Here is a 114,769-nt window from a genome sequence, read left to right as displayed (position 1 = left end):
ACTGCCACTCCCACCCGTGCGGCAGGCGCTTGCCCGCCCAGGCAGCGTAGGCGCGCGCGGCTTCCAGCGACACCCAGGTGACGGGTTTGTTCTCCCAGCCGGGCTGCGGCACACCGTCGCGCCAGTCGTGGAGGAAGTTCAGCGCATCGCGTGGCGTATAACCGGTGGCGTCGACGAACGTCTTGAACTGCGCGTTCGTCACCGGATGGCGGTCGATGTGGAACTCCGCCACCTGCATGCGATGGCGATGGTGGCGGCGCGCGGTCGGTTCCCACGGGAACTGCACGTCCACGCCCTCCCATACCTGCCCTTCGATCTCGATGCCCTGCACGACGAACAGGAACTCCCCCGCCGGGATCGTCACCATGCCCTCCGGTGCAGTGGCCTGCGGCGCGGTCGGCGCGATCGGAAGCAGCGTCTGCGGCAGGGCCTTCCACTGCGCGGACAACGACGCCAGCGGCGTGTCGGCATGCGCAGCCATCTGCGCCAGGAACGCCTCCAGGCCTGCTTCCTCAACGCCTTCGCGCAACGCCAGCAGTGCGCCGAAGCCCCGGCCTTCCAGCGTCGTCTCCAGGATCGCCTGGCCATCGATCACGCGCGGTTGCAGCGCGGTGCCGTTCCACAGGTCGAAGTAGCGCGTGCCCTCGACATGCGGCACGGCAAGCTGCTCGCCACCGATCACGTACTCGTGGCGGTTGACCAGCGTCCACAGCGTGCGGCCCTCGCCGGGGAAGCGGCTGGCGAAGATGCCGGCCTGCAGCGTGCGCTCGTACGGGCGCCAGTCCAGACTGACAACCAGCGAAGGAAACCGGCGGTAGATCGTGGCGATCCGGCGCAGCGACTCGGCATCGCGCGGGGTCAGCTGGTTCCACAGGCCCCACACGTTCTCCCACGCGTTGTAGCCCACGCCGTTGAAGAAGATGTACTGCAGGTCGTGATTGCGGTCGCGGCCCCAGCGGTTCTCGTAGTTGATCATGTGGCGCGGTTCCAGCCACTTGAACTTCGCCACCGGGGGAACGATTTCGTTCGGCGCTTTCTTGCCCCAGCTCTGCACGTTCCAGATCAGGTGCTCCTCGGCGCTGATCGTGGACTCGGGCTGCACCACCACGGGATGGCCCAGCGCATCGCAGGCATCGAAGAACGCGCGCGGCACGCCGTTGTAGGTGTCGCCGTTGATGCCGTCCGCGCCGACCGCCTTGACGATCTTCGCGATGGCCTGCCAGTCGGGCTCGCCTTCGTCGCGGGTGCCGTTGTCCCACGGCATGGTGGTGAGGAACACGCGCACGCCGCGACGGTGGAAGTCGTCGATCGCGCCGCGAAGGCCCTCCAGCCCGCCCGGCAGGCTGCGCGCCAGGTCGAACTGGTTGCGGTCGTCCACGCCGATGTTGGGGTACACGCACCACAACAGCACGCTGTCCAGGCCGCCGAAGCGCGTTTCCAGATCATCAAGGTAGCGGTCGACGGTGTAGCGGCCCGCGCCGGGATCGTAGAGGTAGCGGTCCTCCACCATCACCTGCGCATGCACGAAGTTGCGCTGCGCCCACTGCAGTTCCGGCCGGCGGTAGTTGGCGTCGTCGTAGCCTATGCGGGTCAGGTGTTCGCGCCGCCAGTCCTTCAACTCGGCAACCCAGTCGTCGGCCGAAGCGTTGGCATCGATCTTCCACTGGCCGATATCGGCGAAAGGCCAGCCCGGCGCCTTGCCCGGCGTGGGCAGATAGCGCTGAGTGGTGACGTGCGAGAACTTGTATTCGGTCTTCACCACGTGCGGCGTGTCGTCGCGCTCGGGCGCTGCGTGGGAACCGGGGGGAACGGGGGTGTTCATGGGTGGGGATCTTGATCGGGATCAGGAAAGGCCGCAGTAGGCCGCCAGAGCGGCCCGCCGCGCGGGTTCATCGGCATGCCCGGCCAGCCAGGCCTCGACCTCTGCGCGCATCGGAATGCTGGCCTGCGCGCCCAGGCGGGTGCAGGCCAGCGCGGACGCCGCACTGGCGAAGCGTAGCGCGTCCTCCAGCCCCGCATGTTCGGCCAGCCGCGCCGCCAGGGCGCCGCAGAAGGTGTCGCCGGCCGCGGTGGTGTCGACGGCCTCGACGGGAAACGCGGGCTGCAGGAACATTTCCGCGCCGCGCCGCGCGAAGCAGCCGCGCGCGCCCAGGGTAACGACCACGCACGGCACCGGCAGGCGCGCGGCCTGCGCCGCCACGCTGCCCTCGCCCGCCAGCGCGGCCAGTTCGCCTTCGTTGACGACCAGCACGTCGACGCTGTCCAGCAGGCCCGGCGGCAGCGCGGCGGCGGGTGCGGCATTCAGCACCACGCGCACGCCCGCCTCGCGGGCCAGTCGCGCGTAGCTGGCCACGCTGTCCAGCGGCGTTTCCAGCTGCAGCAGCAGATGGCCGACGCCGCGCAACGACGGCAGGTGGTGCGGCCGCAGGCCCGTGTTGGCGCCGGGCGCCACCGTGATCGCATTCTCCGCGGCGTCGGACAGGCAGATGAAGGCGGTGCCACTGGCGGCGTCCGGCACGCGCACGATATGCAGCGCGACACCGGCATCGGCCAGCGCGGCTTCCAGCACCACGGCGTAGGGATCGTCGCCCAGGGCCAGCAGCATGCGCGTGGGCACGCCGCCGGCGCGCGCGCTGGCGACCGCCTGGTTGGCGCCCTTGCCGCCCGGGAACGTGGCGAAGTCGCGCCCGAGTACGGTCTCGCCCGGCGCGGGTACATGGTCGGCGCGAACCACGAAATCGAGGTTGGCCGATCCCGCCACCAATACGCCTTCCTGCCCGCGGCTCATCGCGTCACCGCCGAATAGACAGCGCGATAGAACGGCGCGGCCAGCTTGGGCGGGGCCGGCGCACCCTCGGTGGGCAGGTGCTGCGACATCAACAGGATCACCAGGCCCCGCTCCCGATCGATGGTGAAATAGGTGGAAGCCGCACCGGACCAGCCGAACTGCCCACGCGATCCCGGCCGCGTGGCGACGGCCGGATCGGTGACGACGTAACCGCCCAGGCCGAAGCCCTCGCCCGGCTCGGGCGCGGGCACCGCCGGATCGAAGACGGCAAGCTGGTCGGACATCATCATCGCCACCGTGTCCTCGCGCAGCAGCCGCACGCCCTCCCGCTTGCCGCACTCGGCCAGCATCCGCGCGAAGCTCAGGTAGTCGGCCGCCGTGGAATACAGGCCGCCCGCTCCGCTGGTGTAGGCACGCAGCCGGATGCCGGGTTCGCGTGCGGACGGCGTATCGGCCAGCACGCGCCGACCTTCGTCATCGCGCGTGGTCAGCGCCATGACGCGGCCACGTTGCGCGAGAGGCACGTCGAATCCGGTGTCGTGCATCCCCAGCGGCTGGAAGATGCGCGTGCGCAGAAAGACATCGAACGGCTGCCCGCTGGCGACTTCGACCACGCGGGCGAGGACTTCGGTGTTGACGCCGTCGTAGCGGAAGCGCGTGCCCGGTTCGGTCGCCAGCGGTGCGCGTGCGACGCGCTGCGCGTAGCCCGCCAGGTCCGTGGCGTCTTCCGGCGCCTCGGCCTGCAGCAGGGCCGAAGCGACGCGGATATCGTCGCCACCGGTGGCGAACCCGGCGGTGTGGGTCAGCAGGTGCCGCACGGTGAGCACGCGCTGCACCGGGACGAGTTCAGGTGCCTCGACGCTGCCGCCGGCGACGCGCTGCAGGCCGGCGAATGCCGGCAGGTAGGTGGCGACCGGGGCATCGAGCTGCAGCCTGCCCTCCTCCGCCAGCATCAGCGCCGCCACCGAGGTGACGGGCTTGCTCATCGAATAGAGGCGGAAGATCGCGTCTTCGCGCAGCGGCTGCCGACCTTGCAGGTCGGCATGGCCGAACACACCGCGGTAGACCACGGTGCCGCGCTCGGCGACCACGGCGACGGCGCCCAGGTAGCCCTCAGGGCCCACGGCATCCGCCAGCACCGCATCCATCGGCGCATGCGGCAGCGCCTTCGGGGTCGGAGCGGCGGTCGCGCAGGCGGCGAGCGAGAGCATCAGGACCATCCAGAGCCCGCGCCGCCCTGGAGAGGGGACGGCGCGGGTGGATGCAACGTGGGAGAGTGCCGGCATCCGTGGATGGTGGATCAGAACGTGTACTCGTAGGTGAAGGAGTACATGCGGCCGCGGCCGGCGAAGTAGTTCTTGTAGAAATCCACCTGGGACCAGCTGAGGATGTACTGCTTGTTGGTCAGGTTCTCGATGCCCAGGGTGATGCGGCCGTATTTCTCCAAGCGATAGTTCGCACTCAAGTCGAACAGAGTATAGCCCTGGGTGTGTTCTTCGAACTCGTAGGACGCCCCATCGAAATCGCGAGTGTCGGAGCCGTACAGGTCGCGGTCCAGCAGCTTCGTCGCGTTGAGGGTGACATCGCCCTGCTCGCTGAAGCGCCAGTTGACCGACGCACCGATCTTGTCCGGATTGATGTCCGATACGCCGATCGGCTTGTTGAGTCCACCGGCGGGATAGCGACCCAGGAGGTCGGCATTCCAGAACGCCGTCTCACCACGGATCCGCGAGTACAGGCCGTTTACCTTCCACTGCGGATTGAAGCGCCACTCGCCACTCAGCTCGACACCCTTGATGCGCGTCGGAGCACGGTTGAGGACGTAGTCGTTGGTGGCAGGATCGACCGCCAGCGACGTACCGAAGGGCGAGCGCGAATCGTAGTAAGAACCTCCGAGCGAACCACGGTCCCCGCGCCAGTTGAAGCCGTACTCGCGATTGTCCACGACAATCGCCTGCAGATCGCGGATGCGGTCCACCGACTGGCCTGGCACATTGATGTTGCGCAGCGGGATGCCGATGTTGGGGAGGCTGAAACCCTCGCCATAGGAGGCAAACACCGACCAACCGCCTGCGATCCGCCAGATCGCGCCGAAGTTGACCAGATTCTCGGTGTACTCCACACCGCCACCTTCGACGAACACGCTGTTGCGGTAAGGCGTAGTGGTATAGCTGTCGACATGCAGTTCGCCATCTTCGCGGCGGAAACCACCACTCAGGGTCACCGGGCCCAAGTCATAACTGAGCTGAACGTACGGCGCCAGGCTTGTGTATTCCATGGGCGGCACCCACAGCCGGTCGGTCAGCGCCAAGCGCTGCTGCGCCTCGTCGTACACGTAGTCGATACCCGTACGGAGCTCAAGCCCGTCCACGCCGAACAGCGACGAGCGCGTCCACGAAGGCCGGAAGCCCCACTTCTTGCTGGTGATCTCCGACTGGTCGAAGATGCGCTCGGCGTCGGGAGGAAGCGGCCATACCAGTTGGCGATCGTCGCCGTTCTCCGGCAGGTAACGCATGGCCTGGTCGGCCCAATAGGCATTGAGGACCAGGTTGCCGCCGAAAAAGTCGCCATGCGTGTACAGCGCGTTCAACTGTTCGAAGTCGTTGAACTCTGCCTTGCTCCCGAAGATCTGGCCGCGCTCGGATGTATTGGTCACGGGATTGGGACAGGTACCCGGCCGGCAACCCTCCACCTGGATGTAGTCGCCATTGCCTTCGATCTTGAAGTTGCTGTAGCTCAGCTGGAGGCGCTGAACACCGTCCTCGCCGAAGTTGATACCGCCCTTCAGGAACAGGTTGCGGGCCACCGAATCGGACACCGAGCCGCTGGTGTTCATGCCCACCCGGCGACCGTCCGCATCGTAGGCCATGCCGCGATCGATGCGCGATACACCGACCACCAGGTCCCGATTTTCCTGCTTGAACGCATAGTTCAGACCGAGCTTCCAGCCTGCGCTGTCGTCCTTGAACTGGGTGGAGTAGCGCGACAGGAAGCGGAATTCGCTGCCCTCCTTGGTCGGCACGGTGGAGATGTAGTTGATGATGCCACCGGCGGCGCCGATGCCCTCCGACGCCGAGGGACCGTTGATCACCTCGATGCGATCGACGATCCCCATGTCGGTGAACGTGGCGTTGCGTCCGCCTTCGCGTAGCGGCGAACCCTGCGGCACACCATCGAAGAGGCGCAAGGCGATGCGGCCACGCAACGTCTCGCCCGTGTTGCTCATGGCTTGCGACGATTCGGCATAGCCCGGGACGGTGCGCGCGAGCACGGCGGTGGCGTCCTCTGTGAGGGCCAGTGTGTGCTTGACCTCTTCCTTGGATACCAGCGACACCGCACCCGGAATCCGGTCGATCGACTTCGGCGCGCGCACACCGGTGACGATCACCTGGTCCAGGTCGACGGCGTCCTTTGCCCGTTCTTCTTCGGTCGCCGCGTCCTGCGGCGGCAGCGGGGTGTTCTGTTGGGCCTTGACGCTGGCGCTCACGGCGGCGGCCAGCAGGAAAACGCCGAACGCGGCGGGTACCTGTTTCATGATCGATTCTCGGAATGCTTCGGTGGACGGTGCGGCCACGCACCAGGCGCCCGCTCCGTTGACAAGGATGTGTGTGCGAGAAGGCCGCGACGACGGCCGGCGTGCCCAGCGTTCCTCCCAGACGCTCGAACCCGACGATGGCCACAGCCTAGGCAAGCGCGCGTCGCGGAGGAATCGCCCGCGGATATGTTCACAGGCTAGTTTTTGTAGCGTGCACTGCAACATCGCGACCGCGACGAAGACTCACGCGTGGCCGGTGGCGGCGCGGCTCTCCTGCAGCAGCACGGTGACCAGGCGGATGCGCACGGTCGAACGCGACCACACCATGCCGATCCGGCGTGGTTCGCTGGGCAGCGGCAGCGGGATGCGCACCAGGTCCAGGCCTTCCGGCCAGGGCTTGGCCCAGTCGGGCACCAGCGATACGCCCAGCCCACGGTCCACCATCACCGCGATGGCGTTGAGTCCGTTCAGTTCGAAGCGCTCGCGCGGCACGATGCCGGCGCGGCGCAGGTAGTCGTCCGCCACGCGCCCGCCCCACTGGTTGCGGTCGTAGCGGATCAGGGGTTCGGTGCGCAGCAGTTCGTGCGGGTCGCGCCCGGCCAGTCGCGCCGGCGCGATCATCACCAGCGGCTCCTCGCGCAGCAGCTGCCAGTCGCAGGTCTTGGGCAGGTTGTACGGCGCCTGCAGCACCACGGCGGCATCCAGTTCGCCCGTTTCCACCGCGCGGTAGAGCTCGGCCGAGTAGCCCGGCCGGATGTAGACGTTGATCTGCGGGAAGGCATCCACCATCCGCGCCAGGATGTCCGGCAGCATGCCCGCCAGCGCGGTGGGGCAGGCGCCCAGGCGGAGTTCGCCGGAGACTTCGCTGTCGTTGGCGACGCTGCGCATGTCGGCGACGTCGCGCAGCAGGTCGCGGGCGCGCTGCAGGATGCGCGAACCCTCTTCGGTCAGGCTGACGGTACGGCCGGCGCGCGCGATCAGCGGGGCGCCGAGTTCGCGCTCCAGCGTACGGATCTGCTGCGCCACCGCGGCCGGCGTGATGTTCAGCACGCGCGCGGCCGCGGCCATCGAGCCGCGGTCGGCCACCACCACGAAGGTATTCAGGAACTGGGTATCCACGCGTCTCCCCTGTCGCCCTCAGGCTACACGAGCCGACCGGTGGCGGCGACAGGACCGATGGCCCATGCGCTCACTCCAAGGCGGCCACCGCATCCTGGCGATGGATGGTCAGGCCCTGCAGCGATTGCGCGGGCGGCGGAAACAGCCAGCTGGCGGCGTAGCCGATGACGATGCACAGCAGGATGGAGATGCCCAGGTAGAAGTACGGGTGCACCAGGTCCATCGACCAGACCAGCAGGGTCAGCGTGATGCTGCCGCCGATGCCGATGGCCACACCCTGCGCGTTCGCACGGCGGGTGAACATGCCGAGCGTGTACGCGCCGGCGAAGCCGCCGCCCAGCAGGCCCGCCAGCTCGATCGACACGTCGAACAGGGAATGGATGTCGTAGCGCGACAGCAGCAGCGCGATGCCGATGCCCGCCAGACCGACCAACACGCCCATGATTTCCGCGAACAGCACGCTCTTCTTCGGCGTCGGGTTGCGGGCCAGCTTCTCGTAGAAGTCGACCGAAGCCAGCGTCGACACGCTGTTGATGATGCTGGACAGCGTGGACATGGCGGCGGCGAAGATGCCGGCGATGATCAGGCCGGTGACGCCCATCGGCAGTTCCGCCGCGATGAACAGCGGGAACGTGGCGTCGATCGGCAGCAGCGGATTCATCCGCTCCGGGTGCGACTGGTAGTACACGTACAGCGCGGTGCCGATGGCGTAGAAGAAGAACCCGCCGGGAATCATGATGGCCGCGAAGGTCCAGATGGAACGGCCGGCCTCCTTGTCGGACTTGGTGGACAGCACCCGCTGCATCAGCACCTGGTCCTTCGGGAACGTCAGCACCACGTCGAACAGCACCAGGAAGATGAACCCCCAGACGGTCGCCTTGGTCAGGTCGAAGCTGAAATCGAAAAGCCGGGTCTTGTCCTCGGCCATCGCCACCTGGACGAACTCCGGTACGCCGCCGTTGAGGTGGTAGATGATGAAGCCGATGGCGAAGATCGCGCCGCCGAACATCACGAAGACCTGCACGAAGTCGGTCCAGATCACCGCCTTCATGCCGCCCAGCGTGGTGTAGAGGATGGTGAACACTCCCATGATGAGGATGCTCCACACCACGTCGATGCCGGTGATGGTGGCGATGGCCAGCGCCGGCAGGAACAGGATCACACTCATCCGGCTACCGATCTGCATGGCGATGCACAGCGCGCTGGCCAGCATGCGGATGGCCGGATGGAAGCGTTTCTCCAGGTAGGAGAACACCGACATCAGGTCCAGCCGGCGCAGCAGCGGCACGATCCACACCGCGACGAACATCAGGCCGAGCACCGCGATCAGGTTGTTGGTGAGGTACTGCCAGTTGGTCTCGAACGCCTTGGCCGGAATGGCGATGAAACTGATGGAACTGGTGTTGGTGGCGTACAGGCTGACGCCTGCGGCCCAGAACGGGATGCTGCGTCCGCCGACGAAGAAGTCCGCCGTGGAGGCCCGCTTCTCCTGCAGGTAGAAGTACAGGCCGATGCCGACCATGGCCGCCAGGTAGACCACGATGACCAGCCAGTCCAGCCACTTGAGCAGATAGGTGCTGCCGACCAGCGCCACCGTGCGCAGGGCGCCGGTGCGGGCGTCCACGCCGGCCACGCCATCGCCCCACGCCGTCATCGAAGCGGGCAGTCCCCCATCGGGCGGATCCAGCTCGGCCCACGCGCCGGTGATGGTGTGGAAGGTGGCGAGGCGGGCCGCCGCCGGATCGTCGCGGGACAGCAACGCATACAGCACGTGCGCCTGACCCACCGCGCGCGCGGGGCCGTCGGCGACCAACTTGCCCGGCACCGGCGGCAACATCCGCCAGCCGCCGTCGCGCGACCACCGCCACAGGACATCAGCCACCGCGCCGGACACGGTGGTCATCAGTTCGCCACGCTGCGCGACCAGCGAAGCGGGCACGCCCGTGCCGGGCCAAGGCGGCAATACCTCCCAGGGCGCCGAGTCCGTGGTCACCGCACGACGCAGGAACAGCACATGCCCGGCACCATCCTGGCCGGACACATAGAGCGTGTCTCCGCCTTCGGCGACCTGCACGTGCCGCAGGTGCCGCGGGAAAGGAGGCAGCGCGCGCCAGACCAGCGTATCGCCGGTCCGCGATGCGCGCTCCAGGCCGGCCATGTCCGTACCGTCGCGCGTGCGCTGCAGTCGATAGAGGTGTCCCGGTGCGGCGTTGCGCCACGAGCCCTCGCCCGCGGACGCGGGCGGCACCCGCAGCGGACGCCAGCGCGAGCTTGTGCGATCCCACCATGATGCCCCGGCATCGCCCGATGCCAGGAGGGTGTCGTCAAGCGTGTACAGGCCCCGCACGGGCTCCGGTGGCGCGGGCAACGTGGACGCGGTCAGCCGCGTCAGGCTCTCCGCCATCGCCGGACGGTACGCCATCGCCAGCACGACCAGCATCAACAGGTAGATCGCATGCGACGCGCGGCGCCCACGTCCTCGCGCCCAGGATCGGACCGTTCTGCCCTGCATCACCGCGGCTCCCGGTCCAGCGTGGCCAGGACCGCTCGCGCGCGGGCCAGGAAAGGCGCGTCCACCATCCGGCCATCGACCGCGAACGCGCTTCCGTCCGCCGTCGCCGCGCCGACGACGCGACGGGCGGCTTCGATCTCCTCTTCCGACGGCGAGAACGCGGCGTTGGCCCAGGCCACCTGGCGCGGATGCACGCAGCTCTTGCCGGCGAAGCCCAGCGCACGCGCCGAATCGGCCTCGGCCATGAAGCCCGCTTCGTCGTCCAGCCCGGGAAATGCGGCGTCGTAGGCGAACACGCCGGCTTCAGCGGCCGCCATCCGTAGCGCGTACTGTGCGGCGTGCACATTGCGCAGATCCGCACGACGGATGCCGTGCGGTTCGAACAGGTCGCCCAGGCCCAGTTGCAGGCCGCGCACGCGCGGATGCGCCCGGGCGATCTGCGCGGCATGACGCAGGGCGCGCGGTGTCTCTATGTTGATCAGCAGGCCGACGGCCCGGCGCAGGCCCAGCTGCAGCTCGACCGCTTCGATCTCGCCGATCGCCTGGCGAAGCTGTTCCACCGATTCGATCTTGGGCAGGTTCAGCAGGTCGATGTCCAACGGCAGGATCGCGCGCAGATCGTCTTCCCAGCCGGAGGTGTGCCAGGCATTCACCCGCACCACGACCTGCTTGTCCGCAGCGCGGTGCGGTACGCCGCGCAGGAAGGCGGCGACCTGCGCGCGTGCCGCGCCCTTGTCGTCGCCGGCCACGGCGTCTTCCAGGTCGAAGGACAGCATCTCGGCCGCGCTCGCCAGTGCCTTGGCGAACAACGCGGGCCGGTTACCGGGGACGAACAGCTTGCTACGCATGGACGGCACTCTTCATGCCGCGCAGTCTGCGGGAATCGTGCGGAGGGCAAAGCCCGTGCGGGCATTTTCAAACGATAGTTTTTCCTGCGTCCGAAGATGCCGCAACGCAGCATTCCCTGCATTCCGGACCGATCAGCGCTTCACGTCCAGGGCGTTCTCGCCCAGCAGCGCACGCACGTCGTTCGCACCCACCAGGTTGAAGTCGCCCGGCAGCGAGTGCTTGAGGCAGGCCGCCGCCACGCCGAAGTTCAGGGCCTCCTGCGCCGACAGGCCCGTCAGGCCGCCGTGCAGCACACCCGCCGCGAAGGCATCGCCGGTGCCGATGCGGTCGACGATCGGCGAGACGTCGCGCGCGGCCGTGGTATGCAGCGCGCCATCGCGCAAGGCTGTGATGCCGGAGATGACATGGTGGTCCACGCTGCGCTGCACGCGCACGGTGGCCGCCATCTGGCGCAGATGCGGAAACGCCCGGAAAGCCTCGGCCGCGCCGGCAGCGAAGCGCTCCTGCGGCGTCGCCTGCGGGAACTCCAGGCCCAGCACCACCTGCAGGTCGCGATGGCTGGCGAACAGCAGGTCGGCTTCGGCCATCAGCGCGCGCAGGATCGTGGGCGCATCGCCCCCCCATGCTTCCCACAGCTTCGGCCGGAAGTTGCCGTCGAACGAGACCTTCGCTCCAGCAGCGCGTGCCGCCCTGACCGCCGCCAGCACACCCTCCGCCGCCCGCTGGCCCAGCGCGGGCGTCACGCCGGAGACATGCAGCCAATCCGCGCCCGCCAGCAGCGCAGGCCAGTCGTGGGTGCCGCCGCCGATGCGCGCGAAAGCCGAGTCCGCGCGGTCGTAGAGCACCTCGCTCGGCCGCTGGATCGCGCCGGGCGTGAGGAAGTACAGCCCCATGCGTCCCGTGGCCTGCTGCACCGCGCGCGTGTCGACACGATGCCGGCGCAGTTCGCCGAGCGCGGCTTCGCCCAGCGCGTTGTCGGCGACCACGCCGACCATGCGCGCGTCATGGCCGAAGCGCGCCAGCGACACGGCCACGTTCGCTTCCGCGCCCCCGACGTGCACATCCAGCACCGGCGACTGCAACAGCATCTGGCGGCCGGGCGCACCCAGCCGCAGCAGCAGCTCACCGAAACAGACGATGGTTCCCATTCCCCTTCTCCTCCCGTGCGTGGATGCCGCGCGCCACCCGCCAGGCCTTGTCCATGGGACAAGATAAACCGGCTCATCTGACAGTTGTTGTTGCAGCGCACACTCTGTTAGCGTTGGTTTTGACCAGCGGTGTCATTTTATCAGCTGGACAGGGTCACAGCACGGAAAACACTCTTTTTTACCAACAAATTGTCGCTCCATGCGGCCATGGTCCCTTGAGGAGGGGAGGAACATGCCAGTACGCCATCATCGCCGGAAGACACCGGTTACCATACTTGCCGTCTCCATCGGCCTGGCGCTGCAAATGGGTGCAGCGGTGCATGCCCAGGAAGCGGCGCAGACCACGGAGTCCGGTCAGACCACCCCGGCGGAAGGAACGGTCGACACGCTCGATACCGTCAGCGTCACCGGCTACCGGGCCAGCGTGGAGCGGGCGCTGGACATCAAGCGCGGCGAGGCCGGCGTGGTCGACGCGATCGTTGCCGAGGACATCGGCAAGTTCCCCGACCTCAACCTCGCCGAGTCGCTGCAGCGCATCCCGGGCGTGGTCATCACCCGCGATGCGGGCGAAGGCCGCAACATCTCGGTGCGCGGTTTGGGACCGGACTTCACCCGCGTGCGCATCAACGGCATGGAGGCGCTGACCACGGTCGGATCGACCGACCAGAACGGTGGCTCCAACCGTGGCCGCGGCTTCGACTTCAATGTGTTCGCCTCGGATCTCTTCTCGCAGCTGATCGTGCGCAAGACGGCACAGGCGGATGTCGAGGAAGGATCGCTCGGCGCCACGGTCGACCTGCGCACCGCGCGCCCGTTTGACTACGACGGCTTCACGCTGGTGGCCAGCGGCCAGGCCAGCTATGCCGACATGGGCGATACGACCGACCCGCGCGTGGCCGGACTGATCGCCAACACATGGGCCGACGGCAAGTTCGGCGCGCTGCTCTCCGTCGCGTACTCCGAGCGCCGTGCACTGGAAGAAGGCAGCGGCAGCGGACGCTGGGCCCGTGGCACCAGCAACAACGGCTTCAATCCAGCTTCTCCCTACGCGCCCGCCCTGTCTGCCGACACCTTCCACCCGCGCTTCCCGCGCTACACACTGATGGAACACGACCAGAAGCGCACGGGCGTGACGGCGTCGCTCCAATTCAAGCCGACGGATCGCACCCAGTTCGCCTTCGATGCTCTGTATTCGAAGATCGATGCCGTCCGCGACGAGCAGTACATCGAGGCGATCTCGTTCAGCCGCGGCGCATCGCAGAACGGCAAGCCGCAGACGATCGTGCGTGACGGCGTGGTCGAGAACGGCGCGCTGGTCTATGGCCTATTCGACGACGTGGACATCCGCTCGGAGAGCCGTCATGACGAGTGGAACACGGTCTTCACGCAGTTGGGGCTCGAGGGCGAGCACGAGTTCACCGACAACTTCAAGATCTCGGGCAAGCTCGGCACGTCGAAATCGGAGCATGAGAATCCGATCCAGACGACGATCATCATGGACAAGCTGAACGTCGACAACTACAGCTACGACTACCGCGGCAATCCCTACAGCCCGGTGATCGACTACGGCATCGACCCCACCGATCCCAACGGCTGGACGCTGGCCGAAATCCGCATCCGCCCGCAGTACGTCGAGAACGATTTCGATGTCGCCCAACTGGACTTCAACTGGAACATCAGCCCGGGCTTCCGCCTGAAGGGCGGCCTGCAGGCGAAGGACTACAGCTTCTCCACCCGTGAACTGCGCCGCTCGACCGAAGGGCTGACCGGTGTGCCGATGTTCACCGACGGCACCCGCATCGTGCCGACGGACCTGACCGAACAGGCCAGCCTGAGCGGCGTGGACGGCTCTCCCGGTACGTGGGTGATCCCCGACTACCAGGGCATTGCCGACTTCTATGACATCTACAGCAACAGCGGTCCCTTCGCCCTCAACGAGCGTGCGGTGAATACGCGCAGCGTCGAGGAGGAGGATCGTGGTGTCTACCTGATGGGCGAGTTCTCGGCCGATCTGGGTGCGATTCCGGTGTCCGGCAACGTCGGCGTACGTTACGTCCGAACCAAGCAGTCCTCGACGGGAATCGCGACCGCCAGCGGCACGCCGGTCGCCACGACGGTCTCGCGCGAGTACAGCGACACCCTGCCCTCGATGAACCTGGTGGCGGAGATCACCCCGGATTTCCTGATCCGCCTCGGCGCGGCCAAGGTCATGACCCGTCCCGGACTGGGCAGCCTCACCCCCGGCGTCACGGTCAACGTCAGCGGTGGCGCGCGTACGGTCAGCGGCGGCAATCCGAACCTGGATCCGATCCGCGCCAAGACGGCCGATCTGGGTTTCGAGTGGTACTTCGACGAAGGCGCGATGCTGGGCCTGGGCTTGTTCTACAAGGACATCGAAAGCTTCATCCAGACCACCCGCGTGGTACAGCCGTATTCCGCAAGCGGTTTGCCTGCCAGCCTGCTGGACGGCACGGGCGCCGGCGTGAACGACGACTTCGTGTTCAGCGTGCCGCTCAACACCCCGGGTGGCGAGCTGACCGGCTTCGAAGCGAACTACACGCAGCCGTTCACCTTTCTGCCGGGCAAGTTCGCCAATCTGGGCGTGCAGTTGAACTACACGTACGTCGATTCGCAGATCCAGTACCTGACCTCGACCGGCGCAAACTCGTTCAAGACCGATCTGACCGGTCTGTCCAAGCACTCTTGGAATGCCACGCTCTACTATGAGGGCGAACGGTTCTCCGGTCGCGTTTCAGCGACGAATCGCGACGATTTCCTGTTGCAGGTGCCTGCCACGGAGTCCGGCTTCGACGTGCATGGCCAAACCGGCACCACCACGGTCGACGCGTCGGTCCGATACAAGATCAACGACAAGCTGGAACTCAGCCTGGAAGGCATAAACCTGACGGACGAGCCGCAGGAGTCGTGGGTACAGAACGCCAACGGCCAGCTCCCACTCGACTACAGCGAGACCGGCCGTCAGTACCTGCTGGGCCTGCGTTACAAGTTCTGACGTCGCGATGTGCCGCGCCCTTGGGGGCGCACCCGAAGCCCGGCCGCCTCTCCCGGCCGGGCTTCTCTTTGGGCGGGCAACAGCAATGCATCAAGCGTGCAGACTGCCCAATGTTCGTGGACGCAAGGGTGGCAGAAGTGCGGGATGGATCGACGGACGAGCCACCGGCGTCCCGATGCAGATCGAATCGAATCCAGCGAGGAAGCGGACAGGTCGCACGCCACGGCCGGCTGACCTCCTTGACTCTGCGGTCCACATCGGGCTTTTCGCGCGACGTGTGGACGCCACCCGGACGTCCCGGGTAGCCATGCCGGAACCCTAGCCTTCCTTCTTCCGCATGCAACGGGCTTCACTGCGTGTGGCCGGGGCGGGATAAGGGCAATCAGGGAACGCGATCGCCGATCCGCCCGTTGCACGAATCACCGATATCGGCCTTCACTTGCAAGCGCGTGACGAGCGTCGGGTTGCCGTGGCTCGGCTTGCCCGTCGCAGGTCCCCGAACGCATCCTCTTCGGAGCTCGTGCCTTGCCGTCAGTGCAGTTCGCGTGCGTCGGTCAATGAACCTTGCATTCGGCAACGTGTCGACTTAAGGGCTGGCCGGAGGCGCGCACGATCGCGCCTACAGGGCACGGGGCGTCCATTCGCCTGCAATAGCATGGACGTCCACAGATCCGACAAGTACGGGCTCGAATCCGAACGCCGCCTGCCCGCCTGGGACGCAGGCGATGGCCCGCATCATGCGGGCACGCCGCTGCGTGGAAACGACCCTGTCAGTCGCGGGGCGCTCCAAGAGACTCCGTCCTTCCAACACCTCGCCGTGTCAGCGCAGCGGTTCACCGCGCGGATAGCTGCCCGACTTCGGCTCCATCACGTCCAGGTTCCATTCGCTCTCGACGAAGGGCCTGCGAGCTTCCTTGTACTGCGGATAGCCGCCCACCTGCTCCTGGCTGTCGATGATCTCGCCCCGCCCTTCGATGACATCGGCGACGATGCGGCGGTCGATCAGGTCGCGGTTCCAGGGCGTGGCGCCCACGTTCTCGATCACCGCATCCTGTACCTGGGCGGACGGCAACAGCGCGACACCGAACGGCAGCGCGGGCGCGGTCTTGACGCGATTGAGTTTCACCGGCGCGGTGGTGTAGCTGCCGGTTTCCTGGATGCTCTGGTTGCCGATGCGATCGACCACCAGGTTGTCATGCGCATACAGGTCCAGGTCGCCCGAACCACCGATCATCAGGAAAGCGAGCGGCTCGGTCGACCTGCCGGCGCGCATGACATTGCCCCGCACCACCATCTGGCCTTTCGAATAGGGATGGCCCAACCACTCTTCCGCGATCAGGTTGTAGTGAATGGCGCGCTGTCCGGGGTTGTAGATCAGGTTGTTGATCACCTGGCCGCGCGCCCCGCCCTTGAACAGCGGGCTTCGCTCGTAATTGTGCGCGTACAGGTTGCCGACGATCAGCACGTCGTTCACATGGTCATGGATCAGTGAGCCCTTGGAGTGCTCGCCCTTGGCATGGATCGAATTGGCCAGTCCCTCACCGACGATGTTGTTGCTGTAGGTGATCCGGCGCGAGGCGTTGGCCATCCATTCGGCCTCGTTCTCGCCATGGAAGCGGGTGCTGGACGCGCTCAGGTTCTCGTCGGTGGCCCAGGTGAGGGAGCAGTGATCCACGATCACGTCGTGCGCACCGCGCACGGTGGTGATGGCGTCGATGTCGCCGGAGCGCTTGGGCAGGCCGCCATCCCCCGGCCGGATGCGAAGGTGGCGGATGACCACGTCGTGGGTGGCGATGGTCAGGCCGCCCTTGATGATCGTCACCCCGGGATGCGGCGCGGTCTGGCCGGCGATGGTCAGGAACGGCTCGTCGATGCGCAGCTCCTTCATGCCCAGGTCGATCACGCCGCCCACTTCGAACACCACGATGCGCGGCCCCTTGGCGCTGACCGCTTCCTTGAACGATCCGGGACCGTCGGCCGCCAGCGTGGTCACGCGCACGATCTTGCCGCCGCGCCCACCGGGCGTGTGTGCCGCCGCGCCCTGGGCGCCAGGAAATGCGAGCGGACGGGTATCAGTGGCGAGCACCGGCGCCATGGCGAGCACCAGCAGCGCGGCCAGGCCGCGACTCAGCCCGCGGGCGCGCGCCCACGTGGGGAAACGGTCATGAAACATTGGCTCCCTCCCAGGAGTGGATCGACGCATCGTGGCATCGGGATGGATTTTGCGGCAGTGCACATTGTCAATGACACCGGTTTACCATATACAGGCCATCAACCTGCGCTGTCACTCGGCAGTGCAACAAAACGCAGCGGGGAGAACCCACTTGAGTAACGACCCAAACGCCCTCGCCGACGCGCGTTCCGCGGCGCCCGCGCTGGCTGCCATCGCGGACGGCTTCGTCGGCGCGCGCCGCCAGGGCCGGGCGTTGCCCGGCTTTCCCGGCGAGGTGCCCGACGACCTGGTTACGGCGTATCGCGTGCAGGATCTGGCCATTGCGCAGTGGCCCGACCGCGTGGTCGGGTGGAAGGTGGGCTTCATCGCACCGGAACGGCGCGACATATCAGGCGACGAGCGCCTGCTCGGCCCGATCTTCGCGCGCCAGCTGCAGGTGGCTACCGGTAGTCAGCCCACGTTCGAGGTGTTCGAAGGCGGCTTCGGCGCGGTGGAAGCCGAGTACGTGCTGCGTCTGGAGGTCGACGTGTCTGCGGACAAGACCGACTGGACGCCGGCCGAAGCCGCTGCCGTACCGTCGACCCTGTTCATCGGCATGGAAGTGGCCAGCAGCCCGCTGGCGACGATCAACCAGCTCGGCCCGCGTGTGGTGGTCTCGGACTTCGGCAACAACAATGGCCTGGTGATGGGCGCCGAAATCCCGGACTGGACCGATCGCAGCGACGCCTCGCTGACCTGCACCACCTCGATAGACGGCCGGCAGGTCGGCGAGGGCGGCGCCACCACGCTGCCCGGCGGCCTGCGTGCGGCCTTCGCCTTCGCACTGTCGCGCTCTGCCCGCCGCGGCCGTCCGCTGAAAGCCGGCGACCTGATCGCCACCGGCAACGCGACCGGCATCCACGACATCCTGCCGGGGCAGCAGGCACGCATCGAGTTCCACGGCCATGGCAGCATCGAGGCGCTGGCCGTGGCGGCCAGCCCGAAGGACGAAGGAGACTGGCGCGCATGATGAACCGTCGTCGTTTCCTGGCCGCGGGTGTCGGAGCCGCGGCCGCCATGCCGCTGGCGGGAATTCACGTGCTGGCCGACGAAGGCAGGCACGTGATGACCGCCACCGACGTGCACGTGAAGGACTATCCCACCGTCGAGGCGGTGCGCTGGATCGGCGAGACGATGGCGCGCGAGACGGGCGGCCGGGTGACCCTGCGCCAGTATCACTCCGGCCAGCTGGGCCGCGAATCCGAGGCCATCGACATGGCGCGCTTCGGCGCCATCGACATGACCCGCGTGTACGCCGGCGCGCTGAACAACGCCTTCCCGCTGACCCAGGCCCTGTGCCTGCCCTACGTGTTCGACTCGGTGCCGCACATGCGTCGCGCGATGGACGAGGGCGTGGGCAAGGCGGTGCTGGAAGGCTTCGCGAAGCGCGGCCTGGTCGGCCTGGCGATCTACGACTCGGGTGCGCGCTGCTTCTACAACACCCAGCACGCGATCCGCGCGCCCGCCGACCTGCATGGACTGAAGGTCCGCGTACCGGTGTCGGACATCTTCATCCGCATGCTGCGCCTGTTCGGCGCCAATCCCACGCCGCTGTCGCTGGGCGAGGTGTTCTCTGGGCTGGAGACGCGCATGATCGACGGGGCGGAGAACAACATCCGCAGCTTCCATTCCAGCCGCCACTTCGAAGCCGCGCGCTACTGGTCGCAGACCAACCATTCCTACGCACCGGACGTGCTGCTGGTGTCGCAGCGCACACTGGATGGCCTGCAACCGCGCGACCGCGAATTGCTTGTCGAAACCGCCCGACAGTCGGTGAGCGTGATGCGGTCGCTCTGGGATGCATCCGAAGCGAAGGCCCGCGAAGCGGTCTTCGCCGCGGGCGTGGAGCATAACGAGGCCGACCTTGCTGCCTTCGCGCGCGCCTCGCAGCCGCTGCTGTCCGAATACCGCAAGGATCCGGCGATCGACGCGCTCTACCGCCGCATCCGCGACCTGGCCTGAGGACCGACGATGTCAGAAGAAGCCGCATTTCCTCCCGCCACGCCGCTTCAACGCGGCATGGACGCGTTGTCCAACGTCGCCATCGCGATCGCAGTCGCCGCTCTGTTGGGATTGGTGGTCGTGCAGGGCTGGCAGGTGATCGCCCGCTACGTCATCAACGACTCGCCCAGCTGGACCGAACCGGTGACCGTGCTGCTGCTGACCACGGCCATGAGCCTGGGCGCCGCGGCCGGTGTGCATACGAACAGGCACTTCGGCTTCTTCCTGCTGGCCGATGCGATGGGTCCGCGCCTGAAGAAGGCGTTGCATGCCGTTTCGCCGCTGGTGATCGCCGCCATCGGCGCGGTGATGGCGTACTGGGGCGCGGTGCTGCTGTTCGACGGCCTGGACATCCGCATCGCCGGGGCGCCCATGCCGCAGAGCATCGGCTACCTGCCGCTCTCGCTGGGTGGCCTGCTGATGGTGGTGTTCGCCCTGTACCGCCTGCTCCTGGTGCTGCGCGCGCCGCCGACCGAAGAGGCCCGCTGACCCATGGCGATCACCCTGCTCTTCTCGATCTTCGCGATCCTGCTGCTGATCGGCGTGCCGGTTGCGTACGCACTGGCGGCCGCGTCGCTGGCCACACTGCTCTACCTGGACCTGCCCAGCATCGTGCTGGTGCAGCAGATCTCATCGGGCACCGGGTCGGCCTCGCTGATCGCGATTCCGCTTTTCATCTTCGCGGGCGAGATCATGCTGCGCGGCGGGATCTCTGAGCGTCTCATCAGCCTGGCAGCGTCTCTGGTCGGCCGCCTGCGCGGCGGACTGGGCCAGGTCAGCATCCTGTCTTCGCTGTTCTTCGGTGGCGTGTCGGGCTCGGCCATCGCCGACGTGTCGGCCGTCGGCGGCACGATGATCCCGCAGATGGTCAAGCGCGGGTACGACCGGGATTTCGCCGTCAATGTCAGCATCACCGCCGCACTGGTGGCGCTGCTGGTGCCGCCTTCGCACAACCTGATCCTATTCTCCGCAGCGGCGGGCGGCGGCCTGTCCATCGCCGACCTGTTCGCTGCCGGCATCGTGCCCGCGCTGCTGATGACGATCGTGCTGATGTTCACGGGCTGGGCGGTAGCGTGCAAGCGCGGCTATGGCACGGAACCGTTCCCAGGCATGCGGGCGGTACTGCTGCGGCTGGTTTCCGCGCTGCCGGGACTGGGACTGGTGGGCCTGATCTTCTTCGGCATCCGTGCCGGCATCTTCACGGCGGTGGAGAGCGCCGCCATCGCGGTGGTCTACGCGCTGCTGGTGACCAGCGTGCTGTATCGCCAGCTCTCGCGGAAGGAATTCTTCGCCACGGTGACGCATGCCGCGCGCACCACCGGCGTCATCCTGTTCGTCATCGCCACCGCGGCGGTGTTCGGCTGGTTGCTGGCCTACCTGCAGGTGCCCGCTGCGGCCGTCGAGGCACTGCAGTCCATCGCCCACAGCAAGTACACGGTGCTGCTGCTGATCATCCTGGTGCTGCTGGTGCTGGGCACGTTCATGGACCTGGCGCCTATGATCCTCATCTGCACGCCGATCTTCCTGCCGGTGGCGAAGGCTTACGGCATCGATCCGGTCCACTTTGGGCTGGTGCTGGTGCTGACCGGCGGCATCGGCCTGGTCACGCCGCCGGTGGGCTCGGTGCTGTTCATCGGCACCGCCATCGGCAAGATCACCATCGCGCAGAGCATGCGCACGATCTGGCCGTTCTGGCTGGCCGGCTTGGCGGTGCTGCTGGTGGTGGCGCTGTTCCCCGACCTCTCGCTGTGGTTGCCGCGGGCGTTGAAGGGATGAATGCGGTGCGTGCCCTGGCCATCGCGTTGATGATCGCATCCTCGTCGGCGATGGCCGCGCCGTCGGATGACGCACCTTCGCTCGCCGGCTTCGACGATGCCATCCACCACTGGCGCAACGTGCATGGCGATGCCTATCCGCGCTACCTGCCGGAGGACGTTGCGAAGATCGCCGACAACATCCTGCGCTACCAGCGCGTCGATGGCGGCTGGATCGAGAACCAGGATCCGGCCCGCATCCTCGACGATGCGGAGAGGGCGAGTTTCGATGCCGAAGCGCGCAAGTACGGCGGCAGCTTCGACAACCGCAACATCTACACGCAGCTCGACTATCTGGCCACCGCGTACGCGGTCACCGGCGATGCGCGGTATCGCGACGGCAGCCTGAAAGGCCTGCAATTCACGTTGGCACAGCAGATACCCTCATGCGGGGGCTGGCCGCACACGGTGCCGGCCACGCAGCCCTACCACCCGCACATCACCATCGCCGACGACGTGACCGTCGGCGTGCTGGGAACGTTGCGCAGGATCGTGTCCGATACCCGCCGCTATGCGTTCGTCGATGCGGCCCTGCGCACCCACGTGCAGGCGGCCATCGATGCCGGCGATGCCTGCCTGCTGCGCCTGCAGGTACTGCAGGGCGACGCGCTCGCAGGCTGGGCGGGCCAGTATGACGCGCAAACGCTGGCACCCGCACAGGGACGCAAGTTTGAACTACCGTCGATCACCGGCCAGGAAACCGTCGGAGTGGTCCGCTATCTGATGTCGATCCCCGATCCGTCGCCCGAGGTGGTGAAAGCGGTCGACGGCGCGGTCGCGTGGTTACGCCGTGTGGAGGTCACGGGCTGGCGCATCGAAACGTTCGACGCCCCTGCCGAGCGATTCCAGTACCACAGCAGCACGAAGGATCGCCGACTGGTGCCCGACCCAATGGCCTCCGGTCTGTGGGCGCGCTTCTACGACCTGAAAGACAACAGTGTCGTCCTCGCTACCCGCGACAGCCGGCGCGTCGCGCGTTACGAAGACATCCCGCGCGAGCGGCGTACCGGCTACGAGTGGTACGGCAGCTGGCCGACGCGGCTGCTGTCGCAGGAGTACCCGCAATGGAAGGCGTCGCGCCCGGTCACGCCCTGAGGAAATCCCGCATGCTATTCACCCGATTCTTCACCGCTGCCCTGTCCTTGTGCGTCGCCTTCAGTGCGCTTGCGGCCGATGCCGCGCCCCCGGCCTGGAAGCGCGGCATCGAGCACCAGCGCCAGGCCGATCTCGGCGACGGCACCTTCCTCAATCCGGTGCTGGCGGGCGATCGTCCCGATCCGTCGGTGCTCAAGGATGGCGAGGATTACTACCTGACGCTGTCCTCGTTCACCGCGTATCCGGGACTGCCGCTGTGGCATTCGCGCGACCTGGTCAACTGGCAGCCGATCGGCCATGCCATTACCAAGAACTTCGGCTCGATCTGGGCGCCCGACCTGGTCAAGCACGCGGGGCGCTACTACATCTACTTCCCCGCACGCGTCGGTGGCACCGAATCGCCGCGACGCAGCAACTTCGTGGTGTGGGCGGACGACATTCGCGGACCGTGGAGCGAACCCATCGACATCGGACTGCCGGGCCACATCGACCCCGGCCATGCGGTGGGTGAGGACGGCAAGCGCTACCTGTTCCTCAGCGCCGGCGACTACGTGCAGCTGGCCGACGATGGGCTGAGCACCGTGGGCGAGGTGAAGCATGTCTACGACGGCTGGCGTTATCCGGAATCGTGGGACGTGGAGGGCTATGCGCAGGAAGGCCCGAAGATCACCTTCCGCAACGGCTGGTACTACATGATCACCGCGGTCGGCGGCACGGCGGGGCCGCCCACCGGACACATGGTGATCGTCGCTCGCTCGCGCTCCATCCACGGACCGTGGCAGAACGCGCCGAACAATCCTGTGGTGCGTACCACCTCGCGCGAGCAGTACTGGTGGTCGCGCGGGCATGCCACGCTGGTGGAAGATGCCGCCGGACAGTGGTGGATGATGTACCACGGCTACGAGCGCGACTTCTGGACGCTGGGCCGGCAGGCGCTGCTGGACCCCATCGAGTGGACGGAGGACGGCTGGTTCGTGGCCAAGGGCGGGGACTTGAGCCGGCCGCTGCGCAAGCCCGCCGGCACGGCGCTGTCACCGCATGGGATGGCCCTGTCGGACGACTTCCGCGCTGGCAGGCTGGGGCCGCAGTGGGCCTTCTACGATCCGGCGCCGGACGAGTCGCGTCGACTCACCTTCGGCGATGGCGTGATGACGCTGCAGGGCAAGGGCACTTCGCCGCGCGACAGTTCGCCGCTGGGCGTCATCGCCGGCGACCTGGCCTACCAGTTCGAGGTCGAGATGGAGATCGAACCGGGCGCCCAGGGCGGCGCGGTGCTGTTCTACAACGACCGCCTGTATGCGGGCGTGGGCAGCAATGGGGAACAGTTCGTCATGCACCGCTACGGCCTGGAACGTCCAGGCAAACTGCCCCCCAGCGCGACCGGCGGCAGGCTGTGGCTGCGGGTCAAGCACGACCGCCACGTCGTCACGATCCATACCAGCAAGGACGGCACGGACTGGACCAAGTACCCGGTCCAGATGGAGGTTTCCGGCTATCACCACAATGTCGCCGGGGGCTTCCTGGCCCTGAAGCCGTCGCTGTATGCCGCCGGCCAGGGCAAGGTGCACTTCCGTAATTTCCGCTACCGCGCGCTGGACTGACCCCCAGCCGCTAGAATCCCACCGACCGACGAACGGACCCGCCCCGCCCCATGCCCGCGCGCAAGAAGCCCGACAGCCCTGCCAGCCTGCCCACCGGTGGCAAGGCCGCGACCATCAACGACATCGCACGGCTCTCCGGCGTCTCGAAGAAGACGGTGTCGCGGATCATCAACCACTCGCCGCTGGTGCGGAAGGACACGCGCGAGAAGGTCGAGGCGCTGATGCGCGAGGTCGGCTATTCCCCCGATCCGAGGGCCCGCGGGCTGGCGTTCCGGCGCTCGTTCCTGATCGGCATGGTCTACGACAACCCGACGGCGCAGTACATCGTCAACATGCAGTACGGCGCACTGGATGCCCTGCGCGACTCCGGCTTCGAACTGGTGGTGCATCCCTGCGACAGCCGCAGCCCCGGCTACATCGACGGCGTGCGCCGCTTCGTCCAGCAGCAGAAACTGCACGGCGTGATGCTGGTGCCGCGCGCCTCGGAAGACCAGGCGCTGGCCGACATGCTGGCGGAGATCGGCTGCCGCTACTCGCGCATTGCGTCGGTTTCGATGGACGAGCCCTCGCGCATGGTGGTCACCCACGACCGCGACGGCGCGGCCGAAGCGGCCGAGTACCTGCTCTCGCTCGGCCATACCGACATCGCACTGATCACCGGCCCCAGCGCGTACCGCTCTTCGATCGAACGCACGGACGGCTTCGTCCAGGCACTGGCCAAGCGGGGCCTGGAGATTCCGAAGTCGCGCATCATCGAAGCGGGCTACACCTTCGAATCCGGCGTGGTCGCGGCCGAGAAGCTGCTGTCCGGCAAGAACCGCCCCACCGCCATCTTCACCGGCAACGACGAAATGGCCGCCGGCGTGTACAAGGTCGCCATGCGCGCGGGCATCAACATCCCGCGCCAGCTGTCGGTGGTGGGCTTCGACGACAGTCCGCTGGCCTCGCGCCTGTGGCCCTCGCTGACCTCTGTCCGCCGCAACACCCGCGACACCGGCCGCACGGCGGCCGCCATGCTGATCCAGCCCGAGGGCACACCGATGCTGGCCGCCGCCAGCATCCGGCCGCATCTGGTCATCCGGGATTCTTCGCAGCCGCCGGAGTAGAGGGATAGAAAGCGGGGATTAGGGAATGATCGCTCCCTGAGACCTATGGTCCCCGGAGAGTCCCCGCGCGCGACGCCCTCGCCGCCCCTCATTCCCGGAATCCGCATTCCCTGTCCCCGCTCCCCCTGCCGCACCGCAAAATGACACCGGTTACCAAAAGGCCGTAGAATCACCCACGACCTATCCCGACGCCCCGGTCCACGGGCGTCCGCACCGACGGAGCCCCGCCCATGTTCTGCAAGACCTACCACGCCACCCACCCGGACATGATGGACGGCGCGAGCAACGACCAGCTGCGCGACCGCTACCTGATCCGCAACCTGTTCGTCGCCGACACGGTGCAGCTGAACTACTCGCACAACGAACGCTTCGTGATCGGCGGCGCCGCCCCGGTGTCGAAGAAGGTCGACCTGCCGCGCCAGACCGAGCCCGCCTCGGCCGCCGGCAAGCCGTTCCTGGAACGCCGCGAGCTGGGTGTCATCAACGTCGGCGGCGGCGCCGGCAAGGTCACCGTCGACGGCACGACCTACGCGCTGGGCCCGAAGGATGGCCTGTACGTGGCGATGGGCAGCACCGACGTGGCGTTCGAATCCGATGACGCGGCCAACCCCGCCAAGTTCTACCTGACCTCCACCCCGGCGCACGCGCGCTTCGAGACCAAGCAGCTCTCGATCAAGGACGCCGTCGCACTGGAGCGCGGCGCGCTGGAAACCAGCAACGAGCGCACCATCTACCAGTTCATCGTGCCGGCCACCTGCCAGTCCTCGCAGCTGCTGCTGGGCCTGACCGTGCTGAAGACCGGCAGCGTGTGGAACACCATGCCGCCGCACCTGCACGACCGCCGCAGCGAGGTCTATTTCTACTTCGACCTGGGCGACAACGACCGCGTCTACCACTTCATGGGCGAACCGGACGCGCAGCGCCACATCGTCGTGCAGAACGACGAAGCCGTGGTGTCGCCGCCGTGGTCGATCCACATGGGCTCGGGCACCAGCAACTACGCCTTCATCTGGGCGATGGGTGGCGAGAACCTGGACTACACCGACATGCATGTGCTGGACATCTGCCAGCTGAAGTAAGCGACGTCGTGTAGAGCCGAGCTTGCTCGGCTGAACCCGCCAACAGAAGTCGATACAGCACGCGCAGCGGAGCACACTCCGCTCCACCCGCAGCGCACCACACCGAGGGAGTCCACGATGGCAAGCAATCCGTTCAGTCTTGAAGGCAAGATCGCGCTGGTCACCGGCGCCAATACCGGCCTGGGCCAGGGCATCGCCGTGGCGCTGGCTGAAGCCGGTGCCGACATCGCCGCGGCCGGCATCGTGGAAGCCGCGGAAACCGGCGAGAAGGTGCGCGCCCTTGGCCGCCGTTTCCTCAACCTGGAAGCCAACCTCATCAGCATCGATCCGGTCGAGCGCCTGGTGAAGGAAACCGTCGCCGGCCTGGGCGGACTGGACATCCTGGTCAACAACGCGGGCCTGATCCGTCGCGCCGACGCGGTGGACTTCAGCGAGAAGGACTGGGACGACGTGATGAACGTCAACATCAAGTCCGCGTTCTTCATGTCGCAGGCCGCGGGCCGCCACTTCATCGCGCAGGGCAGCGGCAAGATCATCAACATCGCCTCGATGCTGTCGTTCCAGGGCGGCATCCGCGTGCCGTCGTACACGGCCAGCAAGTCCGGCATCGCCGGCATCACCCGCCTGCTCGCCAACGAATGGGGCGCCAAGGGCGTGAACATCAACGCCATCGCGCCGGGCTACATGGCCACCGACAACACCGCGCAGCTGCGCGCGGACGAAGACCGCAACAAGGCGATCCTGGACCGCATCCCGGCCGGTCGCTGGGGCGAGCCATCCGACCTCGGCGGCACGGCGGTGTTCCTGGCCTCGCGCGCGTCGGACTACGTCAACGGCGCGGTCATCCCCGTCGATGGCGGATGGCTGGCGCGCTGACGCGCGCCTCCGCACGGGATGCCGTGGGAGCGACGTCAGTCGCGAAATGAGCGTCCCGATCCGTCATCGCGACTGACGTCGCTCCCACAGGGGCATGGAGAAGACTGCCGATGGTGCGCATGTTCATCCTCGTGGCGATTCTCGCCTGCTGTGCGCCGGCAGCGGCAGGAACACCGCCGCGCCAGGTCTTCATTGCCGGTGATTCCACGGCCAGCCACTACGGCCCCGAGCGCGCGCCCCGCGAGGGCTGGGGCCAGCAGCTTCAAGGCTTCCTCGACGACGACGCCTACGTGGTCCGCAACCATGCCCAGAGCGGACGCAGCTCACGCAGCTTCATCGCCGAGGGCTGGTTCGACGGCATGGCGAAGGACATGCGTTCCGGCGATGTGCTGCTGATCCAGTTCGGCCACAACGACGAGAAGATCGAAGACCCCAGCCGCTACAACGAACCGCAGCGTGCGTTTCCCGAATGGCTGATGCGTTATGTGGAACTCGCCCGCGCAAAGGGCGCCACGCCGATCCTGGTGACGCCGGTCGCGCGCCGCAAGTTCGACCATGGGCAGCTGCTCGACACGCACGGGCTGTACGCGCAGGCCGTGCGTGATCTTGCGTCGCGGGAGAACGTGGGTCTGATCGACCTCACGGCGTTGAGCATGGACTGGTTGCGCGCGGCTGGCGACGAGGCCAGCAAGGCGTACTTCATGCATGTGCTGGAACAGGGCCAGCAGGACGACACCCATTTCCAGCGACGTGGCGCGGTGATGGTGGCGTGTCTGGTGGTGCGAGGCTGGAAGCAGATCGATCCTGCGCTCGCGGCGCATGTGGTCCGCGATACGGATTGTGGTGCACCGGCCACCGCGCTGGCCGACCGCAAGGCGCAGCCGAATCCATCCCTGATCGTGCACGCACACGACATTGCCGTGCAGCAGCCCGGCCCGCACGGCGGCGCGGGAACCACCACGGCCTACCCGTTCTTCGGCGATGCGCCGGCGCTCGGCTTCGAGTTCCGCAAGCGGGTGCTGCACAAGGGCGCCGGCATCGGCCTGCACCAGCACCACAAGGACGAGATCTACTATGTGCTCGCCGGACGCGGCGTGTATGAGCTGGATGGCACCGCGCAAGCGGTGCAGGCCGGCGACGCCATGCTGACCCGTCCCGGCAGCACCCACGCCATCCGCCAGGACGGCGAAGAGGATCTGGTGCTGCTGATCATGTATGGGAAGAAGCAGGAGTGAGCGGAGAGGAGTGAGGAGCGAGCAGAAGCGCGGCACCTCCCGCTCCTCACTCCTTTCCACTCACTTTTCGCCCTCAGGCACCGGCCGGTCCCACCGCCGGTAGGTCGCTTCCAGCGCGCTGCGCAGTCGCCGGTACTGCGGGCTGCCCGGCTCGGCCTGCAGGCGGCCGGCAACCGCTTCCCAGCCGCCTTCATGGTCCCGCGACCATTCGCGCACGACGGCACGGCACGGCTGGCCGACGATCTGCGCCAGCGCGCACGCCATGAAGATGTCGCCGGCGGTCCAATCCGGCTGTTGCTGCCTCGCTTCCACATACGCACGCGGTACGGCGTAGTAGCGCGACATCTCGTCGGCGAAAGCGGCCGGGTAACGCGCGGCGTACTCGTTGATGTCGGCGAGGTGCCGATCCACCGCGGGGTCGCCCGTCGCGGGCGTGTAGGCCGCGGCATCCTGCGCACCGGCAGGCGCGGTGATCGCGAGGCAGGCCAGCAAAACCAGGACGGGCAGCGCGCGCTTCATGCCGCCATTGTGCCGCAGGGCCGTCGCGCACGCTTCATCGTCGTCAGGCGACGGCGGTCGCTTCGATCGCCGCCAGCGCGGCAGCCAGCTGGCCTGCGCTCTCCACCACGCGCAGGCGTGGCGCGTCGTGGGCGACGCCGTGTTCGGCCTCCAGTGCCCACGTCACGTGGTACGGCATGTGGATACCCCAACCGCCCAGGCCGAGCACGGGTTCTATGTCCGACCGCAGCGAGTTGCCGACCATCGCGAACGCGCCAGGCGCCACGTCGAGTTCACGCAGCACCCGCGCGTAGGTGGCCTCGTCCTTTTCCGACACCACCTCGATGCGGTGGAACAGGTCGGCAAGACCGGACTGCGCGATCTTGGCTTCCTGGTGGAACAGATCGCCCTTGGTGATGAGCACGATCTCATGATCCGAGGCGATCTGCGCCACCGCTTCGCGGATGCCCGGCAGCAGGTCGACCGGATGCTGCAGCGTGGTCCGCCCGATCTCGATGACGCGATGCAGGTCGCGGGCGCTGATGCGTTCGTCGGTCAGCTGGATCGCCGTTTCCAGCATCGACAGGGTCATGCCCTTCACGCCGTAACCGAAGATCTTCAGGTTGCGACGCTCCACCTCCAGCAGTTGGCCATGCGTGCGCGGATCGGCCAGGTCGATGTATGCGGCGAGGATCGCTTCGAAGTCCGCTTCTGCCTGGCGGTAGTAATCCTCGCTCTTCCATAGCGTGTCGTCGCCGTCGAAGCCGACCCATTGGATGCGCGCCATGCGGAAGCCTGCCGTCGTTGCTGGAGGGGCGCGCAGGATAACAGCCCGGACTTTTCGACGCCTCACGACGATGGCCGCCCGAAAGCGGCCATCGTGGTAAACGTTTGCTCATCGCCGTGCGGTGCGGGCTTACCCGCCGCTGGCAGGCTGCGTGGTGCTGTCGTCGGTCGGCGGCGGCGTGGTTTCCGGCGCGTTGGGATTCGCGGGCGGCGGCAGGTTCGGATCGCTGGGGGGAGCATTGGGATCCGTGGGCATGGTCGGATCGGTCGGTGCCGGGGGTGGCGGCGCAACGTCGGCCGGCGGAGTGGTTTCGACCGGTTCCGGCGCCGCAGCGGCCGGCATCTCGTCCGGCTTGGGACCACAGGCAGTCAGCAGGCCCGCGCCAAGCACGGCCGTGCCCAGAAGCAGCAGCGGTTTGTCGAGCAGTCGATGAATGCGCGTGTTCATGGTGTTCTCCAGAAGGGAAAGGGATCAGGACTGGCCCTGCGCGTAGACCGCGTATTCCTCGGGGGTCAGGCGACCATCGGCATCGGTATCCAGCGTGCCGAAGGCCTGCGCGAGGGGCGGATCGACGGCGGCCTCATCCTTGCTGATCGCTCCGTCTCCGTTCGTGTCCAAGTCTTCGAACGGTTGGGGGGAAGAGGGCGCGGGTGCGGCACGCGGTGACGTGGCCTGCGCATCGTCAGTGACCTGTGGGGTGCGCTGCGCCTGTGCGTAAGACGATGCCGCGATAGCCATCAACATGCAGGCGGTAGCCAATGGCAACATGCTGCGTGGTGTCGTGTGCGTCATGGAACCTCCTTGATCCGGCACGGCAACGTTCCTAATGAGACCGGACCTGAAAAGGAAGAGGCGGCGCGCGGCCGCCTCTTCGGCTTGCGTGGGGGGCCGGATCGCGCCGTCACGCCACCGGGCGGCGATGCTTACTTCTGCTCGCCGTAGTTCTTGCTGACGAACGCCTTGTACTCGTCGGCGCTCAGCGAGCCGTCGGCGTTGGCATCGGCCTGGTCGAACACCTGGCTGAGGCCGGCGTTGGCGGTGGCTTCCTGCTTGCTGATCGCGCCATCGCCATCGGTATCGACGTCGGCCCACCCCTGCTTGCCCTGCGTGGCCGACTGGGTGCTCTGGGTCGGGCTCTGCGTGGTGGAACCGGTCGCCTGCTCAGCGGTCGGTTCGCTCTGCTGGGTCTGCGCCTGTGCAGCAGCGTCCTCGGTCTTCTCCTGGGCGAATGCCAGCGGCATGGCCAGCGCGGCGCTCAGTGCGGCCAGGGCGATCAGCGGCTTGCGGGTGTTGTTCTTCATGGGTGTGCTCCGTTCCGTAGGGAGTGCGTCCGATTGCGCACGGCCCCACCTTGCAACCCGGCTTCTGAACGAAATTTGCGCGGCGAAATGAACGTGCACGCATGCTTAACCACGCCGGCACCGGCTTCGGCTAGCCCGGTGTTAGCGGCTCGTGATCGCGATGTGGGCCGCGCGTGGAATGCGTGACGGCGCGCAGGCTTCGGCGTTAGGGATCCGTTTTTTCGGCACCACTGCGCGTGGTTCCATCCGCCGATTTTTTCCTGAACCATTGCCACCCGATCACGACGCCCGCCAATGCACCGGCGACTTCCAGCACCACCCGTGCGCCCAAACCATCGGGATCGTGGATGCCTTTCAGGGCCAGGCGCGCATACAGGGGCGACTCCAGCCGGGAAATGCCCAGGTAGAACATGTTCCAGAGGTCCACGCCCGCACCGAGGATCACGGCCGATACGCAGGCCCAGCCGATGGCATGGCCCATCGCGGCGTTCGCCCTGTGGCAGACCGCGTTCCACACCCAGAAGCACAGCACGCCGATGAGCAGCGCGATCAGGCCGGCTTCGAGCGCGCCCAGCACGCCGTAGTGGAGCGGAAGGTTCATCGCGCGATGACCGTGAAGGATTGCCTGCGGCAGGGCATGGATGGGGCTCCAAGGCACCATGGCGGCGCCTGCCGGTACAGCGTAACCGATGGTATCGGGGGTCCGGCTGGCATCATGCACCGACCGACGTATCCGGAGCCCCTCATGAAACGTGTGTTGCTGGCCGGTGCGACCGGACTGGTGGGACAGGCGACGCTGCAGCGTGCGCTCGCTTCAACCGCCGTCAGCGAGGTCGTGGCGCCGACACGGCGCCCCCTCCCCGCGCACCCGAAGCTGCTCAATCCGGTGATCGATTTCGACGCCTTGCCGGGTGATGCCGCGTGGTGGCAGGTGGACGCGGTGGCCTGCGCGCTGGGGACGACGATCCGCGATGCAGGCTCTCAGGAGGCGTTCCGGCGCGTGGACCACGACTACTGCCTGGCGATCGCACGCCACGCCCATGCGCATGGCGCGCGGGCCTTCGCCCTGGTGTCGGCGCTGGGCGCGGATCCGGCATCCCGCGTGTTCTATTCGCGCACCAAGGGCGAAGTGGAGCAGGCGCTGGGGCGGATCGGATTCGACTCACTGACCCTGCTGCGGCCGGGGCTGCTGGGAGGCCGTCGCACGCGGCACCGAGCGGGCGAGCGCTGGGCGCAGCGGCTTGTGGGAGCGCTCGGGCCCGCGCTCCCGCGCCGCTACCGCGTGGTGCCGCCGGAGCGCGTCGCGGCCGCCCTGCTGGATGCGGTATTGGAAGCGCCCCCGGGGCGCCATGTCGTGCCGTCGGAACAGCTGCTGGACTGAAACCCGGCTCAGGCGCCGGGATCGTCAGCGAGCACCTGCACTCCCTCGGCGAGGATGCGGTACTCGACTTCCGGCACCGGCATGGCCGACGAGGTCTCTTCGGCGGTATGCGCGCGTGCGGCAGGCGACAGCGTCGCCCGCGCCAGCACGCCATGCACCTGGGCGGGGCCGCGTACATCCTTCGGCACGTAGAAGTCGTGGTCGCCCAGCAGCACTCGCGCGCCCTGTCCGCCATCCTCCAGCATCAGCCAGCAGCCCTTCTTCTGGCACACGTCGACCACGCGACCGCTGAAGGTGCGCGACTGCCCTTCGTGAGCGGCGGGGTCGGCCAGCGCCTGCGCGAGTGGCACCACCGCGCCGGCAGGCACGTCGGCACCGAACTTCTCCCACTCCTGCGCTTCCAAGGCCACGGCCGTGCCCACGCAGATCGCCAGGATGCCCACCATGCTCCACTGACGCATGCGCCTGCTCCTTGAGATGAAGAGCGGATCATACGGCGCCGGCGGCCTACTGCAGCAGGCCGTGAGGCAGTATTTCCAGGCGTCGGACCCCGTGAGTGGCCAGCACCGCCACGGACGCTCGCTCGAGGCGAGCCTCGTCCGCGTCCTCGATCACCAGCAACACCTGCCCCGCCTCGATCTGCTGCCGGTAATCGCGACGGACCTCGCTGGGCACCGCGGAACCGGCCAGCGAGGCCGCCCACATGCCCACGCAGCCGCCGACCACCACGCACACCGCCACACCGGCCGCATGGAAGCCGACCGCGGGCACCCACACGGCGATCAGCCCCAGCACCAGCCCCAACAGGGCGCCCCCGACCAGCCCGCGCAGTGCCGCAGGCTTGAAGTCGGTGGGCGCGCCTTCCTTCTCATCATCGGGCACCTCGGCCACCTCGATCTCCGATCGACCCACCAGCGAGGCATGCTCGGGTTCGATGCCAGCCGCCAGGGCCTGCTGCAGGGCGGCTTCGGCGACCACCACGGAGGGAGCGCTGAACACGCGACGGTTCTTCATGACATTCGTCCCGCCCGGCAGGTTCGGCCGGGCCAAGGCATACGCTAGGCCGGTTGGCGCGCACACAGGGTGAAGACATATGCCCTGCCCTGAACGTCTCCAGGCTTACAGTGCCGGTCGCTCCGGCGCCTGCTTGCGTCCCAGTGCGCGCAGGTAGAGCTCGTACAACGCGGTGACCTTGGAGACGTATTCCTGCGTTTCCGCGTAGGGCGGTACGCCGCCATAGCGCGACACCGTGCCGATGCCGGCGTTGTAGGCGGCCGCGACCAGCGTCAGGTCGCCCTTGTAGCGACGCATCAGCGCCCGCAGGTGGCGCGCGCCGGCATTGATCGATTCCGCGGAGGAGTAAGGGTCCGCGACGCCGTATTCCTTCGCCACCTCCGGCATCAGCTGCATCACCCCCATGGCGCCCTTGGGCGACAGCGCCTTCGCATCGAAATCGCTCTCGGCGTGCGCCACGGCGCGCAGCCAGGCATCGTCGACGCCGGTCTGGCGCGCGGCGGCCTTGAACTCGGACGGGTAGCGGTCCAGGCGGGGTTTGCCCACCTTGCCCAGGCCCGGGTGCGCGGGTTCGCCGGGCGGCGTCTGCACCGTGAATTTCAGGTAAGGCGTGGATCCCGGCAGGTTGCGGGTGGAATAGACCTTCTGGCCGTCCTGCTCGCGCTCGTACAGCGTGCCGCTGAACACGCCCATCGAGCCCCACAGGTTCGGCGTGCTGACGGCGTTGTCATCGAACTCCTTGGCCGTGCATTTCGAGCCGGGCTCCGGCGCGGTGGCCAGGCTGCCCGTCCCACCCTGCACGCAGCGATACACCGTGCGCGCGCCGGCGTCGGCGCTGGCCAGGGCCAGCACCGCCAGGAGGAAGCCGGCGGCGCGTCGGAGAGGATGCATGGGCGGCGGATTCTAGAGCCCGGAAGCTGTAAGACAGCCTGAATCACGTGCCGGGCGCCGACGGCCGGCCAGTCCTGGCCCGGCCCTGCTGCGCCGCAGCAGCCAAGCGCGTAAAATGCCGGCCCTCACTCACCGCCCCCCCTTCGGAGCACGCAATGGGCCGGGACCTGGTCCCCGCCGGCAAGAACCCGCCGGACGAAATCAACGTCATCATCGAGATCCCGAAGGACGCCGAGCCGGTGAAGTACGAAGTGGACAAGGCCAGCGGCGCGATCTTCGTCGACCGCATCCTCTCCACCCCCATGCGCTATCCCTGCAACTACGGCTACGTGCCCCACACCCTGTGCGGCGACGGCGATCCTGCCGACGTGCTGGTGGTGCTGCCGCTGCCGCTGATCCCCGGCTCGGTGATCCGCTGCCGCCCGGTCGGTGTGCTGCGCATGAGCGACGAAGCCGGCAGCGACGAAAAGCTGCTGGCCGTGCCGGTGGACAAGGTGTTCGCCGGTTACAGCCACATCAGCGACATCGACCAGGTCAGCCCGCACTGGCTGGAGCGCATCGGCCACTTCTTCGAGCACTACAAGGACCTGGAGAAGGGCAAGTGGGTCAAGCTGGACGGCTGGGGCAACGCGGCCGAAGCCAAGGCCGTCCTGGTCGACGCCATCGCCCGCCAGGCCGCGCAGCCGGAAGACGAGAAGCACAAGTTCTGAGCCACGGGCGCGACGCCGCACCCATGGATGAGAAGGCCGCCCGAGGGCGGCCTTCTTCATTCACGGCGCAGAGCTTCTTCCGCGCTTACTCTGATCGGCGTGCAGGCGCTTTCAGGATGGTCAGCCCGATCAGCCGCGATACCACGACGGCGATGTACATGACCCCTGCGAACTGCTCCAGCATCCCCAGCGCGCGCGCCTGCGGCAGGATCGGCACCACGTCGCTCAAGCCCACGCCGGAGGGCAGGCTGAAACTCAGGAACAGCAGCTCCATCCAGCTGCGCGCCGAAGTCGGGTCGACCGCGGCGGTGAAGCTGCCCGGATACCACTGCTGGCACACCGAGAAGGCGAACGCGAACGCCCAGGCCAGCAGCGTGAAGGTGGCCCCGGCAGCGAACAGTTCGTCGCTGGTGACGGCATGGTCCTGCAGCATGTAGGCGATCAGGCTGCCGGCCGTGTAGAAGTACAGCGCGCTTTCCAGCAGGTGGGCGTAGATGCCCAGGGAGGGCTGGTCGAACAGCGCCGCCGACAGCGACAGCAGCACGGAAGGCACTGCCAGCGACCACGCGATCCAGTTGACGGCCGCGCTTCGGTTGACCACCCACAGCGCCAGCGACAGCACCAGGATGCCGAACGCGCCGAACAGCGCGCGGCCGGCCTGGGTGTCCTCCATCACCGGATACAGCAGGATGCCCGCCAGCTGCACGATGAGCAGGAACGCGGAAGGATGGCGGCGCATCGTCACCAGCCAGCGCAACCAAGCGATCGGCATCGTCATGCGGCGCGCATCACTTGAAGTGGTAGACCAGCGCGTAATACACCACGTAGACCCATGACAGCACGCCATGGATCACCGCCCACAGCAGCGACTTGTTGGCGCTCCAGGAGATGGTGATCGCCAGGGCGGTCCCGAACCCGATGCCCGCCTTCGCGATGCCGCTGCCGCTACCCTTCACGGCGCCACCGCCGGCGTGCCGGCCCCCGCGCGATACGGGTAGCGCAGGAAGATGTCCGCGATGGCGGCATCGATCTTCGCGCCGCGCTCCTCGGGCTTGGTCCGTCCGACGCGGCCCACGGCAACCCCGGTCCAGACCAGGCGGTTCTGCTTGGCATCCACCAGGTCCACGTTGAGGGTGCCTTCGGTGTACTTGTACACGTCGGTGCGGTCGCGCCAGTACGGCACGGCGACGTAACGCCGCGCGCGGTAGCTGTAGTAATAGTCGTAGTCCACTTCCGGGGTGCTGTAGACGTCGGTCTTTTCCTGCATGTAGGCGTTCAGGTTGACCCACAGGTCCGGGGACTTCTCGTCGTACACGTAGCCGCGTACCTCCATCTGCCGACGCGCCGCGTCCTTGGTACGCCCGCTGGTGAGGGTGGCGTAGCCCTGGCTCTCGATCGCCAGCGGGGAGTAGAACGCGAACGGGCGGTACCGGGCGAAGTCGGCGGACGGGTCGACATCGCTGGTGATGCGCGGACCGGTGGCGCAGGCCGCCAGCACGAGCATGGCGGCCAGCAAGAAACTGCGGCGGGTCAGGCGGGCGATCAAGGTCATGGCAGCTCTCCGGCAAGTCGGCGCGGGCCGCCACCGATGGCGACCCGCTATCTTCTTCTACGCAGTCCCGGGGGATTCCGTTGCACGGACCCGCATCCCGGTTCAGCCCTGACGATACACCTGCGCCCCCTGCGCCAGAAACTCCGCCGACTTCTCGGCCATGCCGGCCTCCAGCGCCCGCGCCTCGTCCACCCCGTGCTCGGCCGCGTAGTCGCGCACGTCCTGGGTGATCTTCATGCTGCAGAAGTGCGGCCCGCACATGCTGCAGAAATGCGCCAGCTTGTGCGCCTCCTTGGGCAGGGTCTCGTCGTGGAATTCCTTGGCCTTCTCCGGATCCAGGCCCAGGTGGAACTGGTCCTCCCAGCGGAACTCGAACCTTGCCTTGCTGAGTGCATTGTCGCGCACCTGCGCACCGGGATGGCCCTTGGCCAGGTCGGCCGCGTGGGCGGCGATCTTGTACGCCATGATGCCGTCGCGCACGTCCTGGCGGTTGGGCAGGCCCAGGTGTTCCTTCGGCGTGACGTAGCAGAGCATCGCGGTGCCGTACCAGCCGATCATCGCCGCGCCGATCGCGCTGGTGATGTGGTCGTAGCCCGGCGCGATGTCGGTGGTCAGCGGCCCCAGCGTGTAGAACGGCGCCTCGCCGCACTCGCGCAGCTGCTTGTCCATGTTCTCCTTGATCAGCTGCATCGGCACGTGGCCGGGCCCTTCGATCATGCACTGCACATCGTGCTTCCACGCGATCTTGGTCAGCTCGCCCAGCGCTTCCAGCTCACCGAACTGGGCGGCGTCGTTGGCGTCGGCGATGCAGCCCGGTCGCAGGCCGTCGCCGAGGCTGAAGGCCACGTCGTAGGCCTTCATGATCTCGCAGATGTCCTCGAAGTGCGTGTAGAGGAAGTTCTCCTTGTGGTGCGCCAGGCACCACTTGGCCATGATCGAGCCGCCGCGCGAGACGATGCCGGTCACCCGCTTGGCGGTCAGCGGCACGTGGCGCAGCAGCACGCCGGCATGGATGGTGAAGTAATCCACGCCCTGCTCGGCCTGTTCGATCAGCGTGTCGCGGAAGATCTCCCACGTCAGCGCCTCGGCGCGGCCATCGACCTTCTCCAGCGCCTGGTAGATCGGCACCGTGCCGATCGGCACCGGCGAGTTGCGGATGATCCACTCGCGGGTCTCGTGGATGTGCTTGCCGGTGGACAGGTCCATCACCGTGTCGCCGCCCCAGCGGATAGCCCACACCAGCTTCTCCACTTCCTCGGCGATGCCGGAGGAAACGGCGCTGTTGCCGATGTTGGCATTGATCTTGGTCAGGAAATTTCGGCCGATGATCATCGGCTCGCTTTCCGGGTGGTTGATGTTGTTCGGCAGGATGGCGCGACCGCGCGCGATCTCGTCGCGGACGAACTCCGGGGTGATGAACGTCTGGATGCTGGCGCCGAAGGCTTCGCCCGGGTGCTGCTTCAGCAGCATCGCATCGCGCACCGCGTCCAGCCGCTGGTTCTCGCGGATGGCGACGTACTCCATCTCCGGGGTGACGATGCCGCGCCTGGCGTAATGCATCTGGCTGACGTTGGCGCCCGCCTTGGCACGGCGCGGCAGCACGCGGTTGGGGAAGCGCACGGCATCCAGCTTCGGATCGTGCTCACGCGCGCGGCCGAAGGTCGAGCTGAGTCCTTCCAACCGCTCCGTGTCGCCGCGCTCCTCGATCCACTTCGCACGCAACGCCGGCAGGCCCGCGGCCAGGTCGATGCGCGCTCCCGGATCGGTGTAGGGACCGGACGTGTCGTACACGGTGACGGGCGGATTTTCCTCGCCGCCGAAAATGGTCGGCGTCTGCGTCAGCGCGATCTCGCGCATCGGCACCTGGATGTCCGTCCGCGAGCCCTCGACGAAGATCTTCCGCGAACCCGGAATCGGGCGCGTCACGGATTCGGAGAGCTGCCCGGTCTGTTGCAGCAGATCGGCGGCGGGCTTGGGAATGGCATTCATCGGCATCGTCCTTTCTGAATCCCCGCACAGGGATGTGCGGGCTCTTGCGAGGGATTCGCATCACGGGGACGAAGCGGCGGCGCGGCAGCGGACGGATGGCGGGCCCACGAAGGACGACACGGCAATACGGCGCAGCCTGCGAAGCTTCCCTACGCCGGTCTCAACCGGATCAGGTTCGAAGGGTCTGTCTCAATCACCGGCCTGGCCGGCGATACCCCCGCTTCAGGGCGAATTAGACCACAACCCTGCGGGCGGGTGCCGCCCATCCGACACGTCCAGGCGACGACCGGGATATTCTTGGCGCCGGGGCCACGGGACGGGACAGGGACAAGGGGATGAGGGAACTCAGGACGTGGGCCTTCGCAGCGGCCCTGCTGACGGCATATGTCGCACCTGCAGACGCCGAGGCCCCCGTGCCGGTCGAAGCGTTCGCCGCCGCCAACAGGCTCCATTCGCCGCGGCTCTCTCCGGACGGCGCCCATCTCGCGATCACCGCCGACCTGGGCGACGGCCACCATGCGCTGGCGGTGCACCGTACCGACGACATGCAGCGCACCGCCCTGCTGCGGCTGCCGCGCTACGAACTTCCCACCCAGGTCGCATGGGTCAGCGACACCCGGCTGGTGCTGGCGAAAGGACGACAGGTGGGATCGCGGGAGGCGCCCCTCCCGACGGGCGACATCATCGCCACCGACGCCGACGGCAAGAACCAGAAGTACCTGTTCGGCTACCAGCAATCGCTGCGGACTGCCGGCATCGAAGCCGGCTTCGGCTACATCGAGGGCCTGCCCGCGACGCCCAACGGGCGCTTCTACATGCGCAGGCTGTCGCGCGACACGCAACGATCCCAGCTGTACGACGTGGACGCCGGCAACGCCACCGGAAGGCTGGTGGCCGACATCGACGTCAAGGATCTCCGTTTCACGCTGGACCGGCAGGGTGTGCCCCGGTTCGCTACGGGCGTCGACGACAACGACCGGCAGGTCCTGTTCATCGCCGATGCGCAGGGCCGCCACTGGACACCCGTCGCCGCCGATGTCGCGGGCACCGTATGGACGCCCTACGCATTCAGCGTCGACGGCACGCAGGTATACGCACTTCAGTCGGTGAACGGCGGGCCTTCGAGACTGGTGGCGTCTTCGCCGGACGGCCGCGATCACCGGGCGCTGGCCCAGCACCCGATGCGCAGCGTCTCCGACATCGAATGGGGCGCGGGGCTCCTTCAGCCCTTCGCCGCCGTGATCGCCGATGGAAAACCGCGCGCGATCTACTTCGACCCCCAGTCGCCGGATGCGCAACTGCACGATGCACTGTCGAACAGCTTCCCCGACCACTATGTCGCCTACGTGGACCACAGTCGCGACGGCAACCGGTCGCTGCTGTACGCCTTCAGCGATCGCGACCCGGGGAGCTGGTACCTGTTCGATCGTGCGCAGGGCAAGGCCTCACTGCTGCTTTCGAGTCGCGAAGGCCTGGATGCCGCCCGGATGGGCGAGCGCCGCGCGATCCGCTTCCGCGCGAGCGACGGCATGGAGCTGGAAGGTTTCATGACCCTGCCGGCGGGCGTCACCACGCCTGCCGGCCTGCCGACGGTGATCGTGCCGCACGGCGGTCCCCATGCGGTCCGCGACGATTGGGCATTCGACCAGGACGCCCAGTTCCTCGCCAGCCGCGGCTACCTGGTGCTGCAGGTGAACTACCGCGGCTCGGGCGGCCGTGGCCGGGCATTCGAAGAAGCCGGATACCTGAAGTGGGGTACGCGGGTACAGGACGACCTGCTCGACGGACTGCGCTGGACCATCGCCCAGGGATACGCCGATGGACGCCGCGTCTGCGCCTATGGCGCCAGTTTCGGCGCCTATTCGGCCATGATGCTCGCGGCGCGTGCACCCGATCTGATCAAGTGCACGGCCGGCCTGGCTGGCGTGTACGACCTGAAGATGCTGTACGCCAAAGGCGATATCCGCACCACGCAGGCGGGCAGCAACTATCTCGCCCGCGCCATCGGCCGCGACGAAGCGACCTTGACGTCGGCTTCGCCGACCACGCTGGCCACGCGGATCACGGCGCCCGTGCTGCTGGTACACGGCGAACTGGACGAGCGCGCACCCGTCGCCCAGGCCAAGGCCATGCAGGCGGCGCTGGAACGTGCCGGCCACGCGCCGGAGTGGATGGCGGTGCCGGGCGAAGGCCACGGATTCCATGCCGATGCGAACAACATCGCGTTCTATCGGAAGCTCGAGGCGTTCCTGGCACGGCCCATCGGTGCGGCCGCGCGCTGACCCCCGGCCGCCCGCGATCCTCGCCTAGGGTTCCACCTGCATCGTCGAGGCATCCAGGAGGGCCCGCTCCGGCACCGTGAAGCGTTGCGCATCGCCGAACTCCGGCCAGCCCGCCCGCAGCGCCGCCATCACGGCCGGAGCCTCGTCGTGCGCTTCGAGCAGCCAGGCGGTGAACTGCTGGCAGGGTACGTCGGCGGCAGGACGGCACAGGAGCGGCCCGGGCGGGATCGGCTGCGAGCGCCACACTTCCACCACGCCGGTCGGTCGCGAGGCGTCGTGGACATCGGCCGCCAGCGCGGCCACGTCGGCGCGACCGCTCGCCACGGCCTCCAGGGCCGCCGCATGCGAACCGGCGTAAGCGAGATGGGCGAAGGCGGTCGTCGGTTCCAGGCCCCGGCGGCGCAGTTCACGCACGGGCACGAAGCCGCCCGAGGCCGAATCGCGACCGACCAGGACCAGACGCAATGTCCGCGCCTGCCGTTCCAGTTCGCCCGACGCTTCCAGCCCCTGTCGGCCGACCAGTACGGCGCGGTAACGGTCCGCCTGCAGTGCCGGTACCTGCGGCACGGGCAGTGTCGTCAGCGGTTCGCTGGCGCGGCGCGCCTGCAGGTAGCCGTGCAGGTTGGGTACGGCGACGTCCACTTCGCCACGACGCAACGCGTCGACCAGCGCGGTGGGCGAGTCGAACAGGCGGACCTGCACCGGATGCCGGGCACGCAGGCCGAGATAGTCCGCCAGCGGCTGGATGGCGGCGACGCGGTCGCGCTGCGGATACGCGTAGGTCGCGACCACCCAGGCGCGTGGCGGCGCCTGTCGGGCATGCACCGGAACGACGTACAGCAGCGACAGGAAGACAGCGAGGAAGGTGCGGGTCATCCCGCTATCAGACACCATCCAGCAGTTGCTTGTCGCGTACCGCGCCCTTGTCGGCACTGGTCGCAAGCAGGGCGTAGGCCTTCAACGCGGTGCTGACCCTGCGCGCACGCGGCTGCGCCGGCTTCCAGCCCTTCGCGTCCTGCTCGGCGCGACGCGCCGCCAGTTCGTCGTCGGCGACCAGCAGCGAGATGGCACGTTGCGGGATATCGATGCGGATGCGGTCGCCGTCGCGCACCAGGCCGATGGCGCCGCCCGCGGCCGCTTCCGGTGATGCGTGGCCGATCGACAGGCCGGAGGTGCCGCCGGAGAAGCGCCCGTCGGTCAGCAGCGCACACTGCTTCCCCAGTCCTTTCGATTTCAGGTAGCTGGTCGGGTACAGCATCTCCTGCATGCCGGGCCCGCCCTTGGGACCCTCGTAGCGGATCACCACCACGTCGCCCGCCCTCACCTCGTCACCGAGGATGCCGGCCACCGCCGCGTCCTGGCTTTCGAAGACGCGCGCCGTGCCTTCGAACACATGGATCGACTCGTCCACGCCGGCCGTCTTCACCACACAGCCGTCGATCGCGAGGTTGCCGTACAGCACGGCCAGCCCGCCTTCCTGCGAATACGCGTGCTCGACACTGCGGATGCAGCCTGCGGCACGATCGGTATCCAGCGACGGCCAGCGCGTGGCCTGACTGAAGGCGACCTGCGTGGGGATGCCGGCCGGACCCGCCTTGTAGAAGGTCGCGACCGCGTCGTCGTGGTTGGTCGCGACATCCCATTTGGCGATCGCCTCGCCCAGCGTCTTCGCGTGCACGGTGGGGACATCGGTATGCAGCAGGCCGCCGCGCGCCAGTTCCCCGAGGATGGCCATGATGCCGCCGGCGCGGTGCACGTCCTCGATGTGGTACTTCTGCGTGTTGGGCGCCACCTTGCACAGCTGGGGCACGCGCCGCGACAGACGGTCGATGTCGCGCATGTCGAACGCCACCTCCGCCTCCTGCGCCGCAGCCAGCAGGTGCAGGATGGTGTTGGTGGAACCGCCCATCGCGATGTCCAGCGTCATCGCGTTCTCGAACGCCTCGAACGTGGCGATGCCGCGCGGCAATGCGGTCGCGTCCTCGCCGCCGTACCACCGATGGCACAACTCGACGGCCAAGACGCCGGCACGCCTGAACAGCTGCTCGCGATCGGCATGCGTGGCCACCACCGTGCCGTTGCCCGGCAGCGACAGGCCGAGCGCTTCGGTCAGGCAGTTCATCGAGTTGGCGGTGAACATGCCGCTGCACGACCCGCAGGTCGGACAGGCGCTGCGCTCGACCGCGGCGACCTCTTCGTCGGACACGTTCGGATCGGCCGCCATCACCATCGCGTCGACGAGGTCGAGCTTGTGGTCGGCCAGGCGCGTCTTGCCGGCTTCCATCGGTCCACCCGACACGAACACGGTAGGGATGTTCAGCCGCAGCGCGGCCATCAGCATGCCGGGCGTGATCTTGTCGCAGTTGGAAATGCACACCAGCGGTCGGCGCAGTGCGCGTTGACCATGTACTCGACGGAATCGGCGATGACCTCCCGCGACGGCAGCGAATACAGCATGCCGTCGTGGCCCATCGCGATGCCGTCGTCCACGGCGATGGTGTCGAATTCCTTGGCGACGCCGCCGACCCGCTCGATCTCGCGCGCCACCAGCTGGCCGAGGTCCTTGAGGTGCACATGGCCCGGGACGAACTGGGTGAAGGAGTTGGCCACCGCCACGATGGGCTTGTGGAAGTCGGCGTCCTTCATGCCGGTGGCGCGCCACAGCGCGCGGGCGCCGGCCATGTTGCGACCGTGGGTGGAGGTTCGGGAGCGGTACTCGGGCATGAAAACCAGCAGTGCGGCGATGACGTGGGAAGCCTTGATTCTGCTGCGTTTCCACGGTTTCAGTTGCAACCATCTCGACTGAAATCATCCGATCGTCGCATTCGGCGCGAAAGCGCTTGACACGGTTTGGAACGGCATGTTTCTCTTGCCGCATGTTGCAGCGCCACACGCCCACGACGACCGACCTCACCGCAGCCTCTGCGGCGTCCTTCCTCGTACTCGTCCTTATTACCTCGCCCACAAGTGCGGGACGGACCGGCGTGTAAGCAGCAGAGACGCCAGATTCGCAAAACCCCGCACTGAGAAGTGCGGGGTTTTTTGTTTAAGCCCCTTCGATTTCCCCTCAACCCTCAGGAAAACCGCGCCATGACCACCGCCAACGCTCTCCCGCACCCCAAGATCACCGTCGTCGGCTACGGCAGCCAGGGCCGCGCGCATGCGCTGAACCTGCGCGATTCCGGCTTCGACGTCACGGTGGGCCTGCGTCCGGGCGGTCCGACCGAAGCGAAGGCGCAGGCCGACGGTTTCGCGGTGAAGGCGGTCGCCGACGCGGTGAAGGACGCCGACCTGGTCGCCGTGCTGACGCCGGACATGGTGCAGAAGAAGCTCTACAACGAGGTGCTGGCGCCGAACATGAAACAGGGCGCCGTGCTGCTGTTCGCGCATGGACTGAACGTGCACTTCGGCATGATCGAGCCGCGCGCCGATCTGGACGTGGTGCTGGTGGCGCCGAAGGGCCCGGGCGCGCTGGTGCGCCGCGAATACGAAATCGGCCGCGGCGTGCCGTGCATCTACGCCGTCTACCAGGACAAGAGCGGCCAGGCCGAGCAGTTCGCGCTGGCCTACGCGGGCGGACTGGGCGGCGCGCGCGCCAACATCATCAAGACCACGTTCAAGGAAGAGACCGAGACCGACCTGTTCGGCGAACAGGCCGTGCTGTGCGGCGGCGCGTCCTCGCTGGTGCAGGCCGGCTTCGAGACGCTGGTGGAAGCCGGCTACCAGCCCGAAATCGCGTACTACGAAGTCCTGCACGAACTGAAGCTGATCGTCGACCTGTTCTACGAAGGCGGCATCACCCGCATGCTGGAGTTCATCTCCGAGACCGCGCAGTACGGCGACTTCGTCAGCGGCCCGCGCGTCATCGACGCGTCGGTGAAGGCGCGCATGAAGGACGTGCTGACCGACATCCAGAACGGCACCTTCACCCGCAACTGGCAGGCCGAGTACGACGCCGGCCTGCCGAACTACAAGAAGTTCCAGCAGGCCGACAAGGACCACCCGATCGAGAAGGTGGGCAAGGAGCTGCGCGCGAAGATGGTGTGGCTGCAGGCCAACGCCGCGCAACCCGATACAGACGAGCAGGCCGCCGCATGAACGCCGCCGCGGCCACTGCCCCACGCAATGGCGCCCGCTGGCTGGCCCACGCCCTGGAAGCCGAGGGCGTGGACACGCTGTTCGGCTACCCGGGCGGCACCATCATGCCGTTCTACGACGCGCTGGTGGATTCCAACCTGAAGCACATCCTGGTGCGCCACGAGCAGGGCGCGGCGTTGGCGGCGAATGGCTATGCGCGCGCCAGCGGCAAGGTCGGCGTGTGCGTGGCCACCTCTGGTCCCGGCGCGTCGAACCTGGTGACCGGCATCGCCGACGCGATGCTGGACTCGGTGCCGATGGTCTGCCTGACCGGCCAGGTCGCCACCACGCTGATGGGCACCGATGCGTTTCAGGAGCTGGACGTGTTCGGCCTGACCCTGCCGATCGTGAAGCACAGCTTCGTCGCCCGGCGCGTGGAAGACCTGCCGACCATGGTGCGCGAAGCCTTCCGGATCGCGCGCGAAGGCCGCCCCGGTCCCGTACTGATCGATCTGCCCAAGGACGTGCAGATGTCGGATGCCTCGCACCTGCCCAACCACGTGCCGGCGAGCGTCGATCCGGTACCCGCCCCGGAAGATGCGAAGCTGGCCGAGGCACTGGCCGCCATCGCCGGCGCCGAGAAGCCGGTGATCTACGGCGGCGGCGGCATCGGCATCGCCGACGCGGTCGACGCCTTCCGCCAGTTCGTCGACGCGACGAAGATCCCCACCGTGCTGACCCTGCGCGGCCTGGGCGCCCTGCCCGCCGGCCACCCGCACTACCTGGGCATGCTGGGCATGCACGGCACGCGCGCGGCCAACATGGCGGTGCAGGAATGCGACCTGCTGATCGTGGTGGGCGCGCGCTTCGACGACCGCGCCACCGGCAAGCTGGCCGAGTTCGCCCCGTTTGCCCGCGTCCTGCACGTGGACGCCGACGCTTATGAGATCGGCAAGCTGCGCACGGCCGACATCGCCGTCCCCGGCGATGTCGCCACCAGCCTGAAGGCGCTGACGGCGGCACGCAGCACCTGCGACGAGTGGCGCAAGCGCTGCGTGGGCAACCGCGAGCGCTTCGGCTTCCGCTACGACGCGCCCGGTACCGACATCTACGCGCCCGGCCTGCTGAAGCGGCTCAGCGAAGTGGCGCCGGCGGACGCCATCGTCGCCTGCGACGTGGGCCAGCACCAGATGTGGGTGGCGCAGCACTGCCGGTTCACTCACCCGCGCCACCACCGGACCAGCGGCGCGCTGGGCACGATGGGCTTCGGCCTGCCGGCGGCGATGGGTGCGCAGTTCGCCTGCCCCAACCGCACCGTCGTCCTGGTCAACGGCGACGGCGGCTTCATGATGAACGTCCAGGAGCTGGCCACCATCGCCCGCTGCAAGCTGCCGGTGAAGATCGAGCTGATCGACAACAGCGCGCTGGGCATGGTGCGGCAGTGGCAGGAACTGTTCTTCGCCGAGCGCTACAGCGAGATCGACCTGTCCGACAATCCGGACTTCGCCGCGCTGGCGCGCGTGTTCGGCATACCGGCCCGCCACATCAGCCGGCGCGACGAAGTCGAGGATGGCCTGGCCGACCTGCTGGCCCAGCCGGGCCCTGCGCTGCTGCACGTCACCATCGACATCAAGGCCAACGTCTGGCCGCTGGTGCCGCCGAACCATGCCAACAGCTCGATGCTGGATGCCAGTCCCGCAACACCATCCGCCGAGCCTGCCGTCGCGGCCGACGGTCCGGAGAAGAAGAATGCGTTACCGGCTTGAACTCAAGCTCAAACCTGCCGAGGGCGCCCTGCTGCGCGTGCTGGGCATGATCGAGCGCCGAGGCTTTCCGCCCCACGCGGTCCATGCCACCCACGACGGCGACGGCTACTGGGCGCTGGCGCTGGTGATCGACAGCACCCGCGCGCCGGAGACGCTGCGTCAGCAGCTGCTGAAAATCTACGACGTGGAGGAACTGTCCTTCAGCGCGGTGCAGGAACTGAGCCGGGACCGTCGCCACCAGGACCGCGCCGCATGAATGCCACGCCCGCCAACGCGGATGTCGTGGTCCGGAGGCGTCTTCTTCGACATCAGCCGTTCGCGTGCCGCGATGCCTGATGCCAGCCGCGCCCCCGCCAGCAACGAACCGGACGTAGGCGACGTCGTCGTCACCGTGGCCGACGTGCTGGCGGCGCAGGCGCGGTTGCGCCGTTACCTGCCGCCCACGCCGATGCATCACGCCGAACGCTTCGGCGTGATGCTGAAGCGGGAAAACCTGCAGCGCACCGGTTCGTACAAGGGGCGGGGTGCACTGAATGCCTTGCTGGCCGCACGCGAGCGCGGCGATCGCCGCCCGGTGATCGCGGCCTCGGCGGGCAACCATGCGCAGGGCCTGGCCTGGGCCGCTTACCGGCTGGGCGTGCAGGCCATCACCGTGATGCCGCACGGCGCACCGGCGACCAAGATCGCCGGGGTGGCGCACTGGGGTGCCACCGTGCGCCAGCACGGCGACAGCTACGACGAAGCCTTCGCCTTCGCGAAGGAGCTGGCCGAACAGAATGGCTACCGCTTCCTGTCCGCCTTCGACGATCCGGACGTGATCGCCGGCCAGGGCACCGTGGGCATCGAGATCGCGCCCTACACGCCCGATGTCGTCATCGTGCCCATCGGCGGCGGCGGCCTGGCCTCGGGCGTCGCGCTGGCGCTGAAGTCGCAGGGCGTGCGCGTGGTCGGCGCGCAGGTGGAGGGCGTGGATTCGATGATCCGCGCCATGAAGGGTGACGTCACGCCGGTCAACCCGGTCGCTTCGCTGGCCGACGGCGTACGGGTGAAGGTGCCCGGCTTCATCACCCGCCGCCTGTGCACGCAGCTGCTGGACGACGTGGTGACCGTGCGCGAAGCCGAACTTCGCGAGACCTTGGTGCGGCTGGCGCTGGAAGAGCATCTGATCGCCGAAGGCGCCGGGGCGCTGGCACTGGCCGCGGGTCGGCGCGTGGCCGGCAGGCGCAAGTGTGCGGTGGTGTCCGGAGGCAACATCGACGCCACCGTGCTGGCGCAGCTGCTGTCCGACGTGCGCCCGCGTCCGCCGCGCAAGCCACGCCGCCGCAACGCCGAGGGCGAGCCCTCGCTTGCCAAGGGCCGCGCGCCGCGCGCGGCCGTCCTCCCCTCCCCCGCAAAGACCGGTGCGCGCCGATACGAGGCCCCCGCCATGGAAACAGAAGTACACGAGGAACCCATCTGGTGAACACGCCCACCCATCCGTCCCCCACGCATATCCGCATCTTCGACACCACCCTGCGCGATGGCGAGCAATCCCCCGGCTGCAGCATGACGCCGCAACAGAAGCTGGTCATGGCGCGGGGCCTGGCAGAGCTGGGCGTGGATGCCATCGAAACCGGCTTCCCCGCCAGCTCGCAGTCCGACCGCGAAGCGCACGCGATGATCGCGCGCGAACTGCGCGAGACCACGCTGGTCGTACTGTCCCGCTGCCTGGCGGCGGACATCGAGACGTCGCTGCGCACCGTGACCGCGGCCGCCAAGCCCCGCCTGCACCTGTTCCTGTCCACCAGCCCGCTGCACCGCGAACACAAGCTGCGCATGAGCCGCGAGCAGGTGCTGGAGTCCATCGACAGGCACGTGCGCCTGGCCCGGGGCCACATCGACGAAATCGAGTTCTCCGCCGAGGACGCCACCCGCACCGAGGAGGATTTCCTGCACCAGGCGATCGCCGCCGCCATCGCGGCCGGCGCGACCACCATCAACCTGCCGGACACGGTGGGCTTCACCACGCCGGAAGAGATCCGCGGCATGTTCGAGCGCGCGATCGCCCGCGTACCGGGCGCCGACAAGGTGGTGTTCAGCGCGCACTGCCACAACGACCTGGGCCTGGCGGTCGCGAACTCGCTGGCCGCCATCGAAGGCGGTGCGCGTCAGGTGGAAGGCTCGATCAATGGCATCGGCGAGCGCGCCGGCAACTGCGCCATCGAGGAGCTGGTGATGGCGCTGAAGGTCCGCAACGCCTTCTACAACCTGGACACGCGCATCGACACGCGCCGGATCGTACCGACCTCGCAGCTGCTGTCGCGCTTGGTGGGCATGCCTGTCCAGCGCAACAAGGCGATCGTCGGCGCCAACGCGTTCGCGCACGAATCCGGCATCCACCAGCACGGCATGCTGCGCCACCGCGGCACCTACGAGATCATGCAGCCTCAGGATGTGGGCTGGCCGTCCTCGCAGATGGTGCTGGGCCGCCACAGCGGCCGCGCCGCGGTGGAGCAGCGCCTGCGCGCGCTGGGCTACTGGCTGGAAGAGGACGAACTGAAGCTGGTGTTCGAGCAGTTCAAGACGCTGTGCGAGAAGCAGCGTGTGATCGGCGACGCCGACCTGCAGGCGCTGATGCAGGATGCACCGGTCAGCGATGGTTACCGGCTGTCGTCGATGACGATCAGCGACGTCGGCAGCCGTGCCAACGCGCTGGTCGAACTGTCGGATCCGGACGGTAACCGCATTTCGGAAACCGCACAGGGCAACGGTCCGGTCGATGCGCTGTTCAGTGCGCTGGCCGCCGCCACCGGCGTGCAGCTGCAGCTGGAGAGCTACCAGGTGCACAGCGTGGGCATCGGCGCGGACGCGCGCGGCGAAGCCAGCCTGTCCGTACGCTGCGACGGTGAAGAGTACGAAGGCACCGGCACCAGCAAGGACATCATCGAAGCCAGCGCGCTGGCGTGGCTGGACGTGGCCAACCGGTTGCTCCGCCAACGCCGCGCCGAGAAGCAGGAAGCGGCCGCCGCGTGACTGGCAGGAGTGAGGGGAGAGAAGTGAGGAGTGAGTAGAAGCACTGCCCTCGCTCACTCCTCACTCCTCTCCGCTCACTCCTCATCTCCAACGCATCACCGGAACCCCCGCATGACCGCACCACGCACCCTGTTCGACAAGCTGTGGGACGTCCACGTCGTAGTCCCCGAGACCGACGCCGCCCCCGCCGTGCTGTACATCGACCTGCACCTGATCCACGAGGTCACCTCGCCGCAGGCCTTCACCGAGCTGAAGGCACGCGGCCTGTCGCCGCGCCGTCCGGACCGCACCAAGGCGACGATGGACCATTCCACGCCCACGTTGCCCGCCGGCGCCGACGGCAAGCTGCCGTACTACACGAAGGCGGCCGAGACGCAGGTGGACACGCTGGCGCGCAACTGCGCCGACTACGGCATCGAGCTGTTCGACATGGCGTCGCCCAACCGCGGCATCGTCCATGTGATCGCGCCGGAGCAGGGCTTCCCCCTGCCGGGCATGACCATCGTCTGCGGCGACAGCCACACCAGCACGCACGGTGCGTTCGGTGCGCTGGCCTTCGGCATCGGCACCAGCGAAGTCGGCCATGTGCTGGCCACGCAGTGCCTGCTGCAGCGCCGGCCGAAGACGATGGCCATCACCGTGGATGGCGCGCTCGCCCCCGGCGTGGGCGCCAAGGACATCGTGCTGCACGCGATCGGCGTGATCGGCGTCAATGGCGGTACCGGCCATGTCATCGAGTTCCGCGGCAGCGCCATCGAGGCGCTGGACATGGAGCAGCGCATGACCCTGTGCAACATGTCCATCGAAGCCGGCGCGCGCGCCGGCATGGTGGCCCCGGACCAGACCACGTTCGACTGGGTGGCGAAGACGCCACGCGGCCCGAAGGGCGAGGCGTTCGACGCGGCCGTCGCCTACTGGAAGACGCTGCGCAGCGACGACGGCGCCGCGTTCGACGCCGAAGTGCGCATCGATGCCGCCGACATCCGCCCCACCCTGACCTGGGGCACGCATCCGGGCACCGCGATCGCGGTGGATGCGCCGATTCCGGCGCCCGCCAATGCCGCCGACCAGAAGGGACTGGATTACATGCGTCTGAGCGCCGGCCAGGCGGTGGCGGGCACGCCGGTGGACGTGGTGTTCGTCGGCTCGTGCACCAACGGCCGCCTGCGCGACATGCGCGAAGTGGCGCAGGTGCTGCGTGGCCGCAGGGTCGCCGCGGGCGTACGCATGCTGGTGGTGCCGGGTTCGGAGATCGTCAAGCGCGAAGCCGAGGCCGAAGGCATCGACCGCATCGTGCGCGAGGCCGGCGCCGAATGGCGCGAACCCGGCTGTTCGATGTGCATCGCCATGAACGGCGACCTGGTCGCGCCCGGCCAGCTGGCCGTGAGCACCAGCAACCGCAATTTCGAAGGCCGCCAGGGGCCCGGTGCCCGCACCCTGCTGGCATCGCCGCTGACGGCGGCGTGGGCCGCGGTGAACGGTCGCGTCAGCGATCCGCGCGAGCTGTTCGACGCGCAGAAGGAGGTGGCGTGATGGCCGGCTTCCGCGAACTGCGCTCCAAGAGCGTGGTGTTGGCGCAGACCAACATCGACACCGACCAGATCATCCCCGCGCGCTTTCTCTCCACGACCGAGCGCGCAGGCCTGGGCAAGAACGCCTTCAACGACTGGCGCTGGCAGGCCGATGGTTCGCCGAACCCGGCGTTCCCCTTCAACCAGCCCGAGAACCAGGGTCGCCGCATCCTGCTGGCCGGACGCAACTTCGGCTGCGGCTCCTCGCGCGAGCATGCCCCTTGGGCGCTGACCGATCTGGGCCTGCGCGCCATCGTCAGCAGCGAGATCGCCGACATCTTCCGCAACAACAGCCTGAAGAACGGCCTGCTGCCCATCGTGCTGCCGGAGGAGATCGTGCAGTCGCTGATGGAGCGGCCCGACGACGAGCTGACCATCGACGTCGCCGCGCGCGAACTGCGCGCACCCGACGGTTCCGTCTTCGGCTTCCCGCTGGACGCCTTCGCGCAGACCTGCCTGCTGGAGGGCGTGGACGAACTGGGCTACCTGCTGGCCCGCCACACCGACATCGAAACCTACGAGGCCACCCACCATGCACGCTGACATCGCCGTACTGCCCGGGGACGGCATCGGTCCCGAAGTCACCGCCGCCGCCGTCACCGTCCTGCGTACGCTGGCGCGCCGCCACGGGCACAGCTTCGACTTCCACGAATACGACATCGGCGGCATCGCCATCGACCGCCACGGCGAACCGCTGCCGCAGGCGACGCTGCAGGGCTGCCAGCAGGCGCACGCCGTGCTGCTGGGCGCGGTCGGCGGACCGAAGTGGTCGGATCCGAACGCGACCGTGCGCCCCGAGCAGGGCCTGCTGGCACTGCGCAAGGGCCTGGGCCTGTTCGCCAACCTGCGCCCGGTGCGTCCGCACCCGGCAGCGCTGAGCGCCTCGCCCATCAAGCCGCACCTGCTGACCGGCGTGGACATCGTGGTGGTGCGCGAGCTGACGGGCGGCATCTATTTCGGCGAGAAGACCCGCGATGCGCGCGGCGCCAGCGACCTGTGCCGCTATTCGGTCACCGAGATCGAGCGCGTGGTGCGCAGCGCGTTCAGGCTGGCCCGCCAGCGCCGCAGCTACCTGGTGTCGGTGGACAAGGCGAACGTGCTGGAAACCTCACGCCTGTGGCGCGATGTCGCCTCCAGGATCGGACGCGAAGAGTTCCCCGACGTGAAGCTGGAGCACCAGTTGGTCGATTCGATGGCCATGCACCTGCTGGCCAAGCCGCGGGAGTACGACGTGATCGTCACTGAGAACATGTTCGGCGACATCCTCACTGACGAGGCCTCGATGCTGGCCGGCTCGCTGGGCCTGCTGCCGTCCGCTTCGCTGGGCGATGGCAAGGTCGGGCTGTACGAACCCATCCACGGCTCCGCGCCGGACATCGCCGGCAAGGGCATCGCCAACCCCTACGCCACCATCCTCAGCTGCGCGCTGCTGCTACGCCACTCGCTGGGCCTGCACGAAGAAGCCGACTGCATCGAACGCGCGGTGGACGCCGCACTGAATGCGCAGGTGTTCACCAACGACCTGGCGACCGGCGGCCGCGGCGTGTCCACGCAGGTCGCGGCGCAGGCGGTGATCGAACAGATGCAGGCGCACTGCTACGTGGCCGAACTGCGCGACTGATCGCCCGCCGCAGGGGGCCCGCTCAGTTCGACACCAGCCGGTTGCGTCCCTGCTGCTTGGCGCGGTACAGGCGCTCGTCGGCCTCGCGCAACAGGTCGCGCAGCGCCTGGCCCGGCTGCAGATCCGCCATGCCGATGCTGACGGTGCAGTGCAGCTGGCTGCCATCGGGCGCGTCGATGGCCGTCTGTGCGATGCCCTGGCGCAGCACTTCCAGTCGCGCACGCGCAACCGTCCATGGCAGTTGCTGGCAGACCAGGAATTCCTCGCCGCCGTAGCGCGCGATCAGCACCCCGTCGTGGCCACCGGCCAGCCGTTCGGCCACGGCCGCCACCTGCGACAGGACCTCGTCGCCGAAGGCATGGCCGTAGCGGTCGTTGACCGACTTGAAATGGTCGATGTCCAGCAGCGCCACGCACAGCGGACGGCCCTCGCGGAGGCTGGCCTCACGCGCTTCGGCCAGGAACGCATCGCCGGCACGGCGGTTCGCCAGGCGGGTGAGCGGATCGTGGCGGGCCTGGTAGGCCAGCTGTTCCAGCAGGCGCGCGTGCGCCTCGCCCGCCTGCTCCAGTTGCGCGTTCTTCTCGCTGAGCTCGGACGTGCGGGCGTCCACCAGCGCTTCCAGCCGTCGCTGGCGCTGGCGCTGGCGGCGCATGAGCAGCGTCAATACGCCCCATCCCGCCAGTCCGAGCAACAACAGATATGCAGCCATCGCCCAGGCGCGCATCCACCACGGTGCGGCCTTGTCGAAGGCCACCGTCTGCGTTGCCACGCCCTCCTTGCGCGCCCAGTCCGCGGGTGCGTTCATCGCCTGCACCTCGAAGCGCAGCTGGCCCGAGGGCAGGTTGGTGTACACCGCGTCGTGGGCGATGCCGTTGTCGGTCTCGATCCAGTCGTGGTCGAAGCCGACCATGCGGTAGCGGTAGCGCAGGCGCTCGGGGGCGCGCTGGTTGAGGCCGGTGAACCGGATGACCACGCGCCGCGTGTCGGCCGGCAGTGCGTGGTACGACTGCAGGGGCAGCACGCGGCCATCGGCCTCGACGGCCTCGACCACCAGCGTGATCCCCTTGGCGCGCTGGCGGCGGGCGTCGTCAGGATCGATCACGCCCACACCGTTGGCGGTGGCGAACCACAGCTTGCCGTCACGCATGCGCCAGCCGGCCGGCGCGCTGGCCCCGTTGGCCTGGCTGCTGGGCAGGCCGTCGGCGTGGGTGAAAGCCTCCACCGGCAGCCGCGCCAGGTGGCCATTCTCCACCGCGGTCAGCGCCGGTCGTGAGATGCGGAACACGCCGCGGTTGCTGGACGCCCAGAAGTCGCCGTTCTCGTCTTCCAGCAGCCGGAACAGGCGGTTGTTCGGCAGACCCTGACGGTGGTCGAACTGCACGAAGCGGCCATCGCGCCAGTGCAGCAGGCCGCGGTCGGTGGCGATCCACAGGCTGCTGTCCGGATCGGACAGGAAATCGAACGCCGCGACCGCCGGGAACCCCGTCTTCGGCTTCCACGTCCGCACGGTCCCGTCCGGGCGCATCACCGCCATGCCATTGCTGGTGCCGATCCACAGTTCGCCGATGCCGCTTTCGTGGAGCACGTACACGTTGCCGTCCGGCAATGCCTCGCCCGCGGCGTAATGGCGTGCGATGCGGCCATCCCGATAGACGGTGACGCCTTCGTTGCTGCCGATCCACAGGGAACCGTCCGCACGTTCAAGCAAAGCCCGCACATGGTTGGAGGGCAGGCCGCGCGCCTCGTCGATGCGCCAGGGAACGCCCTGCGCCGTGCCGGACGCCGCCGGCAGGTGGATCACGCCCTGGTCGTACGTCCCCACCCACAGCCCGCCGTCGCGCGCATTGGCGAGCGACAGCACCGAGGGGTCGGCCTTGCCATCGAACGCCAGCGATACCGCCCTGGCCATTCCGCCATCCCAGACATCGACCCCCATGGGATGGCCGATCCAGACACCCTGCCCGGGCCGTTCGATGATGCTGCGCACGTAGATGTCGCGCAGGCCGCTGCTGCGGCCCAGCCCGAAGACAGGACCGTCCGACAGCCGGAACAGGCCGTTGGTGGTGCCCACCCACAGCAGGCCGTCGCGGTCCTCGAACAGCGCCGGCGCCAGGCGCCCCATCAGACCATTGCGCTCACCCAGCGTCTCGTAGCGCCCCTGGACGTACCGGCGCAGGCCATCGAGGGTGGAGATCCACAGGTTGCCGTTGCGGTCTTCCAGCATGGCCTCGGCGCGTTCGGCGGTGATCTGCCGGGCGCGCCCATGCTCCAGCCGCCATACACCGGCGCTGCCACCCACCAGCACACCGCCCCAGCGCGAGGCCTGGATCGCCAGCACGGCCGTGTCGGGCAGGCCCTGCGCGCGTCCCCAGTCCTGCACGCGGCCGCCCGCGACCCGGAACAGGCCATGCCGGTTGCCCACCAGGGCCTGCCCGTCCGGCAGCGGGAGGATGGCCTGCACGCGTTCGTTCGCCAGCCCCGCATGCATGCCGCCGACGTCGCGCAGCCGGCCATCGCGCTGCAGGCTGAAGAGCGAGTGGTCCGTGCCGATCCACAACGTGCCATCCGGCCCGAACCTCAGCACGGACACGTCCGGCAACGCACCCGCCTCTCCGGGCAGGCGTTCCCAGCGACCTTCATGGACACGCACCAGCCCCGGCCCGATGCGGCCCAGGCTCAGCACCATGCCGCCGCGCGGGTCAGGCACGATGGCGCGCACGCCCTCCACTTCCAGCCCCTGCACGGTGCCGGCGTCGTACGGTGTGAAGCGGCGGCCATCGAAACGCGCAGCGCCTTCCCAGGTCCCCGCCCACAGGTAGCCCTCGGCGTCCTGGCTGATCGTATGCACCAGGTTGTGCGGCAGACCGTCTTCCATCGTCCAGTGCGCGAGCGTGTACTCGTCCACCCTTCGCCCAGGATCGAGCGCCCACGCGGGCATCGCGGCGAGCAGCGCCAGCAGGCAAAGGCCGGGGATCGACAGGCGGCGCACGGGGGAACGGAGTCCGGAGGGCTTCAACCCTCCCAGTATCGGCTGCGGCGGGGGGCTTCTTTAATCCCCCCCCGCGGATCGGGACTAGCCCCGGGGCCCCGTGTCCCGCTCGGGCCCGACCTTGAACCCCGCCGCATACAGCGCCGGCAGGAAGAACAGGGTCAACACCGTGGCCACGGTCAGGCCGCCCATGATGGCGACGGCCATGGGCCCGAAGAACGCGCTGCGCGACAGCGGGATCATCGCCAGCACCGCGGCGAGCGCCGTCAGCACGATGGGACGGAACCGGCGTACGGTCGCATCGATGATGGCGTGCCAGCGATCGTGGCCGGCCTGGATGTCCTGGTCGATCTGGTCCACCAGGATCACCGAATTGCGCATGATCATGCCGGCCAGCGCAATGGTGCCCAGCATGGCGACGAAGCCGAACGGCACCCGGAACACCAGCAGCGCCAGCGTCACCCCGATCAGGCCCAGCGGCGCGGTCAGCAGCACCAGCGCCATCCGCGAGAAGCTGCGCAGCTGCAGCATCAGCAGCGTGGTCACGGCCAGCAGGAACAGCGGCATGCCGGCGGCGATGGACTTCTGACCGCGCGCCGAATCCTCCACGGTGCCGCCCGTCTCCAGCAGGTATCCCTGCGGCAGCGCGGAGCGGATCTCCTCCAGCGTGGGCAGGATCTGCGCCACCACCGTCGGCGCGGTCACGTCGTCGCTGTTGAGGTCGGCGCGTACCGTCACCGTCGGCAGGCGGTCGCGATGCCAGATGATGCCGTCCTCGAAGGCGTACTCCAGGTCCGCGATCTGCGACAGCGGCACGCTGCCGCCGTTGCTGGTGGGTACCGCCAGGCTGCCCAGCAGGTCCAGTCGCGTGCGTTCCTCTTCAGGTCCGCGCAGCAGGATCTCGACCAGCTCGTTGCCCTCGCGGTAGGTGCTGACGCTCAGGCCGGACAGCGAGCCGGACAGGAAGTGCGACACCTGCGCCGTGCTGACGCCGAGCGCGCGCGCGCGATCCTGGTCGATCTGCAGGCGCACGATCTTGCTGGGCTCGCTCCAGTCCAGGTTGACGTTGGCGACGTGCGGATTGGCGCGCACCTTCTCCGCCATCTGCCGCGCGATCGCCTGGACGCGGTCGGTATGCTCGCCGGACACGCGGAACTGCAGCGGATAGCCGACCGGCGGCCCGTTCTCCAGCCGGGTCACGCGGAACTGCAGTTCGGGAAACTGCGGCGCGACCTCCTCGATCAGCCAGCGGCGGGTGGCCTCGCGCGCCCGGGTATCGTCGGTCAGCACCACGAACTGCGAGAAGTGCGCCTGCGGCAGCTGCTGATCCAGCGGCAGGTAGAACCGCGGCGAGCCGGTGCCGATGTAGGCCACGTAGTTCTGGATGCCTTCGCGCGTGGCCAGCAGCTTCTCAAGCTTGCGTGCCTGCGCATCGGTGGACTTCAGCGAACTGCCTTCGGCCAGCTCCAGGTCCACCATCAGCTCGGGGCGCACCGAGTCCGGGAAGAACTGCTGCGGCACGAAGCGGAACAGCGCGATCGAAGCGATGAAGGCCGCCGCAGTCACGCCGATCACCAGCCAGCGACGCCGCAGGCAGAATGCCAGCCAGCGACGGAAGCGGTTGTAGAACGGCGTGTGGTAGGGATTGTGGTCGTGCGCGTCGTGCGCCTTCGGCGCGAGCATGCCGGCGTACTGCGGCCAACGATCCGCCAGCCGGGCGCGGACACCCTGCCAGCGCGCGGCGAGCGATCCCGCTTTCGGCGGTTGCGGGTTACCCAGATCGGGCAGCATCTTGTCGCCCAGGTCCGGAATGAACAGCACCGCCGCGATCCACGACACCACTAGCGCGATGGTCACCACCTGGAACAGCGAACGCGTGTACTCGCCGGTGCTGGAGGCCGCGGTCGCGATCGGCAGGAAGCCCGCCGCCGTCACCAGCGTGCCGGTGAGCATGGGGAACGCCGTCGATTCGTAGGCGAAACTGGCCGCCTTCAGCCGGTCGAAGCCCTGCTCCATCTTGATGGCCATCATCTCCACCGCGATGATCGCGTCGTCGACCAGCAGGCCCAGCGCCAGCACCAGCGCACCCAGCGATATCTTGTGCAGGCCGATGCCGAAGTAGTGCATCACCGCGAACGTCATCGCCAGTACCAGCGGGATCGACACCGCCACCACCAGTCCCGTGCGCAGGCCCAGCGAGAAGAAGCTGACCAGCAGCACGATGACCACGGCTTCGGCCAGCACGCGCACGAACTCGCCCACCGACGCCTCCACCGCCGCCGGCTGGTCGGATACCTTGCGCAGCTCCATGCCGAGCGGCAGCGTCTTCTGCAGCCGGTGGAACTCCGCCTCCAGCGTCGAGCCCAGCTTGAGGATATCGCCGCCGTCCTTCATCGCCACCGCGATGCCGATGCCGGGCTGGCCCATGAAGCGCATGCGCGGCGCGGCCGGATCGGCAAACCCGCGCTTGATCTGCGCGATGTCGCCCAGCTTGACCGTGCGCCCGCCGGCACGGATCGGGAACTCGCGGATCTCGTCCACAGAGGTGAACTCGCCGCTAACCCGCAGCTGCACGCGGTCGCTGGCGGTCTCGAAGAATCCGGCCGGCGTCACCGCGTTCTGCTCTTCCAGCGCCTGCTGCACGGCAGCCGAGCGTGGCCAGCTTGGTGTTGGACAGCTCGATCCAGACCTTCTCGTCCTGCAGGCCGACCAGTTCCACCTTGCCGACATCGTCCACCCGCTGCAGTTCCAGCTGGATGCGGTCGGCGTAGTCCTTCATCACCGCGTAGTCGAAGCCTTCGCCGGTCAGCGCGTAGATGTTGCCGAACGTGTCGCCGAACTCGTCGTTGAAGAACGGACCGACCACGCCGGCCGGCAGAGTCGCCCGGATGTCGCCGACCTTCTTGCGCACCTGGTACCAGAGCTGCGGCATGTCGCGCGAGCGCAGGCTGTCGCGCGCGGCGAAGATCACCTGCGACTCGCCCGGCCGCGAGTACGAGCGGATGTATTCGTAGTTGCCGGTGGTCATCACCGCCTTCTCGATCCGCTCGGTGACCTGCTGCGCGACCTCGTCGGCCGTCGCCCCCGGCCACACCGTCCGCACCACCATCGCCTTGAAGGTGAAGGGCGGATCCTCGGACTGGCCCAGATGCCGGTACGACCATGCGCCGATGATGCCCAGCAGGATCATCGCGAACAGCACCAGGCTGCGGTTGGTCAGCGCCCACTCGGAGAGGTTGAAGCGGCGCATGCCGTTACTCCGCCCGCGAGGCGATGTTGGCCGCGCCACCGCCGGCCGCGGGCTTCAGCGGCCGGTTGTTGCGGTCCACCGGCGCCACGACCTGGCCCTCGCGCAGCAGGTGGCCGCCGGCGGCGACCACCCAGTCGCTGGCCTTCAGGCCAGCGAGTACGGGCACCGAGGATTCGCCATAGCGGCCCAGCTGCACGGACTGGGCGCGCACCTTGCCGGTGGCCGGATCGACGATCCAGACGGAGGTCTTGCCATCCTCGCCGCGCTGCACGGCGGACAATGGCAGCTTGAGGGCCGCCTTGGTTCCGTTTTCCTGCACGTAGACGCGTGCGCTCTGGCCCAGCTCGACCTGTTGCTGCGCCTCGCCGACCAGGCTGACGCGCGCGGCATAGGTGCGCGTCTGCGCGTCGGCCGCCGGCGCGATTTCCCGGATCGTGCCGGGCAGGCGCTGCCCCGGCGCGTTCCACAGCTCGATCATCACCGGCTGGCCCACGCTGAATTCGCGGATGCGGTTTTCCGGCAGGCCGATGGCCACTTCGCGGCCACCATCGGCGGCCAGGGTGAAGATGGTCTGGCCGGCGGCGACCACCTGCCCCGCTTCGGCCTGGCGACTGGCGATCACGCCGTCGCGCGGCGCGCGCAGCTGCGAATAGCCTTCCTGGTTGCGCATCACGTCCATCTGCGCGCGCGCGGCGCGCGCCTGGCCTTCGGCCGCCTTGTAGGCGGCGATCTGCGCGTCGTAGGCGGACTGGCTGATCAGTTGGTCGCCGACCAGCTTGGCGTAGCGGTCGCGGTCGCCGCGCGCGCGGGCCAGGTCGGCTTCGGCCGCGGCCAACTGGGCCTGCGCGGCCTGCGCCTGCAGCGCGAAGTCGCCCGAGTCCAGCAGCGCCAGTACCTCGCCCTTCTGCACGCGGGCACCGGCGTCCACGTTGCGGCGGATCAGGTTGCCGCCCACGCGGAACGACAGCGGGCTCTCCTCGCGGGCGCGCACCTCGCCCGCGTACGCCGACAACGCGGCGTCCGCGCCACCGCCGGGCTGGACCACCAGGGCCGGCCGCGGCGATTCGGCAGGCTTGTCCGCACTGCAGGCGGCCAGGCCGGCCATCAGGACGACGAACACTCCGTTCCAGCGCGTCTGGCGCATGACAGCTCCCGTTGCGGCATCAATTAATGGACTTGGCGGTATAGTATAAATATCGAACCGGGTAGTCTAGTATTACGCCATGGCCAGTCCGCCTCCCTCTCCATCCCGTCGCAAGTCCCCCCCCAAGCCCACCGCCAGCGGCCCCGGCCGGCCCAAGGACCTGGGCAAGCGTGCCGCCATCCTGGAGGCCGCCAAGCAGCTGTTCGCCCGCGAGGGCTTCAACGGCGTCAGCATGGACCAGATCGCCGCCGAGGCGGGGGTGTCCAAGCTGACGGTCTACAGCCACTTCGGCGACAAGGACGCGCTGTTCGCGGCGGCCGTGCAGGCCAAGTGTGCGGAAATGCTGCCCGATGCCCTGTTCGAGATCGAACTGACCGGCAGCGTGCGCGACCAGCTCAAGGCGATCGGCGAGGCCTTCTTCGCACTGATCACCAGCGAGGAAGCCATCAGCACGCACCGCATGATGATGGTGCCGGGCAACATCGACGACAGGCTGAAGCAGACCTTCTGGGAAGCCGGCCCGCAGCGCACCCACGATGCGTTCGCGGCGCTGCTGCAGGCCCTGGTGGCCAAGGGCGAACTGGACGTGCCCGACGTAGCCATCGCCTCGGTGCAGTTCTTCACCCTGATCAAGGGCGAAGTGCATGCGCGCATGACCTGCGGCCTGTGCAGCCAGCCCGGTCCGCTCGACCGGCGTCGCCACATCGACGCCACGGTGGACATGTTCCTGAGGGCGTATGGCCGCCGCTGAAACTGAAGCGTGTCCCCGGGCGACGGAGGTCGCGGTGACTTCCGGCACTGCGCCTGTCGGCGGGGCTGCCCCGATCCTTGCCCAGCGCGGAGGCAGCCGGCCCGGTAAAATGCCCGGCCCAGCCCTCCGCGTCGGATGACCACCCCCATGACGATCAACTACACCCAGGCCCGCGAAAACATGGTCGAGCAGCAGGTACGTCCCTGGGACGTGCTGGATGCGCGCGTGCTGGAGACGCTGGCTACCTTGCCGCGCGAAACCTTCGTAGCCGAGACGCACCGTGCCCTGGCATACGCGGACCTGGAGCTGCCGCTGGGCCATGGCCAGTCGATGATGAACCCCGTCGTCGAGGGCCGCACCCTGCAGGCGCTGAAGCCGCAGGCCGGCGAGGATGTGCTGGAGATCGGCACCGGCAGCGGCTACCTGACCGCCTGCCTGGGCAACCTGGCGCGCGAGGTGGTCAGCCTGGAGATCCATCCCGAACTTGCCGCCGCCGCGCGCGCGCGTCTGGACGCGACCGGACTTGGCAGCAACATCCGCATCGAGACCGCCGACGCGCTGGCCTGGGATACCGACCGCCGCTTCGACGTGGTGTGCGTGACCGGCGCCGTCGCCGTCGTGCCGGCCCGCTTCCTGCAATGGCTGCGTCCCGGTGGCCGCCTGTTCGTGGTGCGCGGCGTTTCCCCCGTGATGGAAGCCGTGCTGCACGTCAACGATGTCAACGGTCCGCGCATCGAATCGTTGTTCGAGACCGACCTCCCCTACCTGGTCGGCGCCGCGCCGGCGCCCCAGTTCGTCTTCTGAAGATTCAAAAAAGGAACCCGCATGAGCCGTCGCCCCCTCGCACTTGCGCTCGCCCTGGCCCTGCCGTCCGCGGCCAATGCCACCGACCTGATGCAGACCTATGAGCTGGCGCGCGCCGGCGACACCACCTTGTCCATCGCCGAATCCACCCGGCTGATCGACAAGGAAGGCGCCGTGCAGGCCCGCGCCGCGCTGCTGCCGCAGATCACCGGCAGCGTCGGTTACGACCTGGAGCACAACAGCCGGCCGGGCGACCCGCTTGGCGACGGCAAGAGCCGCAGCTACGGCGCCAGGGTCAGCCAGACGATCTTCGACTGGAGCCGCATCGCCAACCTGCGCGGCCAGAAGGCGCTCAGCCAGGCGGCCGACTACGACCTGGCCTCGGCGAACAACGACCTGATCACCCGGACCTCGGCCGCCTACTTCAACGTGCTGATCGGCATCGAGTCGCTGGCCGCGGCCGAGACCAACGAGGCGGCGTCCAAGAAGCAGTTCGACTACGCGCAGAAGCGCCTGGACGTGGGCCTGGCCCCGATCACCGACGTGCACGAAGCCCGTGCGCAGTACGACAGCGCGCGTGCCAACACCATCCTGGCCCGCAATGCGCTGGACGACAGCTACCGCGCGCTGGCCGAGCTCACCGGCCAGCCCATCAGCGGCCTGAAGGGCCTGCCGGACGACTTCCGCCCGGAACTGCCGCCGGAGCAGAACGCGCAGGCGTGGGTGGACCGCGCGCTGGAGCAGAACCCGGACCTGAAGGCCGCCCAGTACACGCTGGAATCGGCGCAGCATGGCGTGTCCAGCGCGCGCGCCGGCCACTATCCCACGCTCGACTTCAGCGGCGGCTACTCCAACGGCACCAGCTGGGACAGCGTGCCCGGTACGCTGTCGCGCGATGGCGAGGGCTACAACTGGGGCGTGACGCTGACCGTGCCGATCTTCTCCGGTGGCGCCACCCAGTCGGGCCTGCGCCAGGCGCTGGCCCAGCGCGACCGCGCCTCGGACGGTCTGGAACAGACGCGCCGCGCGCTGATCCGCAACACCAGCAATGCCTACCAGGCGCTGGTGGCCGGCGTCAGCGAAGTGGAAGCCCGCCGCCTGGCCGTGGTCTCCGCGCAGAGCGCGCTGGACGCCTCGCAGGTCGGCCTGGAAGTGGGTACCCGCACCGTGCTGGACGTGCTGCAGAACCAGCGCACGCTGTTCCAGGCGCAGGTCGAGTACGCCCAGGCCCGCTACAACTTCCTGCAGAACCGCCTGGTGCTGGAACAGGCCGCGGGCACGCTGGACGGCACCGACGTGCAGGACATCAACCGCCTGCTGACCGCCGACGCCGAGTCGCGCCTGTCGTCGCAGCCGGTTTCGCAGTAACTCTCGCGCATCACGCGCGATCCCGACGGCGGGCTTCGGCCCGCCGTTGTCGTGTCTGGACTCGGGTGTCCTGTAGGAGCGACGTGAGTCGCGACCGCACGCCCGAACGATATCGGATATCTGGCTGGAGACAGAAGGTTTCCGGTCGCGACTCACGTCGCTCCTACCGTCAGGACTCAGATCGCGCCGCGCGCACGCAGCACCGCGATTTCGTCATCCCCGTATCCCGCTTCACGCAGTACCTCATCGGTGTGCTCGCCCAGCAGCGGCGGCGCGCTTGGCGGTTGCACCGGTGTTACCGACAGCTTGATCGGACTACCCACCAGCGGCAACGCGCCGGCATGCGGATGGGGAGCGTCGACGACCATGCCGCGCGCCCGCACCTGCGGATCGGCGAATACCTCGGCCAGATCGTTGACCGGCCCGCACGGAATGCCCGCTGCCTCCAGCGAGGCCAGGCACGCATGCCGGTCGCGCGCGCGGAACGCCTGTTGCAGGACCGGGATCAACGCATCGCGATGACGCACGCGTCCCGCATTCGTCGCAAAGCGCGCGTCCTGCCCGAGCGCTGCGAGACCGAGCAGTTCGCACAGCCGGGCGAACTGCCGGTCGTTGCCGACCGCGACGATGATATGGCCGTCGGCGACCGCGAAGACCTGGTACGGCACGATGTTGGCGTGCGCGTTGCCCTGGCGCGCAGGGACTTCGCCACCCACCAGTTAATGGCTGCCCAGATTGGCCAGCATCGCGACCTGCGCATCCAGCAGCGCCATGTCGATCACCTGCCCTTCGCCGGTCGCATCGCGATGGCGCAGCGCGGCGAGGATCGCCACGGTGGCGTACATGCCGGTGAACAGGTCGGCTACCGCCACGCCGACTTTCTGCGGCTCGCCGTCGGCGGCCCCGGTGACGCTCATCAATCCACCCAGCCCCTGCACCGCGAAGTCGTAGCCGGCGCGCTGCGCATACGGGCCGTCCTGGCCGAAGCCGGTGATCGAGCAGTACACCAGCCGCGGATGGGCGGCCCGCAGCGTGGCGGCGTCCAGGCCATGGCGGGCCATGTCGCCGACCTTGAAATTCTCCACCAGCACGTCGCTCCGCATCGCAAGCCGCCGGATGACGGCCTGGCCCTCGGCGCTGGAGAGATCCACCGTCAGCGAGCGCTTGTTGCGGTTTGCGCACAGGTAATACGCGGATTCCGGGGTTTCGTTGCCCTCGCCATCCTTCAGGAAGGGCGGCCCCCAGCCCCGCGTATCGTCGCCGCTGCCCGGACGTTCCACCTTGATCACGTCCGCGCCCAGGTCGGCGAGCACCTGCGTGCACCACGGACCGGCCAGCACGCGCGTCAGGTCCAGCACACGCACGCCGGCCAGCGACTGCGGTACCCCCGCGCTCATGCCACCGGCGCCGGCAGGTGCGGTGCGATCATCGCCAGGGTGCGGGCCAGCGCGCCACGCCCGTGCTCGACCAGCGCGCGGCCGCGGTCGGCCATCTGCTGCCGGCGCGCATCGTCGGCCAGCAGGGTCTCGATCGCATCGCCCACACCCGCCGCGTCGGGTGCGATCACCAGCGCATCGGCCTCCTTCAGGCGGCGGGATATCTCGCTGAAGTTGTGCAGATGCGGGCCCGTGACCGCAGGCGTCCCCACTGCGGCCGGCTCCAGCATGTTGTGGCCGCCGATCGCCTGCAGGCTGCCACCGACGAAGGCCACGTCCGCGCAGGCGTAGAACGCCATCAGTTCGCCCAGGGTATCGAGCACGAACACGTCGTCGCCCGCGGAAGGCCAGCGATCGGCGCGCCGCGTGCCGACCGTCCAGCCTGTCTCGCGCGCGGCAGCCGCCGCACGCGGGAACCGTTCCGGGTGCCGCGGCGCCCACAGCAGCAGCAGGTCGGGCCAGCGGCGGCGCAGACGCGCGTGCAGGGCCAGCACCGGCGCTTCTTCGTCCTCATGCGTGCTGGCGGCGATCCACACGCGCCGGCCACCGCTCAGATGCTGGCGGAACCCGTCCACCACCTCGCGTACGTTGTCCGGCACCGGGATGTCGAACTTGAGGTTGCCGACATCGCGCACCTGGGTGGGCAGCGCGCCGAGCTGCACGAAGCGGGCGGCGTCGTCGCCGGACTGCGCCGCGACCTTGCGCACGGTGCGCAGGGTGCGCGCGATCAGCGGGCGCAGCACGCTGTAGCCCCGCAGCGAGCGCGCCGACAGCCGCGCATTGAGGATGTAGACCGGCACCTTGCGGTCGTGGCAGCCGAACAGCAGGCTGGGCCACAACTCGGTCTCCATGATCAGCGCCAAGCGCGGCGGGTAGTGGCTGAGGAAGCGCGCCACCGCGCCGGGCAGGTCGTAGGGCGAATACACGTGCAGCACGCGCTCGCCCCACAGCGCCTGGACGCGCTGCGATCCGGTCGGCGTGATGGTGGTGACGAGCACGCGCAGGCCGCGATGCCGCTTCAACAGCGCATCGACCACCGGTGCGGCCGCATTGACTTCGCCCACCGACACCGCATGCAGCCAGACATCCACCGCGCCGCCGGGCGTGCCGTAGCTGCCGTAGCGCTCGTTCCAGCGCTGGAAGTATTCCGGATAGCGGAAACCGCGCCAGATCAGGTGGTAGACGGTGATCGGCGTCAGTACGTAAAGCACCGCCGAATACAGGGCGCGCAGCAGGCGTTCGGCGGTGCGGTCGGACATGGGCCACAAGGATAACCGGGGGCGCCGCTACAATGGGCCATGGCCGAACCCGAGAAGCGATCCTCCGACGCCGGCGAGCGCCCGCCCATGGCACCGCGGCAATGGCCCGCGTGGCTGGGCATCGGTCTGGCATGGCTGGCCGCCCGCATCCCGTGGCGCCTGCAGCGCCCGCTGGGCCGCGCCATCGGCGCCCTGCTGTACCGGCTGCTGCGCGACCGCCGACACGTGGCCCGGCGCAACATCGCCTTGTGCTTCCCGGAGCTGGACGCGTCGCGCCAGGAGGCGCTGGCGCGCGCCAACTTCGGCGAACTGGGCATCGGCCTGTTCGAGTTCGCACGCGCCTGGTGGGGCAGCGTCGCGCCGATGCGCGGCGGCGTCCGGGTGGAGGGACTGGAACACCTGAAGGCGGCGCAGGCCGGCGGGCGCGGCGTGATCGTCGTGTCGGGCCACTTCACCACGCTGGAGATCTCGGCCCGCCTGATGTGCGACTACGCACCGCTGGCCGGCATGTACCGCCCGCACGACCAGGGCGCGATGGAGTGGGCGGTGAAACGCGGCCGCCTGCGCTACGCCAGCGCCATGTTCACCCGCGACGAGCTGCGCCCGGCGCTGAAGCACCTCAAGCAGGGCGGGCTGCTGTGGTTCGCGCCCGATCAGGACACACGCCGCGGCGAAAGCGTGTTCGTGCCGTTCTTCGGCCATCCCGCCTACAGCCTGACCTCCACCCACCAGCTGGCGCGCCTGTCCGGCGCGGCGGTGATCGCGTTTTCGCACGTGCGGCGCGTGGATGGCGGCTACACGCTGAAGCTGTCGCCTGCGTTCGAGGACTTCCCCTCGAACGACGCCACCGCGGACACCGCGCGCGTGATCGCCGCGATCGAAGCCATGGTGCGCGAAGCGCCCACGCAGTACCTCTGGATCCATCGCCGCTTCAAGCGGCAGCCGGACGGGCGCGGCGAGCTCTACCGGTAGAGGTCCGGCTCGCCCGGCGGCCGCGTCTTGAAGCGCCGGTGCACCCACAGGTACTGCTCGGGATGCTGGCGCACCACTGCCTCGAGCTCGGCCATGTAGCGCGCGGCATCCTGCGCGGGATCGCCGCTGGGCCAGCCGTCCCAGGTGGGTTCCACGCGCAGCCGGTACCGTCCGGACGCGTCGCGATGGAACCAGAACGGCAGCACCGCGGCGTTGCTGCGCCGTGCCAGGTCGGGCGTGGCCGTCAGCGTGGCGGCGGGGGTGCCGAAAAACGGCACGAAGGCGTTCTGGTAGTTGAAATCCTGGGCGGCGGAGTACGCCACGATGCCGCCGCGCGAGAGCGTGCGCAGCAGCCCGCGCACGTCCTTCTTGCCGATCACGTCGGCGAACGCGCGACGCCGCGCGCCGTCCAGCCAGCGCTCGATGCAGGGATCGTTGTTGTGGCGCGCCACGATGGCCAGGCGCTCGCCCAGTGCTTCGCCCAGCAGGCGCGCACACAGTTCCGAGTGCGGGAAGTGGCCGCCGAACAGCAATACGCCCTGACCGCGCGCGCGCGCGGCACGCAGGTGTTCCAGGCCTTCCACCTCGGCCAGTCCCCGCAGGCGGTGCGGCGAAGCGAACCAGCCGCGCACGAGCTCCAGCAGGCCCGTCACCGTCGCCCGCAGGTTGGCGCGCAGCAGCCGCGCCTGCGCCGTGGGGTCCAGTTCGGGAAAGCACAGGGCGATGTTGGTGGCCGCATAGCGACGCCGCTTGCCCAGCGCCGGCCACAGCAGCCACGTCGCCATCGCGCCCAGCGCCAGCAGCATGCGCTGCGGCAGGGCCGCAATCACGATCCCCAGCAGGTTCGCGGGCGCGACGAACGCGCAGCGCGGGACACGCCGCGGCTCAGTCGTCATCGCGCGCCAGCAGGCTGCCGGCGTACAGCGCCGCCAGCATCAGCGTCAGCCCGCCCCAGAACGTGGAGTAGAACGCCAGGTGGGTGTTGAACGGGAAGACGGTCACCGCCAGCGCCAGCATCGCCGGCCGCGCACGTCCCTTCGCCTGCGGTGCGGCATAACGCCATGCGCGCCATGCCAGCGCGGCGCCTGCCAGCCAGAGCAGCAGGCCGATGATGCCGGTCTCGCTGAGCACCTCCAGTACCAGCTGGTGTGCGTGCAACGCCGGTCCCTGGCCCCAGGCCGGGCGCGACCCCGGGCTGGCATCGCAGTCCGGGTATGCCTGGCGGAAGCCACGCGCGCCGACGCCGTTGACCGGATGCTCCGCGATCATGCAACCGGCGGCGGACCAGATCTGCGCGCGGCCGGACAACGCGGTGTCCACGCCTGCTTCGTCGGCGGTGAGCACATGCGTGGTCAACAGGAGCGCTCGCGCACCTGCGTGGAGGCGACGGCGAGTACGCCCAGCACCACGAGACCGAAGCCGAACACGCCCAGGAGCCGCTTCCAGCCCAGCAGCTTCCAGCCGGAGAAGACCAGCACCAGCGCATAGGTGATCCACGCGGCGCGCGCACCGGCCAGGAGAACCACCACGCCGATCGCCGCAGACGCCAACAGCCATCCGGCCACTCGCAGGCGCGCGGCTGCGGCAAACAGCAGGAAGGGCGACAGGCTGGCCATCACCACGCCGAGCTTGCGGTTGCACGGGCCGAGAAAGCCGCTCAATCGGTCGATGCCGGCAATCTGCTCGACCGTGCACATCGGCCGCCCGCTGATGAGCTGCTTCAGCTGGTCCAGGCCCCAGAACAGCGGGCTGGTGCCGGACACCACCTGCGCCAGCGCATCCAGGGTCCAGATGCCCACGATCACGGCCAGGCCATTGAACGTAACGCGCCGCGCCTGCGCATTGGCAACCGATGCCGCGACCAGCCACAGGAATGGCAGGTAGCGAAGATCCACCGCCGCCTCGCGCAGCGCGCGCCCCGCATCGACGGCATCGACGGCCGAGATGGCTTGCGGCAGCCAGTAGGCGGCGAACAGCGCGCTGGTCAGCGCCCAGGCCGCGCCACTCAGCAACCGCGTGCCTCCGCGGAAACGGTCCAGCAGCAGGCGCACGATGGCGGCCAGCGCACCCAGCACCATCACGGCCTCGGCATAGCCCGGTGCCGGCCACAGCGCGACGAACGTCAACACCCATGCGGGCGCCCAGCGCCATCCGTGGGTGCGTCGCTGGCCTTGCGTGTCAGGGAGCGATGGCGTGTCGGCGGTCATCGGCGAGATCGTGGTAAAGGGCGAGCGTGGCGTCCTGCATGGCGCGCAGGGTGTAGGCGTGCATCGTAGCCAATGGCGGCGGCGGATGGGCGAGCATCGTCCGCGTCGTGTCGAACAGGTGGGTTTCGTCGAACGCCGGTACGACACCCTGCGGTTGCAGTTCCGCCAGCAACTCGCCCACGCCGCCATGCGCCCAACCGACCACCGGGCGGCCCACCGACAAGCTTTCGATGACGGTACGCCCGAAGGCTTCAGGCTTGCGCGACAGCTGCAGTACTAGGTCGCTGGCGGCATAGGCGCGCGCGATGCCCGCGGTGGGTGGCGTGATCGCGATCGCATGCGCGCAGCCCGCGCGTCGCGCTTCGGCTTCGAGCTCCAGAACGTATGGCTCGCGCCCCGCTTCGCGCGTACCCGGCATCCACAGGCATGCCTCGATGCCGGCCCCGCGCAGGCGCACGAGCAGGGCGATGGCATCGTGATGGCCCTTCAGGCGCGTGCCGCGCCCGGGCAGCAGCAACAGCGGACCTGCACCGGCGAGCGCGGGATGTTGCCCGGCCGCCCACGCCCGCGCGGCGGGATCGGGCGACGGCGCACGCGGGAACTGCGCCGGATCGATGCCGCGCGGGATCACGACCAGCCTGTCCGGATCCGTGCACGGATAGTGCTGCAGCAGGTAGCGGCGCACGGTGTCCGATACGCAGACCACCCGTTCGCCACGCGTCATCACCGCGCTGTAGCGCCCGGGCGAGTTCAACCCATGCATGGTGGTGACGAAACGCGGGCGCGATGGCGCCGGCATGCCGCGCAGTGCGCTCAGCCCGATCCATGCAGGAAGCCGCGAACGCGCATGCACGATGTCGGTCCCGACGTCGGCCAACAGCCGACGCAGCGCCGGAACGTGGCGCAGCGTCAGCAGCGACTTGCGGCCGATGTCCAGGGTGACGTGTTCTGCGCCCGATGCCTGCAGTGTCGGCACGAGGCGACCGCCGGCCGAGACCACGACGGCGCGATGCCCGGCGCGCACCAGCGCGTCGGCGATCTCGAGAGTGGAGCGTTCGACGCCGCCGGATTCCAGCGCCGGCAGCAGCTGGACGACGGTCAGCCGGCGCATGGTCGATCGTCGATGCGGCGTGACCGCATCCGCCGGTCAGTCGGCCAGGACGAAGTGCGAACCGCAGTAGGGGCACTGCACCTCGCCACCCGGGGCATCCTCGATGGGCAGGTAGACGCGCGGGTGCGAATTCCACAGCGCCATCGACGGCAGCGGGCAGCTCAGCGGCAGGTCCGCGCGGCTCACGGTGTAGCGCTTCTCGGCGTTGGCGGGCGCGGTGGCGGTCTGGCTCATGGCGGTGCAGGCGGTGGTGGAACAAGGTCGCCAGTCTAGCAGCCGGCGCCACCGGCGCCCAACGAACGGGCCGGCAAAAAAACGCCGCCCGGCATCAGCGGGGCGGCGCGTCCTTCTGGCGATGCCGGCGGAGGGAGGCGCGCCGGATCGCAAGGAATCACTTCGCGGCGTCGGCGGTCGCTTCGGTGGTGATCTTCAGCGCCACCTCGTCGCTGACCATCGGGGCGTAGGCGCCCACACCGAAGTCGCTGCGCTTGACGGTGGCGGTGGCGTCGAAGCCGATCGCCGGCACCTTCTTCATCGGATGCTCGCCGGCCTTGTTCAGGGTCACGTCCAGCACCACCGGCCTGGTGACGCCCTTGATGGTCAGATCGCCGGTGACCTTCAGCTTGCCATCGCCCGCGGCCTCGACCCGCGTGCTCTTGAAGGTGGCAGCGGGATACTTGGCGGCGTCGAACCACTTGTCGCTGGTCAGGTGGTCGTAGAACTGGTCGGCCAGCGCGCTCAGGCCGGTCAGCGGCAGGGTGACCTGGACGCTGGAGGCGGAGACCTGGTCGGCGTCATAGACCAGCGTGCCATCGACCTGGCCGAAGTTGATGCTCGGGTTGGAGTAGCCGAAATGGTTCCAGCTGGCCAGCACGTTGGTGTGGCCGGGGTCGAGCTTGTACGTCACCGGCGCGGCGAAGGCGGAGCCGGCGAAGGCGAACAGGGCGGCAGCGATCAGGGTCTTGCGCATGGGGAATCTCCGGGTGGTGGGGATATCAGAGGATGCGTGCGGCTTCGTCGAAGCCCAGTCGCGGGGAACGCGGGAAGATGCTGGCCGGGTCGCCATGGCCCAGGTTGACCAGGATGTCCGACTTGATGGCGGTGCCGGCGAAGAAGGCCTCATCGACCTTGGCGGCGTTGAAGCCGGTCATCGGGCCGGCATCCAGGCCCAGCGCGCGCGCGGCGATGATCAGATAGGCCGCCTGCAGGCTGGCATTGCGCAGCGCGGGCTTGAAGCGGTTCTCGCGCGGGCCGTCGAACCAGGCCTTGGCGTCGGTATGCGGGAACAGGAACGGCAGCTTCTCGTGGAAGTCCTCGTCGCGGCCGATGATCACGGTGACCGGCGCCGCCATCGTCTTGGCGTAGTTGCCCTCGTCCAGCGCCGGACCCAGCTTGGCCTTGGCCTCGGCCGACTTCACGAACACGAAGCGTGCCGGGGTGGTGTTGGCCTGGGTGGGGCCGAACTTCAGCAGGTCGTACAGCTGGCGCAGGGTGTCGTCGCTGACCTCGCCGGTGAAGGCGTTGTAGGTGCGGGCGGTGCGGAACAACTGGTCGAGCGAGGCGGCATCGAGAGCGTGGGACATGGGTTACCTGTCGCAAGGAAGGGAGCCGCTGCAGCGGCGGGGCCGGCGGCGCGAGGGGGCAGTGTAGAGTGTCCTGACTATGGCAACATCCAACCGCCCCGGAACGGATTGTTTTAACCAGTGGAACGAACAAGCCCCGCCCTGGCCGATTCACGCGGCCTCTGTACACTGACCGATGGCCACGCCGGCAACGTACGCCAGGCGCAGTCGTTGGCGCGTGCACTCGGCGGCGAAGCGCGCGAGGCGGTGCTTTCGCCACGCGCGCCGTGGCGCTGGGTCGCGCCCCACCTGCTGCCGGGCGCAACCCATGCTTTCGGTACGGCATTCCACCACCTGCAGATGCAGCCACCCGCGCTGGCGATCGGCTGCGGCCGGCAGGCGGCACTGGCGACGCGCCTGCTGCGCATGCGCGGCAGCCGCGCCATCCAGATCCTCGATCCCAGAATCGATCCGTCGCACTGGGATCTCGTCATCGCACCCGAGCACGATGGCCTCACCGGCCCGAACGTCCTCACCCTGCTGGGCAGCCTGAATCCGGTCGACGACGCCTGGCTCGCGGACGCGCGTGCCGCCTTTCCCTCGTTCGCCGCCCTGCCCTCGCCGCGTACCGCGGTGCTGCTGGGCGGCGACAGCGCGCACTACCGGTTCGATGCCGCGGCCTTGGGGCGACTGGTGACCCTTCTCGACACCGCATCTGCCACGCAGAGCCTGATGGTCACCACGTCGCGGCGCACGCCGCCCGGGGTGGTCGACGCGGTGCGCCAGCGATGGTCGGCACGCGCAAACACCCTGCTCTGGTGCGGCGCCCCCGATGGCCCGAATCCCTATGCGGGCCAGTTGGCCTGGGCCGACCGCATCGTCTGCACGCCGGACTCGGTCAACATGCTGTCTGAGGCCTGCGGTACGCGCGCGCCGGTGCAGGTGTTCGAACCCGAGCGCGTCACCGGACGCCCCCGCCGCTTCATCGATGCGCTGCTGCGGCATGGTCGCGTCCGCGATCTCGCCGACGGGCAGGCACCGTTCGGCGGCGAACCCCTGCGCGAGACCGCGCGCATCGCCGCCGAAGTACGCGCGCGCCTGGACCTTCCTGACCGCTAGCAACGGGCGCCCCCGCAAGGCTGCGAAACGCTCGCTTGTAGGAGCGGGCCATGCCCGCGATGCCTTTGCTCTGTATGCCGAATCAAGAGCATCGCGGGCATGGCCCGCTCCTACAGGGGATGACAGCGAGCAGTACCCACCCGCGCCTACGGCGTGTCGGACGGAAGGCCGTGCGCGAGGGTCGTCCGCATCACCACCGCGCGCGCCGTCGCCAGCGCCGCGTTCTCCCCCACCAGCCGCGGGCGCCGGTCCAGCGGGCAGGCCAGGCCCTCGGCAACGAACGTGGCGTGGACCGCATCCAGCGCGCTTGCTTCCTCCGCGGACAATGCGCCTTCGGTCGCCAGCGCGGCGATCAGGCCCGGCGTGGCGCGTGGCTGCAGCAGCGCCGGCTGCGCTTCCGCATCGCGCAGCACCAGGTACTGCAGCAGGAACTCCAGGTCGACCAGGCCTCCCGCGCCCTGCTTCAGGTCGAAGCGTGCGACGTCGCTGCGATCGAGTTCGGCGCGCATGCGGGCCCGCATCTTCACCACCTCGTCGCGCAACACGCCGCCTTCGCGCGAACGCGCCAGCGTCGTCGTGCGGATGTCCTCGAACGCCTGCAACAGCATGGCGTCGCCGGCCACGCCGCGCGCGCGCACCAGCGCCTGGTGTTCCCATGTCCATGCGCGCTCGCGCTGGTACTCGCGGAAGCTGGCCAGCGACGAGACCAGCAGACCCTTGGCGCCATCCGGGCGCAGGCGCACGTCCACGTCGTACAGCCGGCCCGCCGCGGTTACCGCGCCGAGCAGCGCGACGATCTTCTGCGCCAGCCGCGCATACCAGCGACCGGCCTCCATCGGGCGTGCGCCGTCGGATTCCGCCCCCGGCGGTGCATCGAACAGGAAGACGAGATCCAGGTCCGAACCGAAGCCGAGTTCCTCGCCGCCCAGGCTGCCGTAGCCGATCACCGCGAACCGCCCGCCGGCGACAACGCCATGGACAGACGCGACATCGCGCGTGGCGACCTGCACGACCACGCGGACCACTTCGTCGGCCAGCCACGCCAACTGGCGTACGCTGTCGCGCGCCGCCTGGCGACCGTCGAGCGCGGCCAGCGCCACGCGGAAGCTCAGCGCGAGCCGCCGTTCGTTCAGTACCCGCAGGCAGGTTTCCGGGTCGTCTTCCACCAGCGCCGCCTCGCATTCGATGCGCAGCTCGTCGCGGTCGGGCATCGGGCCGGAAACGCGGGTATCCAGCAGTTCGTCCAGCAGCAAGGGATACTGCGCCAACCGCTCGGACAGCAGCGCACTACGCGCCAGCACGTCGACCAGCCGGCCCAGCGCACTAGGTTGTTCGTCCAGCAGCGCCAGGTAGCTGGCGCGGCGCAGGATTGCCTGCAGCAGCGACAGTACGCGCCGCAATGCCGCATCCGGTTGCGACGACCGGGCGCAGGCATCGAGCAGGGCCGGCAGCACGCGGTCGAGCCGCGCACGCGACGCATCCGACAGCGCGCGCACGCCGCTGAACTGGGCGAACTCGCGCAGCGCACCATCGGCGCTGCCCGCATCGGCGAATCCGGACGCGGCCAGCGTTTCCACATCGCCGCCATCGGGCAGCGCCCGCCAGTACAGCGCCAACGCATCCGGCGCAGCGTCGCGCTGGCGCGGCGCGAGCAGTTCGGCGAACTCGGCCGACACCCGCGCGCGCTGCAGGTCCAATGCCACGCGAAGGCTGTCCCAGTCGGGATGATCCAGGCCGCGCGCGATGCGATGGCGCTCCAGCGCGTCCTCCGGCAGCGCATGCGTCTGCGCGTCGCGCAACATCTGCAGGCGGTTCTCCAGCCGGCGCAGGAATCGGTAGGCCTGCGCCAGCGCATCGCCCTCCTCTTCCGACATCTGCCGCGTAGCGACCAGCGCGGGCAAGGCCATGCGCAGCCTCCGCTCGCGCAGCGCGGCTTCGCGCCCGCCACGGATCAGCTGCAGGGCCTGCACCAGGAACTCGATTTCGCGGATGCCGCCGGGCCCCCGCTTGATGTCGTCGGCCAGCTCGCGGCGCGCGACCTCCGCGGCGATGGCGGCCTTCATCTCGCGCAGGCCGTCCAGCGCGGTGTAGTCCAGGTAGCGGCGGTAGACGAACGGCCGCAGCGACTCCAGCCAGCGCTCGCCCGCGTCGATGTCGCCAGCCACGGCACGTGCCTTCAGCCAGGCATAACGTTCCCAGTCGCGTCCTTCACGCTGGAAGTACTGGTCCATGCCGGCGAACGAAAGCGCCACCCGCCCGGCATTGCCGAACGGGCGCAGGCGCAGGTCGACGCGGTGGCAGAAGCCGTCGACGGTCGGCTCGTCCAGCAGCTTCGCCAGCCGCTGGCCCAGCCGCATGAAGTAATCCTCGGCGGCGAGCGGTCGCGCGCCGTCCGACTCCCCGCCCTGCGGATACGCGTAGACCAGATCGATGTCGGAGGAGAAGTTCAGTTCGCCGCCGCCCAGCTTGCCCAGACCGAACACCACCAGGCGCTGCACACTGCCATCGGTCGCGCGCACCACGCCATGGCGTTGCGCGAACTCGGCTTCCAGCGCGTCGAGTGCGGTCTGCAGGCAGACTTCCGCCAGGCGCGTGGTGCCCGCCAGCGTGTCGTCGACCGTGTCCAGGCCATGCACGTCGCGCCATACCAGGCGCGTGGATTCGGCCGCGCGATAGCGGCGAAGCAGCTCCGGCCATTGCGCGGCGTTGTCCGCGACCAACGCGGGCACCGGCCACGGCGCAGCGCCATCGTCGTGGAGCAGGGCTGCGAGAAGTTCGGGCTGCCGGCGCAATGTTTCCAGCGCGAAATCGCTGGTGGCGATCACGCGCGAAACACGTTCGATGGCGTGCGCGTCGGCCAGCATCGCATCCACGTTCACCGACGCGGCTCGCAAGCGCGCCAGTCCGCGTTCGGTCAGTGCTTCAAGCTCTGCATCGAGGGAGAGGGTCGCGTCGTTCATCGCGGCCGATTGTGGCATGGGCCAACGGCTTTTGTAGGAGCGACGTCAGTCGCGACGGCGGACCACGACTCGGCATTGAACCGTGGTCAGGATGCTTGTTGTCAGGGTGCATGCATTTGCACTCCCTCCACACGCGCCAGCAGGCCGGCCGTGCGGTCGCGACTGACATCGCTCCTACAACACGCTGGATCACGCCGCCTGCGACAGGTCCGGCAATGCGGCCTCGTGCCGCAGCGACAGGCCGAACTGGTCGGCCACGTGCTTCAGCAAGACCGACTTCACCTGGTCCATGCCGCCGGGACCGCCGAGGTCCGCCAGCGAGACCACCTGCAGGCCCTGGTAACCGCAGGGGTTGATGCGATGGAAGGGCTCCAGGTCCATGGCGATGTTGAAGGCCAGGCCATGGAACGTGCAGCCGCGACGCACGCGGATGCCGAGCGCGCCGATCTTGGCACCGGCCACGTAAACGCCGGGGGCGCCGTCCTTGCGATCGGCGTGGATGTTCCATTCGGCCAGCGTGTCGATCATCGCCTGCTCGATCCTGCAGACGTAGTCGCGCACGCCCACCTTCAGGCGCTTCAGGTCGAACAGCGGGTACGCCACGATCTGACCGGGCCCGTGATAGGTCACCTGCCCGCCGCGATCGACGTGCACCACCGGGATGTCGCCCGGCGCCAGCACGTGCTCGTCCTTGCCGGCCTGCCCGAGGGTGAACACCGGATCGTGCTCGACCAGCCACAGCTCGTCGACGGTGGCGTCGGTGCGCGCGTCGGTGAAGCGCTGCATCGCGCGCCACACCGGCTCATACGGCTGGCGACCCAGTTCGCGGACGATGCAAGGCGCGCTCACAGCGTCCACTTCACTTCCGGGTGATCGCGCAGCGACTGGTGGGCGGCGTCGTACTGGGCACGGTCTTCCGCGCGGAAGCGGATGCGCACCGACACGTACTTGCCGTTGGCCGAGTGCTTCCAGGTGATGTCCTCGTGCAGGACCTCCACGCCGGCCGATTCCAGCAGGCGCGGCAGTTCGGTCTCCAGCCCCGTGCCGGCCGTGCCCATCGCGCTGAGCTCGAAGGTGCCGGGGAACTGGAAGCCGTGTTCGGGGTTGTCGGATTTGATTTCCATGCGGGAATTATTGGGACGCCGGGCGCGAAAGCCAAGCCGCGGCCATTCCGGAACGACGAAGGGCCGCTTTCGCGGCCCTTCGTGCACATGCGACAGATGGCTCAGCGCGCCAGCTGCACCAGGCTGGACGAGACCCAGCCCTTGTTGCCCAGTTCGTCCTCGACTTCCCACATGACGCCCTCCTTGTTGCCGGTGGGGTACAGCATCATGCCGGGGTCCAGGTCGCGCACGGCCTTGCCGGTGCCCTTGGAGTTGGCGAACAGGCGGCCGGGCTTGGTCATCTCCACCGCCTGCTGGGCGTTCGACGCGGACGCGTTGCCGGACAGGCCACCCAGCTCAGTCACCAGGTTGGTGTAGGCCTGCAGGTAGGCCAGCGTGATGACCTGGCCGATCTCGGTGTTGGCGTAGCCGCTGGCGCCACCGCCGCCCCAATGGCTGCCGGTGAACAGGCTGCCGCCCGCGCCCCAGCCGATGTCGGTCTTCTTGGCGCTGCCCTCGGCCATGGCGACCTGCTCGGACGAACGCACGTCGGTGACCGTCAGCACCACGTCGGCGGTCTTCTTCTTGAAGTCCAGCCCGCCGACCACACGACCGACGTTGCCGCCCATCAGCCCGCCCAGCAGGCCGCTGATGGCGTTGCCGCCCGCGTTGCTGTTCTGCGAGATCAGGTCGGGCACCAGCACGTAGTCCGCCGCACGGATCTGGCCCTTGCCGATGTTGGAGCGGTTGCGCAGCTCGCCGCTGGCGGCCAGGTCGCGCTCGGCCATCGCCGCACCCATGCCCACGCCACGGTCCACCAGCGTGAAGCAGCGCGACTTGTTGACGAAGACCTTGATCAGCTTCGACGGTGCCGGCAGCTGCTGGCCGCTCCACCAGTTCACGCCGTCCTCCGGCTCGATCACCGAGATCGTGCCCAGCGGCTTGCTGCAGGTCGGGATTTCGGCCATCTGCTGCTTGCGCTGGTCCTGCGCGCTCTGGCGCTGGGCAAGCGCGGGCAACGTGGCCACGAGCGCCAGCATGCCGGCGGTGATACGTACGGTCTTGTTCATTCCCCTGCTCACTGAAGTCACTCCTTGAAAGGTTGTCGCTCCCGAAGCGGAAGCGTTCCATCGGCACGGGCGACCGCGGCGCGGATGCCGGTGTCCCCCGTGCGGATGATAGGCCATGGCGGCCGCCATGCTGGCAAGCACGGAAAATGCGAAACCAACAGGCCATCAGCCGCGTTCTCCCGGCAATAGGGCCACCGCCGGTTGCGCGATAATCGCCCGCCCCCTTGTCGAGCTGTGCCGTGGCCTACCTGCTCATCAGCGTCGCCTGCAGCGTGCTGGTCTCCGTGCTGCTCAAACTGATGCAGCGGCGCGGGATCGACACGGCCCAGGGCATCACCTGGAACTATCTGGCCGCCTCGCTGCTGTGCTTCGGCCTGCTGGACCCGCCGCTGGCGGCTCTCGGCCACGCGGACACGCCCTGGGCCGAACTGGGGCTGCTCGCACTGCTGCTGCCCGGCATCTTCCTGGCGCTGTCGGCCTCGGTGCGCGCCGCCGGCATCGTGCGCACCGACATCGCGCAACGGATGTCGCTGGTGCTGTCGCTGCTGGCCGCCTTCCTGTGGTTCGGCGAGCAGGCGAACGCGCTGCGCATCGCCGGACTGGTGCTTGGCGTGGTCGCGATCGCCTGCCTGGTGGCGCGGCCGGAACGCGGTCCGCGCGGCGGCGGATGGCAGGCCTGGGCGCTGCCGCTGGCGGTACTGGTCGGCTACGCGAGCGTGGACGTGCTGCTCAAGCGGCTGGCCGCGGCCGGCACGCCCTTCGCCGCCTCGCTGCAGGTGGCGTTCGTGGCCGCATTCACGGTGATGCTGTGCATGCAGGGAGCACGCGCCTGGCGTACGCGGGTCGCGTTAACGGGTGCCGCGCTCGGCGCCGGCCTGCTGCTGGGCACGCTGAACTTCGCCAACATCCTGTTCTACGTGAAAGCCCATCGCGCATTGCCGGACCATCCGGCGGTGGTGTTCTCGATGATGAACATCGGCGTGGTGGTGCTGGGCACGCTGGTGGGCGTGCTCGGTTTCGGCGAGCGCCTGGGCCGTCTCAACCTGCTGGCCATTCCGCTGGCGATCATCGCCATCGGCCTGATCGCCGCCGGCATCGGCTGACGCGCGAAACGAAGAAGCCGGCATGCGCCGGCTTCCTCATCTGCATTCTCATGGAACGGGGCGGATCACTCCGACTCCCACCACATCCAGAACGCATCCCACAGCCGCTTGAAGAAGCCGGCCTCCTCGATGGCGGTGATCGCCACCAGCGGCGACTCCGCCACGACCTTGCCGTCCAGCGTGACCTTCACCGTGCCGATGGCCTGGCCGGCGGCGATCGGCGCCACCAGCGTCTTGGGCACGTCCATGGTCGGCTTCAGGTCGTCGTAGCGGCCGCGCGGCACGCTGACCAGCATCGGCTGCGCGACGCCCAGTTGGACTTCCTTGGCCTTGCCCTTCCACACGCGCTGGGTGGCGATGGCCTTGCCCGGTTCGTACAGGCGGTGCGTTTCGTAGAAGCGGAAACCCCAGTTGAGCAGCGCCAGGCTGTCGTCGGCGCGCTGCTTCTCGGAGGTGGACCCCATCACCACGGCGATCAGGCGCTGGTCGCCACGCTTGGCCGAGCTCATCAGGCAGTAGCCCGCGGCGGAATGGTGGCCGGTCTTGATGCCGTCCACGCTTGCGTCGCGCCACAGCAGCAGGTTGCGGTTCGGCTGGGTGATGGCGCCGACCGTGAATTCCTTGATCTTGTTGTACGCGTACTGCTCGGGGTAGTCGCGGATGAAGGCCCGGCCCAGCAGCGCCAGGTCGTATGCCGTGGAGTAATGCTCCGGCGCGGACAGGCCGTGCGCATTGACGAAGTGCGAGCCCTTCATGCCGATCTGCGCGGCGTAGTTGTTCATCAGCGACGCGAAGGCTTCCTGGCTGCCCGCGGCATGTTCCGCCAGCGCGATGGCGGCGTCGTTGCCCGACTGCACGGCCATGCCCTTTTCCATGTCGATCAACGGCGCGGTCTTGTTGACGGCGAAGCCGCTGTAGCTGCCGTCGGTGCCGGCACCGCCCTCGCGCCAGGCGCGCTCGCTCATCATCACCTGGTCGTCGGGCTTGATCTTGCCGTTCTTCTGCTCGGCCGCCAGTACGTATGAGGTCATGACCTTGGTGATGCTGGCCGGCTCGACGCGCTGGGTGTAGTTCTCGCCCGCCAGCACCTGGCCGGTGATGTGGTCCATCAGCACCCACGCCGTGGCGGTGGGCTTGGGCGGCGGCGGGATCTCGACGGCGGGGGTCGCCGGCGCGGCGGACGCGGGGGTAGGCGCGGGCGTCTGGGCAATGGCTAGGCCCATGGCGGTGGTCGCGAGCGCGGCGAGAGCGAAACGGAACTTCATCGGCGGAAAACTCCTGGCAAGGCCGTGTGGGCCTGACGGTTCAAGGCGGATATTGTAGGGAGGCCGGCCGTGGCTGGGGTTGGAAAGACGTAAAAAAGGCCGGGAATACGCTGCGATCGGCTTATTCGCGGACGATCTGCGGACGACCGAAGCCCAGGCTGGCGATCCTGCCTGCCAGTGCTTCCGCCGAGGCCGCATCGGCCGCGCCCACCCGCAGGCGCCACAGCGGACGCGCCGCGCCGGGCACATCGCTGAGGCGTGCTTCGGCGATGCCCGCAGCGACCAGTCGCGCAAGTGCGCGATCGGCGTTGTCGCGGCTGGAGAAGCTGGCGACCTGCAGCTGCAGCGCTGGCGGCAGGGGCATGGACGCCGGGGCTGGCGCGGTCTCCCGTACCGGCGTGGCCGGTGCGGACAGGACGGCACTGGCGGTGGAGGACGCCATGGGCGTTGCCGACCTGCCCGATGCCACGCGCACGCCGTTGGCCTTCATCCAGGCCTCGAATCCGGCCGCGCTGGGCGTGTCGCCCGTCTTGGCCGGCACGTGGTAACGCGCCGCGTCCTTCGGCAGCGCGCCGACCAGCTGATCCATCGCCGACGGGGCGGCGGGCGCGGGTACGGGGGCCGGCGCCGCCGCCAGCGAGGCGCCATCGGGGGTCAGTGCGCGCACTTCCACCCGCCCGGTGCCGCGCTGGGTGATGCCCAGTTTCACCGCGGCGGCGTAGCTGAGGTCGATCACGCGCCCCTCGTGGAACGGACCGCGATCGTTCACGCGCACCACGACCGACTTGCCGTTGTCCAGGTTGGTGACCCGCGCGAAGCTGGGCAGCGGCAGCGACTTGTGCGCCGCGCTGTACGCGTACATGTCGTACACCTCCTGGTTGGAGGTGCGACGGCCATGGAACTTGTTGCCGTAGTACGACGCGGTGCCCTGCTCCACATAACCGTCGACGCGGTCCAGTACGCGGTACTGCTTGCCCAGCACCGAGTACGGCGACTTGTTGCCGACGCGCGAGCGCGGTTCGGCGGTGACCTGGGGCTCGCGGATGCAGTCCAGGTCTGGCAGGTGGTCAGGCGTGCTGTCCGCCACGCCGGGCTTGTACAGGCCGCCGGCGGTGTAGTGGCCGCGTGTGCTCGGATCTTCCTGTGCCGGCGCGTAGCGCGAACAGTCCTTGCCGGCGTCGGCACCGGAGGATGCGGTCGGCGGCGAGGCGGTGCCGCCGGTCGGTGGCGGCGGAGACTTCTTCGGCGCCGTGCTGCATGCGGCCAGCGCCATCGCCAGCAGCGGCAGGGCCAGCCGCTTCATGCCGGCGGGATCTCGCGGCCGGCGATGGCCTGCGACAGCTGGTGCACCGCCATCGCGTACATCTTCGAGTTGTTGTAGCGGGTGATGGCGTAGTAGTTCTGGAAGCCCAGCCAGTACTGCTTGCCGTCGGCGCCGTCCAGCTGCACCAGCGTGGCGGTGGCGTCGGGCGCCACCGGCTCCAGCGGGCGATAGCCCTTCTCGGCCAGCTGCGCCAGCGTGTAGTCGGGCGTCCACGTTTCCGGATTGAACTCGGCGAAGCCGTCCTGCAGCTGCGCACGGGCGACCACCGCACCGCCCGGCACCCAGCCGCCGCGCTCGCCGCCCTTCTTGCGGAAGTAGTTGGCGATCGAGGCGAAGATGTCCGGGTAGGTGGTGAACAGGTCGCGACGACCATCGCCGTTGCCGTCGACCGCGAACTCGCGGTAACTCGACGGCATGAACTGGCCCAACCCCATCGCCCCGGCATAGCTGCCGGTCAGCGTGGCGATGTCGAGCCGTTCCTCGCGACCCAGCGCGAACAGCTGCGCCAGTTCATCGCGGAAGAACTGCTCGCGGCGGTACTCGTAGGCGGCGCGCTCGGGATTGCCGCTGCGCGGATAGCGGAAGGCCAGCGTATACAGCGCATCCAGCGCCTTGTGCCGGCCCGTGAAGCCGCCGTAGTTGGTCTCCACGCCGATGATCGACACGATCACTTCCGCGGGTACGCCGTACTGCTGCTCGACGCGGGTGAGTTCGTCGCGATGCTCGGCGATGAACCTGCGGCCACCGTCGATGCGCGCCTGGGTGAGGAAGCCCACGCGATACTCGCTCCACGGCTTCACGCGTTCGGCGGGGCGCGACATCGCCGCGACCACGCTTTCGAGGAACTGCGCCTTGGCCAGCGTCGCTTCGATCTCGGCCGGGGCGATGCCGTACTTCGCCGCGGTGTCGCGCACGAACGGCGCACGCGCCGTGGGGAAGTCGACTGGCGCCAGCGCTTCGGGCGGCACCTCGGCGACGCGCTCCACCGAGGTCTCGGCGGGCGTCGTCGTTGCGGCGGCGGAAGGCGTCGCCGAAGAAGCCGGCGGCGGCGGTTGCGGAGTGGCGCAGGACGCAAGGGCCAGCACCAGCAGACAGGGAATTACGCGTCGCATCATCGGCGCGAGGGTAGCACGCGACTTTCCGCGCAGGGTGAACAGAGCACGTGCCGATGAGGCATCAATACCCATGCACAGGCCGATGCGCGCGCACCGCCATCACCAGGCCCAGGCCCGCCAGCAGCGACACCGCGGACGTGCCGCCGTAGCTGAGCAGCGGCATCGGCACGCCCACCACGGGCAGCAGGCCGGACACCATGCCGCCGTTGACGATCACGTAGACGAACAGCGCCATGCCCAACGTGCCGGCGAGCAGGCGCGAGTAGGTGTCGCGCGCATCCATCGCGATCCACAGGCAGCGCCCCACCACGAACAGGTACAGCAGCAACACGACGGCCACGCCCCCCCAGCCGAACTCCTCCGACAACACCGAGAAGATGAAGTCGGTGGTGTGTTCGGGCAGGTAATCCAGGTGCGACTGCGAGCCCTGGCCCCAGCCCTTGCCGGTCCAGCCGCCGCCGCCGATGGCGATCTTCGACTGCAGGATGTTCCATCCTGCACCGAGCGGATCGTTCTCCGGGTCGCGGAAGGTCAGGATGCGGTTCTGCTGGTATTCGCGCAGGAACGAGAACCACGAGATCGGGGCGAACATCACCAGCCCCACGGCGGTACCGCCGAGCAAGCCGGCGGTGATGAACCACCACCACGACAGGCCCGCCAGATACAGGCCGAACACCCCACTGGCCGCCACCAGCATGGCGGTACCGAAATCCGGCTGCAGCAGGATCAGCCCGGTCGGCAGGCCGATCAGCAGCGCCGCCACGATCGTCGTGCGCCAGCCCGGTGGCAGCGGCTCGCGATGCAGGTACCAGGCCAGCATCATCGGCAGCGCGATCTTCAGCAGCTCCGAGGGCTGCAGGTAGAAGAACTTCAGGTCGATCCAGTGCGCGCCATGCTTGCCGGTGCCGATGAACAGCACCAGCACCAGCGGCACCAGCGCCACCGCGAACACGCCGGGCGTCCATGCGCGCAGGCGCACCGGGGTGATCCGCGACAGCGCCCACATCGCCACCAGCCCCACGCCGAAGCGCACGCCCTGCGCCAACACCAGGTGCGAACCGAGTGCTTCGCCGCCCGCGCTGTACAGCACGGCCAGGCCGATCGCCATCAGCGCCAGCAGCGCGCCCAGCAACGGCCAGTCGAGCGTGCGCAGCAGGTGGCGCAGCAGATCGACGCCCCAGCGCAGGAGTTCGGTCATGCCGACCTCCTCGACGCAGAGGCGACTTCAAGCCCCTCTCCCTGCGGCGACCGAAGGAAGTCCCCGTGGGAGAGAGGGGGGGGGGAGAGGGGCAGGACAGGCGCGATGCCGGGGATAGAAGAGGAGCGCGGTGCGAGCGCGGTCGAGTTACTGGAGCTCGCACCCACACGACCTTCGTTAACCCTCACCCCAACCCCTCTCCCGGTGGGAGAGGGGCTAGTGCCCTGGCTCGGACTTGTGCCCGGCACCGGATTCGCAGGCGGCCGCGTCGGTGCGGCCGGTGTCGGCGCAGCGGGCGGGGTCGCTGGCGTAGTGCCGACGGGCACCCCTTCCTCGCCCTCCTTCTCCGGCATCTTCCCCAGCAGGTACGCGTCGAAGATCTTGCGCGCCATCGGCCCGGCGGTGCTGCCGCCGTAACCGCCGCCTTCCACCGCGATGGCGATGGCGATGGTCGGGTTGTCCGCCGGGGCGAAACCGACGAACAGCGAACGGTGGCGCAAATGCATGGGCAGGCTGCGTGGATCGACCGCGGCGGTGCCGCGCCGGCTGATCACCTGGGCGGTGCCGGTCTTGCCCGCCATCAGGTAGGGCGCGCCCAGCGCCACGCGCCAGCCGGTGCCGCCCGGCCGCATGGTGTCCTGCATGCCCTGGCGCACCACTTCGACATTCGCCGGGTTGGGACTGATCGGGACCGGTGGCGGCTGCGGCACCGGCTCCCACGGGCGATCGAAGCCCACGCGCGTCTGCGCCACCAGATGCGGCCGGCGCAATTGCCCGTCGGCCAGGCCGGCCGTGGCGCGCACCAGCTGCAGCGGGGTGACCTTCCAGTCGCCCTGGCCGATGGCCGCATTGACGGTGTCGCCCGGATACCAGCGCTCCCTGCGCGCCTTCAGCTTGGCCTGCGGCGACGGCAGGATGCCGCCGATCTCGCCACGCAGGTCGATGCCGGTGGGCTGGCCGAAGCCATAGTGCGCCATGTACTCGTCGAACTGGGCGATGCCCAGGTCCAGCGCCAGCCGGTAGTAATAGGTGTTCACCGACTGCGAGATCGCCTTGCGCAGGTCGGTCCCGCCGTGGCCGCGCCGGCTGGCATCGCCCCAGCCGCGGCGGGTGCCGGGCAGGTAGAACATGCCGGTGGACACCACCGTGTCCTCCGGCCTGCGCTTGCCGCTGTCCAGGCCCGCCAGCGCGATCAGCGGCTTCAGCGTCGACCCCGGCGCCACGCCGCCCAGCCCCAGCCGGTTGAACTGCGGCCGCGAGGGGTTTTCGTTGAGTATCCGGAAATCCTTGCTGGAGATGCCGTTGACGAACAGGTTGGGGTCGTAGCTGGGCAGGCTGACCATCGCCAGGATCTCGCCGGTGCGCGGATCCACCGCGATCGCCGAACCCTCCAGCTCGCCGAAAGCGTCGACGATCGCCTGCTGCAGCGTGGCATCCACGCTCAGCCGCAGGTCGGTGCCGGCCTGGGCGGGCACGCGGCCGACCACGCGCAGCGCGCGCCCTTCCACGTTGGTCTCGACCTTCTCGTAACCGATCTTCCCGCGCAGCTGTTCGTCGTAGTAGCGCTCCAGCCCGGTCTTGCCGATGTGGGTCAGCGCACTGTTGATCTCGCCCAGCTGCTCCAGGTCCTTTTCGTCCACGCGCCCCACGTAGCCGACGATGTGCGCGAACAGGTCGCCGTAGGGGTAGCGCCGGGTCAGGTAGGGCACCAGTTCCACGCCCGGGTAGCGCCAGCGGTCCACCGCGAAGCGCGCCATCTCCTCCTCGGACACGCGCAGCTTCAGCGTGATCGGGCGGAAACCGCGCGAGGTCTTGCGCGTGGCCTCGAAGCGTTCGACGTCCTCGGGCGAGAGCGCGATGATCCTGCCCAGGTCGGCGACCAGTTTCGCCGGGTCCTTCACCTTGTCGGGGGTGACGTCCAGCCGGAACGCGGGCACGTTCTCCGCCAGCAGCCTGCCGTTGCGGTCGTAGATGGTGCCGCGGCCGGGCACCACCGGGCGTGGCCGGATGCGGTTGGCTTCCGAGCGCGTCGCGTAGTCGTCGTGGTCGATCACCTGCAGCTTGAAGTACCAGGCCGCCAGCGCGACCAGGCAGGCGCCGACCACGGCGAAGCCGATCACCGCGCGACGACGGAACTGGTCCGCCTCGGCATGCGGATTCTTGCCCCTTCGGCGCAGGCCCGCCATCGCTCAGCCCCGCTTGCGGCGACCGAGCCGCAGCGCATCCATCAACACGAACAGCGGGGGCCAGAACAGCATGCCCAGCACCGGCGCCCACCAGTAAGGCCAAGGCAGTGTCGGCTCGCCCAGCGCCAGATGCACCACCGTGGTCACGATGCGGTCGTTGAGCAGCAGGCCGCCGATGGCCAGTGCCTGCTGCGAGACCGGAAAGAAGCGCAGGCGCGCACGGAAGCGCTGCACGATGAAGGCCATGATCAGCAACCGCAGGGCCTGTTCGCCCAGCAGCGTGCCGAACATCAGGTCCGCCACCAGCCCCACCACCACCGCCAGGCCCAGCCCGGCGTTGTCCGGCGCTTCGATCACCCAGTACGCCAGCACCAGCGCCAGCCAGTACGGGCGCAGCGGCTGCAGCAGGTCGGGCAACGGCAACAGGCCCAGCAGCAGCGCGACGATGAAGCTGAGCGGCATCAGCCAGCCGGTGCGCGCGCGGCTCATCGCTGGGGCTCCTGCGTGGTCGGGCGGGGCGAAGGCCGAGCTCCGCGGTTGAGCCCCTCTGCGGTGGCGGGCGCACCGCCGTTGAGCCCCTCTCCCCTCGGGAGAGGGGTTGGGGTGAGGGTCGGGGCGTTCGCGGGGCGCGGAGCTTGCGGGGAAACAGTGGCAGGCGCGGATACGCTGGGGTTGCCCACGCCATTTCCGCCTTCGTTGCCCCTCTCCCCAACCCCTCTCCCGACGGGAGAGGGGCCTTGAGTCGTCGGCGCGGCAGGCGACTGCGTTTGGGCAGCCTGGGGAGGAGTGGCAGCCTCAGGCAAGAAGCGCGACGGATCCGCCGGCGGCAGCGGCTGCGGCGGCGCGGACTTCAGCAGCAGGACGTCGCGGCCGCGGTCCAGGCGCGCGGCCGGGGTCACGTCGCCGACGAGGAACGCATGGCTGTCGTCGGGCCGCAGCGCGGCCACCTTGCCGACCGGGAAGCCGGCCGGAAACCGCCCACCCAGGCCCGAGGTCACCAGCATGTCGCCGACCTGCACACCGCTGTTGAGCGGCACGTCGGCCAGCTCCAGCAGGTCGCTGCGCCCGCGCCCATAGACGATCAGGCGCACGCCGTTGCGCGCCACCACCACGGGCACGGCATGGTCGGGGTCGGTGAGCAGCAGGACGGTGGCATGGGCCGGGGTGGTTTCGATGATCTGGCCCATCAGGCCACCGGCATCGATCACCGCCTGCCCGATCGTGGCGCCTGCGCGGCTGCCCGCATCCAGCACCAGGCGCTGGCGGCCCGGCGCCAGGTCAATGTCCAGGATGGGCGCGAGCTGCACCTCCAGCCCGCGCGCGGTCTTGACCCCCAGCAGGGCGCGGAGCTGGGCATTGTCCGCCGCCGCGGTCTGCAGACGGGCCAGCCGCGCATTGGCCACCAGCATCTCGTTGCGCAGGCGCCTGTTCTCCTCGATCAGCCCGGTGCGGGTGGCGGCATCATCCTGCACGCGCGTGGTCAGCCGTCCGGGCAGGCCGGCCAGCCACCACAGGGGCTGCGTCACCACGTTGGCCTGCGCGCGCACCTGCGAGAGCCAGCCACCGCGATGATCCAGGATCACCAGGGCGATGGTCAGCGCCAGATAGGCCAGCAGCCGCAAGGTGCTGGCGACTTCGCCGGGACGGGAGGCAACGGGAGGGCCGGCGTAGGAAGGCACGGGCGGACGATCAGGTGCGGGAACGGGGAACAGGGAACGGGGAATGCCCCATTCCTGTCGATGGCGTGGTGCTGGGCCGGCCGCCGAACGGCGACCGGTTCGATCCCGGGAGACGCGGAAACGGATACCAGGCGCGAACCTGCACTCCCTGTTCCCCGTTCCCGGTTACCCGCCTCATTCCGGCGCGAAGAACTCGTTGCCGTGCATGTCGACCAGTTCCAGCGCACGGCCACCACCACGCGCCACGCAGGTCAGCGGATCGTCGGCGACCTGCACGTGCAGGCCGGTTTCCTCGCTGATCAGGCGGTCCAGGTCGCGCAGCAGCGCGCCACCACCGGTCAGCACGATGCCGCGCTCGGCGACGTCGGCGCACAGCTCCGGCGGGGTCTGTTCCAGGGCCAGCTTGACCGCGCTGACGATGCCGGACAGCGGTTCGTGCAGGGCTTCCAGCACTTCGTTGGAATTGATCTTGATCATCTTCGGCACGCCCTCGGCGAGGTTGCGGCCGGAGATTTCCATCTCCTGCACCTCGGCCTGCGGGTAGGCGCAGCCGATCTCCAGCTTGATGCGCTCGGCCGTGGCTTCACCGATCAGCATGCCGTGGTTGCGGCGCACGTAGTTGGTGATGAACTCGTCGAAGCGGTCGCCGCCGATGCGGACCGACTGCGAGTAGACGATGCCGTTCAGCGAGATCACCGCCACCTCGGTGGTGCCGCCGCCGATGTCGATGACCATCGAACCGCGCGCCTCGGTCACCGGCATGCCGGCGCCGATGGCGGCCGCCATGGGCTCCTCGATCAGGTAGACGTCGCGGGCGCCGGCCTCCTCGGCCGATTCCTTGATGGCGCGGCGCTCGACCTGGGTGGAGCCGGCCGGTACGCACACCAGCACGCGCGGGCTGGGGCGCAGGAAGCGCGACTTGTGCACCTTCTTGATGAAGTACTTCAGCATCGCCTCGGTGTAGGTGAAGTCGGCGATCACGCCGTCCTTCATCGGGCGGATGGTGGTGATGTGGCCCGGGGTGCGGCCCAGCATCTGCTTGGCCTCCGCGCCGACCGCCGCGACCGAACGCGAACCGCCGATGGCGCGATCCTGGCGCACCGCCACCACCGAGGGCTCGTTCAGCACGATCCCCTGCCCGCGCACGTAGATCAGGGTATTGGCCGTGCCCAGGTCGATGGACAGGTCGTTGGAGAACATGCCGCGGAGCTTCTTGAACATCGGGGGACGGGTTCCTGCTGGGGGCGGATCGCCTTGAAATGGCGATTTTTTGGGCAAAAAACGAAGTCAGCTAGCCTAACAATCCGGCATGGTGCGGGCAAGGAAAAATCTCGTGAATCCCCGGCGAAAACCGCTGTCCACGTCGCCTGTCCGCGCGCATGCCCCCGGCGATCGCGCGGCCGCCATCGCCCGGGCAAGGCTGGTCGGCACCGGCCCCAGCCGGTAACCTTCGCACCGGCGCGCCGGGAATGGGGCGCACGTCCCGATTTTCCTGCGGCCCGGGGCGGCCGCACCCGCCTCCAGCCGAGTCTGCCGATGTCCGCACTGATCTGTGGTTCCCTTGCCTACGACACCATCATGGTGTTCCCGGACCAGTTCAAGAACCACATCCTGCCGGACAAGGTGCACATCCTGAACGTGTCGTTCCTGGTGCCGCGCATGCGCCGCGAGTTCGGCGGCTGCGCCGGCAACATCGCCTACAACCTCAAGCTGCTGGGCGGCGACCCGGTCCCGATGGCCACGGTGGGCCAGGATTTCGGCCCCTACCGCGAGCACTTCGTCGAACAGGGCATCAACCTGTCCCAGGTGAAGGTGATCGACGAACTGTTCACCCCGCAGGCCTTCATCACCACCGACCACGACAACAACCAGATCCCCGCCTTCCATCCGGGCGCGATGATGCGCAGCTACGAGAACCACGTGAAGGACGTGCCCGGCGTGAGCTTCGGCATCGTCAGTCCCGACGGGCGCGAGGGCATGCTGCAGAACGCGGCCGAGTTCGCCGAGGCGGGGATCCCCTTCATCTTCGACCCGGGCCAGGCCATGCCGCTGTTCAACGGCGAGGAGCTGCGCCATTTCATCGAGCTGACCGACTACGTGACGGTCAACGACTACGAGTCGAACCTGCTGCAGGAGCGCACCGGCTGGAGCGAGGCCGACATCGTCAAGCGGGTGAAGGCCTACATCACCACGCGCGGCCCGCACGGCTCGCAGATCCACACGCCAGAGAAGACCTACGACATCCCGCCGGCGCACGAGCGCCGCGTGACCGATCCCACCGGCTGCGGCGACGCCTTCCGCGCCGGCCTGATCTACGGCATCGAGAAGGGCTACGACTGGCTGACCATCGGCCGCATGGGCAACCTGATGGGCGCATTGAAGGTCGAACATCCGGGCACGCAGAACCAGCGCTTCGATTTCGACGAGTTCAACGAACAGTTCAAGCAGCAGTTCGGCTACGCACTGTAAATGTGAGTCGAGAGGTGCGGCCGGCGATGTCCTGTCCGGCTGCCGTTCGGCGAGCGCCCCCCGCTCGGCTTTGTGACGTAAGGTAACTCCGGGGGATCGGCCCGGAGGCCTGCCCCGCGCAGTCGGCAACAGGCAGGGGCAACATGGTCGCGCAGCATCCGCACTCCACTCCGCAGCACTTCCGCGCGTCTACGCTCGCGACCGCACGCCAACTCCTCCTGCAGGCGCTGCTCGTGGCGGGCGTGGTCTTCCTCGCCAGCGGCCTGGGCATCCTGACCCGCCCCGAATCCCAGCTGGCCACGTTCTGGCCCACCAATGCCCTGCTGCTGGGCCTGTTCGCACGCCGCCCCGCGTTGGCCTCGCCGGCCGGCTGGGCCGCGGCCGCGCTGGGCTACGTCGCCGCCGACCTGCTGACGGGCACTTCGCTGCCCACCACGCTGCGGCTCACCGCTGCCAACCTGGCCGGCGTGCTGGCCGGCTATCTGGTATTCCGGCACCTGCGCGAGGAAGACCGCCGCCTGCTGCACCCGCTGTCGATGCTGTGGGTCCTGGCGGCATCGGCCGCTGCGGCGGTCTGCACCAGCCTGGTCGGCAGCCTGACCTCGCATGCGTTGATGCGGATGGGGTTCCTGACCGCCAGCGGCTTCTGGTTCTCCGCCGAACTGGTCAGCTACGTCGCCTTGCTGCCCGTGATCTTGCTGGCGCCATCGCCAGCCGGCGCCTGGCGAGAAGTCCGCGCCGGGCTTGCGCGTGCCCGGAAACGTCCACGCGTGCTCATGCCGCTTACCGCGCTTGCACTGGCCCTCGTGTTGGGGGTGGCGGTCGGCGGCCCGGGCGCCATCGCCTTCCCGGTGCCGGCACTGTTGTGGTGCGCGCTCGCCTACCGCCTGTTCACCACCGCGCTCGTCACCGCGTTGCTGTGCATGTGGACGCTGATCGCCATCGCCCACGGCATCATCGACTTGGGGCTGCCGGACCAGAGCGCGCACCCTGTGATTTCGCTGCGCATGGGCATGGCGCTGCTGGCGGTGGCGCCGCTTACCGTGGCCAGCGTGAACGCGGCCCGCAACCGGTTGCTGGCCACCCTGAACCATGCCGCAGACCACGACCCACTGACTGGCGTGCTCAACCGCAGCGCCTTCCTGCGGCGCGGCCTGGAGCTGGCGGAACACATGCAGCGGACCGGCGGCACGGTGGTGGCGATGATGCTGGACATCGACCACTTCAAATCGGTCAACGACCGTCACGGCCACGCCGCGGGCGACGCGGTGCTGACGACGTTCGCCGGCCGGATGCGCGATCATCTGCGCGAGGATGGCCTGTTCGGGCGATTCGGCGGCGAAGAGTTCGCCGTGCTGCTCACGGGCGTGGACGCCGCAGCCGCCCTCGTCGTCGCGGAACGACTGCGCCTGCTGGCCAGCGAGCTCATTCCTCTCGAGGATGGCCGCCTGCTGGACATCACCGTCAGCATCGGGGTGGCGTCGGCGCCCGCACGGATGACCGGGCTGGAACAGTTGCTCAGCCAGGCCGATGTCGCGCTGTACCGCGCGAAGGCGATGGGGCGGAACCGGGTGGTCGGCGCATGAGCTGACCGGCGCCGCGTGCGCTCAGGCCTGCGCCATCGCATGCAGCAGGGCCGCGGTGCCCGGGTCGGCCGGAAAGAAGGACTCGATCGCGAGTTCGGCCAGGGTCACGTCGTTGGGTGTTCCGAACACGGTCGTCGTGCCGAGGAACGACAGCGCCTGGCCATCGGGACCGCGCAGCTGCAGGGGCACGATGATCGCCTCCGCCGCGCCGGGGTCCTCGGCCTCGCCACCGGGATACGCCGCCAGTTCTTTCCGCAAGTCGTCCAGCACGGGGTCCTGGGTTGCCTCGTGCTGATGCTGCAGACGCTCGAGGATGTGCGCGCGCCACTGCGGCAGGTTGGCGATGCGCGAGGACAGGCCATCCGGATGCAGGCTCGCACGCAGGACATTCGGGACGGGCGCGAGCAGCGCTTCCGGCAGGCCTGCCATCAACCGCTGCGCGGCGGCGTTGGCCGTCACCAGGTTCCAGTGCCGGTCGATCGCCAGCGCCGGGTACGGCTCATGCGCCGCCAGGAGGCGCTCGATGGCCTCGCGCGCGACCTGGAGTGCCTGCTCGTCCCAGCGGTGCTCGCGGTACATCGGCGCGAAACCCGCGGACACCAGCATGCGGTTGCGCTCGCGCAGCGGCATGTCCAGCACGGCTCCCAGCCGCATCAGCAGCGCGCGGCTGGGCAGCGAACGATGGGTTTCCAGGAAGCTCACGGGCCGCGTTGAGCCGCCCGCCGCATCGGCCAGGTCGAGTTGCGTCAGGCGGCGGCGCTGGCGCCAGTCACGCAGCAGGTGGCCGAAGGGCGTGGCGGTGTCCATGCAGCGACCTTAGCACCCGCCCTTCACTGCCCGCTTTACCCACGGGGTAATCGACGGCATGCAGATGCATGCCGACCATGACGCCCACCCTGACGACACGAGGCACCACCATGAATCCGCATCCTGCCCCCGACCCCCGCCTGCGCACGCTCATCCGCTGGGATGTCGCCATGACCCTGCCCGTCGGCCTTGCGATGGCCCTGCTGGCGGCACCGCTGGCCGCCGTCACCGGCGTGCCCGAGATGCTGCTGCGCAGCGTCGGCCTGGCGTTGCTGCCCTATGTGGCGTGGCTGCTCTGGCTGGCGCGCCGGCCATCCGTCCCGCGAGGCACGGCGTGGACGATGGTGGCGATCAATGCGCTCTACGCGATCGAATGCGTGCTGTTGCCGCTGCTGGGCTGGATCGCCCCGAATGCCCTGGGATGGGCCTTCCTGCTGGTGCAGGCGGTGGGGGTGGGCAGCTTCGCGCTGCTCGGCCCGCGCGTCCTGCGCGCGCCGGTGCAGCGGGCCGCCATGCACTGATCCCGACGCGTCGCCCCCTTACCGTGGCCGGGTCACCCCCCGGCCCTCTGCTTGCCATCCAACCCGCCCGTCTCGAACACGGCCTTGTGCGTGCTGCCGTCCTTCACAGGGAACTCGATCTCCAGCACCTTGCTCTCGCGCGCCAGGCGCCAGAGCGCCTTGTGGTCGTCGATGAACATCGCGGTGGCCTCGTCGGTGTCCGGCCGGTTGGCCGACATCCGCTTCGGCGTACCGCCATCGGCGATCACGGTCACCTGGCAGCGGCGGTAGCACGCCTTCGCGAAGTCGCTGGCCTGCAGCACCAGATAGCTGCTGCGCTTCCACTTGGGATGGTCGCGGAACACCAGTTGCACCGGCTTGGCGCCGGTGCCGTCCACGTCCACGGGGTCCTTGCTGAGGATCGCGGCCGAGCGCTGCGTGCCGCCGTCGGCGGAAACCTGGGCATAGTCCCACAGCGATTCCATCCGGCGCAGCTCGCGCGCCGCCTCGGCCTTGGCCTTGACCTCCTGCAGCCCGGGCCCGATGCGCCTGGCGGCGGCGCTGTCCGGATACTGGTCGAGCAGGGCGACGCCGTGGATGCGCGCCATGTCCCAGTCGTTGGAGGCCAGCGCGCTGTCGTACTTCTTCGCCACTTCGTCGGCCTGCTGCTCGATGGCGGCGGCTTGGGCGGCGGCCTGCGCCGCGCGCTCGGCCTCGCGGTCGCCACAGGCGGCGACGGCCACGGCGCAGGCGAAGGCGAGCAGTAGGGGCTTGATCGTGTGCTTCATCGGGGTGTACCTCGCTGGATCAACAGGGCGACCGCGGCCGCCACGTCGTCGGGTTTTTCCATGATGGACATGTGGCCGCACCCATCCAGTGAAACCTGGATCGCCTGCGGCATCTGCCGGGCGTACAGCGCCATCGCGCTGGGATCGATCACGCGGTCCTGCCGGCACCACAGCAGCAGTGCCGGCTGCCGGATCGCGGCGGCCATCTCGCCGGGCAGGAAGCGCTCCCCGCCGCGACCGATACGGTCCAGCACCTGCTGCTCGAACGGCGCCTGCGCGATGCGCCAGTCGATCACCGCCCGCGAGGCGGGCCAGGGGATGGCGGGCTGCACGCTGCGATCGTGGAAGACGGTATCCAGATACCGCTGCAGCGAGGCCGCGTCGTCCACTGCGAAGGGATTCTCCCCGGCCAGCACGTCGATGCCGAAACGGTTGTCGCGGAAGCGCACGCCGGCCGCATCGATCAGGCCAACGCGCGCCACCAGATGCGGATGCCGCGCCGCCGCGACCGCGACGATGCCGCCTCCCATCGAATGGCCCAGCAGGACGATGGGGCTGCCCTCGCGGCGGACGCGCTGCAGGAACTGCGCCAGGCGGTCGGCCTGTGCGCCGAAGCCATAATCGGCGCCCTCGATGCGCTGGCTTTCGCCCCAGCCCGGCAGGTCGGGGATCACCAGCCGGTAGTGCCCCCCCAGCCGCTCGGCCAGCGGGTACCAGTTTTCCTTGCTGCCGGTGAAGCCGTGCACCATCACCACGGTAGGCGCCGCGGGATCGGCCGCCTCGCGCTCGTCGTAGACCCACCGGTGGTCTCCGACCACCAGGCGTTGCTCCCACAGCCCGATCCACCACCCCTGCAGCGCCATGCCGGCGCGCACCGGCGCCATAGGCTCGCGCCAGATCCACGCGGCGATCGCGCAGACAAGAACGGCCGCCACCAGGGCGACCGTCCTTGCGCGGGTCGGGCGGACCGCCATGCCTTACTGGCCCGCCGACGCCTTGGCCAGCACGGCCTCGACCGAACCGGTCGTGATCGGGTGGTAACCGGGCTTGGCGCGGGCGAAGGTTTCCTGCGCGAAGGCCAGGCCGTCCGGCGTCTTCACCAGTTCCTCGTAGATCGGCATGATCAGCTTGCGACGGCCGACGCGCTCGATGAACTTCGCGATCTCCGGCCGCGCGTCCACGTAACCGCTGCGAATCGTCAGCGGATACCAGCGCATGGCGATCTCGCCATTGGCGGTGCCGGTGAAGTGGTAGGCGTCATCCAGCTGCTTGACCTGTTCGACGGTCAGCTTGTCGCCCATGCCTTCGATGAAATGCACCCACTGCTGGGTGATCCAGGCATCGGTCAGCTGCGGGTTGGGCAGCTGGCCGCTGCCCTGCCAGGCGATGCGCGCGGTGTCGGTGTTGGAGAAGCCGCGCGACTGCACCTGCGGCGCGCCAGCGGGAATACCCGGCGCGTAGATCCATTCCTGGATCTCCGCGTCGCTGACCAGGTTGGGGTGCTTGTCGAACAGGTGCTTCTTGGCGTACGCCAGGAACTGCTCGGTGGTGATGCTCTGGAAGGCGAAGTGGTCGAAGTAGCCGCGCAGGAAGGCGTCGAACTCCTGGCGACCGAAGCGTTCCTCCAGCATCTGCAGGAACCAGGCGCCCTTGTCGTACGACACGGCGCTGAGCGCGTCGTCGGCATCCAGCTTCGTGCCCGGCTTCACCGCCAGCGCCTGGGTGGCCTCCGGCATGGTGGCGATTTCCTTCTTCAGCGCGTTGCGCGCGATCGCGTACTCCATGCTGGACTGTTCCTTGCCATACAGGGATTCGACGATGCGGTTCTCCACGTAGCTGGTGAAGCCCTCGTTGAGCCAGCCGTGCTTGGCGCTGGAGAAGGTCACCAGGTTGCCCGACCAGCTGTGTGCCAGCTCGTGCGCGATCAGCGAGACCAGCGTCTTGTCGCCGACGATCACGGTGGGCGTGATGAAGCTCAGGCGCGGGTTCTCCATGCCGCCGTAGGGGAACGACGGCGGCAGCACCAGCATGTCGTAGCGGTCCCAGCGGTAGGGGCCGTACAGCTGCTCGGTGGTGGCGATCATCTTCTCGGTGTCTTCGAACTCCTTCGTCGCCTTGTCGACCATCGCCGGCTCGGCCCACACGCCGCTACGCGCGGAGATCGGCTTGAACACCAGGTCGCCGGCGGCGATCGCCATCAGGTACGACGGGATCTTCTGCGGCATCTTGAAGCTGTAATCGCCGTCGCGCGCGGCCGCCGGATCGTTGTCGGCGCTCATCAGCACCATCACGTCCGGGCGCGAGGTCACGTGCGCGGTGTAGGTGTAGCGCACCTGCGGCGTGTCCTGCAGCGGCACCCAGCTGCGCGCGTGGATCTGCTGCGACTGGCTGAACATGAAGGGCAGCTGCTTGCCTTCGGTCATCTCCGGGGTCAGCCACTGCAGGCCCGAGGCCTCCGGCGAACTCGTGTAGGTGACGCGGACCTTGGCGTTGCGGGCCGGCGTCTCGATGGTCAGCTTGCTGCCCAGCACCGGGTCCTTGGCGGCCAGCGCGTACTGCAGCGGCGACCAGGCGCCATTGGCCTCGCCTTCCACCTTGGAGATGGTCAGGTCGCGCGTGTCCAGCACCAGCTGGGTGGCGGCCTTGTCCTTCCAGTCCAGGGTGTAGGTCGCGGTGCCGCCGATGGTCTTGGCGTCGAAATCGACCGCGATGTCCAGCGCCAGGTCGGCGATGGCGACTTTCTGCGGCTCGGCGTAGGAATGCTCGTCGCGGTCGGCGACCTGGGCGACGGCGGGTTTCTTGGGCGCGGCCACGGGGGTGGACTCGGGTTCCTTGGAGCACCCGGCCGCCAGCACGGCGGCGCAGGACAACAGCAAAGCCAGTGAACGCATCAGGGGACTTCCAGCGATCGGGGGAAGCGCCCAGTTTACCCCGCCGGGCGGAGGCCCGCGTCCGTTCGGCGCCCGTTCCGTGTTCCCCTGCAGGAGCGAGCCATGCCCTTGCTGCTCGTGCCGGTCGCGAGGAAAAGCATCGCGCCCATGGGGCGCTCCCACAGGGCGCTGGGCGCCCTTTTCAGACCTTGTAGCCGGTGTGGATGGCCACGATGCCCGCGGACAGGTTGCGGAAACCGGTCCGGGCGAAGCCGGCGGCATCCATCATCCCCTGCAGTTCGGCCTGCGCCGGGTGCTTGCGGATGCTTTCGGCCAGGAACTGGTAGCTGCCGGCGTCCTGGGCGAACAGCTGGCCCAGCTTCGGCAGCACCTTGAACGAATGGAAGTCATAGACCGGCTTGAACCAGTCCACGGTCACTTCCGAGAACTCCAGCACGCGGGCCTGCCCGCCGACCTTCAGCACGCGGTGCATCTCGCGCAGCGCGGCGTCCTTGTCGGTGACGTTGCGCAGGCCGAAGGCGATGGTGACCAGGTCGAAGCTGGCGTCCGGGAACGGCAGCGCCTCGGCATTGCACTGCACGTATTCCAGCCCCTGCACCAGCCCGCGGTCGGTCATGCGGTCGCGGCCCACCGACAGCATGCCGGCGTTGATGTCGCCCAGCACGATCTGCCCGGCATCGCCCACGCGGTCCTTCAGCAGCGCGGCGATGTCACCGGTGCCGCCTGCGAGATCCAGTACGCGGTCGCCGCGCTTCACCTGGCAGGTGCCTACGAAATAGCGTTTCCAGACCCGATGGATGCCCAGGCTCATCAGGTCGTTCATCAGGTCGTACTTGCCGGCCACCGACGTGAAGACCTCGCCGACCAGCTTCTGCTTGTCCTTGGCGGCGACGTCGCGGAAGCCGAAATGGGTGGTGCCGCGTTCGTAGGGGGATTCGCTCATGGCCGGATTATCGCACTCCCGGCGCCCCGGTCGCATGCCGGAGCCGAACGCGTCAGGCTGGCGGTCAGCGCTCCATCAACGCGCACAGTGCACGGACACGCAGGATCTCGGGCAGCACGCGGCAGCCCGTCCTTGCCGTCGCCTGCGGTGCCGTCCGCGGCGCCGGCACGCGCGGCGCCGGTGCGGAGGACGAGGAAGCCGCGACCGTGGCCGGGCGCTCCAGGACCGGGGCCGGCGAACTCATCGAGCGCGGCCGCGGCCCCACGCGCACCACGAAGCCATTCGCGGTGACGGATACCACTTCCACCCAGTGCCGCTCGTCGGGGGTGTTCCAGCGTCCGCCCACCTTCAACATCGAGCCCTCGTTGTTGGAAACGTTGGCGGCCGGGACATCCCGGTCGATGCTGTAGGCGATGCCGTAATCCTCCAGCTTGTGGATGATCACCGCGTCGCCGGCGAGCTTCGCCTCGTAGGGTCCCGTGCGTCGCCGTGCCTCCAGCGTGTAGATGACGGTCTTGTAGGGATCGGCCTGCGCCGGCATCGCCAATACCGCCAACTGCACCTGCGTGCTGCCCACCAGGCTGCCGGCGTCGAGGACGAATTCCTGCGTTTCGCGGTTGTCTGCCGTGATCACACGCTTGCGCGCGGCAGGCAGCCAACCCAGGCGTTCGCGCTGGTACATGTTGATGTGCTTGGGCAGCGTACCAAGGACCGTGTCGCTGGCGGCGTTGCGCCAGGCGTCGCTCATCAGGTCCCAGGGATTGTCGTAGGTGTCGCCGTCGCCATCGCTGTTGTTGGAATGCGGCAGCCCGTAGCCGTGCCCCATCTCGTGGGCGAGCGGCGCCAGGTTGATGAATGACCACGGCGGGCTCCACGTCGCCCGCGTGCAGGTATAGACGCCGTCGAGCGTGGCGCAGCCGCCGCCGCCCCAGGCATTGCCATCCAGTTCGCCATTGAACATCAGGTTGACGCCCTGGATGCCGCTGAAGTCGACCTCGGCTTCGGCCGCGGCCGCGCAGTCGGCGAAGAGCGTCGACAGCTGCGCCTTCTCCTTGCCGTTGACCGTGGCCATGTACGCGGCACGCGGCTGCGGCAGTGTGTACCAGCCATGGGCGGAGCTTCCGGCCAGATTGACCTGGCCGTAGGACACCTCCGACCAGTAGTGCCCCAGTTGGCCGGGCGCATTCCCGTACTGCGCCTGGAAGTACTCGCGCGGCTTCTGCTCGGTCGCTATATCGGCGAACTTGCACATCAGGGTGATCCAGCGCGTGGCACCCAGCACCGGCGCCGACGCCATCATGCGTCCGTCCGCACCGGCGGCCAGTGCGCGCTGCGGTAGCCGATCGGTGGGCACGATGGCTTGGATGACCTGCGTGGGCTGCGATGCGGCCATCACCCTGGAGGACGACGCCACGTTGGCCTGCGCGCTGTAGGAGACCGCCACGCGCCGGTTCGCCAGTGCATACAGGTCGCCAGCGGCACGCCGTGCCTGGTTCACGTCCAGCGCGATGCGCCGGCCCGGCCCGATCTCCAGCCAGGCATCGAGCTGCGGCGCCTTCTGCACACGCCCCGGCAGCGCGCGCGGGGGATCCGCCCACTGCAGTTGCAGCACGCCCTGGACCACGGTCTCCGCCTTCGAAGGCAGGACCGGAACGACGCATGCCAGAACGAACAGACAACCGACAAAGAACGTCCGGACGTCCATGCGCCACGCACCGAAAGTTCGTTGCTCGAACACGCAAGACCCCACTCAAGGTGGCGGGTCGAGATGACGCCGCCATGCCCGTCGTGTCGGCCGGCACGCACGTGTCTTGAGCGGATTCGGGCGTCAAATGCCACGTTCGCGTTGCGGATGTTTCGAACTGCGATGCAGGTCAGGATTCGTAGCCGATCTCGTCATGTCCCGTGTAGGCACATGCCCCGCGCACGGGATCGGGTTCGCCCCGTACACCGTCAGGGAAATCCCTACGCATCAGCGCTCGCGCATGGCGCACTGCGGCGATGTTGCGCCACGCACGCCACCGCATCGCTCCGGCGGCTTGCGCCCCCTCACGGGAATCGCCGGCGTCGATCGTGTGGGCGACGACGACGACGCAGACACCTGCGCAGGCCGCACCAAGGGTGGCAGCGGGCTGCTCATCGCGCGCGGGGGTCCGACGGTCACCACGAATCCTGTCGCCGTCTGCGCCTTCACGGTAACCGCGTGCGAGCCTTCCGGAGTGACCCAGCGCTCGCCCACCTTGAACATCGAACCCTCGTTGTTGGCGCGATTGGCAGGCGGCACGTCCGCATCGATGCTGTAAGCCGTACCCGATGCCTGGACCTTGTGGACGATCACCGCATCGCCGGCCAGTGCGCCTTCGTAGGGGCCTTCGCGCTTGCGTGCTTCCAGCGTGTACACCACGGAGGCGTAGGGGTCGGCCTGCGGCGAGAGCGACAGCACCAGCATCTGCACATTGCCGGATCCGGCCAAGTGCGCGTAGTCGAGTGCGATGTCGCGGGTGGCCAGGTCGCCCAGCACGATGACCTGCTGGCGCGCGCCGTCCACCCAGCTGAGTCGGTGCCGCTGGAACACGTTGATGTGCTTGGGCCGGGTACCGTAAGTACTGTCGGATACGGCGTTGTACCAGCCATCGCTCATCACGTCCCAGGGATTGTCGTAGGTGTCGCTGTCGCCGTCGGAATTGTCCGAATGCGGCAAGCCGTAGCCGTGCCCCATCTCGTGCGCGAGCGGCGCCAGGTTGCTGAAGGACCACGGTGGATTCCAGGTCGCACGCGTGCAGAAGTTGCTCCGCCCCTCCAGTGGCGCGCACATGCCGCCACCCCATGCGTACCCGTCCAGGTCGCCATTGAACATCATGTTCACGCCCTGCACGCTGTTGAAGTCGACCGTGGCATCGGCCGCGGCGCCACAGTCGGCGAACAGTTTCTTCAGGTCGGCCTTATCCTCCCCGTTCTCCTCGGTGACGTAATGGCTGCGCGGTTGCGGCAGGGTGAACCAGCCATGGGCGCTGCTGCCGGCCAGGTTGATCTTGTTGTAGGACACCTCGCGCCAGTAGTGGCCCAGCTGGCCGACGCCCTCGCCATACTGCGACTGAAAGAACGCCTGGGTCTTCTGTTCGGTCCCGATGTCGCTGAACTTGCACATCAGCGTGACCCAGCGGGTGACGCCGTTCACCGGCGCGGCCGCCGCCACGCGTGCACTGGCTGCCGTGACCGGCGCGGATTGGGCGGTCCGGTCCGCGGGCACGATGGCCTCGATCGTCGGTGTCGACGACGCGGTCTTGCCTGGGGCCCCGAAGGCGATCGCCACGCGACGGTTGGCCAACACGTACAGATCGCCCGCGGCCTTGCGCGCCTGCGCAGGATCGAGCGCGATCCGGCTGCCGTCGTCCTTCACCAGACGAGCGTTGAAACGGGACTTCGACTTCGCCTGACCTGGCGCCACCGGGGCTGGGTCGCCCCACTCCAGCTGGAGCAGCCCCTGCTCGATGGTCTGGGCGTGTGTGGAAGCGGTGCCGGCAATGCCCAGCACGAGCGTGGCGACGATCGCCCTCGCTCGACCCGTCGTCGTGCTTGTCTTCATGTCCATGGTCCCCTGGCTCCCTGACGTAGCGACGCAGTCCACGGCCCCTGGATGCCAGAGGGCCCCTGTCCGTGCTGCGAGTAGCGTCACAGTAGGCGATGTGTGAAGCTGGATTCCTAGAGCCGCGTCACGCTCCCTCGCCCGAGAAACCCATGATCGACTACCGTGCCCTGCTTGACACCGCCATTGCCGAGGCCCGCCAGGGACTGGCCGAAGGCGGCATTCCCATCGGCGCCGCGCTCTACCACAACGACGGACGCCTGCTCGGCTGCGGCCACAATCGCCGCGTGCAGGAAGGCGATCCGTCCGTACATGGCGAAACCGATGCCTTCCGCAAGGCCGGCCGGCAACGTCGTTACCGCGACACGATCATGGTCACCACGCTGGCGCCCTGCTGGTACTGCAGCGGGTTGGTGCGCCAGTTCAATATCGGTACCGTGGTGGTCGGTGAGTCGGTGAACTTCCAGGGCGGACTGGACTGGCTGCGTGCGTCCGGCGTCAACGTCATCGACCTGCAGAGCCAGGAATGCATCGACCTGCTGGGCGACTACATCCGCGCCAATCCCGAGGTGTGGAACGAGGATATCGGCGAGGATTGAGCCACGGCCTCGCGGTTCAGGCCTTGCGCACGAATTCCGACTTCAGGCCCATCGCGCCGATGCCGTCGATCTTGCAGTCGATATCGTGGTCGCCGTCGACCAGGCGGATGTTGCGGACCTTGGTGCCGACCTTGACCACCAGCGACGAGCCCTTGATCTTCAGGTCCTTGATGACGGTGACGCTGTCGCCGTCCTGCAACACGTTGCCGTTGGCGTCCTTGACCACGCGCGGACCCTCATCGGCGACGACGGGCGCCTCGGCCGACCACTCGTACCCGCATTCCGGGCAGACCAGCTGCGCGCCGTCCTCGTAGGTGTACTCGGACTGGCATTGCGGGCAGGGCGGCAGCGTGCTCATGGATATGGCTCGGGCAGGACGGGAACGGGCCGTCATTGTAACCGGCAGCCCAAAGTCCCCATGCCCCATGAAGGAAGAACCCGCCTCGCGGCGGGTTCGTTACCTCATAGGATGTAACGGCTGAGATCCGGATCCTGCACCAGTTCGCCCAGGTGCGCATCGACGTAGGCGCGGTCGATGGTGACGCTCTGGCCGTCGCGGTCGGGGGCCTCGTAACTCAGCGTATCCAGCAGGCGCTCCAGCACCGTATGCAGCCGGCGCGCACCGATGTTCTCCTGACGCTCGTTGACCAGCGCGGCGATCTCGGCAATGCGATCCCCGGCATCGTCGGCGAACCGCAGCGCCACGCCTTCGGTCTTCATCAGCTCCACGTACTGCCGGGTCAATGCGGCCTTGGGCTCGGTGAGGATGCGGATGAAGTCCTCCTTGCTCAGCGCGGACAGCTCCACGCGGATCGGGAAGCGGCCCTGCAGTTCGGGGATCAGGTCGCTGGGCTTGGCCAGGTGGAACGCGCCGGACGCGATGAACAGGATATGGTCGGTCTTCACCGTGCCGTACTTGGTCGACACGTTGCTGCCTTCCACCAATGGCAGCAGGTCGCGCTGCACGCCCTCGCGGCTGACGTCGGCACCACTCATGTTGCCGCTGCGCTTGGCGACCTTGTCGATCTCGTCGATGAAGACGATGCCATGTTGCTCGCAGGCCTCGATGGCAGCGGCGCGGATGTCGTCCTCGTTGACCAACTTCGCGGCCTCTTCCTCGATCAGCTGCGGGCGCGCGGCCTTGATCGTGACCGTGCGCTTGTGGGTCTTGTTGCCGCCGAGGCTCGAGAACATCTGCCGCAGCTGCTGGCCCATCTCCTCCATGCCGGGCGGCGTCATGATGTCCACGCCGACGTTGGCCGACAGCTCCAGTTCGATCTCGCGTCCGTCCAGCTCCCCGCTGCGCAGCTGGCGGCGCAGCTTCTGGCGGGTCTCGGACTCCTTCGACGACGGCTCGGCACCGATGTCGACGGTGGGCGTGGCGGCGCCGGAACCGAAGCCGTTGCCGCCCGCGCCTTCGCGCCGCGGCAGCAGCGCATCCAGGATGCGTTCCTCGGCGCGCTCCTCGGCCTGGGTGCGCATGCGTGCCTTGGCCTGCTCGCGATACATCTTCACCGCGGTATCGGCCAGGTCGCGGACGATCTGCTCGACATCCTTGCCCACATAGCCGACTTCGGTGAAGCGCGTGGCCTCGACCTTCACGAACGGCGCGTTGGCCAGCGTGGCCAGGCGGCGCGCGATCTCGGTCTTGCCCACACCGGTCGGACCGATCAGCAGGATGTTCTTCGGCATCACTTCGTTGCGCAGGCCGTCGTCGAGCTGCATGCGGCGCCAGCGGTTGCGCAGCGCAATGGCGACTGCGCGCTTGGCGGCCTGCTGGCCGACGATGTGGCGGTCCAGTTCCTGCACGATCTCGCGCGGGGTCATGGTGGAAGAGCCGGGATTCGTCATAGGAGATTCGGGATTCGTAAGAGCGGATTCAGGGAAGCTGGGAGGTTTCGGCTTGGCGTTCGCTCTTGCGAATCACGAATCGCCAATCACGGCTCCTCTCACAGCTCTTCGACCACCACGTTGCGATTGGTGTAGATGCAGATGTCGCCGGCGATGTTCAGCGACTCGACGGCGATGGACTTCGCGTCCAGTTCGGTATGCGCGAGCAATGCGCGTGCAGCGGACAAGGCATAGGAACCGCCGGAACCGATGGCGATGATGCCGTCCTCCGGCTCGATCACGTCGCCGGTACCGCTGATGATCAGCGAGGTTTCCCGGTCGGCGACGGCGAGCAGCGCCTCGAGCTTGCCCAGACGACGCTCGGTGCGCCAGTCCTTGGCCAGTTCAACGGCGGCGCGCGTCAGCTGGCCATGCTTCTCCAGCTTGGCTTCGAACAGTTCGAACAGGGTGAACGCATCGGCCGCCGCGCCGGCGAAGCCGGCCAGCACCTGGCCGTCGCGACCGAGCCGGCGCACCTTGCGCGCATTGCCCTTCATGACCGTGTGGCCCAGCGTCACCTGGCCATCGCCCGCGACGGCGACGCGGCCGTTGCGGCGCACGGACAGGATGGTGGTGGCGTGGAAGACGTGGGGGTTCTGGCTGGGGTCCATGGAGGCCTCCGGGGTGTTCCCCCAGAGGTGGGGACGCCGCTCCTAGGTTCAAGCATGACTTTCGACGCCGTTGCAGGAGCGACGTGAGTCGCGACCGCGATCCCGAGGCACCCGGCGACCGTACGACATCCATCGGACCACGCCTGATACTGCCGTCGTGCTTGTTCGGATCCGCGGTCGCGACTCACGTCGCTCCTACAGGGGCTCAGCGTTTGCGCTTCGCCCGCGGGTGCGCCGCGTCGTACACCCTGGCCAGGTGCTGGAAGTCCAGGTGCGTATAGATCTGGGTGGTGGCGACGTCGGCGTGGCCCAGCAGTTCCTGTACGCCGCGCAGGTCGCCCGAGGATTCGAGGATGTGGCTGGCGAAACTGTGTCGCAGCATGTGTGGATGGACGTGCTTGAACAGACCCTGCCGCTGTGCCAGCTGCTTGATGCGGATCTGCACCGCCCGTTGCGAGATCGGACCGTCAGCGCGCCCTGGAAACACGAAGCCGTCGTTGCCGGCGGGGCGTTCCTGACGCCATTCGGCCAGCGCGTTGCGTGCATGCGAGCCGACCGGCACCTTGCGCTCCTTGCTGCCCTTGCCCAGTACCGTGACCAGGCCGCCGGCCATGTCCAGGTCGCGCCACCGCAGCGCGCACAGCTCACTCAGGCGCAGGCCCGAGGAATAGAACAGCTCCAGCAACGCGCGATCGCGCTTGCCGAGCGGCGCGTCGGTGGGCACTTCCACCAGCCGGACGGCCTCGTCGGCATCCAGCACCTGAGGCAGCTTGCGCGGGGCCTTGGGCGCACGCAGCGCAGCCGCGGGACTGGCCGCGATGCGGCCATGCTTCAGGAGCCACTGGTAGAAACTGCGACAGGCCGACAGGCGGCGCTGCAGGCTCTTGGGCGACAGCCCGCGACGATGCTCGGCGGCGACGAAGCCGCGCAACGCTTCGGCCTGCACATCCGCCAGCTCGGTGATGCCCTGCGCCTGCGCCCACTCCGTCAGCGCGGCAAGATCGCGGCGGTAGGCATCCAGCGTGTGCGCGGAGACACGGCGCTCCACGTCGAGATACGCCAGGAAGTCGGTGACGGACAAGATCCTTCCCTCCCCGTCATTCCCGCGAACGCCGAAATCCGGGCGGCCTGGGCGTTTGCCTCAGGCCGCCCGTCAGGACAAGAGCGCGATGGATTCCGGCATTCGCCCGAATGACGGCACGAGACGCGCGCCTCGCCTCAACCATCGAACCGCTTCAACGCCGTCGCCAGCGTCTCGCCCATCATGCGCAGGAACAGCGTGCCCATGCCCGGATAGAAGCGGTTGCCGTCGCGGCTGCCCACGGCCACCAGGCCGATGCCGGGCAACGGCAGCAGCGCCGACGACGCGACCTCATCCGCGCGCGCGCCGTACAGCAGCACGTGTTTCTCGGGCTGCAGGCGGCCGCAGATCGGCTCGCCGTCGCGCAGGCAGTCGCGGAACGGGGCCATGTGCGGATTGTCCGCCGGCACCACCTGCAGCCAGTCGCTCTCCTCCAGCCCGGGGATCGGTTCCAGCAGGACGATGCTGACGCGGTCGCCGTTGAAATCCTCGGCCAGCGAGGCCGCCATCGCGCGCACCGTATCCGCGGCACTGCCCTGCTTCATCAGGGTGAGCGCCAGCTGGTGCGTGCGCACCGCCAGGCGTTCGTTCTCCTGCGCATTGGCGAACAGGTCGCCCAGCCGCTTGGACAGTTCACGGTTCTTGTCGCGCAGCACCTCGAGCTGGTAGCTGGCCAGCGAGGCCGTGGGGCCTTCGTCGCGCGGGACCACCAGGCTCAGGGCCAGGTCGGGGAACTGCTTCAGGAACGTCGGGTGCCGTCGCAGCCAGGCCGCGACTTCGTGGGCGCCCAGCTTCTCTTGCGTATCGCTCATGCTTTCCATTCCCCTTCGAATACGAATGCCGCCGGCCCGGACATGATGACCGGCGCGTCGTCGGACGGCCAGCGGATGCGCAGTTCGCCGCCCGGCAGCGCGATGGCCACGTCGCGGCCCACCCGGCCGCGCCGCATCAGCACGGCGGCGGCCGCGCACGCGCCGCTGCCGCAGGCCAGTGTTTCGCCCACGCCGCGCTCGTACACGCGCAGGCGCACGCGGTCGGGCGCGACCACTTCGGCGAAGCCGACATTGACCGACTCGGGGAAGTGCGGCGACCGCTGCAGCAGCGGCCCGTAGTGCAGCACGGGCGCAGCATCGACGGACGGCACTTCGATCACGGCATGCGGATTGCCCATCGATACGGCGCCGAACCGCAGCCTGACGCCCTCGTCCACGTCGGCGTCGTACTCCGCGCGCGGCGCGTCGAATCCCCGCAGCGGGATACGCGCGGGCATGAACTCCGGCACGCCCATGGCGATGGCATAGCGATCCTCACCCAGACGCTCCACCGCGTGCGTCGCCAGCGGACTGTCCACGTCGAACGTGCTTCCCGTCGCCGCACCGTCCCGCACCAGCCACGCCGCCACGCAGCGCGCGCCGTTGCCGCACTGCTGCGAGGGCGAACCATCCGAGTTCCAGATGCGGTAGGCCGCCACCGCCGCGGCGCTGCGCGGCGCTTCGATGGTCAAGATCTGGTCGCAGCCCACGCCCCGGTGGCGATCCGCCAGCGCTGCGGCCAGCGCGGCATCCGGTGGCGGCAGGCCATCGCGCAGGTCCAGCACGACGAAATCGTTGCCGGCCCCATGCATCTTGGTGAAACGCATCGCCGTGGCCCGCGGGTACGGGGACTCAGCCATTCCCGTCGGTGGCGGGCACCGTGGCGGGATCGATCGGCGGGTCGGCCGGCACGGCGTCGGCCGCGGGTGGCACGGCATCGGCGGGCGTCACGGGCGCCTCTTCGACCGGCTTCTCCGGCATGAACAGCGGGCCCTTGGCACCGCAGGCGGACAGGGCCGCCATCAGGGCGGCGGCAAGGAAAAGACGAGCGTTCCGGTTCATGCCGAGAGTATAGCCACAGCCCGATGAACGCGGCGGCCGCTCAGTCGCTGCGCGGCGGCTCCGGACGCATCCACAGCCAGGCCCCCACCACGGCCATGCAGGCCATCGGCAAGGCGACCATCCACCAGCGGTGCGAGCCGGTCCACCGCATCAGCGCGAGCAGGATCACGGCGCTGAAGAGCATCGTCCACGTGGCCGCCCACTTGGCGCGCCGCGACACCGCGCGGTGCAGATGCCAGTCGTGGATCATCGGGCCGAAGCGCGGATGAGTGACCAGGTGGCGGTGCAGGCGCTCCGAACCGCGCGACGCGGCGTACGCCGCGACCAGGATGAACACGGTGGTCGGCAGCCCGGGGACGAACACGCCGACGATGCCCACCCCCAGGCTGGCGTAGGCCAGCAGCCGCCAGGCCCAGCGGAAGCGGGCTGGCCTCGGCTCGGGAAGTTCGCGCGGTGGCGGCGACGGATCGTGCACGGCGACCTTGTACCCCAAATCGACAGCCGATGGCGCGAACAGCCGATGCCCGACGCGGATCACCGCACCCCACCCTGCCATGTCGCGCCTCCGCCGACGAACTCGTCCCCACCGTTATCGGCCGTGGCCGGCGGCGCTGGAGCCCCTCGCTGGCGGGGATACCGGAAACGAAGAAAGCCGGGTTTCCCCGGCTTTCTTCCTGTCCCGCGATGCCGCCTACTTCGAAGCGACGCCCAGCTGGTCCAGCATGAAGGCGAACATCTCGGCACGCTCGCGGTACTGGCGGAAGCGGCCGGACTTGCCGCCGTGGCCGGCTTCCATGTTGGTGCGGAACACCACCGGGCCCTTGCCGGTGTTGAGGTCGCGCAGGCGGGCGACGTACTTGGCCGGCTCCCAGTACTGCACCTGTGAATCCCACAGGCCGGTGCCGACGAACATCGCCGGGTAGGCCTTGGCCTGCAGGTTGTCGTAGGGCGAGTAGGTCAGGATGTAGTCGTAGTAGCCCTTCTCTTCCGGGTTGCCCCACTCGTCGTATTCATTGGTGGTCAGCGGAATGGTGGGGTCGAGCATCGTGGTGACGACGTCGACGAACGGCACCAGGGTCAGGATGACCTTGTACTTCTCCGGCGCCATGTTCGACACCGCACCCATCAGCAGGCCACCGGCGCTGCCGCCCATCGCCGCCACGCGGTCCTTGGCCGCGTAGCCTTCCTTCACCAGGTAATCGGTGACGTCGATGAAGTCGGTGAAGGTGTTGATCTTGTTGTAGAGCTTGCCGTCGTCGTACCACGCACGGCCCATTTCCTGGCCGCCGCGGATGTGGGCCAGCGCGTAGACCACGCCACGGTCCAGCAGGCTGACGTTGGTGATGCTGAAGTTCGGGTTCATCGACGCGCCATAGCTGCCGTAGGCGTACTGCAGCATCGGCGCCTTGCCGTCGCGCGCCACGTCCTTGCGGTATACCAGCGTCACCGGGATCTTCGTCTTGCCATCCCGCGCCGGCGCCCACACACGCTCGGTGACGTACTTCGACGCATCGTAGCCCGGCACGGGCTGCTGCTTCAGCTGGCGGCGTTCGCCGGTCTTGGTGTTGATCTCGTAGGTCGTGGCCGGCGTGGTCATCGACGTGTAGCTGTAGCGCAGCCAGTCGGTACCGGTTTCCGGATTGGCGGACAGGCCCATCGAGTACGCCGGCTCGTCGGCCTTGACGTAGTCGCTGCTGCCGTCGGCCTTGATCACGCGCAGGCTTTCCAGCGCGTTGGCGCGCTCGGCCACCACGCTGAAGCCGTCGAACAGTTCGAAACCCTCGACGAACACGTCGTCGCGGTGGGCCACCCAGTCCTTCCAGTCCTTGCGCGAAGTCGAGTCGGTCGGCGCGGGCACGATCTTGAAGTTGGTGGCGCCATCGGCGTTGGTGCGGATCACCCAGCGGTCGCCCAGGTGGTCGGCCTGGTATTCCACGTCGCGCTCGCGCGGGGCCAGCACGGTGAACACGCCGGGGCTGGCGGCCGGCGTGCAGCGCATTTCGGAGGACACGGTGCTCTCGACGCTGATGCAGATGAACTTGTCGTCGCGGCTGCGACCGATGCCCATGTAGAAGCTGTCGTCTTCCTCTTCGTAGACCAGCGCGTCCTGGCTGGCCGGCGTGCCCAGCACGTGCGCCTTCACCCGCTTGCTGAGCAGGGTTTCCGGATCCTTGTCCACGTAGAACAGCGTGCGGCCGTCGTCGGACCACACCAGGTTCGGCTCGGCGTTGGTGACGGTGTCCGGCAGCAGTTCACCGGTATCCAGGTTCTTGAAACGGATGGTGTACTGGCGACGGCCGTTGGTGTCGTCGGCATAGGCCAGCAGGCGGTTGTCCTGGCTGACCTCGTAGTCGCCGACGTTGTAGTAGTCCTTGCCTTCGCCCAGCGCGTTGACGTCCAGCAGCACCTGCTCGCCGGTGAAGTCGCCGGCGGCGTTGGCGGCCTGGATCGACACCGCATCCACGCCCGGGCCGTCCTTGCGCCGCGCATGCACCGGATAGTCCTTGCCGGTGACGAAGCGCGCGTAATACCACCAGCCGCGTTCTCGGTACGGCACGCTGGCGTCGTCCTGCTTGATGCGCGCGACGACTTCGTCGTACAGCTTGTCCTCCAGCGGCTTCAGCGGCGCCATCACCGCATCGGTGTAGGCGTTCTCGGCGTTGAGGTACGCCAGCATCTCCTTGTTCTCGCGCTTGTCGTCGCGCAGCCAGTAGTACTCGTCGTTGCGTTCGGCACCGTGCGGCGCCTTCACCACGTGCGGCTTCTTCGCCACGTCGGGCGGGGTGGCACTGGCGGCCAGGGCGGAGGTGATCGGGGTGCTCATCAGGACGGTGGCGGCAAGCAGAAGGGAGGTCGGCTTCATGGATGGGGTCCGGGGACGCGGGATGCAATGGCGGCGCCCCTCCGGAGAGGGGCGTCGGACGCTTACTTGGTCAGTTGCTGCCAGAGGAAGGTGTAGGCCAGAGCGCTCATGTGCGCGGCCTGGGCGTTGTTGGCCGCACCGCCGTGGCCGCCTTCGATGTTCTCGTAATAGCGCACGTCCTTGCCCGCCTCCAGCATCTTCGCGGCCATCTTGCGGGCATGGCCCGGATGGACGCGGTCGTCGCGGGTGGAGGTCATGAACAGGGTCGGCGGATAGTCCTTCTCCGCATCGAACAGGTGGTACGGCGAGAAGGTCCGGATGAACTCCCAGTCGGCGGTATCGGGATTGCCGTACTCGGCCATCCACGACGCGCCCGCCAGCAGGTGGCTGTAGCGCTTCATGTCCAGCAGTGGCACCTGCACGACGACGGCGCCGAACAGCTCCGGATACTGCGTCAGCATGTTGCCCGTCAGCAGACCGCCATTGCTGCCGCCCTGGATGCCCAGGTGCTTGGGCGAGGTGATCTTGCGGGCGATCAGGTCCTGCGCGACCGCGGCGAAGTCCTCGTACGCCTTGTGGCGGTTGGCCTTCAGCGCCGCCTGGTGCCAGCGCGGACCGTACTCGCCGCCACCGCGGATGTTGGCGACGGCATAGACGCCCCCCTTCTCCAGCCAGCCCTTGCCCACGCCGCCGGAATAGCCGGGGGTCAGCGAGATCTCGAAGCCGCCGTAGCCGTACAGCAGGGTCGGCGTGCTGCCGTCGTACTTCAGGCCTTCGGGGCGGACCAGGAAGTACGGCACCTTGGTTCCGTCCTTGGAGGTGGCGAAGTGCTGTTCGATCTTCTTGCCCGAAGCGTCGAAGAACGCCGGCATCGACTTCAGCTGCTCGGGCGGCTGGCCGATCTCGGCCAGCGACAGCGTCGTCGGGGTCAGGTAGTCGGTGACGGTCAGCCACACCGCATCGCTTTCGTCGCTGTCCACGTCACCGACCCCGACGGTGCCGAAGGACGGTGCGCCGACGAAGGCGCTGGTGGTCCAGCCCGAGGCCGACGGCGTCAGCACGCTCAGGCGGTTCTTCACGTCTTCCAGTACGTTGAGGACGAGGTGGCTCTTCGTCCAGGTGAAGCCTGCCAGCGAGGTCTTGTCGGTCGGCGCGAACAGCACGTCGAACGCGCGCTTGCCGGCCATGAAGTCGTCGAACTTGGCCGCCAACAGGCTGCCGGTCGCATAGGTCTTGCCGCCGACCGTCCACGGCTCGCGCAGCTCCAGGGTCAGCCACTCCTTGTGCACGCCCTTGTTGGCCGAGTTGGGTGCATCGATCTTGGCCAGCGTGCCGTCGGCGCGGCGCAGGTACAGCTCGTCGTTGTAGAAGGCCAGCGTGCGGCTGACGAAATCGCGCTGGAAACCCGGCGTGTCGTCGTGGAACGCCGCGATGTACATGTCGTCCGGCTTGCCTTCGTAGACGACGGTGGCGCTCTCCAGCGGCGTGCCGCGCTTCCATTCCTTGGCGATGCGCGGATAACCCGAGCTGGTCATGCTGCCGTCGCCGAAGTCGGTGTACACGTAGACGGTATCGGCGTCCTTCCAGCCCAGGCCACCCTTCGCCTCGGGACGGTAGAACCCGTCGGCGAGGAACTTCTTGTTGACCAGGTCGAACTCGCGGGTCTCATCGGCGTCGGCGCCGCCGCGCGACAGCGCGATCAGGCAGCGGGTGTAGTCGGGCTTGCGGCAGTCGGCGCCGTGCCAGACCCAGTTCTTGCCCTCGGCCTTGTTCAGCGCGTCCAGGTCCAGCACGGTCTCCCACTGCGGCTGTGCCTTGCGGTACTCGGCCAGCGTGGTGCGGCGCCAGACGCCGCGTTCGTGCTGCTTGTCCTTCCAGAAGTTGTAGTAGTAGTCGCCGATCTTCTGCACGCCCGGGATCTTGGCGTCTGAATCGAGGATGGCGCGGATATCCGACTCCAGCTGCTTGAATGCCGGCGTGGCCGCGATCTCGGCCTCGGCCTTGGCGTTGACGCCCCTCACCCAGTCGAGCTGCTTCTGGCCTTCGACCTCTTCCAGCCATGCGTACGGGTCGTTGGACACGTCAGCCTCCTTCGCATGGACAGGAGCGGACAGGGCGCCCGCAACGGCAAGGCCGGCGGCCAGGCAGGCGTGGGTAAGTCTGGGCATCGGGAGTGGCTCCGGAGGTGCAGTTCATGAACATGCCACGCTAGCACAAGGGCCGAAGGCCACCCCCCTGCCGAAGGTCAGGCCGCCCGGGCCGGACCCGTGCCGCGGGTGCGTAGGCGCCGGGCCTGCGGTGCGCGACGGCGCGCGGCCGCCGGGCGGACCCGGCGCAACACCGTCGGCACGCGGAACCGGTGCAGCGCCCACCAGGCCGCCACCGGCATGCCCACCAGCCACAGCGGCAGCCATCCGAGGGCGTCGGTGCTGGCCCGGGCCAGCGGCACCATCAACACCAGTGCCAGGCCCGCAAGCACGACCCTGCGCAACGCACGGTCCAGGCCGGCGTCGGGACGATCCTGGGAAGCGGGTGACGAAAAGTCGAACGATGCGGCGGACATGGCGGCGGACTCCCGTGGGTTGATGTCGGTACGCCGTCACACTCGCTCACACGCATCTCACGGATTGCGACATCCCCGGTTAACATCGCCGTCGCATCCTGATGACTAGCGTGTCCGTATGACGGGGAGGAAGGAGTCCCACATGCCCATGCCGTTGTTTCCCCGCGTAGCCCGATGTGCCCTGATCGCCCTGCTGCTGGTGCTGGCCGCCGGCTGCGCGAGCCGGGGCGAGGTGCAGAAGGGACCGGCGGCCGTGGACCTGCCTCGCTTCATGGGCACCTGGCACGTGGTGGCGCACATTCCCTACTTCGCCGAACGCGGACACGTTGCGGCACGTTACGAATACGCCTTCCGCGATCGCGACAAGGTCGGGGTTGCGTACCACTATCGCGAAGGCTTCGACCAGCCCGAACAGGTGCGCGAAGCGCGCGCGTCGGTGAAGGAAGCGTCCGGCAACCGGGAATGGACCTTGTGGTTCGTCGGCGTGGTGCCGGCCAAGTGGCGCATCGTCGAAGTGGCACCCGACTACTCCTGGGCGCTGGCCGACTATCCGGGTCGCGACATGGGCTGGGTCCTGGCCCGAAACCCCGTCATGGACGACACGCTTTACCAGGACCTGGTGAAGCGCGCGCGCGACCACGGCATCAATGCCCGCCAGCTCGTGCGCATACCGCAGGTGCCGGAACAGGTGGGCAAGCCGGGGTTCGGGGAACCGAAGGCGCCATAGACCGCCAGGATGGCGGGCTGTGGCCGCGACATCAGTCGCGATGACGAACTAAAGGCGATCCGCGAAGCTTCGCGACTCACGTCGCTCCCACGCCCGCAACGGCGCTACTTCTTCTCGTAGTTCGACAGCGCCAGTTCCAGCAGCGCTTTCGCCTGTTCGCGCAGCACCGCCGGCTCGACGATTTCCGCGTCGGCGCCATAGTGCAGGATATCCATCAGCAGCTCGCGGGAAACGCTGTAAGGGATCTTCAGCTCGTAGCGACCATCGGGCAGGTGGCGGCCCTGCTGCTTGGAATGCCACTGCTCGTCGGCGACCCAGCGCGCGGCCTTGGCGCTGAAGACGATCGTGGCCCAGCCCTTGGGCTCGCCGGAGAAGATGCCGTAACTCGAGGCCAGGTGCTGGTTGAGCTCCTCGTTGGGCAGGTCGCGCGCAGGCTCCTCACCCAGCCGTGCATTGCCGATGCGGTCCACGGCGAAGCTGCGCAGAGCGTTGCGCTCGTGGTCCCAGGCGTCCAGGTACCAGTTGTCGCGATAGTGGGTGATGCGCTGCGGCGACACCGTGCGGCGCGTGCGCTCGTCGGTCGAACGTGCGCGGTATTCGAACTGCAGCTGCTTGCGTTCCAGCACGGCCGAGGCGACCGTGCGGAAGCTGGCCTCGTCCAGCTTGCGGCCGCGGTGCGGGATGACGCGCACCCGGTCGACCGGCCACTGCGACACGCCGGCGTGGTCGGCCCGCCGACCTTCGATGCGCTTCTGCAGCGGTGCCAGCGCGCCCGACAGCACGCCACCGCCCGTGCGCACCAGCAGCTGCTGCGCGGCCAGCAGCGCGTAGAGCTCTTCCGAACTCAACCCCAGGCCGGGCAGTTCGAAACGCTCGCTCTCCGCGGCGTGATAGCGGAAGCCGGCCTCGCCATCGCCCTCGATGGGCGCCATCAGCGCATCGCGCAGATAGGCCAGGTCGCGGTAGACCGTCGCGCGCGAACAGCCCAGCTCCTCCTGCAGCCGCTTCACCGTGACCGGATAACGGGCAGCCTTCAGGATGCGGTGCAGGGCAGTGATGCGTTCGATCTTGTCCATGGGCGGCACGGCAGGGGGCGTGTCCGGATTATCGCCGAGGCATGGCCGTTTTCATCGCCTGCCTGCCGTTGGAAGCGATACAGGGGGCGCTGCGCCGACGGCGCCTGGGGCCCGTGCGGTGCCCGGCGCCACGGCGTGTCCACGCCGCTGCGGCGCCCTCAACGCACGGACCCCAGGCGCCTTCTCCGCTGCCACCACCTCAATGCGTCGTCGCTCGACGGGCCGCCATGACCCGATCCGCTGCCCACGCACCGCCATGCTTGGAAGCACCGCATCCACCCAGCGCGACCGTGGACCCGGGCCTTGTCCGGACCGCGAATCCCGGATGCAGCGGCCATCCAAGTCCGCAGGGGCAACAAAGCGACCCTCGGGCCCTGCCGACCGTGACGACGATCCTGAATCACGCGCCCGGTCGTGGCAGAATGCATGGCGCAAACCTGAATCGGAACAAGTACTTGGGTTGTTGCTCCGACGACCGCTGTCTACCATGTAACCGCTTACATCC

The 114,769-nt window shown here is 68.5% G+C and carries 95 protein-coding genes, 4 pseudogenes and 1 riboswitch (1 of these 100 cut by a window edge); of the genes and pseudogenes, 33 read left to right on the top strand and 66 right to left on the bottom strand.

Annotated elements, in window-relative coordinates:
• The 8 genes from CSC76_RS00490 to CSC76_RS00455 all read right to left on the bottom strand — a co-directional run.
• Positions 1-1,822, bottom strand: partial view of an SUMF1/EgtB/PvdO family nonheme iron enzyme gene (locus tag CSC76_RS00490; RefSeq protein WP_162108100.1) — the 5' portion only. It extends 368 nt beyond the left edge of the window; the window shows 1,822 of its 2,190 coding nt (coding positions 1-1,822); it begins with the start codon at positions 1,820-1,822; its stop codon lies beyond the left edge, outside the window.
• Positions 1,823-1,843: 21 nt separating this feature from the next.
• Positions 1,844-2,788, bottom strand: coding sequence for a ribokinase (locus CSC76_RS00485; RefSeq protein WP_162108099.1), 945 nt, complete (start codon positions 2,786-2,788; stop codon positions 1,844-1,846).
• The gene (locus CSC76_RS00480) at positions 2,785-3,999 is read right to left on the bottom strand and encodes a serine hydrolase domain-containing protein (protein WP_162108098.1); all 1,215 of its coding nucleotides are present in this window, start codon (positions 3,997-3,999) and stop codon (positions 2,785-2,787) included. The genes CSC76_RS00485 and CSC76_RS00480 overlap by 4 nt, the downstream gene beginning before the upstream one ends.
• Before the next feature lie 89 nt (positions 4,000-4,088).
• Entirely contained in the window at positions 4,089-6,323 is a 2,235-nt protein-coding gene (locus tag CSC76_RS00475; RefSeq protein WP_238394818.1) for a TonB-dependent receptor, read from the bottom strand.
• A gap of 243 nt (positions 6,324-6,566) precedes the next feature.
• Positions 6,567-7,442 (bottom strand): LysR family transcriptional regulator, encoded by an 876-nt coding sequence (locus tag CSC76_RS00470; RefSeq protein ID WP_162108097.1) that lies wholly within the window; start codon positions 7,440-7,442, stop codon positions 6,567-6,569.
• A gap of 70 nt (positions 7,443-7,512) precedes the next feature.
• Positions 7,513-9,882, bottom strand: coding sequence for a sodium:solute symporter family protein (locus CSC76_RS00465; protein WP_162108096.1), 2,370 nt, complete (start codon positions 9,880-9,882; stop codon positions 7,513-7,515).
• A 71-nt stretch (positions 9,883-9,953) separates the two neighbouring features.
• Positions 9,954-10,802, bottom strand: a complete 849-nt coding sequence (locus CSC76_RS00460) for an HpcH/HpaI aldolase/citrate lyase family protein (protein WP_162108095.1) — start codon at positions 10,800-10,802, stop codon at positions 9,954-9,956.
• A 132-nt stretch (positions 10,803-10,934) separates the two neighbouring features.
• Positions 10,935-11,951: a sugar kinase gene (locus CSC76_RS00455; protein ID WP_162108094.1), complete on the bottom strand. Its 1,017-nt coding sequence runs from the start codon at positions 11,949-11,951 to the stop codon at positions 10,935-10,937.
• A gap of 232 nt (positions 11,952-12,183) precedes the next feature.
• Between CSC76_RS00455 and CSC76_RS00450 the strand changes: the two genes are divergently transcribed.
• Positions 12,184-14,964, top strand: coding sequence for a TonB-dependent receptor (locus CSC76_RS00450; protein WP_162108093.1), 2,781 nt, complete (start codon positions 12,184-12,186; stop codon positions 14,962-14,964).
• An 820-nt stretch (positions 14,965-15,784) separates the two neighbouring features.
• Here the strand turns inward: CSC76_RS00450 and CSC76_RS00445 are convergent.
• Positions 15,785-17,137, bottom strand: coding sequence for a pectate lyase family protein (locus tag CSC76_RS00445; RefSeq protein WP_162108092.1), 1,353 nt, complete (start codon positions 17,135-17,137; stop codon positions 15,785-15,787).
• Positions 17,138-17,288: 151 nt separating this feature from the next.
• On the opposite strand from CSC76_RS00445, the gene CSC76_RS00440 reads away from it, so the two are divergent.
• From CSC76_RS00440 to CSC76_RS00395, 10 genes are all read left to right on the top strand, one after another.
• Positions 17,289-18,146: a 2-keto-4-pentenoate hydratase gene (locus CSC76_RS00440; protein WP_202923454.1), complete on the top strand. Its 858-nt coding sequence runs from the start codon at positions 17,289-17,291 to the stop codon at positions 18,144-18,146.
• Complete coding sequence (locus CSC76_RS00435) at positions 18,143-19,138, top strand: TRAP transporter substrate-binding protein (protein WP_162108091.1); 996 nt, start codon at positions 18,143-18,145, stop codon at positions 19,136-19,138. Before CSC76_RS00440 ends, CSC76_RS00435 begins: the two co-directional genes overlap by 4 nt.
• 9 nt (positions 19,139-19,147) lie before the next feature.
• Positions 19,148-19,666 (top strand): TRAP transporter small permease, encoded by a 519-nt coding sequence (locus CSC76_RS00430; RefSeq protein ID WP_162108090.1) that lies wholly within the window; start codon positions 19,148-19,150, stop codon positions 19,664-19,666.
• Positions 19,667-19,669: 3 nt separating this feature from the next.
• Entirely contained in the window at positions 19,670-20,953 is a 1,284-nt protein-coding gene (locus tag CSC76_RS00425; protein WP_162108089.1) for a TRAP transporter large permease, read from the top strand.
• Positions 20,950-22,086: a pectate lyase gene (gene pelA / locus CSC76_RS00420; protein ID WP_162108088.1), complete on the top strand. Its 1,137-nt coding sequence runs from the start codon at positions 20,950-20,952 to the stop codon at positions 22,084-22,086. Before CSC76_RS00425 ends, pelA begins: the two co-directional genes overlap by 4 nt.
• An 11-nt stretch (positions 22,087-22,097) precedes the next feature.
• The gene (locus CSC76_RS00415) at positions 22,098-23,687 is read left to right on the top strand and encodes a family 43 glycosylhydrolase (protein WP_162108087.1); all 1,590 of its coding nucleotides are present in this window, start codon (positions 22,098-22,100) and stop codon (positions 23,685-23,687) included.
• Between the two features lie 50 nt (positions 23,688-23,737).
• Complete coding sequence (locus CSC76_RS00410) at positions 23,738-24,793, top strand: LacI family DNA-binding transcriptional regulator (protein WP_162108086.1); 1,056 nt, start codon at positions 23,738-23,740, stop codon at positions 24,791-24,793.
• Between the two features lie 230 nt (positions 24,794-25,023).
• Positions 25,024-25,872: a 5-dehydro-4-deoxy-D-glucuronate isomerase gene (gene kduI / locus CSC76_RS00405; RefSeq protein WP_162108085.1), complete on the top strand. Its 849-nt coding sequence runs from the start codon at positions 25,024-25,026 to the stop codon at positions 25,870-25,872.
• Between the two features lie 117 nt (positions 25,873-25,989).
• Positions 25,990-26,748, top strand: a complete 759-nt coding sequence (kduD, locus tag CSC76_RS00400) for a 2-dehydro-3-deoxy-D-gluconate 5-dehydrogenase KduD (RefSeq protein ID WP_162108084.1) — start codon at positions 25,990-25,992, stop codon at positions 26,746-26,748.
• 110 nt (positions 26,749-26,858) lie between these two features.
• Positions 26,859-27,983 carry a GDSL-type esterase/lipase family protein gene (locus CSC76_RS00395; RefSeq protein ID WP_162108083.1) on the top strand — a complete coding sequence of 375 codons (1,125 nt, stop codon included), beginning with the start codon at positions 26,859-26,861 and terminating at the stop codon, positions 27,981-27,983.
• Positions 27,984-28,043: 60 nt separating this feature from the next.
• On the opposite strand, the gene CSC76_RS00390 is transcribed toward CSC76_RS00395, so the two are convergent.
• The 6 genes from CSC76_RS00390 to CSC76_RS00365 form a co-directional block, all read right to left on the bottom strand.
• Positions 28,044-28,502 carry a hypothetical protein gene (locus tag CSC76_RS00390; protein WP_162108082.1) on the bottom strand — a complete coding sequence of 153 codons (459 nt, stop codon included), beginning with the start codon at positions 28,500-28,502 and terminating at the stop codon, positions 28,044-28,046.
• A 43-nt stretch (positions 28,503-28,545) separates the two neighbouring features.
• Positions 28,546-29,268, bottom strand: coding sequence for an HAD family hydrolase (locus tag CSC76_RS00385; protein WP_162108081.1), 723 nt, complete (start codon positions 29,266-29,268; stop codon positions 28,546-28,548).
• 129 nt (positions 29,269-29,397) lie between these two features.
• Complete coding sequence (locus tag CSC76_RS00380; protein WP_162108015.1) at positions 29,398-29,715, bottom strand: hypothetical protein; 318 nt, start codon at positions 29,713-29,715, stop codon at positions 29,398-29,400.
• Between the two features lie 24 nt (positions 29,716-29,739).
• Positions 29,740-30,060, bottom strand: coding sequence for an EF-hand domain-containing protein (locus tag CSC76_RS00375; RefSeq protein WP_162108080.1), 321 nt, complete (start codon positions 30,058-30,060; stop codon positions 29,740-29,742).
• Between the two features lie 131 nt (positions 30,061-30,191).
• On the bottom strand, positions 30,192-30,569 hold the full coding sequence (locus CSC76_RS00370) for an EF-hand domain-containing protein (protein ID WP_162108079.1): 378 nt from the start codon (positions 30,567-30,569) through the stop codon (positions 30,192-30,194).
• Between the two features lie 205 nt (positions 30,570-30,774).
• Positions 30,775-31,170, bottom strand: a complete 396-nt coding sequence (locus CSC76_RS00365) for a hypothetical protein (RefSeq protein ID WP_162108078.1) — start codon at positions 31,168-31,170, stop codon at positions 30,775-30,777.
• A 144-nt stretch (positions 31,171-31,314) separates the two neighbouring features.
• Here CSC76_RS00365 and CSC76_RS00360 point away from each other — a divergent pair, with 144 nt between their 5' ends.
• Positions 31,315-31,950, top strand: coding sequence for an NAD(P)H-binding protein (locus CSC76_RS00360; RefSeq protein ID WP_162108077.1), 636 nt, complete (start codon positions 31,315-31,317; stop codon positions 31,948-31,950).
• Between the two features lie 8 nt (positions 31,951-31,958).
• On the opposite strand, the gene CSC76_RS00355 is transcribed toward CSC76_RS00360, so the two are convergent.
• From CSC76_RS00355 to CSC76_RS00345, 3 genes are all read right to left on the bottom strand, one after another.
• Positions 31,959-32,411, bottom strand: a complete 453-nt coding sequence (locus CSC76_RS00355; protein WP_162108076.1) for a DUF4920 domain-containing protein — start codon at positions 32,409-32,411, stop codon at positions 31,959-31,961.
• Between the two features lie 46 nt (positions 32,412-32,457).
• Positions 32,458-32,964: a hypothetical protein gene (locus tag CSC76_RS00350; protein ID WP_162108075.1), complete on the bottom strand. Its 507-nt coding sequence runs from the start codon at positions 32,962-32,964 to the stop codon at positions 32,458-32,460.
• A gap of 105 nt (positions 32,965-33,069) precedes the next feature.
• The gene (locus CSC76_RS00345; protein WP_162108074.1) at positions 33,070-33,855 is read right to left on the bottom strand and encodes a lytic transglycosylase domain-containing protein; all 786 of its coding nucleotides are present in this window, start codon (positions 33,853-33,855) and stop codon (positions 33,070-33,072) included.
• 155 nt (positions 33,856-34,010) lie between these two features.
• Between CSC76_RS00345 and ppa the strand changes: the two genes are divergently transcribed.
• Positions 34,011-34,565: an inorganic diphosphatase gene (ppa, locus tag CSC76_RS00340; RefSeq protein WP_162108073.1), complete on the top strand. Its 555-nt coding sequence runs from the start codon at positions 34,011-34,013 to the stop codon at positions 34,563-34,565.
• An 85-nt stretch (positions 34,566-34,650) separates the two neighbouring features.
• Here ppa and CSC76_RS00335 read toward each other — a convergent pair whose 3' ends face one another.
• The 4 genes from CSC76_RS00335 to thiC all read right to left on the bottom strand — a co-directional run bounded on the left by CSC76_RS00335 (position 34,651) and on the right by thiC (position 38,106).
• A complete protein-coding gene (locus CSC76_RS00335) occupies positions 34,651-35,337 on the bottom strand; it encodes an ion channel (protein WP_162108186.1) in 687 nt (228 codons plus the stop codon).
• A gap of 16 nt (positions 35,338-35,353) precedes the next feature.
• The gene (locus tag CSC76_RS18860) at positions 35,354-35,521 is read right to left on the bottom strand and encodes a hypothetical protein (protein ID WP_175502053.1); all 168 of its coding nucleotides are present in this window, start codon (positions 35,519-35,521) and stop codon (positions 35,354-35,356) included.
• Positions 35,518-36,117: a DUF4136 domain-containing protein gene (locus CSC76_RS00330; protein ID WP_162108072.1), complete on the bottom strand. Its 600-nt coding sequence runs from the start codon at positions 36,115-36,117 to the stop codon at positions 35,518-35,520. Before CSC76_RS00330 ends, CSC76_RS18860 begins: the two co-directional genes overlap by 4 nt.
• A gap of 102 nt (positions 36,118-36,219) precedes the next feature.
• Complete coding sequence (gene thiC / locus CSC76_RS00325; protein ID WP_162108071.1) at positions 36,220-38,106, bottom strand: phosphomethylpyrimidine synthase ThiC; 1,887 nt, start codon at positions 38,104-38,106, stop codon at positions 36,220-36,222.
• Between the two features lie 128 nt (positions 38,107-38,234).
• Positions 38,235-38,335: riboswitch (TPP riboswitch) on the bottom strand.
• 106 nt (positions 38,336-38,441) lie between these two features.
• Between thiC and CSC76_RS00320 the strand changes: the two genes are divergently transcribed.
• A complete protein-coding gene (locus CSC76_RS00320) occupies positions 38,442-40,388 on the top strand; it encodes a S9 family peptidase (protein WP_162108070.1) in 1,947 nt (648 codons plus the stop codon).
• 24 nt (positions 40,389-40,412) lie between these two features.
• Here CSC76_RS00320 and CSC76_RS00315 read toward each other — a convergent pair whose 3' ends face one another.
• A complete protein-coding gene (locus CSC76_RS00315; RefSeq protein WP_162108069.1) occupies positions 40,413-41,264 on the bottom strand; it encodes a phosphate/phosphite/phosphonate ABC transporter substrate-binding protein in 852 nt (283 codons plus the stop codon).
• 7 nt (positions 41,265-41,271) lie between these two features.
• Positions 41,272-43,112: pseudogene (ilvD, locus tag CSC76_RS00310) on the bottom strand (dihydroxy-acid dehydratase).
• Between the two features lie 366 nt (positions 43,113-43,478).
• Between ilvD and ilvC the strand changes: the two are divergent.
• From ilvC to leuB, 8 genes are all read left to right on the top strand, one after another.
• Positions 43,479-44,486, top strand: coding sequence for a ketol-acid reductoisomerase (gene ilvC / locus CSC76_RS00305; RefSeq protein ID WP_162108068.1), 1,008 nt, complete (start codon positions 43,479-43,481; stop codon positions 44,484-44,486).
• Positions 44,483-46,231 carry an acetolactate synthase 2 catalytic subunit gene (ilvG, locus tag CSC76_RS00300; protein WP_162108067.1) on the top strand — a complete coding sequence of 583 codons (1,749 nt, stop codon included), beginning with the start codon at positions 44,483-44,485 and terminating at the stop codon, positions 46,229-46,231. Before ilvC ends, ilvG begins: the two co-directional genes overlap by 4 nt.
• The gene (locus CSC76_RS00295; RefSeq protein WP_162108066.1) at positions 46,215-46,487 is read left to right on the top strand and encodes an ACT domain-containing protein; all 273 of its coding nucleotides are present in this window, start codon (positions 46,215-46,217) and stop codon (positions 46,485-46,487) included. The genes ilvG and CSC76_RS00295 overlap by 17 nt, the downstream gene beginning before the upstream one ends.
• 72 nt (positions 46,488-46,559) lie before the next feature.
• Positions 46,560-47,693, top strand: a complete 1,134-nt coding sequence (locus tag CSC76_RS00290) for a threonine dehydratase (protein ID WP_162108185.1) — start codon at positions 46,560-46,562, stop codon at positions 47,691-47,693.
• Positions 47,690-49,243, top strand: coding sequence for a 2-isopropylmalate synthase (locus CSC76_RS00285; protein WP_162108065.1), 1,554 nt, complete (start codon positions 47,690-47,692; stop codon positions 49,241-49,243). The genes CSC76_RS00290 and CSC76_RS00285 overlap by 4 nt, the downstream gene beginning before the upstream one ends.
• A 111-nt stretch (positions 49,244-49,354) precedes the next feature.
• On the top strand, positions 49,355-50,776 hold the full coding sequence (leuC, locus tag CSC76_RS00280; RefSeq protein ID WP_162108064.1) for a 3-isopropylmalate dehydratase large subunit: 1,422 nt from the start codon (positions 49,355-49,357) through the stop codon (positions 50,774-50,776).
• Complete coding sequence (gene leuD / locus CSC76_RS00275; protein WP_162108063.1) at positions 50,776-51,357, top strand: 3-isopropylmalate dehydratase small subunit; 582 nt, start codon at positions 50,776-50,778, stop codon at positions 51,355-51,357. Before leuC ends, leuD begins: the two co-directional genes overlap by 1 nt.
• Positions 51,347-52,435, top strand: a complete 1,089-nt coding sequence (leuB, locus tag CSC76_RS00270) for a 3-isopropylmalate dehydrogenase (RefSeq protein ID WP_162108062.1) — start codon at positions 51,347-51,349, stop codon at positions 52,433-52,435. The genes leuD and leuB overlap by 11 nt, the downstream gene beginning before the upstream one ends.
• Before the next feature lie 22 nt (positions 52,436-52,457).
• Here the strand turns inward: leuB and CSC76_RS00265 are convergent, their stop codons facing one another.
• From CSC76_RS00265 to CSC76_RS00255, 3 genes and pseudogenes are all read right to left on the bottom strand, one after another.
• On the bottom strand, positions 52,458-55,424 hold the full coding sequence (locus CSC76_RS00265) for a ligand-binding sensor domain-containing diguanylate cyclase (protein ID WP_162108061.1): 2,967 nt from the start codon (positions 55,422-55,424) through the stop codon (positions 52,458-52,460).
• A gap of 84 nt (positions 55,425-55,508) precedes the next feature.
• Positions 55,509-58,674 (bottom strand): annotated as a pseudogene (locus tag CSC76_RS00260) (efflux RND transporter permease subunit).
• 4 nt (positions 58,675-58,678) lie between these two features.
• The gene (locus tag CSC76_RS00255; protein ID WP_162108060.1) at positions 58,679-59,818 is read right to left on the bottom strand and encodes an efflux RND transporter periplasmic adaptor subunit; all 1,140 of its coding nucleotides are present in this window, start codon (positions 59,816-59,818) and stop codon (positions 58,679-58,681) included.
• A gap of 79 nt (positions 59,819-59,897) precedes the next feature.
• Here CSC76_RS00255 and CSC76_RS00250 point away from each other — a divergent pair, with 79 nt between their 5' ends.
• From CSC76_RS00250 to CSC76_RS00240, 3 genes are all read left to right on the top strand, one after another.
• Positions 59,898-60,569, top strand: coding sequence for a TetR/AcrR family transcriptional regulator (locus CSC76_RS00250; RefSeq protein ID WP_162108059.1), 672 nt, complete (start codon positions 59,898-59,900; stop codon positions 60,567-60,569).
• 147 nt (positions 60,570-60,716) lie between these two features.
• A complete protein-coding gene (locus CSC76_RS00245; RefSeq protein WP_162108058.1) occupies positions 60,717-61,373 on the top strand; it encodes a protein-L-isoaspartate O-methyltransferase family protein in 657 nt (218 codons plus the stop codon).
• Between the two features lie 21 nt (positions 61,374-61,394).
• Positions 61,395-62,741: a TolC family outer membrane protein gene (locus CSC76_RS00240; protein WP_162108057.1), complete on the top strand. Its 1,347-nt coding sequence runs from the start codon at positions 61,395-61,397 to the stop codon at positions 62,739-62,741.
• A gap of 176 nt (positions 62,742-62,917) precedes the next feature.
• Here CSC76_RS00240 and CSC76_RS18935 read toward each other — a convergent pair.
• Together CSC76_RS18935 and waaA are read right to left on the bottom strand one after the other, a co-directional pair.
• Positions 62,918-64,138, bottom strand: a pseudogene (locus tag CSC76_RS18935) (CaiB/BaiF CoA transferase family protein).
• Positions 64,135-65,436: a lipid IV(A) 3-deoxy-D-manno-octulosonic acid transferase gene (gene waaA / locus CSC76_RS00230; protein ID WP_162108056.1), complete on the bottom strand. Its 1,302-nt coding sequence runs from the start codon at positions 65,434-65,436 to the stop codon at positions 64,135-64,137. Before waaA ends, CSC76_RS18935 begins: the two are co-directional and overlap by 4 nt.
• A gap of 39 nt (positions 65,437-65,475) precedes the next feature.
• Here waaA and lpxL point away from each other — a divergent pair, with 39 nt between their 5' ends.
• Positions 65,476-66,408 (top strand): LpxL/LpxP family Kdo(2)-lipid IV(A) lauroyl/palmitoleoyl acyltransferase, encoded by a 933-nt coding sequence (gene lpxL, locus CSC76_RS00225; RefSeq protein WP_162108055.1) that lies wholly within the window; start codon positions 65,476-65,478, stop codon positions 66,406-66,408.
• Here the strand turns inward: lpxL and CSC76_RS00220 are convergent.
• The 6 genes and pseudogenes from CSC76_RS00220 to CSC76_RS00195 form a co-directional block, all read right to left on the bottom strand.
• Positions 66,399-67,304, bottom strand: a complete 906-nt coding sequence (locus tag CSC76_RS00220) for a lysophospholipid acyltransferase family protein (RefSeq protein ID WP_162108054.1) — start codon at positions 67,302-67,304, stop codon at positions 66,399-66,401. The two genes, lpxL and CSC76_RS00220, sit on opposite strands and share 10 nt — an antisense overlap.
• Positions 67,294-68,615: pseudogene (locus CSC76_RS00215) on the bottom strand (O-antigen ligase family protein). Before CSC76_RS00215 ends, CSC76_RS00220 begins: the two are co-directional and overlap by 11 nt.
• Positions 68,587-69,726: a glycosyltransferase gene (locus CSC76_RS00210; protein ID WP_162108053.1), complete on the bottom strand. Its 1,140-nt coding sequence runs from the start codon at positions 69,724-69,726 to the stop codon at positions 68,587-68,589. Before CSC76_RS00210 ends, CSC76_RS00215 begins: the two are co-directional and overlap by 29 nt.
• Before the next feature lie 36 nt (positions 69,727-69,762).
• Entirely contained in the window at positions 69,763-69,960 is a 198-nt protein-coding gene (locus CSC76_RS00205; protein WP_162108052.1) for a zinc-finger domain-containing protein, read from the bottom strand.
• Between the two features lie 157 nt (positions 69,961-70,117).
• On the bottom strand, positions 70,118-70,696 hold the full coding sequence (locus CSC76_RS00200; RefSeq protein WP_162108051.1) for a YceI family protein: 579 nt from the start codon (positions 70,694-70,696) through the stop codon (positions 70,118-70,120).
• A 25-nt stretch (positions 70,697-70,721) separates the two neighbouring features.
• Positions 70,722-71,309: a malonic semialdehyde reductase gene (locus CSC76_RS00195; RefSeq protein WP_162108050.1), complete on the bottom strand. Its 588-nt coding sequence runs from the start codon at positions 71,307-71,309 to the stop codon at positions 70,722-70,724.
• A 120-nt stretch (positions 71,310-71,429) separates the two neighbouring features.
• Between CSC76_RS00195 and CSC76_RS00190 the strand changes: the two genes are divergently transcribed.
• Positions 71,430-72,407, top strand: a complete 978-nt coding sequence (locus CSC76_RS00190) for a mitochondrial fission ELM1 family protein (RefSeq protein WP_238394816.1) — start codon at positions 71,430-71,432, stop codon at positions 72,405-72,407.
• Between the two features lie 146 nt (positions 72,408-72,553).
• On the opposite strand, the gene glnE is transcribed toward CSC76_RS00190, so the two are convergent.
• The 4 genes from glnE to CSC76_RS00170 all read right to left on the bottom strand — a co-directional run bounded on the left by glnE (position 72,554) and on the right by CSC76_RS00170 (position 77,540).
• The gene (glnE, locus tag CSC76_RS00185; protein ID WP_162108049.1) at positions 72,554-75,367 is read right to left on the bottom strand and encodes a bifunctional [glutamate--ammonia ligase]-adenylyl-L-tyrosine phosphorylase/[glutamate--ammonia-ligase] adenylyltransferase; all 2,814 of its coding nucleotides are present in this window, start codon (positions 75,365-75,367) and stop codon (positions 72,554-72,556) included.
• A gap of 189 nt (positions 75,368-75,556) precedes the next feature.
• On the bottom strand, positions 75,557-76,225 hold the full coding sequence (gene lipB / locus CSC76_RS00180) for a lipoyl(octanoyl) transferase LipB (RefSeq protein ID WP_162108048.1): 669 nt from the start codon (positions 76,223-76,225) through the stop codon (positions 75,557-75,559).
• Entirely contained in the window at positions 76,213-76,491 is a 279-nt protein-coding gene (locus CSC76_RS00175) for a DUF493 family protein (protein WP_162108047.1), read from the bottom strand. Before CSC76_RS00175 ends, lipB begins: the two co-directional genes overlap by 13 nt.
• Before the next feature lie 101 nt (positions 76,492-76,592).
• Positions 76,593-77,540, bottom strand: coding sequence for a CsgG/HfaB family protein (locus CSC76_RS00170; protein WP_162108046.1), 948 nt, complete (start codon positions 77,538-77,540; stop codon positions 76,593-76,595).
• 239 nt (positions 77,541-77,779) lie between these two features.
• Here CSC76_RS00170 and CSC76_RS00165 point away from each other — a divergent pair, with 239 nt between their 5' ends.
• Positions 77,780-78,643, top strand: a complete 864-nt coding sequence (locus tag CSC76_RS00165) for an EamA family transporter (protein ID WP_162108045.1) — start codon at positions 77,780-77,782, stop codon at positions 78,641-78,643.
• 65 nt (positions 78,644-78,708) lie between these two features.
• On the opposite strand, the gene CSC76_RS00160 is transcribed toward CSC76_RS00165, so the two are convergent.
• The 8 genes from CSC76_RS00160 to CSC76_RS00125 all read right to left on the bottom strand — a co-directional run bounded on the left by CSC76_RS00160 (position 78,709) and on the right by CSC76_RS00125 (position 88,631).
• Entirely contained in the window at positions 78,709-79,908 is a 1,200-nt protein-coding gene (locus tag CSC76_RS00160) for a D-alanyl-D-alanine carboxypeptidase family protein (RefSeq protein ID WP_162108044.1), read from the bottom strand.
• Between the two features lie 121 nt (positions 79,909-80,029).
• Entirely contained in the window at positions 80,030-81,211 is a 1,182-nt protein-coding gene (locus CSC76_RS00155) for a septal ring lytic transglycosylase RlpA family protein (RefSeq protein WP_162108043.1), read from the bottom strand.
• On the bottom strand, positions 81,208-82,347 hold the full coding sequence (mltB, locus tag CSC76_RS00150) for a lytic murein transglycosylase B (RefSeq protein WP_162108042.1): 1,140 nt from the start codon (positions 82,345-82,347) through the stop codon (positions 81,208-81,210). Before mltB ends, CSC76_RS00155 begins: the two co-directional genes overlap by 4 nt.
• A gap of 61 nt (positions 82,348-82,408) precedes the next feature.
• On the bottom strand, positions 82,409-83,545 hold the full coding sequence (gene rodA / locus CSC76_RS00145; RefSeq protein WP_162108041.1) for a rod shape-determining protein RodA: 1,137 nt from the start codon (positions 83,543-83,545) through the stop codon (positions 82,409-82,411).
• Positions 83,542-85,731, bottom strand: a complete 2,190-nt coding sequence (gene mrdA, locus CSC76_RS00140) for a penicillin-binding protein 2 (RefSeq protein ID WP_162108040.1) — start codon at positions 85,729-85,731, stop codon at positions 83,542-83,544. The genes rodA and mrdA overlap by 4 nt, the downstream gene beginning before the upstream one ends.
• 3 nt (positions 85,732-85,734) lie before the next feature.
• Positions 85,735-86,220 (bottom strand): rod shape-determining protein MreD, encoded by a 486-nt coding sequence (gene mreD, locus CSC76_RS00135; protein ID WP_162108039.1) that lies wholly within the window; start codon positions 86,218-86,220, stop codon positions 85,735-85,737.
• Positions 86,217-87,410: a rod shape-determining protein MreC gene (gene mreC, locus CSC76_RS00130; protein WP_162108038.1), complete on the bottom strand. Its 1,194-nt coding sequence runs from the start codon at positions 87,408-87,410 to the stop codon at positions 86,217-86,219. Before mreC ends, mreD begins: the two co-directional genes overlap by 4 nt.
• A gap of 174 nt (positions 87,411-87,584) precedes the next feature.
• Entirely contained in the window at positions 87,585-88,631 is a 1,047-nt protein-coding gene (locus tag CSC76_RS00125; protein ID WP_055937350.1) for a rod shape-determining protein, read from the bottom strand.
• Positions 88,632-88,946: 315 nt separating this feature from the next.
• On the opposite strand from CSC76_RS00125, the gene CSC76_RS00120 reads away from it, so the two are divergent.
• Both CSC76_RS00120 and CSC76_RS00115 read left to right on the top strand, forming a co-directional pair.
• The gene (locus CSC76_RS00120) at positions 88,947-89,879 is read left to right on the top strand and encodes a carbohydrate kinase family protein (protein ID WP_162108037.1); all 933 of its coding nucleotides are present in this window, start codon (positions 88,947-88,949) and stop codon (positions 89,877-89,879) included.
• Between the two features lie 143 nt (positions 89,880-90,022).
• Positions 90,023-91,465 carry a GGDEF domain-containing protein gene (locus CSC76_RS00115; RefSeq protein WP_162108036.1) on the top strand — a complete coding sequence of 481 codons (1,443 nt, stop codon included), beginning with the start codon at positions 90,023-90,025 and terminating at the stop codon, positions 91,463-91,465.
• 21 nt (positions 91,466-91,486) lie between these two features.
• On the opposite strand, the gene CSC76_RS00110 is transcribed toward CSC76_RS00115, so the two are convergent.
• On the bottom strand, positions 91,487-92,272 hold the full coding sequence (locus tag CSC76_RS00110) for a helix-turn-helix transcriptional regulator (protein WP_162108035.1): 786 nt from the start codon (positions 92,270-92,272) through the stop codon (positions 91,487-91,489).
• A 77-nt stretch (positions 92,273-92,349) separates the two neighbouring features.
• Here CSC76_RS00110 and CSC76_RS00105 point away from each other — a divergent pair, with 77 nt between their 5' ends.
• Positions 92,350-92,793 carry a hypothetical protein gene (locus CSC76_RS00105; protein ID WP_162108034.1) on the top strand — a complete coding sequence of 148 codons (444 nt, stop codon included), beginning with the start codon at positions 92,350-92,352 and terminating at the stop codon, positions 92,791-92,793.
• A gap of 32 nt (positions 92,794-92,825) precedes the next feature.
• On the opposite strand, the gene CSC76_RS00100 is transcribed toward CSC76_RS00105, so the two are convergent.
• The 6 genes from CSC76_RS00100 to CSC76_RS00075 form a co-directional block, all read right to left on the bottom strand.
• Positions 92,826-93,548 (bottom strand): hypothetical protein, encoded by a 723-nt coding sequence (locus CSC76_RS00100; RefSeq protein WP_162108183.1) that lies wholly within the window; start codon positions 93,546-93,548, stop codon positions 92,826-92,828.
• 8 nt (positions 93,549-93,556) lie between these two features.
• Positions 93,557-94,534 carry an alpha/beta fold hydrolase gene (locus CSC76_RS00095; protein ID WP_162108033.1) on the bottom strand — a complete coding sequence of 326 codons (978 nt, stop codon included), beginning with the start codon at positions 94,532-94,534 and terminating at the stop codon, positions 93,557-93,559.
• Between the two features lie 3 nt (positions 94,535-94,537).
• The gene (locus CSC76_RS00090; RefSeq protein WP_162108032.1) at positions 94,538-96,451 is read right to left on the bottom strand and encodes a M1 family metallopeptidase; all 1,914 of its coding nucleotides are present in this window, start codon (positions 96,449-96,451) and stop codon (positions 94,538-94,540) included.
• A 181-nt stretch (positions 96,452-96,632) separates the two neighbouring features.
• Positions 96,633-97,394 (bottom strand): bifunctional demethylmenaquinone methyltransferase/2-methoxy-6-polyprenyl-1,4-benzoquinol methylase UbiE, encoded by a 762-nt coding sequence (gene ubiE / locus CSC76_RS00085; RefSeq protein ID WP_162108031.1) that lies wholly within the window; start codon positions 97,392-97,394, stop codon positions 96,633-96,635.
• 64 nt (positions 97,395-97,458) lie between these two features.
• The gene (locus CSC76_RS00080) at positions 97,459-99,099 is read right to left on the bottom strand and encodes a metallopeptidase domain-containing protein (RefSeq protein WP_162108030.1); all 1,641 of its coding nucleotides are present in this window, start codon (positions 99,097-99,099) and stop codon (positions 97,459-97,461) included.
• Between the two features lie 267 nt (positions 99,100-99,366).
• Positions 99,367-100,986, bottom strand: a complete 1,620-nt coding sequence (locus tag CSC76_RS00075) for a metallopeptidase domain-containing protein (protein ID WP_162108029.1) — start codon at positions 100,984-100,986, stop codon at positions 99,367-99,369.
• Positions 100,987-101,132: 146 nt separating this feature from the next.
• On the opposite strand from CSC76_RS00075, the gene CSC76_RS00070 reads away from it, so the two are divergent.
• Complete coding sequence (locus CSC76_RS00070; protein ID WP_162108028.1) at positions 101,133-101,579, top strand: nucleoside deaminase; 447 nt, start codon at positions 101,133-101,135, stop codon at positions 101,577-101,579.
• Between the two features lie 16 nt (positions 101,580-101,595).
• Here the strand turns inward: CSC76_RS00070 and CSC76_RS00065 are convergent, their stop codons facing one another.
• The 11 genes from CSC76_RS00065 to CSC76_RS00015 form a co-directional block, all read right to left on the bottom strand.
• Positions 101,596-101,937: a zinc ribbon domain-containing protein YjdM gene (locus tag CSC76_RS00065; RefSeq protein ID WP_162108027.1), complete on the bottom strand. Its 342-nt coding sequence runs from the start codon at positions 101,935-101,937 to the stop codon at positions 101,596-101,598.
• A 104-nt stretch (positions 101,938-102,041) separates the two neighbouring features.
• Positions 102,042-103,430, bottom strand: coding sequence for an ATP-dependent protease ATPase subunit HslU (gene hslU / locus CSC76_RS00060; RefSeq protein ID WP_162108026.1), 1,389 nt, complete (start codon positions 103,428-103,430; stop codon positions 102,042-102,044).
• Between the two features lie 98 nt (positions 103,431-103,528).
• The gene (gene hslV / locus CSC76_RS00055; RefSeq protein WP_162108025.1) at positions 103,529-104,080 is read right to left on the bottom strand and encodes an ATP-dependent protease subunit HslV; all 552 of its coding nucleotides are present in this window, start codon (positions 104,078-104,080) and stop codon (positions 103,529-103,531) included.
• 205 nt (positions 104,081-104,285) lie between these two features.
• Positions 104,286-105,164 carry a tyrosine recombinase XerC gene (gene xerC, locus CSC76_RS00050; RefSeq protein WP_162108182.1) on the bottom strand — a complete coding sequence of 293 codons (879 nt, stop codon included), beginning with the start codon at positions 105,162-105,164 and terminating at the stop codon, positions 104,286-104,288.
• Positions 105,165-105,298: 134 nt separating this feature from the next.
• On the bottom strand, positions 105,299-105,973 hold the full coding sequence (locus CSC76_RS00045) for a DUF484 family protein (RefSeq protein ID WP_162108024.1): 675 nt from the start codon (positions 105,971-105,973) through the stop codon (positions 105,299-105,301).
• On the bottom strand, positions 105,970-106,833 hold the full coding sequence (gene dapF, locus CSC76_RS00040) for a diaminopimelate epimerase (RefSeq protein WP_287757286.1): 864 nt from the start codon (positions 106,831-106,833) through the stop codon (positions 105,970-105,972). The genes CSC76_RS00045 and dapF overlap by 4 nt, the downstream gene beginning before the upstream one ends.
• Positions 106,826-107,035 carry an LPS translocon maturation chaperone LptM gene (gene lptM / locus CSC76_RS00035; RefSeq protein ID WP_162108022.1) on the bottom strand — a complete coding sequence of 70 codons (210 nt, stop codon included), beginning with the start codon at positions 107,033-107,035 and terminating at the stop codon, positions 106,826-106,828. The genes dapF and lptM overlap by 8 nt, the downstream gene beginning before the upstream one ends.
• Before the next feature lie 40 nt (positions 107,036-107,075).
• Positions 107,076-107,510, bottom strand: coding sequence for a YbaN family protein (locus tag CSC76_RS00030; protein ID WP_238394824.1), 435 nt, complete (start codon positions 107,508-107,510; stop codon positions 107,076-107,078).
• A gap of 216 nt (positions 107,511-107,726) precedes the next feature.
• Complete coding sequence (locus tag CSC76_RS00025) at positions 107,727-109,898, bottom strand: S9 family peptidase (protein WP_162108020.1); 2,172 nt, start codon at positions 109,896-109,898, stop codon at positions 107,727-107,729.
• A gap of 62 nt (positions 109,899-109,960) precedes the next feature.
• Positions 109,961-112,066: a prolyl oligopeptidase family serine peptidase gene (locus tag CSC76_RS00020; protein ID WP_162108019.1), complete on the bottom strand. Its 2,106-nt coding sequence runs from the start codon at positions 112,064-112,066 to the stop codon at positions 109,961-109,963.
• Between the two features lie 77 nt (positions 112,067-112,143).
• Positions 112,144-112,461, bottom strand: coding sequence for a hypothetical protein (locus CSC76_RS00015; protein WP_162108018.1), 318 nt, complete (start codon positions 112,459-112,461; stop codon positions 112,144-112,146).
• Positions 112,462-112,603: 142 nt separating this feature from the next.
• Between CSC76_RS00015 and CSC76_RS00010 the strand changes: the two genes are divergently transcribed.
• A complete protein-coding gene (locus CSC76_RS00010; RefSeq protein WP_238394814.1) occupies positions 112,604-113,188 on the top strand; it encodes a lipocalin family protein in 585 nt (194 codons plus the stop codon).
• Between the two features lie 104 nt (positions 113,189-113,292).
• On the opposite strand, the gene CSC76_RS00005 is transcribed toward CSC76_RS00010, so the two are convergent.
• Positions 113,293-114,264: a helix-turn-helix transcriptional regulator gene (locus tag CSC76_RS00005; protein WP_162108017.1), complete on the bottom strand. Its 972-nt coding sequence runs from the start codon at positions 114,262-114,264 to the stop codon at positions 113,293-113,295.
• Between the last annotated feature and the right edge of the window lie 505 nt (positions 114,265-114,769).

The organism is Pseudoxanthomonas mexicana (assembly GCF_010093385.1).
GTDB lineage: Bacteria > Pseudomonadota > Gammaproteobacteria > Xanthomonadales > Xanthomonadaceae > Pseudoxanthomonas_A > Pseudoxanthomonas_A mexicana.
Note: the sequence above shows the minus strand (reverse complement) of the source record. Positions and strands in the feature narration are given on the sequence as shown.

Coding starts and splice junctions, on each gene's coding strand:
- CSC76_RS00485 (WP_162108099.1), bottom strand. CDS start 2,788: ATGAGCCGCGGGCAGGAAGGCGTATTGGTGGCGGGATCGGCCAACCTC.
- CSC76_RS00480 (WP_162108098.1), bottom strand. CDS start 3,999: ATGCTCTCGCTCGCCGCCTGCGCGACCGCCGCTCCGACCCCGAAGGCG.
- CSC76_RS00475 (WP_238394818.1), bottom strand. CDS start 6,323: ATGAAACAGGTACCCGCCGCGTTCGGCGTTTTCCTGCTGGCCGCCGCC.
- CSC76_RS00465 (WP_162108096.1), bottom strand. CDS start 9,882: ATGCTGGTCGTGCTGGCGATGGCGTACCGTCCGGCGATGGCGGAGAGC.
- CSC76_RS00460 (WP_162108095.1), bottom strand. CDS start 10,802: ATGCGTAGCAAGCTGTTCGTCCCCGGTAACCGGCCCGCGTTGTTCGCC.
- CSC76_RS00455 (WP_162108094.1), bottom strand. CDS start 11,951: ATGGGAACCATCGTCTGTTTCGGTGAGCTGCTGCTGCGGCTGGGTGCG.
- CSC76_RS00450 (WP_162108093.1), top strand. CDS start 12,184: ATGCCAGTACGCCATCATCGCCGGAAGACACCGGTTACCATACTTGCC.
- CSC76_RS00445 (WP_162108092.1), bottom strand. CDS start 17,137: ATGTTTCATGACCGTTTCCCCACGTGGGCGCGCGCCCGCGGGCTGAGT.
- CSC76_RS00435 (WP_162108091.1), top strand. CDS start 18,143: ATGATGAACCGTCGTCGTTTCCTGGCCGCGGGTGTCGGAGCCGCGGCC.
- CSC76_RS00430 (WP_162108090.1), top strand. CDS start 19,148: ATGTCAGAAGAAGCCGCATTTCCTCCCGCCACGCCGCTTCAACGCGGC.
- CSC76_RS00425 (WP_162108089.1), top strand. CDS start 19,670: ATGGCGATCACCCTGCTCTTCTCGATCTTCGCGATCCTGCTGCTGATC.
- pelA (WP_162108088.1), top strand. CDS start 20,950: ATGAATGCGGTGCGTGCCCTGGCCATCGCGTTGATGATCGCATCCTCG.
- CSC76_RS00415 (WP_162108087.1), top strand. CDS start 22,098: ATGCTATTCACCCGATTCTTCACCGCTGCCCTGTCCTTGTGCGTCGCC.
- CSC76_RS00410 (WP_162108086.1), top strand. CDS start 23,738: ATGCCCGCGCGCAAGAAGCCCGACAGCCCTGCCAGCCTGCCCACCGGT.
- kduI (WP_162108085.1), top strand. CDS start 25,024: ATGTTCTGCAAGACCTACCACGCCACCCACCCGGACATGATGGACGGC.
- kduD (WP_162108084.1), top strand. CDS start 25,990: ATGGCAAGCAATCCGTTCAGTCTTGAAGGCAAGATCGCGCTGGTCACC.
- CSC76_RS00395 (WP_162108083.1), top strand. CDS start 26,859: ATGGTGCGCATGTTCATCCTCGTGGCGATTCTCGCCTGCTGTGCGCCG.
- CSC76_RS00390 (WP_162108082.1), bottom strand. CDS start 28,502: ATGAAGCGCGCGCTGCCCGTCCTGGTTTTGCTGGCCTGCCTCGCGATC.
- CSC76_RS00385 (WP_162108081.1), bottom strand. CDS start 29,268: ATGGCGCGCATCCAATGGGTCGGCTTCGACGGCGACGACACGCTATGG.
- CSC76_RS00380 (WP_162108015.1), bottom strand. CDS start 29,715: ATGAACACGCGCATTCATCGACTGCTCGACAAACCGCTGCTGCTTCTG.
- CSC76_RS00375 (WP_162108080.1), bottom strand. CDS start 30,060: ATGACGCACACGACACCACGCAGCATGTTGCCATTGGCTACCGCCTGC.
- CSC76_RS00370 (WP_162108079.1), bottom strand. CDS start 30,569: ATGAAGAACAACACCCGCAAGCCGCTGATCGCCCTGGCCGCACTGAGC.
- CSC76_RS00365 (WP_162108078.1), bottom strand. CDS start 31,170: ATGAACCTTCCGCTCCACTACGGCGTGCTGGGCGCGCTCGAAGCCGGC.
- CSC76_RS00360 (WP_162108077.1), top strand. CDS start 31,315: ATGAAACGTGTGTTGCTGGCCGGTGCGACCGGACTGGTGGGACAGGCG.
- CSC76_RS00355 (WP_162108076.1), bottom strand. CDS start 32,411: ATGCGTCAGTGGAGCATGGTGGGCATCCTGGCGATCTGCGTGGGCACG.
- CSC76_RS00350 (WP_162108075.1), bottom strand. CDS start 32,964: ATGAAGAACCGTCGCGTGTTCAGCGCTCCCTCCGTGGTGGTCGCCGAA.
- CSC76_RS00345 (WP_162108074.1), bottom strand. CDS start 33,855: ATGCATCCTCTCCGACGCGCCGCCGGCTTCCTCCTGGCGGTGCTGGCC.
- ppa (WP_162108073.1), top strand. CDS start 34,011: ATGGGCCGGGACCTGGTCCCCGCCGGCAAGAACCCGCCGGACGAAATC.
- CSC76_RS00335 (WP_162108186.1), bottom strand. CDS start 35,337: ATGCCGATCGCTTGGTTGCGCTGGCTGGTGACGATGCGCCGCCATCCT.
- CSC76_RS00330 (WP_162108072.1), bottom strand. CDS start 36,117: ATGACCTTGATCGCCCGCCTGACCCGCCGCAGTTTCTTGCTGGCCGCC.
- thiC (WP_162108071.1), bottom strand. CDS start 38,106: ATGAATGCCATTCCCAAGCCCGCCGCCGATCTGCTGCAACAGACCGGG.
- CSC76_RS00320 (WP_162108070.1), top strand. CDS start 38,442: ATGAGGGAACTCAGGACGTGGGCCTTCGCAGCGGCCCTGCTGACGGCA.
- CSC76_RS00315 (WP_162108069.1), bottom strand. CDS start 41,264: ATGACCCGCACCTTCCTCGCTGTCTTCCTGTCGCTGCTGTACGTCGTT.
- ilvC (WP_162108068.1), top strand. CDS start 43,479: ATGACCACCGCCAACGCTCTCCCGCACCCCAAGATCACCGTCGTCGGC.
- ilvG (WP_162108067.1), top strand. CDS start 44,483: ATGAACGCCGCCGCGGCCACTGCCCCACGCAATGGCGCCCGCTGGCTG.
- CSC76_RS00295 (WP_162108066.1), top strand. CDS start 46,215: ATGCGTTACCGGCTTGAACTCAAGCTCAAACCTGCCGAGGGCGCCCTG.
- CSC76_RS00290 (WP_162108185.1), top strand. CDS start 46,560: ATGCCTGATGCCAGCCGCGCCCCCGCCAGCAACGAACCGGACGTAGGC.
- leuC (WP_162108064.1), top strand. CDS start 49,355: ATGACCGCACCACGCACCCTGTTCGACAAGCTGTGGGACGTCCACGTC.
- leuD (WP_162108063.1), top strand. CDS start 50,776: ATGGCCGGCTTCCGCGAACTGCGCTCCAAGAGCGTGGTGTTGGCGCAG.
- leuB (WP_162108062.1), top strand. CDS start 51,347: ATGCACGCTGACATCGCCGTACTGCCCGGGGACGGCATCGGTCCCGAA.
- CSC76_RS00255 (WP_162108060.1), bottom strand. CDS start 59,818: ATGCGCCAGACGCGCTGGAACGGAGTGTTCGTCGTCCTGATGGCCGGC.
- CSC76_RS00250 (WP_162108059.1), top strand. CDS start 59,898: ATGGCCAGTCCGCCTCCCTCTCCATCCCGTCGCAAGTCCCCCCCCAAG.
- CSC76_RS00245 (WP_162108058.1), top strand. CDS start 60,717: ATGACGATCAACTACACCCAGGCCCGCGAAAACATGGTCGAGCAGCAG.
- CSC76_RS00240 (WP_162108057.1), top strand. CDS start 61,395: ATGAGCCGTCGCCCCCTCGCACTTGCGCTCGCCCTGGCCCTGCCGTCC.
- waaA (WP_162108056.1), bottom strand. CDS start 65,436: ATGTCCGACCGCACCGCCGAACGCCTGCTGCGCGCCCTGTATTCGGCG.
- lpxL (WP_162108055.1), top strand. CDS start 65,476: ATGGCCGAACCCGAGAAGCGATCCTCCGACGCCGGCGAGCGCCCGCCC.
- CSC76_RS00220 (WP_162108054.1), bottom strand. CDS start 67,304: ATGACGACTGAGCCGCGGCGTGTCCCGCGCTGCGCGTTCGTCGCGCCC.
- CSC76_RS00210 (WP_162108053.1), bottom strand. CDS start 69,726: ATGCGCCGGCTGACCGTCGTCCAGCTGCTGCCGGCGCTGGAATCCGGC.
- CSC76_RS00205 (WP_162108052.1), bottom strand. CDS start 69,960: ATGAGCCAGACCGCCACCGCGCCCGCCAACGCCGAGAAGCGCTACACC.
- CSC76_RS00200 (WP_162108051.1), bottom strand. CDS start 70,696: ATGCGCAAGACCCTGATCGCTGCCGCCCTGTTCGCCTTCGCCGGCTCC.
- CSC76_RS00195 (WP_162108050.1), bottom strand. CDS start 71,309: ATGTCCCACGCTCTCGATGCCGCCTCGCTCGACCAGTTGTTCCGCACC.
- glnE (WP_162108049.1), bottom strand. CDS start 75,367: ATGAACGACGCGACCCTCTCCCTCGATGCAGAGCTTGAAGCACTGACC.
- CSC76_RS00175 (WP_162108047.1), bottom strand. CDS start 76,491: ATGGAAATCAAATCCGACAACCCCGAACACGGCTTCCAGTTCCCCGGC.
- CSC76_RS00170 (WP_162108046.1), bottom strand. CDS start 77,540: ATGAACAAGACCGTACGTATCACCGCCGGCATGCTGGCGCTCGTGGCC.
- CSC76_RS00160 (WP_162108044.1), bottom strand. CDS start 79,908: ATGAAGTTCCGTTTCGCTCTCGCCGCGCTCGCGACCACCGCCATGGGC.
- CSC76_RS00155 (WP_162108043.1), bottom strand. CDS start 81,211: ATGAAGCGGCTGGCCCTGCCGCTGCTGGCGATGGCGCTGGCCGCATGC.
- mltB (WP_162108042.1), bottom strand. CDS start 82,347: ATGATGCGACGCGTAATTCCCTGTCTGCTGGTGCTGGCCCTTGCGTCC.
- rodA (WP_162108041.1), bottom strand. CDS start 83,545: ATGACCGAACTCCTGCGCTGGGGCGTCGATCTGCTGCGCCACCTGCTG.
- mrdA (WP_162108040.1), bottom strand. CDS start 85,731: ATGGCGGGCCTGCGCCGAAGGGGCAAGAATCCGCATGCCGAGGCGGAC.
- mreD (WP_162108039.1), bottom strand. CDS start 86,220: ATGAGCCGCGCGCGCACCGGCTGGCTGATGCCGCTCAGCTTCATCGTC.
- CSC76_RS00125 (WP_055937350.1), bottom strand. CDS start 88,631: ATGTTCAAGAAGCTCCGCGGCATGTTCTCCAACGACCTGTCCATCGAC.
- CSC76_RS00120 (WP_162108037.1), top strand. CDS start 88,947: ATGTCCGCACTGATCTGTGGTTCCCTTGCCTACGACACCATCATGGTG.
- CSC76_RS00115 (WP_162108036.1), top strand. CDS start 90,023: ATGGTCGCGCAGCATCCGCACTCCACTCCGCAGCACTTCCGCGCGTCT.
- CSC76_RS00110 (WP_162108035.1), bottom strand. CDS start 92,272: ATGGACACCGCCACGCCCTTCGGCCACCTGCTGCGTGACTGGCGCCAG.
- CSC76_RS00105 (WP_162108034.1), top strand. CDS start 92,350: ATGACGCCCACCCTGACGACACGAGGCACCACCATGAATCCGCATCCT.
- CSC76_RS00095 (WP_162108033.1), bottom strand. CDS start 94,534: ATGGCGGTCCGCCCGACCCGCGCAAGGACGGTCGCCCTGGTGGCGGCC.
- CSC76_RS00090 (WP_162108032.1), bottom strand. CDS start 96,451: ATGCGTTCACTGGCTTTGCTGTTGTCCTGCGCCGCCGTGCTGGCGGCC.
- ubiE (WP_162108031.1), bottom strand. CDS start 97,394: ATGAGCGAATCCCCCTACGAACGCGGCACCACCCATTTCGGCTTCCGC.
- CSC76_RS00080 (WP_162108030.1), bottom strand. CDS start 99,099: ATGGACGTCCGGACGTTCTTTGTCGGTTGTCTGTTCGTTCTGGCATGC.
- CSC76_RS00075 (WP_162108029.1), bottom strand. CDS start 100,986: ATGGACATGAAGACAAGCACGACGACGGGTCGAGCGAGGGCGATCGTC.
- CSC76_RS00070 (WP_162108028.1), top strand. CDS start 101,133: ATGATCGACTACCGTGCCCTGCTTGACACCGCCATTGCCGAGGCCCGC.
- CSC76_RS00065 (WP_162108027.1), bottom strand. CDS start 101,937: ATGAGCACGCTGCCGCCCTGCCCGCAATGCCAGTCCGAGTACACCTAC.
- hslU (WP_162108026.1), bottom strand. CDS start 103,430: ATGACGAATCCCGGCTCTTCCACCATGACCCCGCGCGAGATCGTGCAG.
- hslV (WP_162108025.1), bottom strand. CDS start 104,080: ATGGACCCCAGCCAGAACCCCCACGTCTTCCACGCCACCACCATCCTG.
- CSC76_RS00045 (WP_162108024.1), bottom strand. CDS start 105,973: ATGAGCGATACGCAAGAGAAGCTGGGCGCCCACGAAGTCGCGGCCTGG.
- dapF (WP_287757286.1), bottom strand. CDS start 106,833: ATGGCTGAGTCCCCGTACCCGCGGGCCACGGCGATGCGTTTCACCAAG.
- lptM (WP_162108022.1), bottom strand. CDS start 107,035: ATGAACCGGAACGCTCGTCTTTTCCTTGCCGCCGCCCTGATGGCGGCC.
- CSC76_RS00025 (WP_162108020.1), bottom strand. CDS start 109,898: ATGAAGCCGACCTCCCTTCTGCTTGCCGCCACCGTCCTGATGAGCACC.
- CSC76_RS00020 (WP_162108019.1), bottom strand. CDS start 112,066: ATGCCCAGACTTACCCACGCCTGCCTGGCCGCCGGCCTTGCCGTTGCG.
- CSC76_RS00015 (WP_162108018.1), bottom strand. CDS start 112,461: ATGTCCGCCGCATCGTTCGACTTTTCGTCACCCGCTTCCCAGGATCGT.
- CSC76_RS00010 (WP_238394814.1), top strand. CDS start 112,604: ATGCCCATGCCGTTGTTTCCCCGCGTAGCCCGATGTGCCCTGATCGCC.
- CSC76_RS00005 (WP_162108017.1), bottom strand. CDS start 114,264: ATGGACAAGATCGAACGCATCACTGCCCTGCACCGCATCCTGAAGGCT.